The following is a 115,343-nucleotide window of genomic DNA, read 5'->3' as shown; positions in this document are numbered from 1 at the left end:
TATTACTAATTCTAAAGAATAAAAGAATGAAATACATTGTTTGCGAAAAACCAGGTGAGTTTATCTTAAAAGAAAAAGAAGCACCGGTAAGAAAAGAAAATGAAGCTTTATTACAAATCAATAAAGTTGGAATTTGTGGAACGGATTTACATGCATACTCTGGAAATCAAGCATTCTTTACATATCCTAGAATTTTAGGACATGAATTAGCTTCTGAAGTATTAGAAATAGGAGAAAATGCAAGAGGAATCAAAGCTGGAGATAAGGTTGTAATTATGCCTTATGTAAGCTGTGGAAAATGTATTGCATGTAAAAACGGAAAAACAAACTGCTGCACAAACATTACTGTTTTAGGTGTGCATGGTGATGGTGGTATGCAAGAACAAATTGTCGTTCCTGCAGATATTTTATTACCTTCAAATAACTTATCAAATGATCAGATGGCAATCGTTGAGCCATTAGCTATTGGGGCACATGCTGTTAGAAGAGCTGCCATTACTCCAGGAGAAACGGTTGCTGTAGTTGGTTGTGGTCCTATTGGAATTGGGATTATGAAATTAGCCCAAATTGCAGGTGCAAAAGTAGTTGCTATAGACATGAATGAGCAACGTTTAGAATATGCAAAAGAAAAAATTGGTGTAGAATACACTGTAAAAGCTGGTGAAGGTGCAGCTGAAGCTATTGCTGAATTAACAAATGGTGACATGTGTACTGCTGTATTCGATGCATCAGGAAATAAATTTGCCCTTGAAGCCGGTCCAAGTTATATGTCTCACGGTGGTCGTTTTGTTTTGGTTGGATTATCTAAAGGTGACTTAACTTACAACCACCCTGCTGTTCACTCTAAAGAGATGACTTTAATGTGCAGTAGAAATGCAACAACTGAAGATTTTGTACATGTAATCAATGTATTGGATCAATTCCCAACGGAGTCTTTTATTACTCACAATGTTCCTTATACTGAAATGATTGAAAATTTTGACAGCTGGTTAAAGCCAGAAACAGGAGTTATCAAAGCAACAGTTGACTTTAACTTATAAAAAATAACAGGATGTCTAAGAATTATGTTCAAATAGATCCAAAGGATAATATTATTGTTGCAATTACAAACCTTGACAAAGGACTTGCAACTACTATCCAAGGAAAAGAAGTTATCTTAAAAGAAAACATCAAACAAAAACACAAATACGCTCTGAATGACTTTGCTATTGGTGATGAAATATTTATGTATGGTGTTTTAATTGGAAAGGCTATTGAGCCAATCCAAGCAGGGTGTGCAATTACCATTAACAATGTAAAACATGCTTCTGCAGAATTTAATGATTCAAAGGAAAAATTTACATGGACAGCACCAGATGCTTCTAAATTTGAAGGAAGAACTTTTAACGGATATCACAGAGAAGATGGTAAAGTTGGAACTGGAAACTACTGGTTGGTAATCCCTTTAACTTTTTGCGAAAATAGAAACATCGATGTTTTAGAAGGAGCTCTTTCTGAAAAATTAGGATATGAAACTAAAAAAGATTTTGCTGTTGATACGGATGCATTGATCGATCAATATAAAGCAGGTGCTTCCTCTGAAGAAATCTACAGTACTCCTATCATTACTACCAAAGAAGAAATGTCTAAAAACAGAGTATTCCCTAACGTAGATGGAATTAAGTTTTTAAAACATGACGGAGGTTGTGGAGGAATTAGACAAGATTCTGAAACCTTATGTAAACTTTTAGCAGGATACATTGCAAATCCAAATGTGGCCGGAGCTACAGTATTTAGTCTAGGGTGTCAAAATGCTCAAATTGAAATGCTTCAAAATGCCATCGATGCGATTACTCCAAACAACACTAAACCTGTTCACTATTTAGAGCAACAACAAAGCTCAAGTGAAAGAAGTTTAATTGAAGAGGCTGTAAAACATACCTTTGTTGGATTAACTGAAGCTAATAAAATTGAAAGAAAACCTGCACCTGTAAGTAAAATTGTTCTCGGTCTTGAATGTGGTGGTTCAGATGGTTTTTCTGGAATCTCTGCCAACCCAGCATTGGGATATGCTTCTGATTTATTAGTGGCTTTAGGTGGAAGTCCAGTATTATCTGAATTTCCTGAGTTAAACGGAGTTGAACAAGAAATAATTACCCGTTGTAACACTGAAAAGGATTCTAAAAAATTCTATGATTTAATGAGAGCCTATTCAGCAGCTGCTGTAGCCGTAGGATCTGGTTTTGAAAACAACCCATCTCCTGGAAATATCAAAGATGGTTTGATTACTGATGCTATGAAATCTGCTGGTGCTGCTAAAAAAGGAGGAACCTCACCTGTTGTTGAAGTTTTAGATTACACAGAACAAATAACAAAACCTGGATTGAATCTATTATGCACGCCTGGTAATGATGTTGAGTCTACAACTGGTTTGGTTGGTTCTGGTTGTAATATTGTGGTATTTACTACAGGACTTGGAACTCCAACAGGAAACCCAGTTGCACCTGTCTTAAAAATATCTAGTAATACCAAACTATACGAAAGGATGAATGATATTATTGACATCAATACAGGTACAGTAATTACTGGTGAAGACACAATTGAATCTATGGGAGAAAAGATTTTAGACCATGTAATCAGAGTTGCAAGTGGAGAAACCCCTTCAAAGGCTGTATTACACGGACACAATGATTTCATTCCTTGGAAACGTGGAGTTTCTCTATAGAACACAAATTAACAAACACTTTTACATCTAAAAGTTAAAAATAAAATAGTATGAATTCTTTAAACAGAACCAACGCTTCAGTAAAAACTTATACTGAAAGAATAATCCAATTTGGGGAAGGAAACTTCCTTAGAGCCTTCGCTAACTGGATGATTCATGAAATGAACAAAAAAGCTGATTTTGACGCAGGTGTTGTGGCAGTACAACCCATTGATCAAGGATTGATTAAAATGTTAAATGATCAAGATGGATTATATACATTATACCTAAATGGTATTAAGAATGGTGAGGCAATCTCAGAGCATGAAATAATTGATTGTATCCAAAGAGGAATCAACCCTTATGAAAATCATTCAGATTATTTAGCAACAGCAGAAAACCCTGACTTACGTTTTGTTATCTCTAACACTACAGAAGCAGGTATTTCTTATAATGCTGGCGACATATTAGAGGATGCTCCACAATCTAGTTATCCAGGAAAATTAACTGCATTACTATACAAAAGATTTCAAACTTTCGGTGGCGCATCTGATAAAGGATTGATTTTAATTCCATGTGAATTAATTGATAAAAATGGAGACAACTTAAAACGTATCATTTTACAATACGCTGCAGACTGGAACTTAGGAGAAGAATTTGTTGAGTGGATCAATGAAGACAATATTTTCTGCAATACTCTTGTAGATAGAATTGTACCAGGTTACCCAAGAGATAAAATGGACGCTATTACTGAAGAATTGGGTTACAAAGACAACTTAGTTGTTGAAGGAGAACAGTTTCACCTTTGGGTAATTGAAGGACCTGCATCAGTAAAAGAGGAAATTCCAGCAGAAGCATGTGGTTTAAATATTGTTTTTACTGATAATATGGAACCATACAGAACACGTAAAGTTAGAATTTTGAACGGTGCTCATACTACATTAGTTCCTGTTGGTTACTTATATGGAATCGACAAAGTTCGTGAATCTTTAGAAGACGAAGTTGTAGGAAATTACTTGAAAAATACAATCTTCAATGAAATCTGTCCTACCCTAGATTTATCTCAAGAAGAATTGAATCAATTTTCAAATGATGTCTTAGATCGTTTTAGAAATCCATATTTAGAGCATGCACTTATTAGTATTTCACTAAATTCAACTTCTAAATTCAAAACTAGAGTTTTACCTTCTGTGTTGGAATACATCAAACGTAAAAATAGTTTACCACAAGGGTTGTTATTCTCTTTAGCATCTCTAATTTCATTTTACAAAGGAAAAAGAAATGGTGAAGCAATTGCTTTAAAAGATGATGCTTCCGCATTAGAATTCTTTGCTACTCAATGGGCTAACGGATATCAAGCAAGCATTGTAAAAGCAACACTTGCTAACACTGATTTCTGGGGAACGGATCTTTCTGCTATTGAAGGTATGGTTGAAGCTGTTTCAATGCATCTTGAAGCCATTGAAACAAAAGGAATGCAAAAAGCATTACAAGATTTTATAAAAAAATAAATAACCCATTAGGCCTTCTTTACATAAAGAAGGCTTTTCAACTATAACTTATGACTATAGATTCTCATCAGCATTTTTGGAACTATGAGCCTATCAAACACGAGTGGATAGATGAAAGCATGGCAGTAATTCGAAAAGACTTTACTCCCAGCGATCTAAAACTGGTATACAATCAAAACAATATTGACGGTTGCGTTGCTGTACAGGCAGATCAAACACTTGAAGAAACTAACTTTTTATTGGAACTAGCTGCCTCTAATGATTTTATCAAAGGGGTTGTTGGATGGGCTGATCTACGATCAGAAAATATTGAAAATACGTTGGACAACTACCAAGATAAGGACAAATTAAAAGGTTTTCGTCATGTAGTTCAAGGTGAAGCTGATCATAATTTTTTATTGCGTCCCAACTTTACTAGAGGAATCTCTCTACTAGAGAAATATAATTATACATACGATATTTTAATTTTCCCTCATCAGTTAGGAGCTACTTTGGAATTTGTCAAAAAATTTCCAAATCAAAAATTTGTCATTGATCATATCGCTAAACCATATATAAAAGACGGTTTCTTTGATGGATGGGCTACGATGATTAAAGAAATTGCTACATATGAAAACGTATCCTGTAAATTATCTGGAATGATTACGGAAGCAGATTTCAAAACATGGACTGAAAATCAAATACATCCTTATATGGAAGTCGTGTTGAATTCCTTTGGAGCGCAACGTACTCTGTATGGATCAGATTGGCCAGTTTGCCTTGTAGCGGGGAATTACACAAGAGTAAAAAAATTAACAACAGAATTTATTGCAACATTAAGTACCACTGAGCAACAAGCCATTATGGGAAACAACGCAATCAAATTCTATAACTTATAAAATTAAAACTATGGATTTAGGTTTAAAAGGAAAAGTCGTGGTAATCACAGGAGCTGCTGGACTTAAAGGAAGTATTGGAGAAACCATGCTGCAACAATTAGCTAACGAAGGAGCAATTCCTGCTATCATTGATAGAAATGACAGAGGATTCGGATATGCAGAAGAATTACAAGCAAAGGGAATAGATGCTTTGTTCTGTAAAACAGATGTAACAAACCCTGATGAAATTGAATCGGCTATTGCTACGATCGTAGAAAAATATAAAAAAATCGATGTTGTAATCAATAATGTTGGTGTAAATGATGGCGCAGGATTAGACTCTTCTTATGAAGAATTCATGAATTCTTTAAAGCTAAACATGGTAAGTTACTTTTTAGTAGTAAAAAACGCACTTCCCTACTTAAAAGCCTCTAAAGGAAATATTCTTAACATCGGATCTAAAGTTGGTCTTACTGGTCAGGGTGGTACTTCAGGTTATGCTGCTTCAAAAGGTGGTGTGCTCGGACTAACTCGTGAATGGGCCGTAGATCTTATCAAAGATTCTATTCGCGTAAATGCAATAATTATCGCTGAAAGTTGGACACCAGCTTACGATGCTTGGATTAAGACATTAGAAAATGGTGAAGAAAAATTAAAGTCTATTGTAAAGAAAATTCCTTTAGAAAACAGAATGACTACTCCAGAAGAAATTGGAAACCAAGCCCTGTTCACTATTTCAAATAAAGCCTCTCACACAACAGGTCAATTTATTACCGTTGACGGTGGATATGTAAACCTAGATAGATCATTATTAACAGAATAAAATCATTTGTTACTCATTAATAACGATACGAACATTTTTTATAATTCGTTATGTATAATTTTACCAAACTTAAAACCAATTTAAAATGAATAAAACTTCAAAAATCCCTGTGGTAAGCAAAGAACTTTTGTTTCCATTTATCATCATTACTTCTTTATTTGCCCTTTGGGGAATTGCTAACGATTTAACCAACCCAATGGTTTCAGCATTTAAAAAGGTAATGCCCGAATTGTCAAATACACAAGCATCACTTGTACAATTTGCATTTTATTTTGGTTATTTTTTCATGGCGTTACCAGCTGCCCTTTTTATTAGAAAATACAGCTACAAATCTGGAATAATACTGGGTTTATGTCTCTATGCTGTAGGTGCTTTTCTTTTTTATCCTGCGGCTGCATTTGAAGAGTTTAACTATTTTCTAGTTTCATTATGGATTATTACCTGTGGTTTGGCTTTCTTAGAAACCACATCAAACCCATTGATTCTGTCACTAGGAGCAAAAGAAACGGCAACACAACGATTGAACCTTGCACAAGCCTTCAACCCTATTGGTTCTTTAATGGGTATGATTGTAGCACAACAATTTGTAATATCTGCATTACAATCTGACGATAAAGATGCCTCAGGCGCACTTATTTATGATACGCTCACAGAAACAGCAAAAGCAGCCGTAAGAGAAAATGATCTTGGAGTTATTAGCATACCCTATATAATATTAGGTCTCGTGGTCTTGGCTATTATGGTGATTATATTATTCACCAAAATCCCAAAGACACCAGAAGAAGATAAAATGTCGCTTTCAGAATCGTTTAAAAAGTTATTTGCTAATCACAATTATGTTCAAGGAGTTATTGCACAAGCTTTTTATGTTGGTGCACAAATTATGTGTTGGACCTATATTTTCCAATATGTTGACAATATCAATAACGGATTGCCGGAAAACGAACAACTGACAGCAACATGGTTCAATGTAGCTGCTATGATCATCTTTTTAACAGGAAGATGGATTGGAACTGGTTTGATGAAAACAATCAACCCTTCAAGAATACTAATGCTATTTGGTTTTGGTGGTGTATTATTCAGTGCAGGTGCAATTTTACTAACTGGGACTACAGGATTGTATTCGTTGGTTGGAATCTCGTTATTTATGTCTATTATGTTCCCTACAATCTACGGAATTGCATTAAAAGATATGGGAGACGAAGCAAAAATTGGTTCAGCCGGACTTGTTATGGCCATTGTAGGTGGAGCGTTAATGCCTGTTATTCAGGGAAGTATTTTAGACTGGGGTGGTCCAGGGTTTGCAGATGTTCAAATACTTGGTTATATTCCTGAGGTAAATTTTTCATTCATACTTCCTCTCATCTGTTTGGGGGTGGTTTCTAGATATGGATATATAACTTATAAAAAATCTAAATAATGAGTACAAAAAGATATTGCTATTCTTGTGATCTAAAAGACGATTCAAAACTAATAGCTGAATATAAAGAATATCATGCGGCTGGAAACGCATGGCCTGAAATCACAAAAAGTATAAAAGATGCAGGTGTTGTAGATATGCAAATCTATTTAACAGGAAATCGAATGTTTATGATTATGGAAGTTGACGAAACATTTGATCCAGTTAAAAAAGCTGAAATGGATGCCAACAATCCAAAAGTTCAAGAATGGGAAAATCTAATGTGGGATTACCAACAAGAACTTCCATGGGCCAAAGACGGTGAGAAATGGATTGAACTAGAAAAAGTTTTTCAACTATAAAAAAAGGTCTGCATTAATGCAGACCTTTTTTTATTCTTCCTTCTTTTCTTCTACTAGTACTCTGGTAGTTCCATCATAAGATATAGTACTTCTAGAACTACTCGTTACATTTACGTTGGTATTTCCTCCTCCATATAGTGTCATATAAAAATCATGTCTTTCTATAATATCGCTCGAACGAAAATGAATTTTCACACGCTGTTTTTTATCTTCAAACTCAATCTTCAGGTTTTCAATTTTATTCTCAATTTTTATTCCTCCTTCACCTCCACCATAGCCAGCAACACCACCAGTTCTCACTCCAAAATAAGGTAAATACACAAAAGCACTATCTCCTTTGATCCGAATATGATTTGGATTTCCAATCAAATTAATTCGCGCTCCACCTTGAGCATTCGCCCAAGTAGCCTCAAATTCAAGTTTTTTTGATTCAACCCACTTCACCATCTCTTGATACTCTTTTTCTTTTTTTGCTTTCTTTTCTTCTTTTTTTGATTGTGCAAACAAACCATTGAAAGAACAAAACACAATTATTATAAGAATTAACCTTTTATTTTTCATTTTCTATTGATTTAAACATGTAATATTTCTTTTATTTTAACTATAGAAACTCGGTAAATTTCATATCAAAACGCACCAAAGGGATGCCATCAATCAACATATGTTTATAAACGTATCTTATACATATATTTTAACATTGGAACAGTCTATAAAAGCCATTTATTGAATATTTTTGTCGGCTCATTAAACGGATACCCCTAAAACAATCCAATTGTTTTTCCTAAAATAATAAATTTTATGCTAAAATTTAGTTTTACGATGGCAAATAAATCCGCATATATAATCCTTACTTTATTCATAAGCAATTGCTTCAATGTATTGGGTCAAACTACAATTGCTACTGAAAATTGGAGTTCAAATAATTATACTTCAGGAACAGGTTGGTCTGACAATTGGACCGAGAACGATGACGATACTAATTCTGCAAGTGGTAAAATTTCAATTGTAGGATCAGAATTATTAATGACTGGTGCTACAAGTGGCACTGATGCGGCAAGTATTATTCGAAACGTGGACTTGTCTGGTTATGAGACTGCGGAATTCTCTTTTGATTATAGAGGAGCAGGTTTGATGGAAAACACAGATTTTGTTTACATAGAATATTCTGAAAACAATGGAGCTACTTGGCTTCTGCTTGACACCTTTCAAGGAAACACCGCATCTAGTGGAAATATTGTAATGAGTCCGGGACAAGAGGAGAATACAGGTTCTTATACTAAAGCCTTACCTGTCGCTGGAGGAAGTGAAACAAGAATTAGATTTAGAAGTAATATAAGCTACAATGACGAATACTTTTACATTGATAATATTTCTATTGATGGAGAAGTAATTGCCAATGATGATAACGATGGTGATGGTATTCCAGACAGCATTGATGTTGATGACGATAATGATGGAATATTAGACACTGTAGAACAAAACTATACAAACGAAGCAATCCTTTCTTGCGAAGGTATTGAAGAATTATCATTCTCTGGAGCAATTCAAGAATCGGGAAGTGTTGATGGAAATTTTGATCTTGGTGATGTATTTAGATTCTCAAATGTATTGTCTGGTGTCGATGCTTTGGTAACCATTTCTGCAATAGAGAATTTAACACTTACAAAATTAGACAACGACAATCAATACAACAGTTCTATTGTTGCAAATACTCAATTTAACATCACTGGTATCGGGACACAAGCTTATGTCGAATACACATTTGATTTTGTTGTTTCGGGAACAAATAACTCATACCAACTAAATGATTTCAATGCTAGTTTTAACGATATTGATGGTAACAACAACTATAACGAGCAGTCTTGGTCTTTGAATCCGTCTATTTATCTTTATAATGGTGACACCCAACTTTCTTTTGAAAGAGAGGGTGACTGGTTTATTGGTACAGCTGGTGGGACTGAATTTGGTGGAGTATCTCCAGACAACCCAGAAGTAAACTACACCACTGTCCACTCAAAAAACACACAATACAAAGTAAGGTTTGGTTTTATTTCGAACATTGCCGGTACAGCAAGTTCAAATTTCCGTGAAACCATGCTAGATTTTAGTTGTAACTCTACTTATACCGATGCATATATTGGTCATATTGATACAGATGGTGATGGTATTCCAAACTATCAAGATCTTGACTCAGACAACGATGGTATTCCGGATAATATAGAAGCGCAAACAACCGTGGGGTACATTGCTCCAAATGGTGCATACGACGCAACAGGTCTTGACACAGCATATTCTGGAGGACTTACTCCGGTAAACACAGACAATTCTTCAGATGCCGTGGATTATTTAGATTTAGACTCTGACAACGACGGGTTTACAGACACAGAAGAAGCTGGAATTACTTTATCTAATCTTTTTGGTATGAATGGACTTGATTCTAACTATCAAAACAACGATAACTATTCAGACCCTAATGGTAATTTTGACAATACGCAAACCGATAATTTTCCGGATTCAGATGAGGATGTACTCGCGGGGGGTGATGTTGATTATAGAGATAATATTATCAACAACGACAATGATGATGACAATGTAAATGACACAACTGATTTAGACGATGATAACGATGGTATTACTGATATTACCGAATTCGGTACTTGTTCAGGAAGTAATTCTAATTTTATTTGGACTACTGAATATACAAACGGATCAACTTCTGTTGATTCAGGAGATGACCCTATCGAAACTGATAACGTTAAATCGATAGACAATATTGGTATTACTTTATCCAAATACTCAAACATTAGTACTGACGGTGATTTTAAAATCAACGACTTTTTAAACACCATAAGCACTTATTCTTTGTCTCAGGCAGCTGTTCAAAACGGTTCATCTACCCACACCTTCTCTTTTGATACACCTGTCTACAATCTTAGCTTTATCCTTTACGACATTGATCAAAATACAAATTCTAAAGACAATATTGAAATAACAATTATTGATTACAAAGGAGATTTGTATACCATGGCATCTGGAGATTATACATTAGGAAGCACCAATGCTAAATCTGTAGCTCCAGGAAATGTTTTTGAAGGAACAAGTGCTGCTGCAAGTAATTCTAATACCGGAAACATTACTTTCAACAACTTACCTGTTTGGACAACAAAACTTATCTTGAAATTTAGCAATACAGATACAACAGACCCAAGTGGAACACAAGACATAGCTATCGGAGATTTATCATTTTGTATTCCAGCAAATACAGATGGTGATACGGTTTTTGACTTTAGAGACCTAGACTCTGATAATGATGGAATATTAGATAACATAGAAGCTCAAAATACGAGCACCTATATTGCTCCTTCAGGAGACTACAGTGCAACGGGTATCGATCTAGTATACGGTTCGGGACTAACGCCTCTTAACAGCGATGAAGACACATTGCCTAACTACCTTGATTTAGATGCAGACAATGACGGAATTCCTGACAATATTGAAGCCCAAAATACACAAAACTATATAGTCCCATCAGGAAACTATAGTATTTTCGGGATTGATCTAGCGTATAACGATGGCCTAGTACCTGAAAACACAGATGGAACCGATGAAGCAGATTATATTGATTTAGATTCAGATAACGACACTTTGTTTGATATTGTAGAATCTGGTGTTGGATTGACAGATGATGGAAATGATGGTGACTACGATGGCGTAGTTGGAACCAACGGACTGGCTGACAGTCTAGATTCTGTTGAATCTGGAGATACTTATACAGATGTAAACGGTATTTATGATGCTAGCTTTATCAATGTGTTCAATGATGAGGATTCTGATGTAAACACAGCAAGCGGAGATCTTGATTATAGAGATGTTTCGAATGGTGTTGACACAGATAGCGACGGAGTTGTCGACTCAATTGACATCGATGATGATAACGATGGAATACTAGATGTTGATGAATTAGAATGTTTTGGTTCAAATCCTACTATTGTTGTAGATAATTTTAACGGAACATCAAACAATACCCAATCATTAGATGGTACTATTGCAAATGACAATGGAACCATTTTAAATGGGGTTGATGAATATATCGTTTATGACCTAGGAAACAACTTCCCAATAAACTCTTCAATAAGAATTCACCTTTGGGCCACAGGTTTAGCCTCATACAAAGAGATAAGCATTTCGCAATCAACAAGTGCTACAGCCAATACTGATATTAACAATACTCAACTTGCAAATACAAATACCATTAAAAACTCTGAAGTTGTAATATTAGACTATATCATCAAAGAAGTTGATGCTCGCTACATAGAAATCAGAATGACAGAAAGAGTGGATTATGGTAGAATTGAAATTGTTGAAATATCTAGTTGTAGTGACTCAGCAGATTCAGATAACGATGGGATAATTAACTCATTAGATATTGACTCTGATAATGATGGAATTCCTGACAATGTAGAGGCACAAACAACACTTGGTTACATCACACCTAGTGGTGTTGGTTCTTCTATTACTGACGACAACAACAATGGTTTAGACGATAATTATGAAACACCACAAGGAGGAACCTATTTAACACTTATCAATACAGATAGTACCAATGACAGTATTTACGATTTTCTAGATACGGATTCAGACAACGATGGAACACTAGACATCGAAGAAAACGGTGATTCAGACAACACTGTAAGCGGTATTGATACAGATGGAGACGGTTTAGACGACAACTTTGAAGGAAGTAATTCAAACGATGGTTTTGTAGTCAATAACGAAATAACAAATCCCTCTACAGACCTTCCCGATTTAGACTCTGATGTTGACACACAAGATGTAGATTATCGAGATGACGTGATCGACAATGTTGACCCCGCAGTGGTTGGAAACACATTATGGCTACGTGCAGACATTGGTGTCAACGGAGGAAATGACGTTACGCTATGGGAAGATCAATCTGACTCAGAAGCTGATTTTACAGGAGCAGGTACACCTGACAATACCATTACTGCAAACAACCTAAATTTCAACCCTGTTGTAACTTTTATCCCATCAGATAACGATTACCTAACTTATTCAGGAAACTTAAATCCAGCAACCGTATATTATGTATACAACGATACTTCTACAGAAGCGAGTACTTCTGCATTCAACTCTGAATATGGTAGTATGGGGCATGGACACTCTGATGACACTAAATTTTATAGTGATCAATGGGCCAACCAAGTTGTATATAACGGTGCAGGATATGTAAATGGTGCTTCGGTAACGATTCTCGAACATGACAGACCTGATACCTATGAGTTGATATCAAACATCTTCACAGCAGAAAACACGTTTAACAACAACGATAATTATACGGTTGGAAAAGACAAGGCAGGTCAAGCATCCACTAGAGTTATAGACGGAAACATAGCAGAAATCATGGTTTTTAGCGAAAGACATGACGGCACTAAACGACAAGAGATAGAATCATATTTAGCGATAAAATATGGTTTTACACTAAGCAGTTCCAACAGTTCTAGTGGAATAATTGATGGTGATTATACTTTAGCAGGAAACACTAAAACTTGGAATTATAGCAATAACAGTGCATTTCACAACGACGTTGCTGGTATTGGTCGAGACGACTCAAAAAACTTAAAGCAAAGACAATCAAAATCAATTAACTCTGATGCCATCATAACCATTGGTTTAGAAGCTATAGCAACTACCAATTTGAACAACCCAAATAATTTCGACAACAATAAAGATTTTTTAGTTTGGGGTAATGATAACGGAAGTCTTGCTACTACTACTACTGAAGTACTTGTTTGCGCTCCAGAAAAACATTTAGATAGAACTTGGAAAATTGTAGAATCGGGTTCAGTTGTGAACGTGGAAATTGCAGTTGACAAATCTACAATCGACAATTTACTAAATACTGGATACACTCAAAAAGTTCTGAAGATTGCAGACGATAAAGATTTTTTGATAAATGTACATTACGCTCCTCTTACAGAAAAAACTATTAATGGCTCTCAACAATATAGTACCAATTACGATTTTAATGGAACCAAATATTTCACATATGCAGAGGTAAATGGTATCTTTTGGAATGGTGATTCAGAAAGTTGGTCTGGAGGAAGTGCTGCTGATGGTTCTGCCAGCACAAACGTTGCTGACAAAGATAAAGTAATGGTAATCGACTCAGAAACATCATACAACCATGCCTTATTAGAACAAAATGCTATTGTTGAATGTGTTTGGGTAAAAGAAGGTTCCGAATTAACAATAGATACCGATAAATATCTTGAATTCGATGAGGATTTTATTTTACAAGGAAATATCAGAATGATTGGAGATGCACAACTCGTACAAACGCATCCATTAGAAACCAATGTAGAAGGAAACGGTAAAGTTTATCGTGATCAAAAAGCAACAGTTTCAAATGTGTACAGATACCACTATTGGTCTTCACCTGTAGTGGAAACACAAAAATCAACTTTTAGAGTAGGTGCAGTAATGAAAGATGGTACCTCACCAACTACAGCTACCTCAACACCAAAAGATATTAACTTTGTCGAATACACAGAAAGCTACGATGGGGCAATAACTGACCCTATTACGATTGCAAACTACTGGATATGGTCGTATGTAAACGGTTCTTCTAGTGCTGATTGGCAGCATAAGAAAGACAGTGGTATCTTAAACCGTGGTGAAGGTTTTACCATGAAAAGTACCGGTAGGAGTCCACAAAATTTCACTTTCGTTGGAAAACCAAACGATGGAACCATCGAAATAGATGTCGACCAAGATACCAACAGTCTTATTGGGAACCCATACCCTTCTGCTCTAGACTCTTACGAGTTTTTATCGGACAATGCAGACATCATTAACGGAGGTACCTTGTATTTCTGGGAACACACTGGTGAAGTAAAAAAAGGTGAAGGAACAACAGAAGGACATAATATCAAAGGATACAAAGGTGGTTATTCTACGAGAAACATGAACATGGGTGTAGCTCCTCAAACACCAACTTCTGGAGTTGATGGACTAGGAGATATTGAAGACTATAACGAACCTGGTAGATATATAGCTGTTGGTCAAGCATTTTATATCGGTGCAAAAGAAGCAGGGACTATTAAGTTTGAAAATTCACAAAGAAAATACCAATCTATCAATGGTGGTGATTCAAAATTCTTAAAATCAGGTAAAAAAGGTTCGAAAACTGAAACTCCAGGTTATAGTAAAACTGAAATCCCAACTTACTTGAAAATTGGTTTTGAATATGACAACGAGTCCAATATAAATATCCATAGGCAAATAGGTATTTCATTTGATAAAAGACACTCATTTGAATTGGATTACGGATATGACAGTTATGCTTTTGATGTACAACCTACAGATGCATATTGGCAGTTTGCAAATAGCAACAACAAATACTCCATTGCTGGTATCGAAGAGATTCATGATGCATTAACTTTTCCAATAACCCTTACGTTAGACGAAACTAAAAAAGTGAAAATACTATTAGACGAGCATAGAAATTTAGAAAGAGAAGTTTATTTAACTGACGAAATAACTCACTTGTGTTATAAACTTTCTGAAACTCCGGTATCGATAGAATTGCCTGCAGGAACCTATACGGATAGATTCACCATTGGCTTCAAAGATACAAACACCGATGACACAGCTGGCGTTGTGGATCTTGAAAACTTTGACTTTTCTTTTTATTACGAAAACAAATCAAGGAAAATAATTTTCTTAAACCCGGAAGAAGTATCTATCTCTGAAATACAATTGATTTCAACAACAGGTACTATTATTAAAAATGATCGTTTCAACACAACACCAAGTGAAATTGAAGTCCAGAACATCTCACAAGGAATCTATATACTTCAAATAAAAACATCAAAGGGGATCGTAAAAAGAAAGATCGCATTGTACTAAATATACACTATTCATAAAAAAGCGACTATAAATTTTATAGCCGCTTTTCTGGATTATAATCTAGAAGCAGAACGATCTTTATTCTTTTAGTTTAGAACTAACCCCAATGGATATACGGTATGAGCATTCATCTAAAAATGGCATTTTGATAAACGATTTTCAGTGGTTAGGACAACTGTCACAAAACTAATTATTCCAATACCTTCTCAAACTTCAACTTAGGTAATACTATTTTATATTCTTTGCCCTCTGCAGCATCATACCAATAGACTAGGTATTCAACATTACCATTAGAAAGTTTATACCCATCCTTTAAAAATGTATTGTATTTGGTTGTGAAAAAAGCCTTCGAAAAAATAAGGACATTTCTCGCATTCATTTTTGCTAATCCTAAAGCGGCATTGCTCGAAAACTGAACAGTATCCCTTTTTAACAGCTCACCAGAAACTAACGTATTGATTGCTGCTGCCGTGGTGTTGTATTTTTGTGATGCTAAATAGATGTCTTTATGCCCTAAGATTATTTCAAAATGATTAGGCTGCCTTGTTGTTCCCTTGAAATTTTTAACTTCTAATATATCAGTTCCAAAGTTGTCAAAAAAACCAGCGTTGGAATGAATTTGCAATGTTTTTTTAGCTCTTGAACAGCCTACGTATAGTACACGTTTTGACTCTGTATCATTAAAAACATAATCCTCTAGCAATAAATAAACATGGTCGAACTCTTTCCCTTTTGCTTTGTGCATCGTTGCAATGATAATGGCATTTGCATCCGCATTGATGGCATCCTCCATTTTTATTTCACGAATGTATTCGTACCAATCTACAAGCTGTTTTTGCTTTTCGTAATTTGCCTCAAATTTTAAGATAATCGCTACACAGGTATCAAAGTGAGGACTGTTGACATGCAGGTTTTTAAAAGTTCTTTTTGCCTCTATCCATTCCTCATTAAAAATTATGCCTGCATCATTTTTAAATTCTTTAAGTGCATCTGTAAATGTTCTTAGCTCCAGTAAATCACTCAATCTAAACCCTTCTAAACCAGTAATAAGTTTTGTCCTCTGACCTGCATCTCTTAAAAATGTACTTAGTAATAGCGCCTGTTTGTTTGTTCTCACCAATATTGCTCTTGTGCCAGAATGATTGTCTTTTATGAAATTGTCCACTAAGGATTTTTCTAGATAGGAACTACTGTATTTTATGAGTTGTATTTTGGATGATTCTATTTTGCTTGCAGGTTCTAATACCTCCTGTTTTAATCTGTTTGGAATGGTGGATAGTAATTCATTATTAAATTCTACAATATTTGAAGCACTACGGTAATTTTTGACCAATGCATATTGGGTTGCATCGTACTTCTGTTTAAACTCTAACATGTTTTGATTAGAAGCACCACGGAATCCATATATATTTTGGTCGTCATCACCAACTGCTATAACTCTTATATTCCCAGATTTCTGAATAATCAATTGAATGAGCTCCCATTCTTCTTTATTTACATCTTGAAACTCATCTAAGAGCAAGACACTTTTATTTGTTATTGATGAAATATCAATATCTTCATTTTTGATTGACTCTAAACAATCTTTGATTACATTTTGAGATTTTGCTAAATCGCCCAATTGACCTAATAATTGAAAACAAAATCCATGGAAAGTTGTTATCTTAATCAAACCAGCATATTCAGGAACCAAATTTCTAGTTCTTGACCTGAACTCTAATGAGGCCGCTTTAGAAAAGGTAAGCATTAGAAACTGTTCAGGTTTTATGTCTTCTAGCAACAACAAACTAGCAATTTTATGTACTAGCACTTTTGTTTTTCCACTACCAGGTCCCGCCAAAACCAATATATTATTAGATTTTCCATCAGTCACTATTTTAATTTGATCCGTATCTAAGTCGCCTATGATTTCTTTTAGTCGTTTCGGCGTTAACGGAGTCCCAATTTCAGTCTTTCTGCGAGGGAAATATTTTGTTAAAAACTCTTCGTAGGGCAAACTGAAGTAGTCATTTACATACATAAGTGCCGATTCATAATTTTGAATTCTTTTTTTAGCATATTCACCCACAATATGAATTTGCTGGGTTTTATGATCATAATGGTCACCCATTTTCTCGAAATTCCCTTTCGTAAACCTAGGAATAGAATCATCTATTTCCTCTATGTTTAACCTATTATAGGAAACCATAAAACCACCTTCTAATTTGATAGATTTTATTTGATTTAAGAAGAGAAGTGTTTTTTCATAGCGTTTGATATCTTCTTCTTTGAGCTGACCAAATAAATGATTGGATTCCTTTAACTCAAGCATTGAAAAAGAAACAGGCAAGTCTATTTTCTCTTTAGATACCTGCTTTTCTTTTTGTTCCAACTGAAATTTCTCCAACAGTTCATACACATCAATAGACAAATCATGTCTCCAAGCAATATCGCCTTTTATTTCTTCACTGTATTTTATTTTAATTTGATACAAATCATTCTCTCTATCAATACGTGATTTTTGAATGAAGTTTCTAATTTCCCAATAATTCAAAATATTTTTAATGGCATCAACAGAAGATTTTTCAATCCCCATATCAATCAAATTTTGATTCAGTTGACGCATGGATATTTTAATACTATTTGTTAAACATTCTTGTAATGCTATTTCAATATTTCTATATCGTTCTAATATTTTTTTTGAACCATTTGAGGATTGTGTTGTATTGATAAAAGCGGTGAGGTCTTTTGAGTCCCCAAGTATTTTAAGCTCTCTTAAAACATCAATCACATCTCTGATTTCATTCAACTTTAATCCAGTTGTGTCAGCCAAATAATCAATACGGCACTCTTTGTCTTTTACGATACGCTGTAGAACACGAGAACAGTTTTGAATCTCTATTTCTGTTAATATTTTAGATTCATGGATTTTTTCAAGTGCCTTGTTTAAATTTGGTACCATCAAACTATCGGCAAAAACACTTGGTGAATTTTGCCTTCGTTTTAAAAAGCCCTGATCCTCTAATGCCGCAATGGAAGTTTTCACTTTCGTTTCGAGCTCTTGCATTTCGGTATCCCAGCCTGCTTTTTGTGCAATTTCTAAAGCAGAGTTACTGATTTTATTGTTCTTTCTATATTTCGATAAATACTTAAGTCCCTGCCAAATTTGTTGAATCTCTTTTTGATTAATTTTAGTTTGTTGCAATAAACTGAAATGTTTGTTAAGATCATCTTCATTAAATAAAATGTAACATTTTGCTTGGATGTTCTCATCGCGACCAGCCCTACCGGCTTCTTGCACATAGTTTTCTAAAGAATCTGAAATATTATAATGAATCACCGACTTTACATCATCCTTATCTACACCCATACCAAAAGCGGAGGTTGCTACAATAATCTCCTTTTGGTTATTCATAAAAGCATCCATATAATCCTTTTTGACATCTTTGTCTAATTTTCCATGGAAATAAGTTGAGTTGAAACCAGATTTCTCCAATAACTCATGAATTTCTTCAACTCTCTTTGTTCTAGAGGCATAAATAATTGCAGGTTTTTCACAACGGTCTAGAAGTTTCAGTAGCGTCCCCATTTTATGAGCAGGGTCTTTGATATCAATTACTTCATATTTTAAATTTGTTCTACTTGCCCTGGTAACAAATTCATCTAATTCTACATCTAATTTTGTTTTGAAATATTCTTTTATATCAAGAATAACTTGAGGTTTTGCCGTAGCTGTAAAACAGGAAACTGGTATCTTTCGATACAGCATCCCTTCTTCTAAGCTTTTTATAAATTCGCCTATGTATAAATAATCTACTCTAAAATCTTGTCCCCATGATGAAAAACAATGCGCTTCGTCAATCACAAATCGAGCTATGGAGCGTTGTTTTAATATTCTTAATATGGTAGGAGATCTCAAAGACTCAGGAGATAAGTACAACAATTGGATATCACCATTTTCAACTCTTTCAATAGCATCCTGTCTTTCTAATGGTGACAACAAACCATTTATGGCAACCGCTTTCGTAATATCGAATCTGTTTTCAAGATTTTCAACTTGATCTTTCATCAACGATACCAAAGGCGAAATAACAACTGTAAGTTGACGAGACAAAGAACCTTTCATTAATGCTGGAAGCTGAAATGTAAGCGACTTACCTCCACCTGTAGGAAATACCGCTACAAACGAATCATTTGTTAGTCCTGCGCTTACTGTTTTTTCTTGAAGGCTAATCTCTTCATTAGGATCAAAACTTCTAAAATCCTCATAACCAAAATACTTTTGCAAAGCTTTTTTGGGATTCAGATTCGAATTACAATAATTACAAGTTGACTCATTGCAATGTTTAAACCTTAGATCATTAACAATTTGAGTTGTTTTTGGAAATGTATGTGCGATCCAATATGCCAATTCAGATTTTTCTTCTTTAGCACTTATCAAAGCATACGCGTAGGCTAGTTCTACTGGGTAATCTTTCAATATCTTATAAATATTGGTGTTTTCACAATTTCTATTATTTAAGAGACTGTTTATTGTTTTATAGATATCTAAAGCTTCCGTTCTGAAATTTAATAAATCTAAGAAACCTGAATACGCCGAATTACTCCCTAAAAGATTGGCATAGACCTGCTGACTATCTCTATCTAGTTCATTAAATCTATTTAGTTCGTCTATTAATAATTGCTTTGTTAGCTTACAGTCAGAAAGTGGGTTGTTTACATCACTGTCATTCACAATCTTATAACCTTTTACTAGTTTATGATATGGATTGTCATTAAAAATAATCGGAGACCACAGAAGTGTATCGATTATTCTTTTGTCTTGGAAAATTTCAGAACCTAAAACTTTTCTTAACAAAGGTATATCATGCGCAACAATATTATGACCGCATATGTATTCTGCTTTCTTGACCCACCCCTCAAGTTTCACTAGCTGTTTCTCATGCAATTCTTGACCATTAAAAATTGCACCAACATCGTTTATTTTACCTTATAAAGAATTTTATCTAACATAACACGTAGTCTTTATAAAAAGTCAAACGGATTGTATTTGCTCTTAAAATTAATTACTATAACAAATTACTCATAAAAAACTTAAGTGAAATGGATAGAAATATTCTTGAAACCCACTAATATCACAGTTGACTACTTAGAGCATTTTAAATTATGAACTCCTTTTAAGAATTTCGTTTTCTTAAAGTGTAATATATATTTCACTCTACAAAATGAGAAACAAAAGTAACAGAGTCTTACTTGAAGTTGTATGTTGTACATTTTTTTTAACATAAAAAAGCCATCTCATTTCTGAGATGGCTAATAGCACTTTTACAAAAAAAACATTTTATTTTATCTATTCAAACCACCATAAAGTACGAACAGAGCTGTTTATCTTTTAATTAGTTTACACTCGAGCTTAACACTGCTATTTGGGTCTCAAATTCTTTATATTTCTGATCTAGAATTTTAATATTCGCCTCCTTTTCTTTATCACTTAGAAACGAATATTTAATTGCATTGTAGGTGTATTTTTTAATTTCATCATATGAAGGTTTATAACGACTCGCTAATAACATGTATTCATTCGTTAAATTATTTCTTGACACGCCAGAGTCGTCCGTTGAAATCACCATAGGAACTCCATAACTTGCGTAAACAGTATAAGGGTGCGCATTCCCTTTTACTCCCAAAATAAATTCATTACTTGTTAAGTTGATTTCAACTACCGCGTTCTTTTTTATTTTCTCTAAAAGAGCAATCGAATTGTTTTCATATACAACATCAATTCCATGACCGATTCTTTCTGCATGTGCAATGTCAATTGCTTGGTGAATATGAAAATCTAGATTTTTAGGTCTTACCATACCTAATGTTAGCTCTCCAGCATGCAAAGCTCTATTCGTTTTAGGATATTTTCTAGATAAATAATTAAACATTTGCATATGAAGTGTATAATCAAGTAATGCAGTCGTATTGTTTTCTGGTGCTACAATATTTACACCAACTATTAGCTTAGACTTATCTGACGCTTTAAAAGCAGCAAGCAAGTCTACATAAACCTCTAAAGGATCTTGCACTCTCGCAGCATAACTTTGAAAACGCATTGTAAACCCTTTATCGTCAATTCCATTATGAACAGTTTTGGCGTTTTTTACAAATTGCTTGATTTCGGAATTGAATGACTTATCTTTTTTTAGATTTTTACTTATCTCTTCAAATATTATATCTGCTTCTTTTTGAGACTTGACTTTTCTCAATCTAGAAATCACATCAGAACGATTCGGATAAGATTTACTAGATACTCCAACAGAACTCAGCATTGTCTCGATGTATTGCACATTTTCATTGACAGCACGCTGTTTAATTATTTGCAATCCTTTACTCATGAATTGGTCAGAAACCGTTCCAAAATACCCAAAGGTGTTAAAGAAATTTTGATCAGGTGGTGGTTGATTGTGATAATGATTGTCGTAATCTTTATCAGACCATAATGTCAATAATTTCCTATATAACTCGCTGTTCTTTATTAACTCCTCGACAGTGATAAGATTCGTGTTTGTTGAGTCTGTTTCTTTTACAATTTTGAGATTGGTTTTATTAATTCTCCAGTTCTTTTCTTGGACCCAATCCAAAAAAGTTTCTGCATAAATAGTTCCTGTGTAGTGATGATGTAAATCTGCACCTTTTGGCATAATTGTAAAAAACATATTTAACTGAGCAACCTGTACATCATTTTTGTTGTTAATTAGGCTGTTATAATAATCTCTCGTGCGTTGCAAGTTTTCTTCGATAGAGTCTTGAGACTGTGCTATTGTGAGGTTAGATGCAAAACAGATTATTGCAATACATAAATTTAATTTTTTCATATTCTTTTTTTTAGGTTTTGTATTAACTTCAAAAATAAAAAGAATACTTTGCATGTTCACAATAATTGCGCTAACGTAAAAAAAATTGCAATAGGAGTTATGTTTCTTGTTTTAAGCGGAATCGCCTTTTCTCTACAAGTACCTAGTTAAAAGCATATGCTGATGTTCTTTTATCTAAACATAAAAAGAAACAAACTTTCAATTATAATATCAAAAAATCAACAAATATAACGAACAAAAGTAACCACCTAGAAAAACAAAAAACCCTCATAATCAAAGATTACAAGGGTTTCTGTGAGCGCAGAAGGATTCGAACCTAAGCTCTACTCCCCTATTAAAACTGGGCTTTTATACACTGTAAATTTTATGTTGACCGATTTGTGAACCTCTAAATTCAAATAAATTGTATTGATTTGACTTTCAGTCTTTTACAAAGATACAAAAACAAGACATCAAACACTAGTAAAACAGTTCAAATTCAATGTAAATAAGGATAACACCTCTTACTATTCAGGCGTATTTTGATATATAATTTATGATGCGTTTTGAAGATACTCGTGTATAGAATTCATATCAATACCTGAGTAATCAGAGAATTCTTGTGCAGTAATAAATTGATGTGGTTTTTTGTCGAAATGTTTTTTTATTTGGCGTATTAGCTTGCGCCCAAAACTTTCACTTCTTCCAGTGATGCATTGGATGTCTTTTGGGTATATACAAATTCTTACAGTTCTAATCATTTTTATAAGTTTCCTATGACTTTGGTATGGCTTAAATATAACTTTTCGTTATAAATGATTTATAACGATCAATTTATCAGTCTGTTTTTTTGTTTCCTATTAAAAATACGGTGTTTTGTTGAAACTTTAAAATTTTTTATCATGGCTAAACAAACAGGTATTATCAAATTAAAAGGAACTATCGGAGATATTGCCTTTTACAAAACAACTGACGGACACCTAGCAAGAGGAAAAGGTGGAATTGAAGCTTCAAGAATTGCAAATGATCCTGCGTTTCAGAGAACGCGAGAGAACAATTCTGAATTCGGAAGAGCTGGAAAAGCAGGGAAACTATTACGAATTGCTATTCGAACGCTTTTGCAAAGAGCGAAAGATAAAAGACTTGTGGGAAGATTGACCGCTGCATTGCTTAAAATTGTTAAATCTGACACAACCAATGCACGAGGCCTACGAACGGTACAAGATGGTGTTGTGAGTCTTTTGAAGAATTTTGAATTTAACATCAATGCAAAATTGGCTTCGACCTTGTTTGCTTCTTACACAACAAGCTTTGATCGTGTAAGTGGCGATGGGAAATTAAACATTTCAAAATTTGTTCCGACTACTTCCATTGCTGGACCTTCTGGAACAACGCACTATCGAATTTCATTGTGTACCGCTGAATTGGATTTTGAGAATGATGTTTTTACTTCCGAGGTAGATGAAACTGGAATCGTAGCGTATGACTCTGTCGAAACCGCAAATATTGAAATTACAACCTCAACGAACTCGAATTCACTGTTTCCAATTGTACAGGTTGTTAGTATCGAGTTTTTCCAGGAAGTTAATGGAGAAATGTATCCATTGAAAAATGGTGCATATAACGCCATGGCTGTGGCCCATGCTGAAAAAGCTTAAGATGGATCTTGTCTTGCATAGAACTTATTTAGAAGAGGGCACGCATGGTGTTCTCTTCTATAAAAATAGATTTTTCTGTTTTGTAATTGAACTACCTTTCTTGGACAACAAACGATTTATATCCTGTATCCCAGAAGGTACTTACACTTTGAAACCACGGTATTCGAAGAAATTTCAAAACCATTTATTGGTAAGTGGTGTAAAAGACAGAAATCTAATTTTACTGCACACAGCAAATGATGCGCAAAAAGAACTCAAAGGTTGTTTGGCACCTGTGGGTTATTTGTCAGGTGTTGCAAAGGGGCTTTACAGTAAACCTCAGCTTGAGAAATTGGTTGCTTTGTGTTACCAGGCGTTTGAAAGAAAAGAAAACGTACAACTTATTATTAAATCTTAGAACTAATGAAATTACAAGATCGATACAAGAAACGAACTCCTTCCTTTTTTAGAAAGTTGAGAAATTTAGGTATTGCGCTAGCCGCTGCTAGTAGGGCTATTTTGGCTGCACCTATTGCGCTTCCTGCGGCCATCATAACTGCAGCTGGTTATTTAGCGGTTGCGGGCACTGTAGCAACAGCGGTTAGTCAAGCGGTTGTTGATGGACAAAATTAAATAGCATGGGAAACCTACATATAAAATCTGGAATTTTTGGAGGAACTCTATTCTCTGCAGTATTCAATATTAGCTATCACGATATTGTATTTACAATTGTCATGGCTAGCATTGGAGCTGTTGTTAGTTTTTTTGTTTCGTGGTTTTTACGAAAGGTTTTTATGAAGAAATTATAAATTGAACGTTTTTATATACGGTGTTGTGTGCTGCCTTTTTTTATTCATTCGGTTCAATATGAATTAGAACGTGTTCTAAATTCGGTATTTCTTTTCTTAAATGGTCTTTTAATTTATGTGAAATATCGTGTCCTTTTTTAACAGAAATATCTCCATCAACTATTACGTGTAAGTCAACGTGGTATTTCATTCCTGCTTTTCGTATAAAACATTTTTCTGTTCCAATAACACCTTTAACTTTTATAGATTCTTCTCGGATTTTTTCTAATAAGTCATCATACAAATGTTCATCCATAATTTCTCCTAAAGCTGGTCTGAAAATCAAATAGCTATTGTAAAGAATAAAAGCAGAAGCAAATAAAGCTGCCCAATCATCAGCTGTTTCATAGCCTTTACCAAAAATTAAGGCGATAGTAATTCCTATAAATGCCATTACAGAAGTTATTGAATCACTTCTATGATGCCAAGCATCTGCTTTAAGTGAAGAGCTATTAGTCTCTTTACTTTTTTTTATTACTATTCTAAAGGACACTTCTTTCCATATAATAATTGCACCAAGTACTATCAAAGTCCAAGATTTAGGAATTTTATGAGGTGTTTGAATATTTTGAATGCTTTCGTAGGCAATAATAGTTGCTGACGTTACAAGAAAAGCGACTACTAGAAAAGTTATTAACGGTTCAATTTTTCCGTGTCCATATGGATGGTTTTCGTCTGCTGGTCGCTTTGCGTACTTTAAACCAAATAGAACAAGTAGAGAAGAGAAAATATCGGCCGTTGATTCTATTGCGTCTGCAATGAGAGCATATGAATTGCCAAAAAATCCTGCAAGTCCTTTAATCAAGGCTAAACAGGTATTTCCAATTATACTAAAATAAGCAGTTCGTATTGCAATTTGTTCGTTATTCATTTAGTTTTTCAGGTTGCACACAACGTTTTTATATACGGTGTTGTGAATAGTGCTTATTATATTGTTTAGTTTTGATGTTTGAGTTGAGTTCAAAAGTGAGCGTTGGCAATGTCATACTTTTTTACAGTTTTGGCGGAGCACTGATGATGCGACTGGAAATGTGTATGGCTTTGAGTGTTGGCAATTCTGAGTCTTTAGCTTAAATCCATCTTCTCACTTTTTCCGCGTATTGTATATATTCATTTCCAAATTCACGTTTTAAAAACTCTTCCTCTAATCTTATTTGTGTATTCACACTTAAAGTAGATAAAGAGATTATGAGCAAAGTAAATGCATTGGGAATTACAAAGAACAAACCAATATTGGCAATCATTATTCCCAAAAATATTGGGTTTCTTGATATTGAAAACACTCCATTAGTTACTAATTTAGTTTTGTTGTATTCATCAATTCCAATTCGCCAAGAAGCCGCCATTTGGCTTTGAGAAATCCAAACAACAATTAATGATATAATCAAAAGAGTCCAGCCAATCTTTTGTAAAATAGGATTTCCTAAATACCAAAAAGGAAGTAAATATTCGTACCACTCATTTTTAAAAGCATAGATTCCGGCAACAATAAGCTCAAAGATTGTGATAAATGTAAAAACTTTACCATTATAATCGTGAGCATTATCTGTCTTTTTAAACGTAAGCGGATTTATTCCTGTTTTTTTCCAATGCAAAATGGACCTTAATACAAATACCAATAAAAAATATAATATCAGATAAGCAAATAATAACATAGTTTCTAAATTGAAATAAAAGTGCTCTAATTATCAATGCAATGGAAGTGCAATTACTGACCACTACATTTATCACAAATTCCTTTTACTACCAAGTTTACATTTTCTGAAACAAATCCATCAGGTACTTTTATTTGAGGGATTTTATGTTCTGTCAAACAAACAGTTTCTTTACAGTTATTACAATGAAAATGCAAATGCAAATCGGTTTCAATTTCGCAATTACAACCCTTTTCACACAAAGCATATTTTGTAATTCCTGTACCATCGTCAATTTGATGCACAATATCTTTTTCCTCAAATGTTTTGACGGTTCTGTACAACGTCGTTCTATCTGCTTTTTCAAAAGCATTCTCTATATCACTTAAAGTAACTGCGACATCTTTTTCAGCAAGGAACTTGTAAATTAGCAAACGCATTGCTGTTACACGAATATTTTTAGATTCTAATAATTCTTCAATTGTTTGCATAATTAATCGTGGTCTTCGTTTCCAAATGGTTTAATTATTATTCCTACGCTGAATATAAAACCATCGGTTGGTGCATATATTTCGGGAAATTCTGGATTTTCGTGTGGTGGCAGAACTAAAGGCGAAAATTTGCTCTGTCGCTTGTCTGTAAAATTTTCAAAATTTATAAAAGCACTTCCGAATTTGAAGTTACGCATTAGCAATAATCCCATTGTTACAAAATCTGTTGTTTCAGTTCCGCTTGATAAAAATTGCTTTCCAGTATAAAATGTTTCATAACCAATTCTCCATTTTTCAGATTCGTACATTAGAACACTTCCTGCGTTATGCTTTGCTGTTAACGGTTTTTGTGGATTACCTGATAAATAATTTAGCTTGGTATCAATAAACGCATAGTTTAAAAACCATCTAAATTCTTTATAGGTAAACTTTATGTTTGTTTCTGCTCCTTTACTTAAAATTTCGTCAGTTGCATTTTCAAATGCAAACAAACCATTATTTGTACTGTTCAATAATAATCCGTTGTTAATTGCAGTGACGTAAAAAAGTTGGTTAACTGAAAACCCAATAGTTTCAAATAAATGTGTTTGATAATTAAAATCAAGGTTTATACCAAAAGAAGTTTCTGCTTTAATTGTAGATTTATCAATGCCAAGTACATTTTTAAAATTGATTAATTCTGCTTCTTCCGTAAAAATATCAGGTATTTTGTAGCCTAAACCTCCACCGATTCTGCTTGAAAATCCATTCTTGTTTTTATACAATAATGAAACTCTTGGAAGTGGAAAAAGTCCATAATCTGTATTGTAATCTGTTCTAAATCCAGTCTCCAAAATCCATTTTTCTGAAAGGTCATAAATATTGTTTGCAAATATTCCAAAAGTGATGTCTTTTTGATCACGTTGTAAAATTGCATTATCATTCTCATCAAAGTTTGAAGTATATAAGTTTGCTCCAAAAATCCAATCAACTTCTGATGTCGCCTTTTGATATGCTACTTCTGTAAATGTGTTGATTTGTTTACCATCAAAAATAAAATCTGGAACAGTTAGATTTCTATCAAAAAAAGAAACACTATTTTTAATATTTAGTGAACTTGTCGAGTCAATTTTAGTTTTGTATACAGCTTGACTGCTCAATCTTTTTGAGATATTTTCTTCTGTATATTGATGAATTCCATTCTCTCCGTTTTCAATTTTTGTTACATCTCCACCTATTCTGTCATCATAAGTTCCGTTTAAACCAAACCAAAAAGTTGTTTTTGCTGAAGGATAATAGAATAATTTTGGATTGAATGAAATAGACTTTGTTTTTGGTAAATTACTAAAATCATCATTTTCTGGGTCGTATACTTTTTGATAATGACCAGATGCATAAAGTGAAACACCAAACTTTTCATTTCGTTTGCTATAAAACACATTTGTTGTACTACCTAATGCTTGAGTTTGCGTTAACATAATATCAAAAGCTGGTTCTTCATCTGGTGTTTTTGAAACCATATTTACTAAACCCGCAATTGCTCCTCCACCATATAATGTTGAAGAACTTCCTTTAATAATTTCAAACTGTTGCAAGTCCAAAGGTGGAATTTGTAATATACTCAAACCACTTGAAAAACCTCCGTAAAGGGGAAATCCATCTCTTAAAAGTTGTGTGTAACGTCCATCGAGTCCTTGAATTCTAATATTTGTGTTTCCGCTACTTAAAGAGGTTTGTTGCATTTGAATTCCTGTACTTTCACGCAGTACCATTGAAATATTGGTTGGGTTCATGATGGCTTTTTCCTCCAATTCTTCAGCACCAATAAATTCAATTCTCGTTGGTGTTTTTTTAACCGTTCTTGTACTTCTTGAAGATTGCAATACAACTTCGTCTAATTCGTTTCCTCCACTTTTCAACTTGAAAATTAAATCTGAATTATTCGGGATTAGAATAGTGGTTTTTAAGGTTTCAAAACCTAAAAATGAAATTATTACAATATGTTCTCCGTTTGGAATTTCTTTAAAAGTTGCAATTCCATCAAAATCGGATACTGCTCCTTTTTCTAATTCCTCAAAATATACTGTTGCTCCAAATAGCGTTTCGTTTTCGGACTCTGAAACTACTTTTATTTGTATATCAGATGTTTGTGCTTTGGTAAAAAAGCACATTATAATTGTGAGCATTGTGCTCAATATGTATTTATTCATTGAAAATGTAAAACTGATTAACTAATTTTTTTTGACGTTTTCGTCACTAAATTAGCTTATCAATTGTGGCGGTTGCCAAATATTGGAATGATAATCAAATCTGTATATTGATTGATAAACAGATATTATTTTTGTAGAAATTGAGTTGTTAATACCTAATTCGAAAGATTGAAGTGGTTGATATGTTACTGCTATACCACAACAATTACAAATACAAGTTATCGGACATGTATCATCGCTATCATTTTGATGATTATGTTCAGTACTTGTTTCGTTTTGGTGTTGGTCTTCAGAATTATTTCCATCAGGACAAGGTTTGATTGACAAAACAAGTATTGTTAAAGATAATATGATTGTAATAAATTTCATTGTCACAAATATAAAAACTTTTCAATGCAATGGTGTTGCAAAGTTCATTTTGTACTCTGTTTTGAATATTGGCTGAAAACAGCTCTTTTGTTTTTTCTAAGCATTATGCACAACGTCTCGGCTATGGTTAGTACGGGAATTAAAAGTAATGAATTTCCGATTAATCACTTAGCCAAATTTTTTTATTTTGTTTTATCTTTTCTTTATTAAAGCCAAATCAAAAGATTTGGCGGACTTAGTAAATATACCAAAACTTTGGGTTAAGCATCAAAACCCGTATTAATTATAGCCCTTGTTGCCAACCGTTATTTCAATTTATTGGGTATCTTATGGTCTATAGAAAGTTTTTATGCACCAAATTGGAAATAAAAACAATAAGCAATTCAGTATTGAAATAGATAAGTGTAAGAAATTACTAGGAAATAATAGAATGAAATCATAATCTTTTATTGTAGCTGAATAACTAGAAACACAGAAAGGGAACAAAAAAAGTCTAATTTTTACCCAAATATTTTGCTTTATGCCTTGTTGAATAGTGGATAGTATTAGGGCAAACCCGATGATAAGTGAAATTCCTATAGAGCTAGCCCATAATTTTAGTGAAGCTTCAAAGTATATGCTTATAATTGTTAGATACCAAACTAAATAACACCATAAAATCATTTTTTGGGATGTTATATTTTTGAAATATTTTAAAAAAACAGTTATCACAATATCGTATGCTTCTTTTTATCTTGTCTAATGTCAAGTTTTGTTATTCAGTTAATTATATTTGGGTCAAATCTACCAATTTTAATAAACATTTTAGAGTTTTTTTTCTCTTTAGCCCAAGGAATTTATCGGATTCTGATGGGTAATGGTTGGCAACGTGTTATATAAGTACTAAAACTCTTATTATCCAGTATTATTTGGACCATAAACAAGTGTTTTTAGTAATGTTTTTAAAGGTAAGTGTTTTGTCTAAAACATAATAGATAGAGGAATTATTTTTTTGTTTTTTTATTTTTTACAAAAAAGAAAATACCATGCTTTTATAATTTTATACGGAGCTTTTTGTTTTCTGAAAAAAACAAAGCCAAACAACCGAAAAAATCCTGTAAAGAAAAACACAGCATTTTGTTTGGTGTGTTTTTTAGAAAATGGATCTTGCCCAAAATTTTAAAAGCCGCTGCCACCGGCAGGAAGGGGGATGCTTGCGAATAGCAAGGGGGCGAAGACCCGGAAGTGGGGCAAAAACAGAAAAGCGGGGAAGGGTTTGCAACCCATTTGGCATAGCACTCGGATAGTAATGAGTGATACTGTACTTTTTATTGATATCAGAAATTATTGAACAATGAAAGACTTTTGTTTTTGCCCCCGAGGGGCGCCCCCCATAAGAAAGTAGCACCGATTTATTTTTGTGATACACCCAAACTGTCTTAACTGCAACTGTTCTTGAAAAAAATAAAGGGAGGTGCGACCGAACGACTTTAGGAGTGAGACCTTTTAACCCCGAATTGGCGTAAGAAACTAACATACTGCTACTTGCTCAAATTGTGCAGTTAGTACTGAACTAAATATAATAGCTTTTTGCGCTGAGGTATGAGGAAAGCAATATGCTATGGATACGAAAACAAATAGTACATTTTTGCGTAGTAGTCTGTTGCGAAAACATCAATTGTGCTTAGTTATCGATGACGAAAGCTCTTTGGAGTTGTGAAATGAGGTACGAATGGAGCAAACTGCAATGTGCTAACTTTAAAACTAACTTTTTCATTAATGAAGGATCTATGTGGGTATTAACTTCCATCAGTTTAATCTCCACTTGACTTTATGCATTTTGGGTTGAATATACTACAAACTATTTTTGATACTGGTTATTAAATGATATCGAATTTTCTAGTATTCAGGGTAAAATTTTGAAACTTTAGATTCGTCAAAAAAAGGTGTTTCATTTAAATTAACACTATTTTTTTATGTGTTTTCATAAAGCTACCCTAGTGTTCGCATTCAGTAAATATATGAAAGTTATCGTTGCCATATTCGACTTTGAATATTATATAATCATGAGAACCCTCTTTAGTTTTATAAGAACTGGAAGTTAATTTACCTTCAATAGCAACCTCCTTGCTTTTGGTTATACACTTTACTATAACGTCACAAGTCTTTCCCAAAGTTACTGGATTTATGTTCTAACTAGGAATAAAATTCCTGCTTTAGGAGAATTTGATTTCATATAATATTCTTATCTTATACTTCTCAAAAAAATTATTATGAATACACAAAATCTACTCGTCAATATTTCAAACTACGATGAAGAAGCGTTCACCCAGAGTCAATTTGATCATATTTGTCAAATTTTAAGACCTAGTGATCTATTAAATCTAACATTTTATTTTTTTAACGTAGAATTGATTGACGGAGATTACTTTGTAAAAAAAGTAGAAGATCGGGATGCTTTCATGACTGTTAGAATACCTCAACAACATCGAGGTGAGGAAGTTTTAAAGGATACTCCATCAGCCCCCCTCAAGGCCTCCAAAGTATTTACTACTGGATTCTGTTTTTTAACATTCAAAATCAAATCTGAAGAAGCAAAACTAATAGATTATGATTCTGATCAACTTCTTGCCTGGAATAATAGTGAGAAGTATCAATTAATTGATACTCCATTTGTTAGGAACTACCCAAAATATAAAATTGCAAAACTAGAGAAGCTATTAACTAATACAAACTCTTCATATCCTTTTACTATTTCTGCAAATCCTTATGATCACCCTTTCCTTTTTAAATCTGATAGTGGTATTAGAATTCCTGTAACCTTATTTGAGGTTCCTTATAAAATGTACTTAAGCCCTATTATGCCTGAAGATGGAGAAGGAACCGCTTTCACATTTAGTCACGATAATGAAGAGGTTCCTTTATTAGAACTAAAAAATGAGGAAGACAACACTGTTGTTGAAGTTTTTGAAATTTGGAACAATCACTTTGGTTATAAAAAAGATTTCTTTCAAGATACGATTTCTCCACCTTCATTTAAGATCCTAGGTTTTGCTAACGAAGATAGAGAACCTATCAGCGAAGAAGAGGCTGGTATTTCAGATCATGCTGTGTCTTTTTTACCAGATCCTACTCAAAACCATAGAGAACACTTAGCACTGCTTTCTCGTTTGGGTTATAAGGTTCAAGATGATGGTGTTGTAACAAGAGATTATCGTAGAGATATAAAATCTGATTATTTCAACATTTCTGGATTAGGCGTTTCAACCTATTTAAAATACGATCATCCTAATCCAAAAGAAAGTAACAATGATGGCACGTATAATGATTATTCCATTGTTGGTTGGAAGCAGGACATAAAACTTGGATGTGATAATTATGTGGAAATCGTTACGAGAGCTGTTGATGCCAATAGTGGATTAAAGATTCTTGTTGTTCAAATCTCTGAAAGGCAACTAAAAAATAACGTTAGTTTTCTGAAAAAGAGACTAGAATACCGATATCTCGAAACAGAAAAATCCTATAATTCAGAAAGGTTTAAACACAAAACACCTTTTAAACATATTAAAGCATTAGAAGACGGAAGTTTCTTTTCTTACAAAGATTTAGGAAATGAAACGTATGCTGTGTGTAAAGAAGAGGATAATCCTCACCAAGGTATTTATCCAAAAGAGCTTCTAAAATTCAAATACCTCGTTACAGATTGGAATGATAGCTCCCATGAGGTTGAAATGGATGTTGTTTACATTCATGAAAATCGATTTAAGACGCATGCAGGAGCGTTGGATTTGACAATAAGTAAAATCACCAATTCTAAAGTTACTCACAAAAAATATCATGCTCTCCAATTTCAGCAGAAATTTGCTTTTGCCAATAGTTATACATTGGAAAATATTAGTGACGAGATTTCAAAGAATGTTGAGTTTGAGTCTAAAGAGGTACTTCTGTATCCTAAAATCTATTCTTATGACTCTTTTGATGATCCAAACCCATTGGTCCCTTTACTTCTCTGCTTAAAAGCTCCTATACCCCAATTAAATGGTTTAGAAAGTTCTCCGAGTGTGCATTTCTTAACCTATGCTCAAACATATAAGAACAATGGTTTTCAAAACAATGGCACTAAGGTCTTTTTGAAAAGATTGTCAGATAGCTTTCTAGAAAATTTTCAGTTATCAGAAAGTCAAAGAATTGATGATCAGTTCTTTATAAAAGAAGAGGTTCCTTACAGTAATTTTATGTCGAAGGATCATGCAAGCTTTGGTCCAATAGGAAATACAAACAGCAGTTGTGAGGGTATCTTTCTAAACGATCAAGCTCTTGTCTTAAGTGAAAAAATCAATGCTAATGCTGAGTTGGTCGATGCAAATGCAGATTTAAGCACCATTACTTTTCAACCTACCGATTTTTTGGGTGTAGATGTTGAACTGATGGGAGGAATAAAAATCAAAGATATTTTAGAAGAGGCTCTAGATATTAAAAACCTACCTATTACGAAAGTATATGAAGATATCAAAAAAGATGCTGAGCAAGTAGAAGCGTTGCTTCAAGATTACAAATACGAAAATATTCATGAAGAATATAGAAAGGACTTTGAAGAAAAAATGGCATTTATCAAAGCCTTTCCTGATCAGTTGCGATTGTTAGAAAAAGAATTGGTCAAATATGCACAAGATCAAGCTTTACTATTAGTTAATAGATGGCTAGAGAAGTTGGTAGACTATTACTACACAGAAGTGCTACTTAAGTTTGCGAAAAACAAAAACATTCAATCATTTACGCACAACATTTCTAAGTATCAAAGTCTCTATAATGCTTTGCACGGAAAAGCTTCAGAAATAAAAACAACTTTTGACACTGGCTTTGCACAATTAGAATCGGACATTGTTTTTCTTTCAAAAATAACTCCACAAAACTTAAAAGAAAAATTAGAAGAATATAAAGAAGCTAAAAAAAGAACTGAAGTATTTTTTCAAAAATTAATCGATGAAATTTTACTTTTTCAATCTCAACTAACAAATATTGAAAAAAATCGCGATCAAACTAGTGCTACATCAATAACTTATGTAATTGTACAGCATTACTTATATAAACTAGCTGAAAAAGAAAATGTCAACCTGAAAAGAGTTTTAGAAGTTCTTAAGGACCTTAAAAAAGAAGCAAAAACTCAAAAAATTGTCGATACTTTAATTCAGGTTATCAATGATGTATACAAATACTCTCCTCAACAGCTTAAGGACCTTGAAAAAGAACTAAAACTAGAGTTTGAGGTACGTAAAGAGGAAGTTGAAAGTCAAATCAACGAGGAAATTATTCAGGTAATAAATCATTCGGTAAGGCCATTTCTTTTATTTTATGAAGTAGTTTCTTTTTATAAAAACAAATATTATGCTTTTGTAGATCGATTTAAGGAAATTGAAGCCATGGCTAAAGAGTTGAATTTTCCTCTTCTAAATCCAGATCAAACAGATATTGAATATGTCAAATACCTTAAAGATAGACTCCCTGTTCTTACAAAAGAGATTGTCACAGAGTTAAAAGATGTTCTTGAAAAGATTAAAATGCAAATACTCCCCGAAGCCATTATAATTGATGACAATCCTTTCAAAGTTGCCTATGAAAAAATCATCTCTATCAACCCTGAAGATCCTGAAGCAATCAAAAAGCTAGAAGCTATTACCGAAGGCTTGAAAAATCTTGTAGACATCGAACGAAAATCTTTTGAGGCAACCATTGATAAAAAACGTACCGAACTACTAAAGGATATAGACAGTTTAAAGGATATAGAAACAAGATATAGAGAAGAAATTAAAAATGCCCCAAACCAAATTTTAAACATACTTGAGGTTGAACTTCAAGAAGCATTTGGAGAAAGAAATATTGCTGAGTACAAAAGAATTAATCAACTCATTGAGACAATTAAAGCAACTACTGAAAAAACAATTACTTACAGCTGGAACACAACTAAATTTAAAAACTACTCATCTGGTATGGTTCGTTTCATAAAGCGTTCCAGTCCACCCACATCGTTTTCAGTAGATTTTAAGGCAACTACTTATTTTGACATTAGCTTAGAAAGACCTCCGAAGATAACCAACTATACTTATGGTTTCGTAACTCGTTTTTCAAATTTTGGTGTTGGGTTTGGGCCTGTTGTCATCAATTTTGAAGAGCTTCGCTATGAAAATGGGGCTTCAAAAAATACAGACTTTTCAGTAAAAATTAGAGATGTTCAATTTGAAGGGGCTTTAAATTTTATCAAAGCTTTTCAGGATTATCTTCAAACTTTAGATAAAAACCTAATTTTAAGAATCGATGAAAATGGAGCAACAATAGGCTACAGTGTTCCCTTGCCAAATTTATTATTTGGTTATATCAATCTTTTCCAGTTAAAATTAAGCATGGCAGTAACATTACCTTTTCTGCCTAAACGCCCAACACTTGTTAAGATAGGAATTAATAATCCGAGTGATCGTTTTATCATCACGGTGAATGGCTACATGGGAACAGGTTATTTTGAAACCATCCTCGACCCAAAAGTTGGCTTGATCTCTATCGCTTTTGTGGTAGAATTTGAAGCCAAATTTAGACTCAAAATGCCAGGAGCTAAAGGGTATGCACATCTATTGGCAGGTTTTTATTTTCGAAAAATTCATGGTCTTGTTGAACTAAGGGGTAATTTGCACTTATCAGGAGGTTTCAATATTATCAATCTATTCCACTCATCTGTCACCTTCGATATGACGCTCCTTGGTAATGGCGATTACCTGGAAGGTTCTACAAATCTCAAGGTAAGTCACCGTTTTTCAAGATGGTTTAAAGTTACCGTCAGACTTCACTACAGTCAGAAGTTCTACGGTACGAAGAAAAAAAGCAATAATAGTCTTTACGGCCCTCTGTTTAAGTCGTTAAACACAGATAAAACGATTGTAAGGTTGAAGAACGGATTAGAAATTATTGATTCAAATTTTTATTATGAAAACAACAACTATTTTATCAATGTAGAAAATAAGCCTTGGTTAATTTTTAGAGTTCCAAAAGATACTGTATACACAATTAAAACTTCTTGGAAGAAAAAAAACGGGAATCTTAAAATTTACACAGACAAAACCGTTTCATACAGAAACACTCCTCATTTGTATCGAGATGATCAATTTAGCTATGTAAAGGTAGAAATAGTAAAGCGTAAAAAGAAAGAAGTTTTTAAATTGATTGTAAAACATAAAGACGAAAGTGATATTATATCTGTAGATAATAACTATAAGAGTAAGCTCAAGCCATCTGAATATGTTCTTCCTAATGGAATGCCTGTAAACACAATGTTCGATCACTATTTATCTTACCTATAAACTCAAGAAAATGCCAGATTTTAATTTAATTACAACGCTCCAAGAGAAGACTATTGACGATAAGCTCAAATTGGACATAAGACTCATTCCTAATGGAATAAAAGATATTTCAATTGACGGAGAGAAAAGTAGTGCTTTACGATTTTCTTTAGCGATCATGCTCGTCAATATAGACACCTATGAATCTATACCTATAGATCTCGATTTACTCCAAAAGACTGGCGAGTTTATACATGATGTCATAAATGATCAAGATGCTTCTCTAGTAAAGCTTTTTATTAATGAAGAAGAAGTTCCCTATTTTGTCAATAACGACTCTTTCAATCCTTATATGACACTTTCAGATGGAGCACAGGTAGAAGATGAACAAAATGGTTGGGTTCCATTTTTTAGCAGCCCAGAAAAGCAGATAAAATTACTGCCTTATAAAGCGCTTCAAGATGTCATTGAGGCTCAAGAAACAGAGCTACAATTTGTAGATCAAAATATCGAGAAAAATTATACTTTGAGTGAAGCCAAAGAGCGTATTCACCCATATGAAAAACGGGATCAGGATCTTATTTTAAAGGACTTACTTGAGGTAGAAAGTCATCTTAATAAAATTAATAAACAGTCTTCTGAACATCGGAACCTATTCGAAAAAAGCGGAAAATTAGAATTAATTAATATACTACATACACCAGAAAATAAACCACAATTTCTTATTGACTATGAAGATTCTAATGTTGTAGACCTCAACGATATTATGGCCAAAATATTAAAGCACCCAAATATGGCCAAAAATAGATATGGAGTTGTTGTGGAAATTCTGATTCCCGTAGAAAAGCTTCCTAGTACTGCTATTAATTCTGAAGTCTTAAATGCTTGTATTGCCTTTAAAACTCGAGAAACTAAACTTGAGAATATTATTTTTTCCGAAAACGGCATCTTTGATACGTTTGTGTCAGAAACCTTTTCTTATTCAAAAATCAATGAAGTAGAAGGAGACTATCACATTATAACTAAATCTATTGATGAAATATCTAAATGGTATCATGGAAAAACCAACTATGGTTTGATTACTAATGAAACCTTAAGTGAGAAAATAGAATGGAAAAACAGAAGTCGATTAAACAGCTTAAATTCGAAGTACTCATCTATTAAAAATGCTACTTCAAAAGAAGGTTATTTTGAACGCATAAGTCAGAAAAACCCCAATTATACCAGAGGCATCATTGCAAGACACAAATTAACACCAAAAGAATTTGAGCAGGTTTTTCAACCAGAAGGTGTTATAGGGCATAATATTTTAGTTCAAAAAAGTAAGACTTTAGACGATCAAAATCCTAAAATGGCTTCATTGAATATCCATAAAGCTGTATTTAAAGGTCCAAATGTTCAATCTGAATTTTTAGAAGAAGGTTATCTAAGTTTGGATGCTGTAAATTCTCTTTTAGATGAAGAAAAAGAAAAAGAATTCGCCAGTATGGATTTGTGGGATTGGAAAGGTAAGAACTTATCTGTTCCTAATGTTGGAGAAGTGCTTGATATGAGTAATGAAGAAAGTTCTGAGCCTGAAGAGGAGTATGTATACGATGAAGATTTTGATGTATTCTTCAAAAAATATGGGTTTACTCATGAAATGAATGAAGTGAAAGCTTCCAATATTAGTCTCACAAAAAACCATTATTATTCGTACGTAATTCGTAATGTACTCCCTTGCAACGGATATCTTTTCCCTACACATTCAGAAGAAGAAACGGAGTATACTTTTCAAGATTTATCAGAAGAAGAAAAGCAACTGTACTTTCTAAACTACCAACAAACCAAATACCCTCTTCCTGAGGGTGCGCAAGATTTTGAAAAACCTCAAGCTTTTCAATTAATTTTGAAAAAGAACCCAATTAGTCCTCCAAATATTGTCGCCTTAAAAAAGTTTGAAGAAATTCAAAATGTTGATACTCAAAATGAAAATATTCAGGATGAAACTTCTATACTCGCTGTAGAAAAAGGCAACAATAAGGAACAATTAGATAGTATTCGCTATTTATATCCTGCACAATCTACACTACAGTTTCATACATTGAGTGGGAAATTAGAAAGAGGTAATAAAGATGACAGTGATTTTAAAAATTTAGTGGTTGATAAAATTCTAAAGTCTTTTTCTAAAATTCCAGTTGTATATGATAAGCTAGGTTCTGTAGATTACCTTTCTGATCCTAGGCTAATGGCTATTTTAATTGCCCCAAATGATTGGAAAACTAGAGCTAATATTTCAAATGGAGTTATCGTATATAAAATACCTGCAAACGAACTTCAAAATAATGCTTATAAGATAGAGTCTATTACTTCTCCAGACAATACTTTCAATATTAATTTACAAGATGGAGTTTTAAAGATTCATCTTCCAAAAAGTTTTGAAGGAGAGTTTAGAATACATTCATTAACAAAATATCCCATAGATTTTCTTACCGGTAAAAAAACAGACTATTTTAAAGATTTGGGCTCTCTTATCAAGTTAAGATATGAAAATCCATACAGTCGTGTTCATATTATTCATACAGACAAGAAACCTTTAGAGCCTGTGTTAATAGACCCTAATAATGAAATAAAAGCAAGGCGATTTAAATTGGACGATGATTCAAAATATGGTAAGTTCATTTTTGCTGACTTTAAAGTCAATAGAGATATAGGGAGAAAAGAACTTTCAATGGTTACAGAATCTGATCAAATTATTGATATAGGAAATAACGACCCTGACTATAGCTTAGACACAGTTGAAGAAAAAACATTTCTCAATAACGAGTACGATGCCAATGTTTTTAAGCAAACTATAGGTAACTTATCAGATCATATAGAAGATGATATATATCCTAATACGTTTGGATTACAAATGAATCTTCCTTTTGCTGGCTTGGATTTACTAAATAAAGGAGATGAGGTGTGTAATTTTAAAATCAATCATTCTTTTTCCATTAAGGTCCTATTGGGAGAGAAGAAAAAGCACAAAAAGACTGTTGTTATAGCTCCAGATATTCCTGTTGTCAGAGATGTAGATCCTAGAATAGATCCCTGGATTGACCCATTTGTTATAGGAAATCATAATGTAGATATTGATCGATTTAAAGAAAGTGATAAAGAGAAAAACACTTTTGACAATCTAGAAATTGCGGGTGATATTAATAGGTCAATCTCTGTGTATGACTTTTCTGTTGTACTCGTTAATACTTCGACTCGTGTGGAACGAGAATTATTTTCAAAAAAACACACATTAACCAATGCTGATTTACCTTCAGGTAGTCAACCCGTTGATAATGATATTTTTAGAGACCTCCTCTGTAATTATAATGGAAATAGAGATTGTTCTTCTATAAGAAACTCTTTTTTACTCTCAGACTCACACAAACAACAAGACCTTCAAAATTGCAGCTTTATCATTGATTACAAATATCACTATGACGGCCCTATTTTGAACCTTTATTACAGTGAGTTTTTTGATCATAATGGAAAAGAGAACAATCAAGAGACGCTATTTAAAAAGTACTCTCTAGAGGGAGAAGAAAATTTATTTGAAATTATCGGTTTGCCTGATAAATCTATTTCTAATGAGAATTGTACGCTTCATAAAGATGTTGAAGAGTTTCTTCTTTACAATGACAAAGATTATTTATTTGGTGTAAGACAATTTGAAAATGAACCTCATTTAAGTGTTGATTTAAGTAAATTTACAATTAACCATTCTCACCAGTCTTATTTTATCTGTAGAGACGAAGGAGATACTAAGTATAAGAAAAAGAAGTTCAGGTTAAGAGTCACAAATAAGTTTGATTATAAATTCCCTAATCTTCCATACAATAGCTTAGTGCAATATTCTGATCCTGCTAAAAAGTATTTTTTAACCATCCCAAATGCTAAAAAACCTGAAAGTCCTTCTATTTCGTTGACACCGATCTTTCATCAGTTAGAAGAAAAAGATTCCAATACTAGTACTTACTCTGGGAAACAATTTTACAGGTTAATGATAGAAGTTGATAGGCCATGGTCTGAAGATGAATTGGCTTTAATTATAAAAAGAACTCCAGAAAGTGAAAAGTCAAGTGATATAGGAATTGATATTACCAACAAAAGTTTAGACACCTTTGAAGATCATTATATTACACAGTATCTAATTACTGAACCTGAATCAAACACATACTTTGGAGAACAACAGTACTTAAAAAAATACATCCTAGATCATGAAGAGGTAACTGTTGATAATGAAGTATTTGAAATCCAACGATTGAAACTAAGCTTCTTCGCTCCCAAAAATAAATGGATTGCAGTGATTGGTTTTGAGAATTTTAACAGTGTTCAAGATCCTTTCTTAAAATTGGTTTTTGCCAGATATCAAAGAAATAGTGAGCGTATCGATAGAACAAATGAGACATTAAGTCTATCTAAACCAGCAGCTCCCTTATTTATACGTAGCTTATCAGACAGATTTGTATCAATTGAAAATTCAGATATTGGGCATCACATAAAAATACGTGTCAGTAATCGAAAAAATCACAATGCTTCAAGTCATAATTTATTTATTGCCCGTGTTCTAGAAAATACATTAGCTTCTGACGAAAGTAATATACAGCATCCTTCACAGCTAAGTGGTCAATGGTCTATACTAAAAGATATTGCTTCTAGTGAACCTAACGAGAATTTAATTCCTTATCAAGAAAAAGATCAAAGTGTTTTAATTTGTGAAATTCAAAAGTTTGACAATTTTGATAGTGATAAATTAATTCAAGATATTAAAGAAGGTAATATAGATATTTTTAATACCCCAGAAGTAAAAATAATATTTATGAAAGAAATTTTATTTAGCGAATTTTTAATCAATTAATCTACTTATAAAATGAAAGAAAAAACAATCGAAAACTCTCGAAAAAATATCAGCTACTATGGTCTTCTAGTCACTGGCGATTCTAACTGGTTAAGAATAACCAGGGAAGATACTGGTCAGGTTGTATCCATAGCAAAATATACGAGAGCAAAAAATATGGAAATCAAAGGAAGTGGAGCTAAAAAGAGAGAGCATTTTATCATCGATGATTGGCCTTATAAGAATGTAAAAGCCTCCGTAAAAGCACTACCAGATTCTAGATCTCGTTTTGGCCCAGTAGATTATAATGTTGGTGCAAGTCTTTATTTTGAATCTTCAAAGAATTTACTAACTGTAAATCCTAGTGGAATACAAGTGAAAGCTGGAATAGATCCATATGCAAAATTGAAACCTGGTACTTATGGTGTATTTCTCCCTGATGCCCCTCATAAAGATGGACAAGGTTATTTAGACAGAACCGGCTATGCCCTTACATGGTTTTTTATTAAAGATGATGATAATTTAGACAGGTATGTTCATTGCGGAGCTAGGAGCCTTGGATGTGTTACTGTAGGTGAAAGCTCCATCGGAGGCTCAAATCACGACATAAAAAGGTGGACAGAAATTGCAGAATTTTTGTCAACGCAACGTGTTCCAAGTAATAATAATTTTGTTGGCTACTTAAAAGTTGTCTAGATCTTATTACTATGAACAAAAATCCGCTCAATTGAGCGGATATTATTGATGTATTTCTGACCTACACTTAAATATTTGTTTATAATAGCTTGTGACATACATATGTAATTTGGGTTCATTTTATCTGTAATACATAAATTCTCATGTAATTGTTACATTCATTGCGAAAAAAGTACAGTTTTGATACCTTTTTGAGTATTAGTAATCCTGTAACAAATCTACAATTTGTAACCCCAAATTTTTATTTAAATTATGCTCTAAGTTTTCTGAGAGCACTGAGACAAAACCAAGTTTGCAGGTGTGGTCTAATGGATCGTTGTCGTTATTAAATTGCTTATAACTTTGAGATTTATCAATATGACCAGGGTATAGAAGTATTGCTTTGGATGCATTCCAATAACGTCCGTAGGTATACATTTGCCTGAGATCTTGTACACTTGCTTTGGCATCTTTTGGAACTTTCCATTTGGTATCAATAATAAAATCTTCTTCATCAATGCATATTCTTATATCAGGACTTAAAGTATGGTTACTGATGAAATTTTTGCTTTCCTGACCGTAAACAAAGATGTTGTTATATTTTTGACCATATTTTTGTAGTGATTTTAAAACATATGATTCCCAAAGGTTGTTCATGTCAAATAGTAATGCCAACATTTCTTGATTCCCTCCTTTAAGATCAGGAGAATAATTTAAAATGATCAATTTCGCTAATTCTAATGCTTCCTTATAGGGTGCAGATTTTCTATTGAGTTTTATTGTTGAAACCTCTTTTGATGTTATCAGTTTAGAGGAAACTGAAGGAAACTGAAATTCTACACGTTTTACATAATCTGACAAATAAGAACCTTGACATAGTTTATCTACAATTCGAAGTGCCTTGAATAAAACTTGATGCAATAAATGATCGGCATCATACACTTGATGTGTCGTATAGAAGCGTTCTTTATGTACTAAATTTTTACGGAGGTTTGCTGCAAATTCCAACTTACCTTTGAGTGCCGTAACATTGGCTGTATTCTTACGGTATTGTTTTATAAAGCCCTTATGTAGTAACACTGACAATTCATTTAAATACTTTTCGAAGTATATTTCTAATAGATTTAAATGTTGTTTTTTTAACCTTGCATTGCCCGCATCTTTGACATTTAACTTACCACTAGCTTTTAGCATTGGGATCAATACATCTTTCCATTTTTCATCAGCATCGTATTTATCTGCTTTTGGATGGATTTCTATAGTAAGACCTTTTACCTGTAGCACCCCTACATACTGATTGAATTTTACTCCCTTATACGTTGGAGTAAAATAGCATCCGGCATGCGCATCATTTAGTTTTAATAGCAGATTTAAATGATCTTCTGTAAAACCAAACTCACCTATTTTTAAGGTGTGATGTTCAAAAACTTTTATGGATTTATTTGTCTTCACTCGTTCTTCCTAAAAGTGTGTATATAGCTTCAATAATTGTGTATTCCGTAACCTTGATAAGATTGAATGAATTATTTTCAAAATCGTCTTTGTCCTCATATGTAAAATCAGCAAAGGTTACTTTTATATTGGCAGGAGCTTCTACAAAACCTTTCCCTAACACCAAACCTATTTTACCATAATCACCATAGAAATATTCTTGCAGTAACGGTACAATGTTGTTGTTAAATGTATTTGCCAAATCTTTTTTAGACTTTATACCGAGGAGATAAGAATGACCAATCGTATGATCTCTATCTAATAAGGCTTCTATTCTGTTGTTTATCGTTTCTAACACATCCTCTAACAGAATCGCTTCAACTGACCTGTCTTTTAATATAGTCGGATCTGGAAGCATTTCTTCAAATTGAAAACGACGTCTTAAAGCTGTATCTAGAGCTTCGACAGATCTGTCTGCAGTATTCATTGTACCAATTATAAATAAATTATTAGGTACACCGAAAGACTCTTTGCTATAAGGTAAAGTCACCTCTAAAGCTTCCTTATTCCCTAAGCGTTTGCTTTCTTCAATAAGTGTAATTAGCTCACCGAATATAGCAGACACATTGCCCCGGTTTATTTCATCAATGATTAAGACATAATTGGACTTCACATTCTCTTTCGGAGTTGAAGAAAAATACTCTGTAAAAGCTTCTATTTTTATATCTTGTTTATAAAACTCATAAATGGATTGCTGAGAGATTCCTTTATCTATAAACAGATCAGGGGAAGTATTCATGTTGATTGACAACCAGTTTACTTTTCTCAAATGATGAAAACCGTATTTGTTATTGGGATCATATTCGTAATCACCTTCTATTATTCCAACAGCATCTAAAACATGGTTGCCTAACGAAACCACCACAACATCACCTTTTTTCATTTTCTGAAAAGAAAACATCGCTTGAATATGATATTTTGAACTATCTACCAAATGAGGAAATTCCTCAGTAAATTTTTCTCTAAACTTGCTCCAGTCATTAATTTGTAAATAACTTGAAAAATCTTCATTAGCTCCCCAACCTAATGCGACAACATTAGCATCCAAACACCAATCATGAATATGTTTTCTATTTTTACCACCTAAACTCATTTTAAAATAATTCGCTTTTGAAAAATCGATTGATTGCGTATATTTTTTAATCCCTGAAACCCCTTTAGCTTTATTTACAACCTCTTTAAATATTCCACTTTCAATTGCATATTTCACCAAATCATCATCTTCTGAAATACTCGGTTTTATACCTTCAACAAAATCTTCATATGCTAAGGATTGATGGAATGTAGTAAATACTATTTGACCTTCCTTAACCAAACGATCATATTCCATTTTTACGATTTCCCTATCAAGAGATAAATCGAAATCGGGATTTACAATTGCTATTGCTTTATTTATTGTATTGTATGTTTTACCTGTTCCCGGAGGGCCGTATAGGATTTGGTTTACAGGATACTTGTTTTGAGGTTCTTTAAGAGATGGGGAGTTATTTTTAGACATATTGTTGATTGTGTTATACTCTTGTTCTGTAGCACTGAAATTTGTACCTTGGTTACCACCCTTGAATTTTGAAAACTCAGGAAGATCCTTAAGCGATGACCAGAGAACGGGTGTATCGGCAAGGTATTTTATGATTTTTAATTTTACGCGCTCAGAAGCATCATTGTTTAGAGATGAATTGTAATGTTGTAATTCGAATTCCTCTTCTTGAAAAACATGTACCTCTGAAGTAACTTCTGCTAATGCATAGCAACCTGACGCAGTACCTGTTTGCCATATAATTATTTTGTCACCTAATTTTATTTTGTCTTTATGAGCACCTACTTTCCAACTTTTTAGATGATCCTCTTTTAAAGCCTTTGTGATATTGTAGAATTCGGGATTCCCTTGAAAGACCCAATAATTTGGCTTTATAAATGTTTCTTCTAGAAATTTTAAATAATTGTTTTTACCAATTATTGCCTTTGGAATGCCATTGCTGTTTTTTTTAGCATATTCAAAGAAAGCTTCATTTTTAACACGTTCTTTTTTCTTAAGAAGCGATAAAATTCTGTTTGTGTGTTGTTTGATTCTTGATTCCTTTATTTTGAATAATTCTATTTCAGGGAAAAACTGGTCAATCTCTTTTAATTTAAGAACCGTATCCTTTGTTGTTTCACCGATATAACTTCTATATGAATCGAATGTATTTGACAGTAGCCATGCTGCAAATTCTTCCGTAACATCAATACTTTTTCCTTTAGCGATGATGTCAAGTCCTAATCTTTCATAAGCCTTAAAGCATGGAGTATTGGCACCACCAGAAAAATAGTTATGAGGTTCTATACCGGATGCATAGTAATTAGCATAGGCCATTATAGGTTTTGGGGGATATAGTGCCCCTTTGATTTTCACATCATAAAACTTGCTAGAAGCTAAACCATCCGGTGCTCCTTTTGAATTGTATTCTTCTATAGCTTTATAGATGTCTTTTAATTGAACATTATCAAATAATTTTGAGTTTTCTGAAACTAAGGAATGAATGCCATCCTTTTCCGAAACTATTAAACCATGCTCTGTTTCAAGATGCTTTATGTGATCAATTACGGATTTTTTCTGTCTTCCACTGTTTGTTATCATTTCTTCAATAGTAGCACCTCTTAATAAATCATAATCAAGAATAGCACTACCCCTTCTATGACCTAACCAACTAGTCTTTTGTCTTACTACATTATTTTTATTTCTAATTTGCTGATTAGTAGAGCTTATATCTTGGGCGATATCTCTGTAATATGACATACTATTTTTATTTTTTATTGTTCTTGAATTCTAAAACTCAGCTTAAAAAACAACTTTTATTAGAATTGAATATTTCCTATTTATTATACTTTATACTCATGTTCCACAATTTAGTATAAATAAATCTTAATTGAAATCTTAACCTTGGATTCAAACAATTAGATGCTTTAAATATGTAATCTCTATTGATGAATGATTAGAAACTACCAACACCCTAATTACAACCGCTGATTAATATTTTGTTGAGCATAAATGATTTTTTTACCCGCAGAGCGCAGTGAGCCATGGCTTCGTTGAAAACAAGTAACTAATAGTTCTAAGTCATTTGTGTACTCTAATGCTTTTTTTAAAAGTTCTTTTTCTTTTATTGACCAAGGTTCATTTGCTCGAGGAAAATCAAGGCGCTTTTTAATTATAGTATCTGAAAGGTTCTCTGTTTTGATGATGCCAATTTCGTTAATTTTCTCTTTTAGTTGGTTAACTGCCATTTCAGAAAGCTTGTTAAAAGTAGGAGATTCAAAATGTGGTACATTTTTCCAATTTTGATCATCAGGAGATCTATTTACTTTGCCAGATAGAGAGAAACCGTTATTTATTAGGTGAAGTTTAATTATCTTATGCAATTCTACATTTGAATATTGATCGTTGTATTTACCATAAAGAGGATGAACATTTAACGCAGAATATTCGAACATTTTGGTGCGTAGAAAAAAATGTGTCAGCCTACTATAAGATGGATTATAACTAACAGATTGAAATAATGCTATTGCTTGATTAATTTCGTCTTCAGGGATTAATGAAGATATTGGATTACTATTGTTATTTTCCTTTAAGTTTAAAATCGCAATTTGTAAAGCACGAATTACATCTCTTTCATTTAGTACGCTATCATCCTCGATAAGTTCACCTGTTTTTGGTGAGCAACCTGAAGCTAATGCTTCTAATATTTCTATCGTTTCTTCATTATTCATCCTTCAAAATTTTTCTTCCTTAAAAGAGAACTGTCTCTTACTGCTAAGCTTTAATTTATCAATTTCTTAAAATATTCTCTAGTTTCTTTATCAGTACAATAAAGGTGACAAGATTTAGAACCTCGTGTCATAAGAGTTCTATATGTATTTTTAATCACCTCTTCTACTCTTTTTTTCCCTTCTACTGGAGACTCTTTTATTAATTTTCTCCAAGTTTGTAAGGCTTTATCACCACCAGGATGGGCATTAGGGTTAATTATTACTTCATTGTCGCGGACAATAAAATCATCACCAATAATTACTCCAATATGCTCTAATTCTAACCCTTGACACGTATGTATACATCCGACTTCATTGATTGAGCTCTCTTTTAAGAGCCATAACATACCATCATCTTTCAAATTCCATCTCATTTTAAAATCAAATTCTGGAAATTCGATATCAAAAAGATTCTCTTGCTGCGCCTTACTTAAACTTTTCCACGACTTTGTATTGGAAGCTGTCACCCATTTCCAACAATAACCAGCCACTATTCTTGCACTATTCTTTTGATTATTTAGCCTAAAAATCTCAGCTTTAAGTTCCGTTGGGTTATCATAAACCTTGAATTTATATTCCTTTGACTCCAATAACATATTGGCTGTATTTCTAATACCCAGGGAGTTATCTAACCAAGATAAATAACCATCAGAACCTGCACACCTAAATTGAGATTCTAATTCTCTGTTTGTTACTTTTGCACCAAGTTCTTCTGCCCATTTTTCAATTTCACTTTTAGAACCAATATCTTTTAAAGTAACTTTTTGGTTTTCATCAATAAAAAATACAGACAGTAGCGATGCGTTGATAATTTCTTTGACTTGATTTTCACCTAAGTTTGAAAACATTCCTGATTTCAAATTTAATCTATGTGCCTCATCTACAATCAAGGCATCAAATGTATCCGCATTCGTATCATGAAAAGCTCCTGATCCTTTAAACATATTAGAAAACTGAGTTTTCTTCATCGTTTTCGTCAATTTCGCTTCATAAACAGCTCTAGGAGCTGAATTACGAGTTACATATTGACTAATTAAACCCATTTTGGTATAATCAACAAGCAGATTAATAGCAATTACAGATTTCCCAGTTCCAGGGCCTCCTTCAATTATTAGGACCTGTTTATTTCCTGTTTTAGCTTTTTTAGCTAACAGCTTAGCTTCTTCATAAATTTCTTTTTGCTCGTTAATCAGAACAAATTCTTTGTTTCCTTTAATTAAGGACACCATACTATCAGCCAACACCTTCGAGGGTCTGATTTCACCATTTTCAATTTTAAAAATGATATTGTTCTTATCGCCGAACTTTATGTACTTTTTTATAAAATCCTTTAAATTTTTCTTTTCATCTTTACAGAAGACGGGTGCTGCATCCAGGTATTCCGCATAAAATTCATTTTTGATAACATCGTCTTCTTTATAATTATGTAAGTATGCGCAAGGATTCAGATTGATATTTCCTTCATGAACGGCGACATTATAACTCTGCAATAACATAGAATAAGACCAAGCTTGATAACTAGGGTGTTGCGTATCTTTATTACCATGACTAAACCGGGTATTTACAATAGCATCTTTATTCGTTAGAGTTGCTTTTGACCATTGTTTTAATTCAATTAATATTGCTTGGTCTTCATTCTTTTCATTTTGACCAGAAACAATAAAATCAATTCTGTTTTGAGTACTAGGTATTGAATATTCTATAGCAACACCTGCATCATCTGGAATGTCATTATCAGTCAACAGCATACCTACCATAGGTAACGAATTTGCCCATGATCGATATTCACTTTCACCTACATTTTTATGTAATTTCTCTTGAACTGAATCCCTAACTATATCTTCAATGCATCCTTCGGAAAAATCCTTGATAAACTGCTCTTTTGAGGAATTGTATACTATCATAATTCGGTATACTTTTTGGCAGTGCCTTTTGCTTTTTCAACAGGATACTTCTCACCGTTCTTTTTGATTTTTTCTAATACAATTTCTTTTACATCAAAATCATATTTTTCAGCAAGCAATAGTGCGTATGCAAAAACATCAGCTAGTTCTTCTTTTACTTTATCCTTTTTTGCTTCTTCTGAAGATTTCCATAAAAAATTTTCTAACAATTCCCCTGCTTCAATATTTAAGGCAACCGCTAAATCTTTTGGATTGTGAAATTGTTCCCAATCTCTTTCGTTTCTGAATTTGATTAGGGCTTCAGTTATGTTTTTTATGTCGGACATCTGTTTTCTTTATAATCTTAATAATATCTTTTGGAAGAGAAACTATATCAGTTTACTAAATAGTAGCTGCAATCTCTCGTAAATATACAAAGTCTTTCAATGTAGAAAGCCGATACAATACAGATTTATCTTTACTAGAATAGATAATTAGTAAATGTTATTCTTTAAATGGTTGTAATCTGTTATTTATTAACTTAACAAACATAATAAAAGTTTCAGTTTTTTAAACTTTCAAGGTAGTTATTTATAATATTCTAACAATTGATCTAAACTGATATAAATCCCCCTTTCTTCCAAACTCGAGGATTGTAGCTTGAAGAATTTAGCTATTAAACTTGCTTTGATCGATGCTTCTGAATTATGAAAAGCTCTGTGACAATTGGGACACAGGCTTATTATATTTTCAGGTACATCAATACTTACCTCAAAATCACCTTGATATTCCATTGGTATTAAATGATGTGCTTCAACGAATTGTTTACCTGTCTTAGCAGATATAAAGGTTTTATGAGTTGGATCATTTTCACATTGGAAATTAGCATTATCCAATGCTGTAAATGCCATATTAGAATCTCTCACCCAAGAAGCAGAAGAAGAACCTTGTTTCTTATCTTTTTTCTTAATTGCACCTGCTTTTAAATCTTTTCTTTTTCCTTTTTGAATTTCAACTTGGAAAGAATCTTCATCTAATTGCCCTTTAACATCAATGATATCAACCCCTACATGTCCTTTGAGTTCTCTATATACACCTATAAGATTCCGAAGATCATTTATTAAATCTTCTTCAGATGGAATGTCATTCGCGTTATAATATACACTACAAATATTACCTAATTCGTATCCTTTTCCAAGAGATTTTGTGGCCTTTAAATTAATTGGTGCATATGAAAAATCCTGATCACTCTTAAGTATTTTTTTAGAGATGGTAGCAGTTTTCTTAATCTCAATGCGCCCTTCTCTAGTTCCATATTCTCTTTCGTATTGCGTCCATCCCTGATTTAGACTTAAATATACGCCTGACATATCTGACTTGAACAAGTAAACGATGTAAAAGCCTTCTTGGGCAGACTTCGTAACATCTAGATCAAATACACATATCCATGGTATCTCAGCAGGGTTTCCTTGTCCGATAGATCCTTGGATTTTGTACTTACTTTTAGGAAGACCTGCTTTGGAATGTAATAGCTCAGGAAGTTTTTTACTGATAATAGAAGCACTCATTAATCTGTAAAGGGAATACGTTTTTTTATCAGCTGGATGGGTCTTGTCTGGTATCTTGCCAGATTTTAAATCCGAATTGTATTTTTTATTATTTCTTAAAACTTCTGTGGCCTTGACTTTGTCAATTTGCCAGTTCGTAAAAAAACTTTCTAGATTTTCTCTAATCATAGCTGAAATTAATTTTTGTTCGTTTCTTTCAAATTTTCCTACAAGTTATAGAATCTTGCTTTTATCAATCTTGATAAGCTTATCGCTTGTTTCTTACTTTATCGTATAATGGGATCAATGGTAAATCCGCGGGAGCTAAAGCATATTTGTGAATTTCATCAATCGTAATCCATTCAAATTTATCGTGATCATTAAGTTGAATTTCCCCACTAATTATACTACAAGTAAACGCCTTCAAATTGATGGATTTATCCGAGTATACATGATATGATTCACCAACGTAGCTATTAACAGAAATTTTAATTTCAAATTCTTCTTTAATCTCTCTGATTAAACAAGATACTGCATTCTCACCCTCCTCAATCTTCCCTCCTGGAAACTCCCAATATCCAGCAAGGTGTTTCCCTTTTGCTCTCCGAGCAATTAAGAACCTATCGTCTTCTTCTATAATGGCTGCTGTTACTTTTATCATTTTTAATTATAACGGTTCGTGTTTGGTGTCGTAGTCGATTGCGTGAGCTTTAACTTTCAAACCAACACCGAAATTCGGGCGAGAGATGAAATCTCAAGTATTCACTAAGTCCGCTATGCACTATACATATTGAGAGGCTTTCGCCCTTATTCACCTTCATTTTCATCTAATTTGTACTCAACTCCAATCTTCGATGCAAACTCGATAAGTTCTTTATTTTTCGGTTGACTTTCCAATCTTGTTAGAACATTATCTTTAAAATCAGCAGAATCTTCTTGAGCTCCATTAATAATTGGGATATAAAAATCTTGATATGCTTTTATTAATTCAAAGCATTGATTGTCTGAAACAACTTTTCCTAGAATTGTTCTAGTCGTATCATTATTTTTTTCGTTTAACTTCCCGTATTCTCTGAAAAATTTTTCAAAGAAAATAAATTGTTCATTTGTAATATTGTTCTCCCTAATATAATAATCTCTAATATCTCGTATTGTAGGAGCTATATCTTTCTTTTCGGATTTCTCTATGAAATAATGCCAAAAAGTTCCATCAGAAGGAACGCTGGTATTAGATTCTGAGATTTGCTTAAGTGTTTGTTTAATAGAGTTAAAGATATTCCTTGGAAGTGTTTTTATTTTTGCAGTTTGCATAAAAATATAAAGCAAATTATATATGTATGAACTGTCATCAGCCCATTCTTCTGCTAAAGTCTCTTCATCTGTAGAATTAATAAGTTCAACTGCTAATTTGTTTAAGTAATTTGTTAAATCTAAAGAAATTGAAACAGAATACTCGAAAAATGAGAATTCAGATATTACCTCTTTTAAGTTATCAATATTGATTTTTTCTTTTGCATATTTACTCCATCCATTTAAACTATTTAATAGCTCTTGTTCTGTCACGTCGATGGCTTCTTTTATAGTTTCAAATTTTGTTAAAACCGAATTTATGGACATAGATTGTGGCCCATAACTATTTAAAACTAAATCTTTACAAACAGCACTTAATAACGGTTGGTTCCATGTAGTTGATAATAAAAGCAATTCCCCATAATTCACATAATATTCAATGACTTTCGCAATTTCTTTTACAATATTTTCATCAGTCATTGCTAAAATAGAAGTTGTATTATCTTGCCATCTATGCGGAGCTATTTTTACATTATAATCATTAGCGTATTTGAGTCTCATAGCTATTAGATCATAATAGCCATCTACCTCCTGTGTCACAGTTTGCAACAAGGGATGTAAATGAAGTACAGGAATCAATTTGTCTACAGGTTTATCGTTTGATATTGATTTATATATATGATTAACATTATTAAAGTTGTCTTTAGATAATTTATTTTGCTCAATTAAGTTTTCAATATTTTCCTTAGTATTGAGGAAGGAATAATCTTTAGTTACAAATGACAATTCAACTTCATCAACAATTAGTTCTGATTCATCAGGTAATTTTGAAGAAACATAATTGTCCAATTCTTCTGAATCTGTCACAAGTTTGTATTTTTCAAAATCAGATTCTGCAACACTTAAGTATTTCAAAAACAATTCAGGAGAAACACTTCTTTGTTTAATCTGATTTATCAAGTTAAAACTTATATGTTCTTTTTCAATAAATTTTTCTAAATCCTTAAAAGTGTTAAAATATTTATCACCTGAAATTTCTTTAAGTTCATTAAAACCTTCGATTAGGTACTTTAACAACCTTTTTTTATACCTATTAGATGAGTTTACCAATAAGCTTTGGAATATTTCTCCAAAAGACAATTCTATTATTTCGAGAGCACATTGTTTAGCTGTTAAAGAATTCCATACATTTACTATTCTTTCTTTTACATGAACTCCACTTACTTTTGAAGCATCGAGTTTGGACAAAGATGCAATAGTCTTATCTACAACAAGTTCGCTATTTTGTATTACTTCTTCTAAGATTTCAATAAAGTGAGAGTGTTTTGCTAAATCATTGATATCCTCATTTAAATCACCTCTGAGAGTTATTTCTAAATCTCGAACTAACAACACTTGAGAAGCTTTTTCGACAGGAACATTAAATGTTAAAGCAGAAATATAGTTTTGAAGATTTTCATCTTCGGCAAAAAGGTCTTTTGATGCACCTAAATATTCACCATTTAGAATGAATTTTTGAGGAGAATCTAATATGCTTTCTTTTTTCATAATAAATACAGCAATATACCTCAAAGGGATTTCCTCTTTCCATATCTTTTTATAGGTAACAAGTTCATTAATAAATATGATAATATCACGTGGTGTGAATTTATCTATTAATCTATCAAATACTGACAAAACAGTAGAGAACTCATCTTTTTCTGTATCCCCAAATGCAGTTTCAAATTTTTTCCCATAGAATTCTTTCCAATCTGTTAATACTGGTGGCGTAACTCTGTAAATAATTGAAAAAGTCTTGTTTATAAATTGATTTGTAGGATTATCTTCCTTTTCAAATGCAGTTTGAAGATGTTTTCTATCAAATGGTATAATTACATTTATCTTATCATAATCTTGTTCCGCAAAAAATGTATGAATTGACGACCATATTTCTTTTACTTTTTCTGGAGGGAGTCTATCCATATTATCGTAAACAATCACCAGTTCTTTATTTACAAGTCCTAGAGAAATAGATTTTATCCAATCTTTAAATTCTTTAACAGATGGTTCTAAGTCAGAGAATACTTCAAGTGTAGTGTTTTCTAATTCCTTCCCTTTGTAGAAGTAAAAAACCGAAGATAAATTCGCCCAAATTTTATCTTTTGAAATAAACCTTTTGTACAATGAATAGAATACCCATGATGAGAACACTAAAATGAGTAGTGATAATGAAAATAGAATTTTTAATAAAATTGCAGGTTTATCATCTCCAATAAAATCAGACATTAGAGCAAGAATAGGAGTTAATATTATAATAAGGCCTATTAGAATTACCCCTCCACTAATTTTAGGAATAGTTTTTTTACTTGTTTCTCTTTTTCTTGCAAGTAGATATTTTATCTTCTCTGTCCATGTGATATTTTTCTCTTTTCCTGATAGATCTTTATATTTTGTTTTATCAGATAATAAATTTGAATTGTTATCTATTAAATCTTCTGTCAACTCTTCTAAAAACGCTCTTCTTTGCGAATCTTCTTGATGGCCCCAAGCGTCATAAATATAAATATGATGGGTACTGTCTAATTTATTTCTAAGTAATTCTATAATATTTGATTTTCCAGACCCCCATTCTCCTTCAATTCCTAATACTCTTAAAGAATCGTTTTTATCCTTAATATGTTCCGCAATACTTGTTGCTATTCTTTCGTGAGATTTTCCTTCAAAATGATCCTCTCCAATAGGCTTGTTGTTGATGTATTTCGGGTAATTATTTTCTTCCATAGTTAATTCTCTTTTCGTTCTGTTTTTTGCATGAAGCCAATACGGCTCTAAGCTAAGCGGTCGTTTTAATGCCGCTTAGGTTTTGTTAGTGGCACTAAGTTTAATCATTTTTAATGTTTGCTCATAATCATTAGCTCTGGACCAGTAATAGCCATAAGCCTTTTTGTATTTCTTCATTTGTTGCCGAATACCTTCAGGTTTATATAAGCCTGATTCATCATGTTTCACTGCTTCTAATGATTCAAACTCATTTATGACTTTAAAGTTTTCAGGATCAATTTGAAATAGCTCACCTTTTGTAAGTTTCTTTTGAGCTTTTCTATCTTGAGGTAAATATTTTGGTTTTAATCCATGCTCGGCGATAATTCGTCTATAAACACCGTCACCGATACCATATTTTATCGGAATGTCTCTCTGATAAAATTTACCGCTCATTACGTCTTTTTTCAACTCAGCAAGTTGTTTCGTGCTTAGTTGCTTTTTTTGGGCTTCTTTTTGGCACTCTACGCACCAGTATCCGTCAAATAAATATTGCCCTTTAGAATCCCTTTTATGACCGTTATTGCAAATCCACTTATATGTTTCGGAATAACCCTTCGGCTTTAGTTTCTTGTCAATTAATTTACCTCCTCTTGATTCAATAATTTCCCTGAGCTCTTTGTACTTGGATGTAGCTTCACAAGAGGCACAAGATGCGTTAGATTTAATTATTACACTCAAAACTCGATTGGTTGTTTTGTGACCTTTAGAACAAGTGTATGTATGCTTACTTTCGGAACCTACAAATTCTTGGATAGAACCTTTTTTTTTCTCGACTATTTTTTTTGCCTGTTCATACAATTCACTTTTCCTTCCTCGATAGAGCTCAACTAAATCAAGGTGAAAAGGTTCTTGGTTATAGCTTAAATATTGCTCATTTAGTGTCCTCTTTACCTGGTCAACGAAGAGTTGAATTCTGCCAGTTCTAATTGTTTTAAATTCAAATATTTCAATCAGCGTTATTTTATTTTTTTTACAAAGCTGTTTTTTGTACTTGTCTCTTTCAATTTGTGAATTATATCTACTTTGGTCTGAATGAAAATGACTGTTTTCCGTGTAGTGCTGATATCCTTGGTATTCGAAAGCAATCCTATTTTTTGAATTATAGCCATCTAATTGAAGCCCTTCCATTTCTTTTATGTAGACAGAGGGAAGTTTTAATTGTAAAAGGTGTTCCAAAATTAAACGGGCTAGAGTTTCTCCAATTAATTTGTTTGGTGAACACTTTGGACACCATCGTAAAGAATTTTTTACTGCACTCCAAGATTTTTGAAACCTGTGACCGGCTTTGCATTCAAAGTCTAGTTTAGCTTCATTGTTGAAGTAACTCTTTGAAAGGCATTTCCCGTTTAATTTAGCTACAAAGCGATTTATTTCATTCAACGTTTGTCTACTCAAATTAGCAGAGGATTCTTCCTTTGCGCATAGACCACAGCCATGCCCTCTTAAAAATACTTGAGGCTCTTTGGTAATAACTTTACTGTGCTTTACACATTTTAAAGAAATAGGGGTCCTTTGATTAACGTACTTTGCATTATTGAAATCAAATTGGTTCCCGTAAATTGCTCGTATTTTATTCTTGAATGTATGAAAACTATCAGAGAATTCTGCGCGCCTTGCTTCTTGCAGACAGAACTTACAAGGATGCTTGGATTTGAGGTGGTTATTTGAAGTTTGTTCAAATGAATAGTCGTGTTTTTTACAACGAAACTTGATTTTGGATTTCGCATCCCTGTATTCTGTGGCACTGTAATCAAAACTATCACCAAAAAGTAATTTTGATTGCTCTATTATCCACTTTGTATTTCGCTTTTTACTCAAAATATTATACTCTGGGAATCATTACCACTAACATCTTATATAATTTACAAACCTCATTATTACTAATGTACATTACCGAATTAAGAGTAGGTCTGCTATGATTTTTACAATTTTTGTTTAAATATAGTAAGTCTTTCGCAATTGAAAGCTGATAAAACACATATTTTACCAAATAAGCTTATACTATATAATTTTAACAGATGAAACTTACTTTCACTGACCTAATTATACCGATACCTTCTCAAACCTCAACTTTGGCAATACTATTTTATACTCCTTGTCTTCTTCTACATCATACCAATAGACTAGGTATTCTACACTACCATGAGTCAGTTTATAGCCATCCTTTAAAAAGGTATTGTATTTATACTCTACAAAAGACTTAGAGAACACGAGTATGTTATGAGCATTTAATTTAGCCAATCCTAAAGCCATGTTACTAGAAAATTGAACCGTATCTTTTTTCAAAAATTCACCAGATTTTAGGGTGTTAATGATTGCTGCTCTAGCTTTGTATTTCTGTGATGCTAAATAGATATCTTTATGGCCAAGAATTATTTCAAAATGTAACGGTTGTGTAGTACCTCCATTAAAATTTGAAATTTCTAATTTGTCTGTATTAAAGTTATCAAAATATGTTGCGTTGCAATGAATTTGCAATGTTTTTTTAGCTCTTGAACAGCCTACGTATAGCACGCGTTTTGACTCTGTGTCATTAAAAACATAATCCTCTAGCAATAAATAAACATGGTCGAACTCTTTCCCTTTTGCTTTGTGCATCGTTGCAATGATAATGGCATTTGCATCCGCATTGATGGCATCCTCCATTTTTATTTCACGAATGTATTCGTACCAATCTACAAGCTGTTTTTGCTTTTCGTAATTTGCCTCAAATTTTAAGATAATCGCTACACAGGTATCAAAGTGAGGACTGTTGACATGCAGGTTTTTAAAAGTTCTTTTTGCCTCTATCCATTCCTCATTAAAAATTATGCCTGCATCATTTTTAAATTCTTTAAGTGCATCTGTAAATGTTCTTAGCTCCAGTAAATCACTCAATCTAAACCCTTCTAAACCAGTAATAAGTTTTGTCCTCTGACCTGCATCTCTTAAAAATGTACTTAGTAATAGCGCCTGTTTGTTTGTTCTCACCAATATTGCTCTTGTGCCAGAATGATTGTCTTTTATGAAATTGTCCACTAAGGATTTTTCTAGATAGGAACTACTGTATTTTATGAGTTGTATTTTGGATGATTCTATTTTGCTTGCAGGTTCTAATACCTCCTGTTTTAATCTGTTTGGAATGGTGGATAGTAATTCATTATTAAATTCTACAATATTTGAAGCACTACGGTAATTTTTGACCAATGCATATTGGGTTGCATCGTACTTCTGTTTAAACTCTAACATGTTTTGATTAGAAGCACCACGGAATCCATATATATTTTGGTCGTCATCACCAACTGCTATAACTCTTATATTCCCAGATTTCTGAATAATCAATTGAATGAGCTCCCATTCTTCTTTATTTACATCTTGAAACTCATCTAAGAGCAAGACACTTTTATTTGTTATTGATGAAATATCAATATCTTCATTTTTGATTGACTCTAAACAATCTTTGATTACATTTTGAGATTTTGCTAAATCGCCCAATTGACCTAATAATTGAAAACAAAATCCATGGAAAGTTGTTATCTTAATCAAACCAGCATATTCAGGAACCAAATTTCTAGTTCTTGACCTGAACTCTAATGAGGCCGCTTTAGAAAAGGTAAGCATTAGAAACTGTTCAGGTTTTATGTCTTCTAGCAACAACAAACTAGCAATTTTATGTACTAGCACTTTTGTTTTTCCACTACCAGGTCCCGCCAAAACCAATATATTATTAGATTTTCCATCAGTCACTATTTTAATTTGATCCGTATCTAAGTCGCCTATGATTTCTTTTAGTCGTTTCGGCGTTAACGGAGTCCCAATTTCAGTCTTTCTGCGAGGGAAATATTTTGTTAAAAACTCTTCGTAGGGCAAACTGAAGTAGTCATTTACATACATAAGTGCCGATTCATAATTTTGAATTCTTTTTTTAGCATATTCACCCACAATATGAATTTGCTGGGTTTTATGATCATAATGGTCACCCATTTTCTCGAAATTCCCTTTCGTAAACCTAGGAATAGAATCATCTATTTCCTCTATGTTTAACCTATTATAGGAAACCATAAAACCACCTTCTAATTTGATAGATTTTATTTGATTTAAGAAGAGAAGTGTTTTTTCATAGCGTTTGATATCTTCTTCTTTGAGCTGACCAAATAAATGATTGGATTCCTTTAACTCAAGCATTGAAAAAGAAACAGGCAAGTCTATTTTCTCTTTAGATACCTGCTTTTCTTTTTGTTCCAACTGAAATTTCTCCAACAGTTCATACACATCAATAGACAAATCATGTCTCCAAGCAATATCGCCTTTTATTTCTTCACTGTATTTTATTTTAATTTGATACAAATCATTCTCTCTATCAATACGTGATTTTTGAATGAAGTTTCTAATTTCCCAATAATTCAAAATATTTTTAATGGCATCAACAGAAGATTTTTCAATCCCCATATCAATCAAATTTTGATTCAGTTGACGCATGGATATTTTAATACTATTTGTTAAACATTCTTGTAATGCTATTTCAATATTTCTATATCGTTCTAATATTTTTTTTGAACCATTTGAGGATTGTGTTGTATTGATAAAAGCGGTGAGGTCTTTTGAGTCCCCAAGTATTTTAAGCTCTCTTAAAACATCAATCACATCTCTGATTTCATTCAACTTTAATCCAGTTGTGTCAGCCAAATAATCAATACGGCACTCTTTGTCTTTTACGATACGCTGTAGAACACGAGAACAGTTTTGAATCTCTATTTCTGTTAATATTTTAGATTCATGGATTTTTTCAAGTGCCTTGTTTAAATTTGGTACCATCAAACTATCGGCAAAAACACTTGGTGAATTTTGCCTTCGTTTTAAAAAGCCCTGATCCTCTAATGCCGCAATGGAAGTTTTCACTTTCGTTTCGAGCTCTTGCATTTCGGTATCCCAGCCTGCTTTTTGTGCAATTTCTAAAGCAGAGTTACTGATTTTATTGTTCTTTCTATATTTCGATAAATACTTAAGTCCCTGCCAAATTTGTTGAATCTCTTTTTGATTAATTTTAGTTTGTTGCAATAAACTGAAATGTTTGTTAAGATCATCTTCATTAAATAAAATGTAACATTTTGCTTGGATGTTCTCATCGCGACCAGCCCTACCGGCTTCTTGCACATAGTTTTCTAAAGAATCTGAAATATTATAATGAATCACCGACTTTACATCATCCTTATCTACACCCATACCAAAAGCGGAGGTTGCTACAATAATCTCCTTTTGGTTATTCATAAAAGCATCCATATAATCCTTTTTGACATCTTTGTCTAATTTTCCATGGAAATAAGTTGAGTTGAAACCAGATTTCTCCAATAACTCATGAATTTCTTCAACTCTCTTTGTTCTAGAGGCATAAATAATTGCAGGTTTTTCACAACGGTCTAGAAGTTTCAGTAGCGTCCCCATTTTATGAGCAGGGTCTTTGATATCAATTACTTCATATTTTAAATTTGTTCTACTTGCCCTGGTAACAAATTCATCTAATTCTACATCTAATTTTGTTTTGAAATATTCTTTTATATCAAGAATAACTTGAGGTTTTGCCGTAGCTGTAAAACAGGAAACTGGTATCTTTCGATACAGCATCCCTTCTTCTAAGCTTTTTATAAATTCGCCTATGTATAAATAATCTACTCTAAAATCTTGTCCCCATGATGAAAAACAATGCGCTTCGTCAATCACAAATCGAGCTATGGAGCGTTGTTTTAATATTCTTAATATGGTAGGAGATCTCAAAGACTCAGGAGATAAGTACAACAATTGGATATCACCATTTTCAACTCTTTCAATAGCATCCTGTCTTTCTAATGGTGACAACAAACCATTTATGGCAACCGCTTTCGTAATATCGAATCTGTTTTCAAGATTTTCAACTTGATCTTTCATCAACGATACCAAAGGCGAAATAACAACTGTAAGTTGACGAGACAAAGAACCTTTCATTAATGCTGGAAGCTGAAATGTAAGCGACTTACCTCCACCTGTAGGAAATACCGCTACAAACGAATCATTTGTTAGTCCTGCGCTTACTGTTTTTTCTTGAAGGCTAATCTCTTCATTAGGATCAAAACTTCTAAAATCCTCATAACCAAAATACTTTTGCAAAGCTTTTTTGGGATTCAGATTCGAATTACAATAATTACAAGTTGACTCATTGCAATGTTTAAACCTTAGATCATTAACAATTTGAGTTGTTTTTGGAAATGTATGTGCGATCCAATATGCCAATTCAGATTTTTCTTCTTTAGCACTTATCAAAGCATACGCGTAGGCTAGTTCTACTGGGTAATCTTTCAATATCTTATAAATATTGGTGTTTTCACAATTTCTATTATTTAAGAGACTGTTTATTGTTTTATAGATATCTAAAGCTTCCGTTCTGAAATTTAATAAATCTAAGAAACCTGAATACGCCGAATTACTCCCTAAAAGATTGGCATAGACCTGCTGACTGTCTCTATCTAGTTCATTAAATTTATTTAGTTCGTCTATTAATAGTTGCTTGGTTAGCTTACAATCAGAAAGTGGGTTGCTCACACGACTGCCATTGACAATCTTATAGCCTTTTACTAGTTTGTGATATGGATTGTCATTAAAAATAATTGGAGACCAAAGAAGTGTATCTATTATTCTTTTTTTTTGGAAAATTTCAGAACCTAAAACTTTTTTTAACAAAGGGATATCATGCCCAACTATATTATGACCGCATATGTATTCTGCATCCTTAATCCACCCCTCTAATTTTCCTAACTGTTTCTCATGTAATTCTTGACCATTAAAAATTGCCCCTACATCGTTTATCTTCCCTTTTAAAGAAGTCTCTATGTCTATATATAGAATTTTGTTTGTCATATGTTCGACTATAATAAAGACACTTTACACAAAATATGCAATACGAAAGAGAGCTCTATTTTACCTCTAAGTTGGTGCCTTTATTTATATAACAATAAATATAATAGATTTTATCACTTGAAAACATGATAAATAGCAATAAAGTAACAAAACAGTTATGAAATGGTTCCTGAATACATATTCAATAAAGGAAATTGAATTGTTTTAAGATTAGCATTCGTTTGAAATTATAATGAAAGCTCAATTAGCTCCAAAAACAATTCTTCTGGAGTTGCTTCCTTTGTTATATGCTTTAGTTTGTTTTCAAACTTTGTAATATGCGAGAATATTGAAGGACTGCTCATATTCATCTTCTTGAGCTGATCGATATGAAATTCAATGGCTACAATATTAAAATATCGGCTATGCTGGTCGTGGTTTAAATGAGGAACTCCTTTTGAGAGTTTCATTTTCTTAAAGTGTTGTGTGTATTGCATGCTACAAAATTAACATGGAAATGAAGTTTTTCTTGCTTGTAGTTGTAGTAAACCGCATAAAAAACCACCTCAAGGTTGAGGTGGTTATATTGCTATGAAAAAGAGTTGGCGTTACCAACTGATTCACAAGTTAAGAAAAAAACACGACAAATATTTTATATGCGTCTAGTAATTAAAAATCAATAAAAATATTTTTAAGAGAAGGAGTGTTCTTGTTTATGGTAGTAGTAGGTTTCTATATTCATTTTGTCTGAATTTATTGTTTTCTTTTCTTTTTCCATCGCTGAAAAAGAAACAAAAGATCTAGTCTTGTACTTTCATCGGTCTTATTGTTCTTTGAAACCTAAAAGAAAAAAACTCACTTCGTTTCGTCAGTTTTTCTTTTTACGATTTCTTCAAAACATAGACACTCGATTGCAAGTACCATGACAGCTTAAATAATATATTCATCGGATTTTCTCTTGAATTAAATAATTTCACATCGTTGATTAAAGTTTGACATCTTCGACACCCTTCGACACCCTTTGGCAGGCTCAGGGTACAGGCTCAGGGTACAGGCTCAGGGTACAGGCTCAGGGTATGAGCTCAGGGTACAGTTGAGGATAAGAGCTGAGTATATGGTTGCTCAAAATTACTCTAGTAGAGATTTCCAATAATCCAGATCGGTTTTACTTTCGATTTGATGCTCGAGCTTATTGTCAAGCATTCTGAAAAAATTGATACCTGTTAAACCTTCTAATTGATCGATTGTAATGACACAATCCCAAAGTGATGCTTCATCAACATTATCATGCTTTAAAAGAAAAGCAATTGCGTGCTTTTTGTCTTTGGAGAGTATCGCTTTATAGAAATACCCAGGAACCACAATCGATGTTTCATCTCCAATTACCTCTATGTAATCTTTAAATACTGGTCCGGATACAGCATATATGCTACCCGTGGTAATTGCAAAACTTTTTTCAAGCTCTTCTAAATTGTACCAATCACCACCGGTTTGATTAAAATTCACTCCTATTTGGGGAGAAATATTAGAGGTATAATAACTTTCTTTGTAGGATTCTTTGCTTCGTTTGTTGTATTCTGCTCTAGAGAGGTGGCCACGATCGAAGCCTGTATTTGTATAATCATCGTGATGTGCTGCTCCGTTAGTAATGTTTTTATCTTGGATGAATTTTTTAATTCTTTTTCTGCTTTCTAACTCTAATTCTTCTTTTGTTAACTCGTAAGCTACCCAATAAGGTTGTTCGTATATATCTGAATAACAGGTTGTAAATTCTTTGTATTCTATTACTTGACCATCTAAAGCACTGGGCGTGTAATCGAAGGATTGGGCGCTTAGATTGGTTACAAAAAGAAGGAGAGTAAGGATTAGTCTTATGATGGTATTCATTGGATAACTTGCTACATACTAAACTTTTATCTGAAATAATATGAGTCTTGTATGACCTTATAATTCACTTAATAATTCTTCTAGGCTCTCGCTTTCTTTCTCAATTATCTCATACCAAAACTCGCTTTTCTCTACAGTTGAATCCAAATTCTCTAAAGATTTTATTAGCTTCCTGCCTCTTTCAATTTTAACATTGAAAAGATTAACTACATCAATTGTAGCAATAAAATAATCGTTTTCTATACATTGAAGAAAATCTTCATCATCGAAATAGAAATATTCTGTACCGACCAAATTATACCCAATACCAAGTTTTTCTAACAGAGGTTCTTCACTCCATGAATGATCTATTGTTTTATTAATAATATACCCATATAGCTCCGAAATGTAATCACATTTTCTTATATAACTTCTTAAGCAATGCAAAATCCATTTTCCCGACAGTTTAGATTTTTTGAATATTTTTAAATCAAAACTCTCTTCTTCATACTTACCCTGAGCTGTATCAAAAAAGAGTTTATCATATAAATCACCTCTATATTTTTTCGTAATAATTATACCTTCTGTCTTGAATACAACTTCATCCTTTATATTTAGATATTTCCAGTCATTATCAGTATCAAAATTTAACTTCGCTTCAGTATTTTCAAAAGAAAGATACTCTTGTAAATCATCTAACATTTTAGTTTCAACTAGCTTGCTATGTTTTTTAGGATAACTATTAGATCCTATTTGTTCAGCATAAATAATCCCCCCTTGCTCAAACAATTCTTTTACTCTATCGACCTCCATAGGATAACTTGTACCAGTTAAGACCTTTTTCATTAAAATCTTATCATCATCGAAGTACTCAAAGCTATATTGATAAGTTCGTTCATCAAACATGTGATACATATTCTCAATAATGGTATCTAATTTACCATCTTTATAAAAATAGTTTTTTTTAATATAATGATCATGCCCCATGTATTCCTCATAGTAAAGTCGTCCTTCATCAACAATATAAGATCTATTTGGACTATTCGTCTTACATGGAATAAAATCATTTAAAAAATTAAACTGAGGTATGCATAAACCATCATTTTGCTTTAATTGCTCTATAAATAATTTCATATAGTTGTTCTTTAAAAACAAAAATAATCAAATGACCTAGGAAGGCCATTCAAATTCATCTTGTACTATTTTTATATTATCTGGTAATAAGTCTTGGTATTTCATATGCCAAGTAAGAAGACTAGGCAAGGAAAGTATAATAGGGTGTTTACCTGCAATTTTCTCATGTTCTTCTGTTGGACGATATTTCCACATTACCTCATGGTAATGTTTTACAAAGGTTTCATAAAGTACGATTCCAGCTGTGTAATCAGTACAATCAATTACTATTGCATCCATATATTCAGGAGTTAAATAATGGCTATATTCCCAGTTTTCCATTTTTTCAAAATCACTAATAAAGTAGTTATCATCATGTTTTAAGAGCCATTTTATTATCGATTTTTCATCTTTAACATCTATTTTACTATATTCTTCCATTGCAGCAATGGCAATATCATTTCGCTCAATTAAATCTATCACAAAACTGTTTGAGGTATATAGTTTATTTGCTTGATTGGCAAATTCATAATTCAATTGATCGTCCCAAGTTAGAGATTCGTAAATCTGTTTTGATTCTTTTATTATCGGATATACTTCTGTTATTGGTGTGACTTGGTTTTTAAACACGTTGTATTTAGTTTGTAGTGAAGCTATCCTGTTTATCAAGTTGATTTGCTCGAAAGTAGGCCAGAAGCTAGTTTTTTCATCATCATATATAGTAATATGTATAGAATTCCCTATTTCTGAGTCGTCATCTGATTTAAAAACAGAGCACCTGCAAATCTCAAAATTTTCTTTATTTCTTTCTTTAAATATCAAATCTAAATATCCGATCTCTTTATGAGAGAACCTATAACCGCACTGGCCATTATTCTCGCAATCCCCGATACATTTTCCTTTGCATACTTGTGAAAACTCTAAAACACCTTTCAACTTGAAGTCTGAAAATATTGTATTTAATTTATCTAAGAAAACTTTTTTGGTTGTTTCCATGTAAGAAATATCATCATCTAGAATTAATGACAACATATCTGTATTCATTTCTTTAATGTATCTTATGATGGCTTCTTTTTTTAACATAGAAATTACTTAAATCTCTTTGGGAACGTTGATTAAATTAGCAATATTGTCAATTAAATATGTCTCTTCTTTTTTATTAATTAAATTGTAGCCTTTTACGGAAAGAGAGTTAATCTCTTTGTTAAATAAAATTCCTTTAGGTATTAAAGACACTAAAGCTACCTTGACACTTTCATCACTATCAATGGTCTGATATTCAAACCATATATTCTCATTTTTTTCTATAACATCGTATATTTTAGAAGCATCTTTGTATATTTTTAATTCAAATCGTTTATTTAGGTTATTTAGGTTATTTAAACATGCTGTTTTTAGAGCAATTACAGCTTTTGTTATTTCAAACCTTTCTATATGGAGATTAACGTAGTTTAAAGCTTCTTCGTATTTGTGGGTTTTGAAATAAGCCTGCCCAAGATGAAAATAAACTGAGTTCAAAACATCTTTTCTTGTGCTAAGCTGTATATATTTCAAATAATCAAGGATTGCATTTTCGAACTGTTGCAGGTTAGCATATGCCCGACCCCTGCAGTAATATGGTTTTGCTCTTTCCCGATAAGCTTTAATTGAGTTCGAATAATGCTCAACGGAAACTTTGTATTCCTTTTTATTATAACTAATAACACCCAAGTTGTTGTAGGCTTTATAATTATTTGAATCTAATTCAATAGATTTTTCTAATAATTCTTTAACTTTTTCTAGATTGTTGTTTTTTAAGTAAGCTTTACTTTTTAGGAAAAAATACTTAGAGTCTATATTCTCTGAAAAATTACATTCCTCATTATTACATTCAAAAAAGTATGATGCATCGTTTGACTTTTTGAAATTGTTTTTAACACCGCCTTCTTTGGTTTCTATTAGGATCCCGGTCTTGCATTTATCACAATATTTTTCATCAGTCTTAAATTCGCTCTTTGGATACTTAGTCCTTAATAACAATTCTAAACTAGAACTTAAAGTCAAATACATTGGATTATCTTTTCCGCGCACATAACCAATATAATTCACCCAGCCTAAAAGTGTTTTTCGGAAGTTTTTATTTGGATATTCCAAATCGAATTTTTGTTTTGTAACGACATATCCTTTAGTTTTCCAATTATGCAATATTGCTCTAACTTTTTTGTAAAACTCTCTTTTGATATTTACGTGGTCGTTTACAACAATTCCAGTTACTAATTGCCTACTGTTTTTGTGAAAGTATCTAAACTTTTGATCATTTAACTTAAAGCCATGTTTTACTATTATCGAAATAATTTCATCAACAATTTGTCTTGGTAGTTTTTTAAAATTGAATGAAAAAGTTAGGTCATCTGCATACCTTGTATAAATAATATTATACTCTTTGCAGTATGTCTTTAAGTCATTATCCAAGTTATTACACACATAATTAGATATAACAGGAGAACTCGGTGCTCCTTGAGGAAGGCAATTATTGAAAGTGACCAATTCTGTCAATAAATAAGCACTCTCGTTAGTTATATCAAAGCTGTTACGTAGAACAGAAAGGACTTGAGATTTTGAGATGTTTTTAAAAAACTCCTTAAAATCAAGATTTAAAACAATATTTTTATTGATGTGTTTTTCTGCATTTGTGACGATGCTTCTGTAATATTCAAAACCATGTGAACTGGAATTTTTCTTCCTTTTTACTAATAAATAGTTGGCTATTTTTTTTTGAATATCCATTAATTTATAATGGGGTTGATCTATCCTCCGTTTAGCCCCATTTTTTTTAAGAACAGTAAAAGATTTATAAAACGAACTTTTGTGTTTTAATATATTCTTAATAAGGTGTGAGTTCAGTTCTTTAGAAATAAACTCCTCTAATTCTGTGTTCTTATATTTTATTTTATGGTAATTGAATTTTTTCATAACAAAAAAAAGGATTCCAGTATTAATATTCATTAGTAAGGGTTGTGAAACCCCTATATCATTCGTTATACCCATTGCGTATCACAACAGTTGATTTAAAAAACATAAATCAAAGTAAATATTGTTTACTGGAAATCCATTTATACTAAAACACTTTATATGCTTATTGAGTTATTTGTCTTATATCATTTTGTACCAATTTACAAAAAAACAACGCTTGATAGAAATTTCTTAATTTCAAAGAAAACAAAAACTTTATATGCTTTTTAATGAAAATGCATTATTATTAAATTTTACTGGGTTAAATTTTGCGCCGAGTGAAGCTTCATTATCATCATTTTAAGTACAATCCAATGCTTAGACCAACTAATAGAAAAACTAGTATAAATAATACTAACTTCATAGTTTTCAATTCACTATTTTGAACAGTGAGTTCTTCTTTAATTTTAGACTCCATTTGGCCAAAGCTAGCATTAAGAGCATTTTCAAATGCTCTCTGCATCTGAACCCCTTCGTTTCTGATTTCTATTTGCACATCAGATTTATGCTTATCTAGCCTAGTAATTAAAGAAGCGTCTAATTCTTTTTGAAAAGATTTATTATCTTTATAAATTTCTCCTGTTTTTTTCTCAAGAAAATCATTCGTGTCTTTTATTTGCTTTGTGTTTTCTGAAGTTCTTTTCTTGATTTCTTTACTAACAGAATTTAAACTATTATTATTTTCTTCAATTAACTTTAAGTTCTTATTTAAATCTTTTTGAAGCGTGCTTATTTCGGAATAAACAGTTGTAAAGCTTTTTAGTTGCTTCGAATTATCTTCTAATTCGTTTACAACATTATCTAATTTCTCTAAATCCATTTTCTATATTTTTTTTAATTATATTTAGTCTTTTATTATAATGTTTTAATAGAGTTTCATTATCACTAAGCACTTTTGCAAACACTATTTTCTGTTCTTCGGTTTTGCAAATTTTATATATGTATTTTGACACTATTAATTTTTCGTTTTGCCCTAAATGCTTCGATACTTTTCTAATTTTATCCATTACAACATCATAATTTGACTCTGCATAATTAGAAATAGTATCAAGCGACTTTCCGAATCGTTTTTCTTCAATATCACTCCATGACTCGCCTAAGAACAATGTTGTTAAACCGTAAATCAAGTTTAAACCTGTATTTGATTGATGGCTCTCTAAAAATCGTTGTAAACTTCCTTTAAGGTCGATAAATGATTCTTTATTTATTATGTTCTTGTGTTGGTCATAGAAGACTTCGAACCATTTTGAAAAGTCATTATTATTATTTTCTGCAATATGTTGTAAAACATAAATTGCATCGGTAAATTTAAAATAAGCTTCTAAACTCTGTTTGAATTTATTCTTACCTTCAATCGTATTATCATACTTACGACAATTTTCATAAACGTTTCTTAATGATTCTCTTCTGTTTGCACCAAACTTATCGTATGACCATTGTAATAATATTTTTACCAATCGGTCAAATTTCTGAAGACGATTGTCATTTAAGATATTTGTATATTTTATTCTTTCATCATGTTCATCGAATTCAAAATCGTCGATATATTTTTTTATAAATTTAAGTAAACTAGATTCTATCGTTTCTAATGAAAAATCAGCATAGGTTACTGTAAATATTCCATTAAAGAAGTCGTCTACAGTCCAATCTAGAATTACACCAAGGTTTGACAAACGATATATAGCTTTTTCAACTTTAGCTTTAGTTGATGTTAGATTTCTTGCAGATACAATTTTTGTACACCCAGCTTCAGAATAAGTATTGTGAAGAGACTTAATTAGATCTAATTCATCTGAAATAGAGTCTAACCCGTTCATATACAAGAAAATCTGATTTAATACATCTTTTCCACTTCTGCCCACTTGTGCTGTAATCTCCTTAATTTCTTCGTAAGATGTTTCCGGATTAAAAATAGATTCAATATTGGTTTCTGGATCTTCTTTCGTTAGTAATACATAACATTTTGCATCGCTCTTATCTCTACCAGCCCTTCCTGCTTCTTGATAGAGCGACTCCATTGACGCCGGCATACCATAATGAATAGTAAAACTAATATTCTTTTTATTAATACCCATACCAAAAGCCTTAGTAGCAGTCAGTAAAGTTGTTTTATTCTGTTTATAATCATCTTGTACTTCATGTTTGTAAAGTTCATAATCGCTATCAGTACCAATAAAATTATTTGGCTTTGAGCCCGAATAATACTTGACTGGGGTGTTGTAGTTTATGGATAAATGATTTGATAAACCACTACAACCATTTAATCCATTATTAACGAAAGGTGTAAAAATAAGGCCACATTTTGGATTTTCAGACTCTAGGTTAAATAGATCTTCTTTTGCATCATGTCTATTTAATATATTGAGAGTTTCCACGTATTTATTAGTATCAACATTGACTACAATAAATTCTAGTTCGGGTCTGGTGTAAACAGAAAGAGTTTTTACATTTTCTTTAGAAGTGTTAAACTCTAATTGAATATCCTTTAATACATTTACTGAAGCAGTTGCGGTTAAACCTAAAAATGTTATCGAAGGACAGTGTTTTTTTATTGTTTTAGATAGGTTTAGATAAGAGGTTCTAAAATCATGTCCCCATTCAGATAGACAATGCACTTCATCTATAACAGCATATGAGAAATTTAGTTTGGAGTTTATCGAGAGTAACCTCTCTCTAAAATCATTTGTTTGGAATCTTTCTGGGGAGATTATTACAAAAAAATACTTCCCGTTGCTAAAATTATCTAAAATCTCAGTACGTTCTGGACCTGCCACATCGCTATTAACTGCTGTAACATTCTGAATATTAGTCTGATTAAGATCTTTTATCTGATCATACATTAATGACTTTATAGGACACACAACAAAACTTATGCAAGGCTGAAGCAAACAGGCAAGCTGATAAGTCAAAGATTTACCACCACCTGTTGGCAAAAGACCGATGGTTGTATTATCCTCTAAAATATTCTGAATAATAGAAACCTGACCTTTGTTGAATTTATCATACCCAAAAATATTCTTTAAAAAAAACTCCAGGGATACTAAATCATCTGATTCTTCATTAAAAGCGAGTTTATAAATATGTTTTTTTGTGGTACTAAGTTTAAAATAATTGACTGGTTCAAAATCATCCTTGTTTCTGTTGAAAAAAGAATCTAGATAATCAGTTCGTACAAATATAACATCTCTATTTAATTCGTTTTCATCTGTCCAACGTTGTAGTAAGCTAAAATCAATTTTTATACAATTTGAATTACTAAATTGTTGAACATTCTTAATACTATAGTTAGGCTCTTTATAAGATATTTTCTGTAATCTTAATAAATGACGTAACCACAGGAATACATCTTGTATGGCATCGTTTTCGTATCCAATTACGTCCTGATTTTTAATTTCAAAATACCATTTATCATCATTAAGACTTAATTGACCTGTTTCTAGCAATTCTAAAACCAAAACTTGAAAACGAATTATGGCCGATGGTAATAATCTTGTTTTTAACACCTTATCCGATATTTCAGATTTTTTAAGGTTATAATTTGTTTTATATAAACTAAGTAACTCCGAATAATTTTCAAGTCGATTTCTTATTATTTCTATTTGTTGAAAATAGGTTGCATTTTTAGACTCCAGATCTGCAGTATTAATTCTAACAGTTAGTACATTTGATAAGGATAAATAGTTATCTCTAGTTAAATCAATAACACGATCAGCATCTTGTTTATGTTGTTGTCCATCTATTTCTATTACTAAATTTGCTTGAGGCAGAAAAAAGTCTACACATTGGTAATTGAAATTTTCATCCTTTCGTTGTGTTATTTCATTAATTTCAATTTCAGGAATTATTAACTGCTTTATAAATTCATATTCAGGTAAATCTTCGATTATTCTATCCTCAAGAAATGTTCGCGCGGGGAAATAATTGTTTGCTTCATCTCCTTTAATTGTATTATACCAAGTTTGTTTTGATTTCGTAATTAAATGGAAATAATGAGATTCTCGATGAACAGATCCATAAATTTCTTGTAAGTATTGACTCATTGAAGTAGGACTACCTCTTTGAATTAAGTTTTTAACAACAAGGATTGCTGAAAGGTAATCAGATTCTATTCTAGGAGCAGATAGATTTTGAATAACAAAATTATGATTTGTATGAGAATAATTTGCGGTATACTTTTTCATAACTTTTTCTTGTTTTAATTTTGCAAACAAGTGTAAATCAATTAGTTCATAAAAGCACTTGTTTCTATAACAATTGAGTTAATCAAAAATAAACAAGAGTAACCGATGTGAGATTTTATATAACGCGAAATGACACAAAAAAGGGATGAACTGTATTAATTAAAGAATGAAACACAGTTAGAGACTTACCTTTTATCCACACAACTCTTATCAAACGCCACCAAATTGAATAGTTGCCTCATTCTAGAACGTACTCTTGAACCATATCTCGCTTCTATTTCATTTGCGTTGAGGTTGGTCGTTGCAAATGTTTTTTGTTTTGATTTTAGAAACAAATCATAACGAGAAAGCAGGATTTCTCCGATCACATTACAATCCTGTCCAAAGTGTTTTCCTTTGGTTTCTATACCAACATCATCAAAGCAATAGGAATTCGTATTACCGTATTTTTCAATTATAGTAAACCCTTTGCTATTGAACTGAAAAACTGTATCACGGCATGGTACAACATCATAAGACATCAAGTGTGGTGTGATATGTTTTAACAATTTCATCAAAGAAGTCTTACCGCATCCCACAGGACCGGTTAATAGTATTCCCTTTGAAATATCGAGTCCGAATTTTTTACAATTTTCTTTGTCTTGGATATAATAGACCACCAGCTTGTAGATCATCAACAAATCGCAATCGTAAATTTTAAAGTGCTTTCCGAACAATTGCTTTCCTTTGAAATTGAGGTATCTGATGATTTTATCAAAATCATACATGATGATTTGGTTTTGAAGGACACCTAATGCAAATTCTTGCTCTTTTTCTTGGATTATATGTGGGGTCATAGTATTGTGTTTTTGACATGTTCTTTTGACTTCGACAAGCTCAGTCAACATGATACTGTTATTGATTTACTTTCGTTTTAACCTGCATTAAAAAAGTTATTCTTTCATTTTTTCTTGATGTTCTAACCCTTGACACCCTTCAGCACGCTCAGGGTAAATACTCAGGGTTCGGAAACTTTCTTTACTTTTGTCAAACACTTTTGACTTCGACAAGCTCAGTCAACGTGATGCTAATTTTTTTAAACTGTTATTTACAGGGGTTCGTTGTAATCTTTGTCATTTTCAACTTTTAAAGAATCAAAATCATTGTGTCTCTGTTTATATTGTTTATTATCTTTAGTATTCTTTATATAAGGACCCGATACTTGTACACTACCTGTACCATTATTAGTACGGTGTTGGTTCGGTACCTGTTCAGTACATGTTCCAAAATAGAACATGCTAATTGTACTTCCCATTTGTGGATTGTATGAAGGTGTATATTTTAAATATTTCCATTTAGACAATTCCGTAATGCATTTATGATAAGTCCCCTTTGAACCAATCTTAGATTGCTGCATAATTTCGTTTCTGTTGATAAAAAACTCCTTAGAAAACCTAGCATTATTCCATGTATAAAACAATGCAAGGTATAGACTTATGTGGGTAGTTTTTAGTCTTTTGTCTTTTGGGATTTTTAAAAAGAAATTATTTAAGTGTGAGATATAATTTACACTTGGCATATAGCAATCTAATTTTCTACTTTGTTTTGTTCTAGTACTTTTAGTATTTCTTCGTAGTCGTAATAAATAATCCCACCTATTTTTGAATAGGCTAAAGTACCGTTGATACGCAGTGTTTGTAACGTTCCAGAACTTATTTGCAAAAGCTCCATGAGTTCTGCTGATTTTAAATATTTCTTTGGTTTCAAGGATGATTGATTTTGCAATAAATCCTGAATTCCTTCTAACATTTCCATTTTAAACTCTCTTAAATCATCTGTTGTGATAATTTCTGCTGCCATAACTTTTTGTTTTTTTAGTTAATAAATAGTACGATTTGACTTTCGTTTTACAAAGCTCATCAGAATTCATGAAAATCATTCGGTAGCTGTTCGTAACCTTCCGAAAAACAATAGCAAAAAAAATAGCGCTTGCAATAAAAACAACATTTGCATGAGGATGTTTTTCGAATTCTTCGGTAGTTCAGGTTTTATAAAAGACTCTAAAAAGACTCTAAAAACAAAAATTCGGTAGTTATGCAACTACCGAATTTTTAATACCTATCGTCTTCTTCTAATTTCGAGGACAGTACCTCGGTTAAAGAATGTAAAAACCTTGTTTTGTGTTTGTTTCTATTTTTGATTTCTGAATAGGTTTTGTAATAATTCCCTAGCTCAACATCAAACAAGGAAGCCATTGATTCCATGATATTCTTTAAATGTCCGTTTCCATCATCAATAGAGCCTGATAGCTTTAAAGAATACACCAACTCAATTAAATCGGTTTTAGAGGCTGTCCATCTAATTTTAGGGAAGGCTTGATTTTTGATTGTTGTTTTATCTGGACAAATGATATTTTTATTTTTCAATTGTTTCAATTCATTTTTATAAAACTCCGTCAATAGATCGTATACAATTACTTCAGAAGCCAACACATCATGACTTGTATTAAATTCAGGATCGGAGTACAAAACATCTGGAGAAGCAAACAAATGGAATTGACCGTTTCCTCTTAAAAAATATTTATCATCAAATATATCTTCACCATTCTTATAGTATTTATAAAACTTTAAATTTTTTCTTTTTCTAGATTCGAGTTTTTTAAGTGAAGATTTCATGTAATCTTTTTGAATGCAGATTGTTGCATTTGGTTTCTCTGTATAAAAAGATAGCTGACAAGTGTAAAACAATAGTTCACTACATATTTTGGGTTTCACATATTTAAAAAAATAAATTTCATCCTCTACATTATTGAAGTTGTTTTTTCTAACATGCAGTCTTAATTCATGGATAAACTCTTTGGTAAGTGTTATCTTTTCTTTTAGATGTTTTTGTCGGTTTAAATTTTTCGACGCAAGATTTTTCTTTCGAACAGCATAACTGTCGATTAATGGTAATATTTTTTTCATAGGTTTATTTTAGCGAACTAAAAGTACAAAACACATCAAATATTAACAAATGTTAATTTTAGAGTTTGCTTCATAACTATCCTTTTTTGATTCTAAAAGCGACCTAAGATTCCCCATATCTTCACTAACCTTTCTTTCTATTACTTTCGCATATATCTGCGTTGTCGTGATTTTGGTATGTCCCAACATTTTTGAAACGGTTTCAATTGGAACTCCATTTGACAGTGTTACAGTTGTAGCAAATGTATGGCGTGCCATATGAAAAGTTAACCGCTTATTAATTTCACTCAAACTCGCTATTTCCTTTAGATAGGAATTTATTTTTTGATTGGAAATTACAGGAAGTAAGGTTTTTGACACTGCCGTTCTTGGGTGATCTTTGTATTTATCAAGTATCAATTGTGCCTTCGGGAGTATAGGAACTTTAACCGGCGTATCCGTTTTATGTCTTTTTGTGATAATCCAAATGTTACCATCGATTCCTAATAAAAGATTTTGTTCTGTAAGGTTCATTATATCGATATAAGAAATACCTGTATAACAACTAAAAACAAATAAGTCTTTCACAACCATCAGTTTTTCTGAATTTGAATTGTAACTTTCAATATACCCCAGCTCCCTTTCCGTTAGAAAATCACGTTCAGATTTATCGAATGAAGATTTGAATTTCACAAATGGATCTTTATCTATCCATTCCATATGGAACGCCATGGTAACCATTTTTCGAAGTCTTTGAATATGTTTCATAACCGTATTATTCCCAATTTTTGAATATCCTTTTTTGGGTTTGTAACTCAATAGAAAATTTTCGAAACCAATTAAAAAAGCATACGAGAGTTTATTGAGATTTAGATTCGACCTCTTGTATTCCGATTCAATATATTCGATAAGGTATTTTTGAGAAGTTAGATAATGTCTTAATGTTACGGGGTGTAACTTTCTACCCATTTTTTTATTGTGGTAGTCAAACATTTCAAGTAAAGTGTATTTCTGTTCTTCTTCTCCAAGAAACCTAGCCTTAATTGCCTCCGCAGTGATCAACTCCTTTTCACTTCGCAATTCTTGATATGCCTGGAAGAGTTCACTTTTTACTTGATCAATATACTGATTGATAATTCTAGCTTTTGCACCGTTTCCACGGACACAACCTCTGCCCTTTTCCCAGGTAGCGATGTCAATTTTTCGTTTTAGAGAAATGTTTACTCTTTTCTGATTTACCGTTACTCTTGCAAAAAGATCTGCTTGTCCATTTTTTGCACGTGAAGTGTTGACCCAAATTAGGATCGATACTGTTGTTGTTGCTTTCATAGTTGTCGTTTTAAATATTAAATATTCAGTAACGAAAGTCAAATCAACTATGCTGTCTACGTACTTAAAAAGTCAACAAATTTTTACATTTATTTTTGTTGACCGAATTTCTTCTACAAGTAGCATAAACAAAGGAAACACACTCCTATATTTTACCTCCAAATCGAATCAGAAAAACACACTAAATACGATGTGTTGACTTCTTGATTCTACGTAGTAAAGAACAGAAAGGAATTCCTTCCTTACGTACCCCACTAAAGTAAACACTCATTAAAAAAGTGTTGACCGATTTGTGAACCTAAGGTATGTTTTTTTATCGAATAAATTGATATTCCCAAAAACAAAAAACCCTGTAAACATAAGGTTTACAGGGTTTTGATTCTTTTTGATATCTCAAAAAGTGAGCGCAGAAGGATTCGAACCTTCGACCGCCTCCTTAGAAGGGAGGTGCTCTATCCAGCTGAGCTATGCGCCCATTAACAATACTAAGTATTGATAATGCAATTAAATTCTTTACTTCGTCGGGGTGGCAGGATTCGAACCTGCGACCTCCTCGTCCCAAACGAGGCGCGATGACCGGGCTACGCTACACCCCGAAGTATAGAAGATTGAAAAAAAATAATGCGGAGAGGAAGGGATTCGAACCCCCGGTACCCGTAAAGGTACAACTCCTTAGCAGGGAGCCCCGTTCGGCCACTCCGGCACCTCTCCAAGATTTTACAATCTTAATATTTTAATTGTGTAAAAGAACTTATTTTTTGCGTGTGCAAATCTACATTACGTTTATGTATTACACAACATTTTAGTTGTTTTTTTTTATCAAATCTTTATTTTTTTCCTACACTTATCTTCCAATAACAAACAACTCCTTGAAATCAAGAAATTTAAACTTCTAAGCAACTCTTGTCAAAAAAAATATTTTTTAAATGGGTACTAGAAAATTTTTAAAAATGAACTATTCTGGGTATTCAATACGCAAGTGATAGATGTTTTTTAATTTCTTTTTCAATACTTTTTTTATGGTTTCTATCTCTTTAAATGTAATATCGGCATTTCTAAATTGACCGTCTTCCATTTGTTTTGAAGTAATTCTATCAATCAAAACATCAATTGCCTGAGCTGTTGGCTCTTTTAAACTTTTTGAAGCGGCTTCCGCAGCATCACTCATCATCAATATCGCCGTTTCTTTAGAAAATGGAATCGGCCCAGGGTATTGAAAATCTTCTTTTCTAATATCTCCTAAATTCCCTTCCTCTTCTTTTTTGTAAAAATAATACACAGTACTAGTTCCATGATGTGTGCGAATAAAATCAATAATTCGATCTGGCAATCCATTTTTCTTCGCCAATTCTATCCCATTCAAGACATGACCAATAATTATATCGGCACTATCTTTTGGTGTCAGCTCATCATGTGGGTTTACCGCTGTAGACTGATTCTCTGTAAAATACATTGGGTTTACTATTTTTCCAATATCATGATACAAAGCTCCGGTTCTAACCAACATTGAATTTGCTCCAATTTCATTCGCAGCTGCCTCTGCTAAATTCGCCACTTGCATAGAGTGCTGAAATGTACCAGGTGCTTTTTCATTTAAATCTCTTAATAATTTAGAATTTGTGTTTGAAAGCTCTAACAAGGTTACATCAGAAACCAACCCAAATAATTTTTCATACATCCAAATTAAAAACAGCGACAAAAATGACAATACTCCATTCAAAGCAAACATCACAAAATAATCCCAATTTATTTGAGTCACCGAGCCTTCGTGAATTACTGAGAAAGCAAAATAAGTCAACATATAAATGAGCGTTATCTGTCCGACCGAAATAAATAAATTCGCTCTTTTGTACAATTCAGAAACCGTAAGAATGGTTACAATACCTGCAATTATTTGTAAGTAAATAAACTCAAAACTATTCGGTACAATAAACCCAAGCAAAAGAACCGTAAGCACATGGGTAAACATCCCCAATCGGGCATCAAAAAACGCCTTTAAAACAATTGGCAAAATACTAAGCGGTACTACATATAAATAATCAACTTGGTATTTTATTGTAAAGGTTACCAAGAAAATCATCATCAAAACATTGAAGAAAATAAAGGTAATTTTGGTATTATCATTAAATATTTCAGCGCGTTCTTTTCGTAAAAACAACAACAACATCAATAAAGCCAATGACACTAATATGGTATATCCAAAAACAATCCAGTAATAGTTTGTTTTACTCCAAGTTTGCGATTTATACTCTTCTTTCAAAGAATTCAAAATAGCATATTTTTCACCTTCTACAATATCTCCCTTAAAAATAATCAGTTGACTGGCACTTATCAAACCGGTCGTATACGAAATTGAACTAATCGAATTTTGCAACGCTTTATTCGTATAATTTTCATCAAATTTTACGTTAGGTTCAACCACTTGCGATAATACATGAACTAACTGATCGTTGTATTTGTATTGTGATTTTTTAGATATCTGGGATTGAATAAACTGAAACAACTTTGAAGTAGTTACCAATTCTGTAAACGCAAGTTCATCAATTTCATTTCCTTTTCTCAATACGATATTCGTATTTGTATCTCTTATTTTAGATTCACTAGCTGACTCTAAAAAACCCTTTTTATACAACGCCGATAAAATTGTACTCCCTTTATGAATTAACACTTGCTGCGTTAAAGAATCAACAGACAATGTCTTTACCTTGTCGGTCATTTTTTTCTGCACAACTGGAAATACATCAAAATCATACTCAAAAAACAATTTAGAAGTAGAAATTATCTTTTTCTTTTCTTCTTCAATTACCGACTCGCTCTTTTGAATTGCAAAATCAAAGGGTGCATACAAATTTTCGTATTGCCAAGGTTTCCCTTTTTGAAACTCATACTTGAACTTCCCTCCTTTCGGAAAAAAATAAACGATTAAAAATGTGGTTGCTAAAAAAAGTAATACCTTATAAATAATTGTATTATTCTGGTATATTGTATTGAGAATTTTCTTCATCTAGGTTCAATTGATACTCAAAAATAAACATTTTATGTAGTAGTCCGATTTGAATGTCCCTTTTTATTAATTTTCAAATTAATTAAGTACATTCGCATATACCCATTTTAATAAAAGAATCATGTCTAACGAAGTTGTAATTGTATCAGCTGTGAGAACTCCTATCGGAAGTTTTCTAGGTGGTTTGGCTAGTGTAAAAGCTACTGAACTAGGTGCAATTGCTATTCAGGGAGCTTTGAAGAAAATCAATTTAGCTCCGAATAAAGTAGACGAGGTATTGATGGGAAATGTGTTACAAGCGAATTTAGGTCAAGCACCAGCAAAACAAGCTGCGATTCTTGCTGGAATTCCAGATTCCGTTCCTTGTACAACGGTAAACAAGGTTTGTGCTTCTGGTTTGAAAAGTGTTACACAAGCAGTACAGGCAATATTATGTGGTGATGCAGAAATTGTTGTAGCTGGAGGTATGGAAAACATGTCTCAAGTCCCTCACTATTTCGATGCTAGAAAAGATGTAAAATTTGGCAATCAATCCTTAATTGATGGTTTGATAAAAGATGGGTTGACCAATGTATACGATCAAGAACACATGGGTGTATGTGCAGATTTATGCGCTACTGATCATAATATATCTAGAGAAGCGCAAGATCTTTTTGCTAAAAACTCCTATTTAAAAAGCCAAAAAGCTTGGGAAGAAAATAAATTCGCTGCTGAAATAATTCCAGTTACTATTACGCCAAAACGAGGTGATGTATATACAATTTCTGAAGATGAAGAATATACAAAAGTAAATTTTGAGAAATTTTCTAACCTAAAACCTGCATTTTCAAAAAATGGAACTGTTACCGCTGCCAATGCTTCAACACTAAATGATGGCGCTGCAGCTCTAGTTCTTATGACAAAAAAGAAAGCTTTAGCATTACAATTAACACCCCTGGCAGTCATAAAAAGTTATGCAGATGCATCGCAAAAACCTGAATTGTTTACAACCAGTCCTTCTAAAGCAATACCCAAGGCATTGGAAAAAGCAAATCTTAGCATTTCAGATATAGATTTTTTTGAATTGAACGAAGCATTTTCTGTAGTAGGTTTGGCTAATTGCCAGTTACTCGATATTCCTTTAGAAAAAACAAACATATATGGAGGTGCAGTTTCACTTGGCCATCCATTGGGTTGTTCAGGTGCAAGAATTTTAGTTACTTTGACCCACCAGTTGACAAACGAAAACAAAAACCTTGGCGCAGCTGGTATTTGTAATGGTGGTGGTGGAGCCACTGCTATTATTATTGAAAAAAATGACTCTAATTAATGGATTACGGAATTTGTAATTTAAGTATCGTTCCGCTTAGAAGCGAACCCTCTGATAAAGCAGAATTGGTATCACAAGTTTTGTTCGGAGAACATTTCAAAGTATTAGAAATAAGAAAAAAATGGAGTAAAATTCGATTGGCATTCGACAAATACGAAGGCTGGATTGACAACAAGCAATTTTTACTTTTCTCAAAAGAAGAGTATGACTCTTTGGAAAAAGCTCCAAAAACATTAGCCGGTAACTTAATTGATTTCATCAGCAATGAAAATGATGAGCTAACAACGGTACCTTTAGGAGCTAATTTACCAAACTTCAGCAACAATAGTTTTTCTATTGGCATTCAAAAATATGACTATGAAGGCTCTGTGATTTCTGGAAAGCAACCTAAGGAAAACTTAATTAAGACTGCATTTTTATTTTTAAATAGTCCCTATCTATGGGGTGGTAAAACACCTTTTGGAATTGACTGTTCTGGTTTTTCTCAATTGGTTTATAAATTGAATGGATATCCTTTGCTTCGTGATGCATCACAACAAGCCACCCAAGGAGAGGTTTTAAGTTTTATTGAAGAAAGTGAGCCCGGTGATTTAGCATTTTTTGACAACGAAGAAGGAAACATTACGCACGTAGGGATCATCATGAAAGACAACTATATCATACATGCACATGGCAAGGTAAGAATCGATCGAATAGACCATTCAGGTATCTACAATGTCAACACTAGAAGGCACACACATAAACTCAGAGTGATCAAGAAAATTATTTAACGTATTTATACACATCAAACCCTCAGTTACTTCTATATACTTTAGTATATTTGACAGCAAATTTAGACCTAGCTAGTACACATGAAAAAAATATTATTTGTCTTCTTGATTCTCCTTTCAATATTGACTTCGTGTGAAGACGATGATTTTTGTGAAGAAACCACTACACCACGATTGATTATAGGTTTTTACGACAAAGAAAACCCAAGTGCAAAAAAAGTAGTGCCACTATATGCTTGGGCCGATGGTAAAGATTCCATTTATGAACTAAGCATAACAGATTCAATTTTAATTCCATTAGATACTAGATCAACAAGCACTAAGTATCGATTGTCAACTTTAAACACGGTAGACACTTTAGATTTAAGTTATACAACTACTGATGTATTCCTTTCTGAAAGTTGTGGATATATCGCCCACTTTACTGATTTTGGTATTGAAAAAGCTACATTAAATTGGATTAGTAGTATAGATGTAAATGTTACAAGAGTAGAAAATGAAACAGAAACACATATTAAAATATATCATTAATAGCTGTTTTGTTCTATGCTCTCTAGCAACATTTGCTCAAGAAGAAGAACAGGAAGTAATAAGTGATACACCCGAAGACAACAACAAGACAGAAGTAGTTGCAAAAACTGCAATTATTGACATCGATAGTATCGTAGTTTTTAAAAAAAACTATGGATTACGTGTAGGTATTGACCTTGTAAAACCAATTCTTTCTTTTGTAAAATCAAATTATAGTGGATTTGAAATCGTAGGTGATTATCGATTGAAACGAAATTTATATATCGCCGCGGAGATTGGAGTTGCAGAGCACACCAAACCAAGAGACACCTATGCTTTTACTGCAAAAGGTTCTTATATTTCGGCCGGATTGAACATCAATACGTTTAAAAACTGGTTAGAAATGGACAACGAAATTTACCTGGGTGCACGTTATGGTTTTAGCCTTTTTTCTCAGACTGTAAATGATTATGTCATTTTTCAAGAGGGGACAGAAATTGATGGTATTTCAGGACCGTACTTCGAACCCAGAAGAGAAGCTCCTTCTTTTACATACGAAGATCTCACTGCACATTGGTTTGGTTTGTTGTTCGGGATGAAGGTAGAAACTTTTAAAAATTTATATCTCGGTGCGCACATCCAATTTAATTTTATGTTGACGCAAACACAGCCCGATAATTTTCAAAATTTATATGTTCCAGGATTCAACAAAGTGTACTCTAGTGGTACAGGAATGAGTTTCGGGTACACGATCAGTTATAGAATTCCTCTTTATAAAAAATAATATTCATGAATCAAATACCAAGTGTTGACTTAACAGATTTTTTATCATCTGACCCGTCTAAAAAAGAAGCGTTTATCAATAATATTGGTAATGCTTTTCACGAAATTGGATTTGTTGCATTGAAAGGGCATTTTTTATCTGAAACACTCACAGATTCTCTGTATGCAGAAATAAAAAAATTCTTTGATTTACCTGAAGACATCAAAAAGAAATACGAAATCGAAGGTATTGGAGGGCAACGTGGATATACCTCTTTTGGAAAAGAAAGTGCTAAAGGAAAAGAAGTAGCAGATTTAAAAGAGTTTTGGCATTTCGGTCAATATGTAACAAATGATATTGAACTAGAAAAAAAATACCCAGAAAATATCATTGTAGATGAACTACCAATTTTCAACAGCATCGGTAAAGAAACTTACCAACAGCTTGAAAAAACTGCAAAATATGTTTTACGCGCCATAGCACTACACTTAGGTTTAGATGAAACTTATTTTGATGAATTTATTCACAATGGAAATAGTATTTTAAGACCGATACACTACCCTCCTATTGTAGACAAACCTAAGGGAGCTGAACGCGCTGCAGCGCATGGCGACATCAATTTGATTACTTTGTTGATGGGCGCACATGGTAAAGGACTTCAAGTACAAAATCACGATGGAGAATGGATCGATGCTATTGCAGCACCTGACGAATTAATGATCAATGTAGGAGACATGTTATCGAGGTTGACGAACAACCGACTGAAATCTACAATTCATAAAGTAATCAATCCTCCCAAAGAATTATGGGGTACATCTCGTTATTCTATACCTTTTTTCATGCACCCAAAAGCGTCTATGAAATTAAATTGTTTAGAAACTTGTATTGATGAAAACAATCCAAAAGCATACGAAGACACCACAGCAGGAGCTTTTTTAACAGAAAGATTGATTGAACTAGGACTTATAAAAGCATCATAATGGATAAAAAGATTGTCCGCATATTTATCATTGGATTTATTTGGGTTACAACCGGAATCATCATTAATTTAACAAAGAATGAAGACGGTGCTGGTATCATGGTATTGGCTGTTGGACTTTTAATTGAATCTATTGCATTGCTTTTATTTTTCTGGAAAAAAATCAAGAACAAGCAATAATCTTACACCTATATTATTATGGCAAAAAAGAAACTTTCAAATTTATCTGATTTAGGCGGATTTGTATTTTCTACAAATGAAAATTTCGATTTAAATCAAAATGAAACTCAAGAAACCTTAGCTCCGAAAGAACAATACTTAGAAGCATTATTTTCTAACAAAGGACGAGGTGGCAAAACCGTTACTGTAATTAAAGGTTTTGAAGGTGCAGATGAAGACTTAAAGGCTTTGGGCAAACTTTTAAAAACCAAATGTGGTGTTGGTGGCTCTACAAAAGATGGTGAAATAATCATCCAAGGGAAGTTTAGAGATAAAGTTATGGAAATATTAAAAGCTGAAGGCTATAACGTGAAACGTGTAGGTGGATAATAACTATTAGAATCCTTCTATCAACACATCAATAATTTTCTTATGCTTTACGACTTATTGATTCAAAACATAAAAAAAAACATAGCACTCTCAAAAAGTGAATTAGAATCAATTTGCACCTACTTTACGCCAAAACAACTTGCAAAAAAGGAATTTTTACTTACTCAAGGTAGCATTTGTAAATTCGAAGGTTTTGTTTTAGAAGGATGTTTTCGAATTTTTACGATTGATAAAAAAGGAAACGAAAACACTTTATATTTCGCTACAAAAGATTGGTGGCTTATGGATATCGATAGTTTTACGAACCAAACACCATCAGATTTAAATATTCAAGCTTTAGAAGACAGTCATATTATTTTAATTTCTAAAGAAGACAAAGCCAAACTATACAAAAACGTACCTTCTACAGAAAAGCTATTTCGAATTATGTCGCAAAAAGCAATCGTTGCTTGGCAAAGAAGGCTTATTAGAAACAACTCACTCACCGCTAAAGAGCGATACTTTCATTTTACAAACACCTACCCAGACATCGTTACTAAAATAACCGACAAGCAGATTGCTAGTTATTTAGGGATCACTCATGAATTTTTAAGTAAAATAAAAAAAAGCAACTAGTTTTACTTTTATTGAACTAGTTCAACTTTATCATCGTAAAAGTTTGCAATTTTTGTAAAACAAAACAATTTATTGATGGTAAGAAATAAAAAACTTTTCCAATTAGGCATTTTACTTTGTCTTCTTTTTGCTTCAACTCAGGTAACTTCGCAAACTACCAATGAGTTATCACATAAACAAGCATTGGACATTATATTAGCAGCACAAAAATCTGCAGAAACATCGAATGTGTTAGTAAACATTGCTATAGTAGATGCTGGTGCAAACTTAAAAGCTTTTATTAGAATGGATGATTCGTATCTTGGTAGTATCGATGTATCTATTAAAAAAGCAAAAACCGCAAGGTATTTCAATATCGACACTGGAAAATTGGGTGAGCTAACACAACCAGGAGGAATTATATATAATATTGAACACTCAAACGGAGGACTCATTACATTTCCGGGAGGTATTCCAATAAAAAATAATCATGGAAAAATTATTGGTGCCATCGGAGTAAGTGGAGGTACTATAGAACAAGACAGAGAAATAGCACTAGCCGGAGCTAATTCTATTTTAACAAAATAATCTAAAAAATACGAAACATGAGTTTTTTGAAACAAACCTTTCTACCATTATTTTTCATACTTTCAACTCTTGGCTTTGCTCAAAACATTGAAAATGCGTCGCTGTTCAGAAAAGATTTCAAAGCAATTTCAGGAAAAAACACAGTATCAATTACAAGTTATAAAATTGATGAATCTCAATTTGTGTTTGCCGGAGGCGTTGGTAATATTGATGTCTATAAGTTAAACTCTAAAGGAACATTAACCGCGATTAGCAACCATTCAATGTATATGGAAAAAGGTCCTGCAAGAGGTATAGTAGCAGATAATATTGAAGGCAATGATTTTCTCTTTGTTGCTAACAAACACGGAAATGTAATTGAAACATTCTCTATTGCCAAAGATGGAAAATTAAAACAAGTTGCCTTGCTTGAAGATACAGATGAAATGCATTTAGGTACTGCGATTACATTACAAGTAACACACATAAAAAACAACGCATATTTGTTTGTAGGCGGATTAGAAGAAACACCTGGTTTGAGCTCATTTAAAATTGAAAAAAATGGAAAACTCACGCATATCCAGTCAATGAAAGATGACGAAAACATTCATACAGATGGTATCATTGGAATGTTTACTCATACTATAAAAGGCAGAACCTATTTATACACAAGTGGTTTTCAAGACAATGGTGTAAGCAGTTTTAGAATCTACAACAACGGAACATTTAAGAATGTAAACAACATACACGACAACACAACAGACAGGTATTTAACAGGTGCTTACCCTGTTACAGGAGTCACTCTTAAAAAAAACAAGTATGTAATTGTCGGGCACAGACACCATAAATACTACAAAAGAGGTGGCTTTATAAAAAATCCAGATTTCACATATCATGGTGATGCAGTGAGTGTTTTTAAAATCAACAGCAGAGGTAAATTGATTCCTCATCATACTTTTAAAGATACAGATAACACAAAATTAAAAGGACAAACTAGAATTGAAGTCATTTCTCAAAACGAAAATTCAGCAATTATTGCAGTCGGTACACGTGATGATGCAAGCATCCAACTTTTAAAATTGAACAGTGAAGGTATACTCTCCCCTGTCAATTATCTCGAAACCGGATACTCAATTTATTACGGTTTAGAATCCATTTCATTCGAGGGCAAACAATTTCTAATCGCAGGATCGAATCGTTTCGATATGAACAAGATTGTAAGCTATCAAGTCGTGCCAACTATCGATAGAGAAGACAAAAAATTAAAACATATTGTAACCTTAAAATACAAAGCCGAAGCATCGAAAGAACAAGTAGCAGCAGCTGTGAAAGCCTTCTACAACCTAAAAAACAGCATTCCTGAAATAGCCGATTTGGAATGGGGAACAAATGACAGTACTGAAGGTCACAGCAAAGGTTTTACACATAGTTTCACATTGACTTTTAAAAATGAACACGCTCGAGAAATCTATTTATTTCATACGGAACATATCAAACTTGTAAAACAAATTGGACCTATCATTGACGATGTTTTCGTTTTTGATTATTGGTCAGAATAAAATCTAGAAATCATGAATTTAAAAAATAAAAAAGCCATTGTTACAGGTGGTAGTCGAGGACTTGGAAAAGCAACAGCATTGGCCTTTGCTAAAGAAGGTATAGATGTAGCCATTACAGGTAGAAATGAAGCAACTTTAAAAGAGACAGTTGCCTTGATAAAAGCTGAAGGTGGAAATGCTTATTACAGCGTTTTCGATGTAGCGAATTATGATGATACAAAACATGGGATTGACTCACTTATAAAAAAAATGGGAACCATAGATATCCTTGTGAACAACGCAGGAATTGCAGCCATAGGATCATTTTTAGAAATGGATGTTGCGCAATGGACGAGTATGATTCAAACAAATGTTCTAGGAATGTATTATGTAACAAAAGAAGTTCTACCACATTTGATAGAAAAAAACGAAGGAGATATTATCAATATTTCTTCTACTGCCGGATTAAACGGCAATGCCAATATATCGGCATATTCAGCATCTAAATTTGCCGTAATCGGAATGTCTGAATCTTTGATGAAAGAAGTAAGAAAAAACAACATTAGGGTAGTTACTTTAACTCCAAGCACTATCGAATCTGATATGACCGTTGATTTAGGTATTGCTCAGAAAAACTCAGAAGATACAGTTTTACAACCTGAAGATTTTGCAGAACTCATCGTCGCTGGATTAAAATTACCGCGCAGAGCCATGTTAAAAAGTGCAGCGTTATGGTCTACCAATCCATAAAGTCACCATATTTAATAGGTTACCAGTCTATGGTGGTCATTTTATTCGAATTTAAAAAAGCATTCGTTTTACTAAAATGTTTGTTTCCGAACCAATATCCTCTATTGGCACTTAGAGGAGAAGGATGACCACTAGACAAAACACAATGCTTGTTTACATCAATCTTCGCTCCTTTTTTCTTAGCATAACCTCCCCATAGTAAAAAAACAACGTTTTCTTTTTCTTCTGAAATCTTCTTGATCACAGCGTTCGTAAACTTTTCCCATCCTTGCTTTTGATGCGAACCTGCTTCATGTGCTCTAACAGTTAAAGTGGCATTTAACAGCAACACTCCCTGTTTAGCCCAACGTTCTAAATTTCCGGAAACCGGAATTTCTTTACCTAGATCTTGTTTTATTTCTTTAAAAATATTCGTCAATGATGGTGGATGCCCAATACCATCAGCAACAGAAAAGCACAATCCATTCGCTTGCCCTTCACCATGGTAAGGATCTTGCCCAATAATCACAACTTTCACATTTTCAAAAGCACAATGTTCAAATGCAGCGAAAACATCTCTTTCTAACGGATAACAAGTATTGGATGCATACTCGGTTTTCACGAAAGCAATGAGTTTTTGAAAATAATCCTTCTCAAATTCATCTGACAATCGACTTTCCCAACTTTCATGTAATTTGATATCCATCTGCCTAACTAATCAATTTTATGTTTATTTTTGCGAGAACTTAAATTATTACGGTTTTTGTAATATACGCGTTGTAAAAATAAACAAATCCATGGGGTTTATCTCACAAAAAACATTAGACGATTTAGAATTTGGCACTGTATTAAAAAGTGTTGAAGAACATTGTATTTCTGACCTAGGAAAACAATTGGTTCAACAAATAAAACCCATTTCAAACAGGCCTGATTTGTTCATTGAATTAGCACAAGTAAAAGAATACAACGCTTCTATCATCAGTGAAAACCGAATTCCAAATCACTATTTTGAAGATTTAAGCAAAGAAATTCACTTATTAAAAATTGAAAATAGTCGTTTAGAGGCTACCTCCTTTTTAAAAATAGCAACTACTTCAGAAACGGTGAACGAGTTGTTATTATTTTTTAAAAAATTCGCAGATTATTTCCCGACGCTGCATACAAAAGCATCTGAGATAGAGTATACCAAAACAGCCATTATAGAAATTCAAAAGATCATCACTACCTATGGTGAAGTTCATGATAAAGCATCTTCGTTTCTAAAGGAAATCCGCAAAGACATCAACATTGTTCGGGCAAAAATTGGAAGTTCTTTTACAAGAGAAATGAGTCGTTACGACAATGCGGGATATTTAGATGAAATTCGAGAATCTGTAATCGACAATCAACGTGTTTTGGCTGTACAGAACATGCATCGAAGAAAAGTAAAAGGAAGTCTTTTAGGAAGTTCTAAAACAGGAAGCATTGTCTTTATTGCTCCTCAAGCTACGTTAGAATTGCATCGAGAATTACAAAATTTACACCAAGACGAAAAACAAGAAATCAATCGACTGCTAAAAGAATTGACAGAAACAATTCGTCCGTTTTTCCCTCTTTTTATTAGTTACCAAGACTATCTAAGTAAGTTAGATTGTATTGGTGCCAAAGCAAAGCATGCGTATCAAAACAATGCTTTATTACCTAAGTTTTCTAACACAAAACGAATTTATTTCGAAGAGGCATATCATCCAATTTTACTAGAAAAAAATAAAGCAGCAAATCTTCCCATAGTTCCACAAACATTGGAGTTAAGTAACGAGCAGCAAATTATTGTAATTTCTGGTCCGAATGCAGGTGGAAAAAGTATCACTTTAAAAACCATTGGTTTATTGCAAGTAATGTTGCAAAGCGGAATGTTGATACCTGTAGACGAGCATAGTGAAACGTATTTTTTCGACACTATTTTGTCGGATATTGGAGACAATCAATCTATCGAAAATCAATTGAGTACTTACAGCTATCGTTTGAAAAACATGCGTGGATTTTTAAAACGTTGCAATGCACATACTTTGTTCTTGATTGATGAATTCGGAACCGGTAGTGACCCTGATCTAGGTGGTGCTCTGGCTGAAATATTCTTGGAAGAATTCTATGAGAAAAAAGCATTTGGAGTAATTACAACCCACTACTCTAACCTAAAAGTTTTGGCAAACGAGCTGGATAACGTTAGCAACGCTAACATGCAATTTGATGAAAAAACTCTTGAACCTCTTTTTAAGTTACATATCGGACAGGCAGGTAGTTCTTTTACTTTTGAAGTAGCGCAGAAAAACGGAATTCCATTCAGCTTGATCAACCGAGCGAAGAAAAAGGTTGAAGGAGAGAAAATCAGACTGGATAAAACAATTTCTAAACTTCAGAAAGAAAGAAATCAATTGCAACGAAATTCAAAAGTCTTAGAAAACGAGCAATTAAAAGCAAAAGAACAAACACAAAATTTATCTGATAAAGAATTAAAAATAAAAGAAAAGCTAAGTAGTTTTCAAGAATTGTACGATAAAAACCAAAAGATGCTTTCGTTTGGAAGAAAATCTAACGAGCTTTTGAATAAATATTTCCAGACAAATAACAAAAAAGAATTGTTGGCTGAATTCAATAAATGGGTATTGATCGAAAAAACGAAATACTTAGAACTGAACCCACCTATCAAAAAGAGTAAAAACTCTAAAGCCATCAAAAAAGCAAAAAAACAGGAGGAAAAGAAAAAAGAAGTACTACTTGAAAAGGTTGAAAAAGAAATTTTAGTAAAAGTAAAAGAAGTACGAAAAGAAAAAGTGCAAGAAGCGAAAAGAATTGCTAAAGAAAAAGCAGCATACAAATTTAAAGTGAACGACAAAGTTCGTTTGATAGACGGCAAGGCTTGTGGTATTATCGATAAAATAGAAAAAAACAAAGTTACCATCGATTATGGAATGTTTACAACACAAGCAACCTTAGAAAAAATAGAACTAGTTGTTGCTGCAAAAAAATAAGCAGATACACTTTTGGTAATGATTGTGTATAGCTCACCTATCTTCCTAAAGTTTTATGTATCTTTAACCTAAATTAATCTACCCCAAAATGAAAAAAACTCTTTTTACCCTCGCTCTTTTATGTGGCGTGTTGTTCTATTCTTGTGATAAAAAAAACAATTGTACTGATTTTAAAACAGGTACGTATCTAGTAGCTACGGACACCTCGTTTGTAAACACCTCAACAATTTACAAAACCGATGACAGTCAATTACAAATTTCGCCCAAAGGAGATACGTTGTATGCAAAAGTTCATTGGCTGAATGATTGTTCGTATAAATTATTTTTTGACAAGGCTAAAATGGATTTGACTCCATTTCAAATCAATGTAAATACGCGTGGTGGTATATTAGTTGAATTCGGAATACCTGAAGGAGATGTAATGCCTTATGTATCTGTTTTGAAAGGGGAAACAAAAACTGAAACTTTTAAAGGATACTTAAAAAAAGTAAACTAATCAATCCTGAATAGAATTTTCTTCTGTATCCGGAGCTATTTGAGGTGGACTGAAATTACCATTTTCATCAAACATCAAATCGAATTCGGTTTGCTCAAACACGTAGTCCTTTTTTTGAACTCCTATTTTCCTATAAACTAAAGCAAAAACAAAGCCTATCAACAAACCAGAAAGGTGTCCTTCCCATGAAATACCTTTTTCTATGGGAAATACATACCAAAACATACTTCCATATAAAAAGATAACAATCAAGGACACAGCTATCAATCGAAAATGCTTTCGAAATACACCGCTAAAAAAAACAAAACTAAATAATAGGTACACTACGCCACTCATCCCTATATGATAGCCTTTTCCGCCAATAATCCAAGTAAACACTCCTGTCAACAAACTACCTATTAACAAAGTTTTCGTGGCTATTTCTTTGTAAAAATAATAGAGCATCGCTATAAACACGATTAATGGTACTGAGTTATTGAATAAATGTTTCGTTCCTGAATGAATAAATGGTCCACAAAACACACCAATTAAACCACTTACTTTTCTCGGATAAATTCCCCAATTGGTAAAATTCAAAGAAAACTTTATTTCTACCCAATAAACCAACCACATGACACCAACCACAAGAAATGGAATCCTAATCATATTTTTTGAATAGCTGAACAAATTTTCTTCTTTCATGAACTGTGAAATTGAATATAGTTTTAGCTAATTTAAAAAATATTATGTGAAAACATTCACGATGAAAATTGTATTTTTACGCTATGAATGAGCCATTAGCAGAACGTATTAGACCTAAGAAATTAGATGATTATATTAGTCAGCAACACTTGGTAGGTCCCACAGGAATTCTCACCCAACACATCAAAAAAGGAATCATTCCATCATTAATTTTATGGGGTCCACCAGGTATTGGAAAAACCACTCTAGCGAACATCATTGCGCAAGAATCTGAACGTCCATTTTATACTTTAAGCGCAATTAATTCTGGTGTCAAAGATGTGAGAGAAGTCATTGACAAAGCAAGACAAAGTGGAGGCTTGTTTACCTCTAAAAATCCAATTTTATTTATCGATGAAATTCATCGTTTTAGTAAATCTCAACAAGATTCACTTTTAGCTGCAGTAGAAAAAGGATGGGTGACACTCATTGGGGCAACTACTGAAAACCCAAGTTTTGAAGTGATACCGGCCCTATTATCTAGGTGTCAAGTTTATATTTTGAATTCTTTCGACAAGACAGATTTGGTTGCGCTCTTACACAGAGCTATGGAAATTGATGCTACGATTACATCGAAAAATGTGACCTTGAAAGAAATCGATGCGTTGATAAGGGTGTCTAGTGGTGATGCAAGAAAACTATTGAATGTATTTGAATTGGTTGTGGCTTCTGAAGAAGCTCCAGTTACGGTAACCAACGAATTGGTACTAAGTAAAGTTCAGAAAAACACGGTGAGGTACGACAAAACTGGTGAACAACATTATGACATCATTTCTGCGTTTATCAAATCGATTCGAGGTAGTGATCCAAATGCTGCTGTATATTGGCTTGCTAGGATGATTGAAGGTGGTGAAGACGTAAAATTTATCGCTAGACGTTTGTTGATTTCAGCATCAGAAGACATCGGTAATGCCAATCCTACAGCACTTATTATGGCAAATTCAACTTTTCAGGCTGTAACAACCATCGGTTACCCTGAATCCAGAATTCTATTAAGTCAATGTGCAATTTATTTGGCGAACTCTCCTAAAAGCAACAGCTCGTATGTTGCCATCAATGAAGCTATACAACTCGTTAAAAACACCGGAGACCTATCAGTTCCGCTCTCCTTGAGAAATGCACCTACAAAATTAATGAAGGATTTAGATTACGGGAAAGATTATAAGTATTCTCACAACTATGAAGGTAATTTTATTTCTCAAGAATTTTTACCTGAAGAGATTAAAAACACCAAATTTTACGAACCCAGTAACAACGCGCGAGAAAATGATTTTCGAAACACCTTAAAAAATCGTTGGAAAGATAAGTACAATTACTAATTACTGTTTCGTAAAGTTCATTGTTGTTATACCCGTTGGTGTAGAAAAATCTACATGTAACATTTGTACTTCATCAAAATAAGCGATGGTATTGATAAAACTCCCATTCCCATCTTTCCATTGCGTTTTGAAAACATTTGGCAAAGATGTTTGGTACATTTTACAAATAACATCACCAGCGGAATAATCAATCGACTCAGTAGAAACCACTTTTCCTATATAATTTTCACCTGCTTTACTAAGTTTTACAACTAAGTTTTGGTCATTCGTATAAACAAGTGAAGACGGTTCATCAGATACTGTGCTATTTTTCGCCGCCGTTGGTACCAAAGCTGCAGCTGCGGGAACAGGTACTTCTGCAGCAGGCATTGGAATATATGTATAATTCATGTCAGAAAAACTTTTAAAAGCATTACGTATCGCTTCTTGATACGATTTTTTATACTCTTTATAACTACTTGAACCTACTACACTTGTAAACACAATATTATTATAACAATCTAAAAGCTCGAAATTCACTTTACTTTTAAACATTGATGATTGCTTGTTCATTTTTAATTTTAACCCTCCACAATCAATACGAACATATTTCTGTGGAATTTTTTCAGAATCCATAAAAACAACCACCCCTTCTTTTTCTAATAAAAACTTAGTCAGCGCATTTAAATCATATTGATTGGGTTTATTCTGAAATGAATACAACTCGGGAACCACAACATAGGCATAATTATTTAATTCTTTTTGGGCGAAAGTCAATGTTGCACATAAAACCAAAAACACGGTTAAAATATTTCTCATAAGTTCACAAGTTTATTATTATTTATTGAATAATTAAGCAATATAACATTTTAAGTAATTAGACCAAATTCTTAGCATCTTTATATTATATTTGATTCTACTGTAATTTTTGAATCTTCTAAAATTGTTAAACCTAAAGCTTATTAAAAATAAAATTCAAGGGGAAGGAGTTAAATACATTCTGCAACTGATAACAGGGTCTGGTATTAGTCAACTGATAGTATATTTATCTATTCCAATCTTGACAAGATTATTTAATGAAGAAGCATTTGGTTTGCTTTCTATTTACGTTTCCACCACCCTTATCTTAAAGACTTTAACAACCTTAAACTATGAACTTTCTATTGTTATACCTAGGCGAGATAAGGATGCAATAAACACATTTACCACTTGCTTATTAATAACTTTTATCACAACAATTGCACTGTATTTATGTTTGTTTTTATTTAAAGATCTAATCGTAAGAACTTTACATCTAAATCATTTTAGTTTTTTTATTTACCTCATCCCAATAAGTACTTTTTTCACTGGAATAATTAGTTCATTCGAAAACTGGAATAATCGAAAAAAAAAATTTAATGTTATAGCACTTGGAAATGTTGGGAAAGCCTCTTCGATGACTGTAATACAACTCATTACCGGATTGAGTAGTAAACTCTCTCATATTGGATTAATACCTGGGCATATTTTGGGTCTCGTTATAAATGTACTCATATTGACTTGGAAAAGTTATAAAAAACTACTTAAAAACAAAAGACACATTAGTCTAAAAAGGATGTTTTACCTTTTTAAAATTTATAAAAACATCCCTATTTACAATACAATAATTTCTGTAATTCATTCAATTTCAAGTGAAATACCTATTTTATTGATTACGAAATACTATGGCCTAAATGCTGCAGGAATTTATGGCTTAACGAAGAAAGTAGTCACCGCACCAACAAGTATTATCACTTCATCGGTAAATCAAGTATTTTTTAACAAAGCAAGCAAGTTACATAACGAAAATATGACAATAAAAAGCTTACTCTTGAAAACATACAAAAATCTTTTTTTTATTGGTATGGCAATCTTTTCAGGGTTATTCTTTGTATCGTTTCTTCTAAAGTATATTTTTGGTAATAATTGGACAGATGTAGGTTTATATTGTCGAATATTAATTCCATGGTTCTTTATAAGCTTCTTGAATAACCCAGTTAGCTCAATCGTAGTTATTTTAAATAAACAAAAATCATTAATGAAATTAGATTTATTCTTACTTTTGTTTAGGATTTTAATAATATACCTTAGTTATATTATATATAATTCACTGACTATTACAATAATTTCTATAAGCTTTATCGGAATAATATTTTCTCTGATCTATCTATTTTACTTCATTAACTTTTCAAAATCAAAACTAAATAATAAATATGGCTAGAATTGAATTGGTACGAAATGGAGGATATTTATGGTATCATGATCAATTTATTTCAGTGAAAGGAATTATTTTTGACCAAAATAATAAATTATATACCGATGAGAAACTTCTTGATTATTTCAAAGGAATACAAAACGATAAAGATTTTAGAAAAAAAATAAATCAAATCTCAGGTATCTTTACTGTTATTATAAAAAAAGAAAACAATATATATATAGCCTCAGATACGAGTCGGGCTTTTCCTTTATATTATAAAACTTCAAGTAACAACTTATTAATATCAGATGATATTTCTGTTATATTACAAGAATCAAAACAAACTATATGTAAAATCTCTGAAATAAGTTTTTTAGATACTGGACATACCCTTGGCAAAAACACTCTTTTTGAAAATATTTTCCAAACGCAATCCAATGAAATTTTAATATTTGAAAGGAACAAAGTTTTAGAATCTAGTTTTTACTTTGGAACAATTGTTCAAAAATTCAACAAAGAAGATCTTACTTCTTCTATAGAACTTGGGAGAACTACCTTTGATCAAGTCTTTAAAAAATGGACAAAGTCTCTTGAAAAAAATCAAGTTGTTGTTCCATTGAGCGGTGGTTTTGATTCTAGATTAATCACTAGTATGTTAAAGAAATTTAATCACCCTGATGTTCTCTGCTATACCTATGGAAAAAAAAACAATATTGAAGTAAAACATGCCAAAAACACTGCAAAACAATTAGGGTTTAAATGGGTTTTCATTGAATACAATACAGAGTTGATTAAAGACTACCTTTCTTCTTCCACATTTTTGAATTATTGTCATTACACGGGCAGTTATAGTAATATGCCTTTTCTACAAGAATATTTTGCCGTAAAATACTTAAAAGAAAAAAATATAATAAAAAACAATGCCATATTTGTGCCAGGACATTGTGGGGATGCGCTTGGAGGCTCTCGACACAATATAGTGATTCCTTCAGATCTCACTTCTAAAAATGTCGCAGAATCTATTTATAAGGCGAGATTCAAAAAAAACTATAAATATTCAAGTTTACTTATTGAGAAAATCTCTGAGCAATTGGATGAGTATTCTAAAAATTTTAAGTCAACTGAACCTATTTCAGTTTTTGAAGATTTTGACAACAAGGACCGTTATACGAAATTAGTATTTAATACTTCTAACGTTTATAATTATTTTGGGTACAAACATATATTTCCACTTTGGGACAAGGAATTACTCAGATTTTTTATGGATATCTCTCCCAAGGCGAAAAAAAACAACTTACTTTATAATACTATTCTTAAAAAATACTATTTTATTCCATACGACATTTCTTTTGATAAAGAACTACACCCTAACAAAACAAGAGTTCAAATTCAAAAAGCAAAAAACTTCATAAAAAAACTTCTCCCAGTAAGTATTTTAAATTATATTTTAAGAAATAAAAAACAAGAAGACCCGTTAAATTTAGAGGAGATAACAAAATCTATGGTTGAATATTTGAAAAAGAACAACTTTTTCGACTCAAATAAGAATATTCGATATAATGATATTATTACAAACTGGTATTTGAAATACTCTCATAATTCATTAAAGGATGAACATCAAATTAATTAACAAACTAGACTACCTTTTTTTTGGTCATTTTATCAATTGGGCATACCCAATGTATAAAAGACCTAAATATGGGTATCAACATTATTACATATTGTTTTTTCATTATTGGATTCCTCAAAAACTATTTCGTTTGAATCCTAAGGTGAAATGGCCAGTACACTTTACATCAAAAGTCATCTCCCCACAAAACATAACAAAAGGTGTAAATTGTGACCCTGGAGATGGAATCAATACTTATATTCAAGCAAACAATGGAATTATTTTTGGAAATGATGTCGAATTAGGACCTGGAGTGAAAATAATCTCTTCGAATCATGATTCGCAAGATTATAGCTTACATATTAAATGCAATCCAATAAATATTGGCAACAACGTTTGGATCGGAGCAAATGCTGTCATTCTTCCCGGAGTAACAATCGGTGACAATGTGGTAATAGGTGCTGGATCTGTGGTAACGAAAGACATCCCGTCAAATTCCGTTGCTGTGGGAAACCCTTGTATGAAAATCAAATCTTTATAGAACTTTTATCTCTTAAATAAACTTGGAAGTTTGCTTATTTTTAATTTATCATAATACTCGTCCCTAGCTCCAAATGAGCGGTAATATTTTGCGATGTTTTTCATTGTAGATCCACCAAAATCAAAAATCTTATAATTTTGATGATACCTGAAAATTGCTCGATCATTAAAAAACGTATTCGCACCGTTGTTCCTATTAGAAAAATCAGTTGAACATACTACTTCTGTTGCTCTTTCCTGATAATTTAAAAAGAAGGAAGACGCTACTAGATTGTTATTGGCATCATAAACACAAAGTATTTCTCCCACAGACTTTTCAATACTTACTTGCATAACTCTTAACAACTTGTCATAATCAACCTCTTTGATTTCTGTAGTCCTCTGACCTACATTTTCACGAAACAAATCAACAAGTTTGACGGGATCATCACCCCATTTCTCAACTAATTCTGCTAAAATGGCTTTCTTTAAATCTCGCTTTCTATTTCGATTATAGTTGTGATAGATTGATTCATATGACTCTTCTAGTGATATTACTTGCATTGTAGATCGACTTCTGAACTCTTGATATATAGAAAAGGTATTACCTGTGTTCATTCTCAATTCAGCAAATAGAAATCTCTTTTTCAAATACTTCAAGAATAGATCTAAAGAGATTTTGGTATCGGTATAATAGATGCCTATTTGCAATAACCAAAACGGTTGGTATACATACTTTATAAAAAACTTCTGTCTCCATGGCACGGGCATCACGGCCACATAATCGCCATACACCAGCACATCCCAATTATCTGCCACAATATCTAGATACCAAGTGAATGCATATACCCGTGTATTTAAAGCATTTTCAATACAGGCATTGTATTTAGTTGTATCTAAGTCTTTTCTTTTAATGTATTTAATCATGCTTAATCATATCTAAAACATCTCCATAAAAACCTTTCCAACCTTTCCATTTCTTATAATCACTCAATAATTCATTATGAAATAAGCTCACGAACGTTCCATTCACTTTTTTGACTTCTTCGACCAACTCTTTTACCTTTATAAAAGCTTGTTTGGGAGAAAGACTCATCACATTTTTCAATGTATAATCATTTACAGCAAAAGGAATTACTTTCAATGGTGTTTGAATCTCAAAATCTAAATCATAAAAATAAAAGGGTGTACATGTACTCGCTCTAAACCCTAGAGCATCTGAATACCCCATTGAATATTCTTCCTCTACTTCCAAATCAATTAAGTTTTGATATGTTTCGGGCAAATGATTTCGAAGCATATGCTGCTTTGATTTAGAAACTGGAGTATTGATAATCGATTCCATTTTCTTCAGCTCCTTTTTTGTCAAATCTTCCTTTTTCATCGTAAAATAAGAAAGATTGATACCTATTTTCACATAATCAGACATCGATTTAATTAACAGTCTGTATTTATCTTTTGTTATTGAAACATTGTTGTCAAAAGTGGTATAACTAGATATCAGAAAAAACATAACGGTTGGTGTATCATATGCTTTTTTTAAGCGAACTATTTCGTCATAAGTATCATAAGGGTCTTTTTTTATCTTTAAAAGAACCAACATTCTATCAATAAATGCACTCAATTCTAAAGTAAAAAAATCACTCACAAAACCACCAAAAGAACGAATCACACCTTTTGATCTGTATAAGTAGGCCTGACTCACATCGAAAGTACTGATGTACGAAAAGGTTCTTTTTTCAAATTTGAAATCCGGAAACTTTTCGGTTAGCGCATCTAATAGTTTATATGCCCAAATATCTACGAGCGGTTTTTTTAAAAAACCGTTTCTGAAAGCAATACTTTCTTCCATAGCAAAACGCTCATGTTCATCTTGTACATGAGGTAAATATTCTTCATATCTAGAAATCAAATAAAAACTTGCAGCAAAAATATCATACGGTATTGATGATTTTTTACCTGCCGTAAAAAAACAAGGCACCCCTTCTTCCCAATTACTCAAAGAAATTTCAATATCGTTGATCCCTTGTTCAAAAAGTAAATCATACGATCTAATAAAAAATTCTTTTCCCAAAGGATTTTTAGAATAGTTCATTTTCACTCCATTGAATGCAACAAACTCCTCAATTTTAGTTGTAAAACTCACAGGAGTATTCAATATCCTAAGAAATATATGTTTGAATACATAGGTCAATCTAGGGCTTATTTTATGCGTATATACTAAAACCATTCAGTGAAATTAATAATTCTTTTGTGCAAACTTAGCAATTACAAAATCCCTTCATCCGCAAAGCTAAAATAAGATTTTTCTGTTAGTATCAGATGGTCTAAAACTTTAATATCTAAGGTTGCTGCTGCGGCAATTATTTTCGCTGTTATTTTTTTATCTGCAGTACTCGCCACCAAACTCCCAGATGGATGATTATGACATAATATCACACCGGTTGCCAAGTATTCAATGCCTTTTTTCAACAACAAGCGAAGATCAACAACTGTGCTCGTTAAACCTCCTTTACTCAATTGTAATTTTTCTTTTACTACATTTGAGTTATTCAAATACAGCACCCAGAACTCTTCATGTTTTAAGGCTCCAATAATAGGTTGCATCAATTCAAATACTTCTTTGCTACTAGTTATAGATTTTTTAACATCTATACCCTGAAGTTGCATTCTTCTCCCTAATTCTAACCCTGTAAGTATAGATATAGCCTTCGCCTCTCCAATTCCATTAAATTTCATCAAGTCGTGAATCGACATAGCATTTAATACATTGATTTTATTTTGACAACTAGCCAATATTTTCTTTGATAGTGCAACTGCAGAATCTGTTTTATTGCCAGAACCTATCAATATGGCAATTAGTTCTGCATCGCTTAAAGACTGTTTTCCTTTTAGTAATAATTTTTCACGAGGTCTATCTTGGGAGTCCCAATTTTTAATAGTGAACTTCTCTTTTCCATTCATGTTAGCTTTTTCTTTTAAAGATACTAAATCTAACCTAGTCACATTTATTGAAACGTTTTCGATAATTGTATCAGTCAAACCTATCTTCTTTAAATTCTTCACTATATTTGTATAAATTTCTAATCGATGAAAATTATTATTGCTGGTGCAGGTGACGTAGGTTTTCACTTGGCAAAACTATTATCTCACGAAGCACAAGACACCTTTGTAATAGATTCCAATTCAAAAAAGCTAAAATATATTGACGACCATTTAGATGTTATTACAGCTAAAGGCGATGCCACTTCCATAAAATGTTTGAAAGAAGTAGGCGTACAAAACGCAGATTTAATTTTAGCTGTTACCGAATCTCAAAACACCAATCTTACCATCGCAGCTTTGAGTAAAAAATTAGGTGTTAAAAAAACCATTGCTAGAATTTCTAACACTGAATTTTTGACTACTGATGAAATTAATTTTGCTGAAGTAGGAATAGATTATATGATTTCTCCTGAGTTTTTGGCTGCTCAAGAAATTGAAGGACTCTTAAACGAATCTGTCTTTAATGATAAGTTCGAATTTGAAAATGGAGCCATTAATATTTTAGGAGCCAGACTTTCTACCGTTTCTCCAGCTGTTAACAAAACAGTTCAAGAGGTAAAAGAAATGTACCCTGAAATTAATTTCACCATTATTTCTCTAAAAAGAGAGAATACATTTGAGACTATTATTCCAAGTGGAAATACCGTATTCAAACACCATGATCAGGTATATTTTTCTGTCACCAAAGAGGATGTTGACAAGGTGTATGAATTGATCGGTAAACGAAAAATAGGGATCAAAGATGTGATGATTTTAGGAGGAAGTAAAATTGGTCAAAAGGCAGCTAAAAATCTATGCGATCATAATTTCAACGTAAAATTAATCGAAACAAAACGAGATAAAGCATTTGAATTAGCGGATACGTTATGCGACACGCTCATCATTCAAGGTGATGGTAGAAATGTAGAATTATTAGAAGAAGAGTCAATCGATAAGATGGATGCTTTTGTTGCAGTTACCGGTAATTCTGAAACCAACATCATGTCGTGTTTGGTAGCAAAATCAAAAGGAGTAAAAAAAACAATCGCATTGGTTGAGAACATGGATTATATAAACATCTCTCAAACCATCGGAATTGACACTTTAATTAATAAAAAACTATTGGCTGCTGGAGCTATTTTCAAACATGTTCGTAAAGGTAAAGTTTTGGCTCTTGCTAACTTGCACAATGTGGATGCTGAGGTGTTAGAATTCTTTGTTCGTAGAAATACGAAAGCAACCAAACTAAAAATAAAAGATCTTAAACTTGCCGGAAAAGCTGTTATCGGAGGAGTAATTAGAAAAGGCGAAGCAATGATGACATTTGGTGAGTTTCAAATATTAAAAGGCGATAGAGTCATTGTATTTTGCTTGCCCGAAGCTATTAGCGAAGTTGAAAACTTGTTTAACAACTAATCAATGAAATCAACCAATTTAAATTTAAAAATCATTGTTAGTTTTTTAGGACTCACAGCGATCTTAAATGGAATTTTTATGCTTCTTGCGGTTCCGTTCAGTTTGTATAAGCACGAAACTGCTGCAAATGGAATTTTAACCGCTGGGGTCTTGACTATCTTTATCGGATTTTTGATGTGGTTTTTCAACAGAAATGCACAAAAAAGCTTAAACAAAAGAGATGGATATGTGATCGTAACACTAGGTTGGTTGGTACTTACTTTTACCGGAGCTTTACCCTATTTATTTACCGGAACTATCTCTCATTTTCCAGATGCAATTTTCGAAACTATTTCTGGATATTCTACTACTGGAGCTTCCATAATAAATGATATTGAAGCTTTACCAAACGGAATTTTATTTTGGAGAAGTGCCACGCATTGGATCGGCGGAATGGGAATCATCGTATTAACCATAGCTATTTTACCTTTGTTAGGAATTGGAGGAATGCAACTTTTTATGGCCGAGGCTCCTGGTCCATCAGCTGACAAAATGCACCCGAGAATTACACAAACAGCAAAAAGATTGTGGCTGATATACGTATCGTTAACATTAACAGAATTTTTTCTCTTAAAAATAGCAGGAATGTCGTGGTTTGATGCCATCAATCATGCAATGGCAACCATGAGTACAGGAGGCTTCTCTACAAAAAATGCAAGTATGGCCTATTGGAACAATGCACCAATCATACAATACATCGTAATTGCTTTTATGTTTGTCGCCGGAACAAATTTCATATTGACTTATTTTGCACTAAAAGGAAAAATTAGAAAAATATTTCAAAACGAAGAATTCAAATATTACTTTTTCGGAACACTTGGATTTACATTAGTTATCACCCTTATCATTCGATTTTTTCAAACACCGGGGATCGAATCTACCGTAAACCATCCGATGCCTTGGGGTGAATTAGAAAGTGCATTTCGACATGCAGGTTTTCAAGTAGTAGCTATCATGACGACTACCGGTTTTGTTTCTGCAGATTATACTACTTGGAATTCTTTTGCAACCATGCTAATATTTTCACTTTTTTTAATTGGAGGATCGGCAGGTTCGACCAGTGGTGGTGTAAAAATAGTGCGACATATCATCATGATAAAAAATAGCATCCTAGAATTTAAAAAACTATTACATCCAAATGCCATCATCCCTGTTCGATACGACGGAAAAGGGATCTCTAGAATTATTGTGTTCAATATATTATCATTTTTTGTTTTGTATATGTTGATATTTATCACGAGTGCAATTATCTTAAGTTTTATGGGACTAAATTTTGATGCTGCCATTGGAGCCGCCGCTTCCTCTTTAGGAAATGTCGGTCCTGCTTTAGGCACCTTGGGTCCTGTAAATAACTATGCTAGTTTGAGTGATACCGCGAAATTTTTCTGCTCATTTTTAATGCTAATCGGGCGTTTAGAATTGTTTACTGTTTTAATTCTTTTGACACCATTTTTCTGGAGAAAACATTAACATTTATCATGTTATCTGAATAGTGATAGAAGTATTTTTGAAGCGATAAAAACAATAACAATTTTCAATCAAAAATCATGAATAAAATCCTAACAAAAAAAATTCTATTGGGTCTGTTTTCTTTGTTTTCATTGAGTCTTTTTTCTCAAGAAAAAGAAGAAAAATGTAGGCATTTCAGAATCAGTCCTGTTCTTAGTCACACATACATTCCTACAGCTACTTCTGCTGGAACAGAAACAATTATTGTTCCCTCGATCGGATTAGATTTAGAATACTGGTTCAATCGAAAATGGGGAATCGGTTTGCATAATGACTTAGAGCTTTTCAACTATGAAATTGAAAAAGCTGATCATGAATTGGCTGTTGTTCGTGAATACCCTGTGGTTGTAACATTGGATGCTCTTGCGAAGGTGTATAAAGACTTAGTATTGGTATTCGGAGCAGGCGTTGAATTCGAGAAAAACGAAAACTTATTTATTGTAAGAACTGGATTAGAATATGAAATTGAGTTTGCAGAATGTTGGGATTTAGCTCCGACATTTTTTTATGATTATAGGCACGAACATTTCGGTACTTGGTCAGTTGGAATCGGTATTGGACGAAGATTTTAAATAAAAAAAGGCATCTGAAACAGATGCCTTTTTTTATTTAAATATGTTTTTTCACTTCTTCAAAATCAAGTCCGCCATAATTTCCTGAGCTCATCAATAACAAAGCGCTATTTTCAAAGTTTAATGAAAATAAATACTCTTTAAATAATTTCGGATCTGTATAAACGATCAAATCATCGCGTTGAAAAGCTTCCTTGATTTGCGACTCAGAAACTTCTTCCAATTGTTTAATTTTTACCGCATTGGGAGAGAAAAACACAACCGCTGTGTCTGCAGTATCCAATGCTCCTACATATTCATTCAAAAACTCTGCATTCAAGCTACTATATGTATGAAGTTCTAGACAAGCAATTAAGTTTCTCGATGCATATTGATTTTTCACAGCACTTGTAGTTGCCCCCACTTTAGAAGGTGAATGTGCAAAATCTTTAAACACAACAGTACTGGTATTTTCTGCTATTTTCTCCAAACGCTTACTAGCTCCCTTAAACGAAGAAATAGCTTCATAAAAATCTTCTTCACCAACGCCCATATGTTGACAAATCCATTTCGCTCCTGCTAAATTCTGTAAATTGTGTTTTCCGAAAATCTCTAATGGCATTGGACCATCCGGAGTATCAATTAATGTAATTCCGTTATCTATAACATAACTCGGTGTCTGATATGGATACCTTTTTATGGTATGTGTACTCTCTTCTACTACATTTTTCACTGCTACATCTTCTTCATTGTAAACCATAATCCCACCATTGGTCAAGGAATCTGTGAAAATGCGAAATTGCTCTTTGTAATTCTCAAAAGTTGGAAACACATTGATATGATCCCAAGCAATTCCACTTAACAAAGCAATATTCGGTTTGTACAAATGAAATTTAGGACGGCGATCTATAGGAGAAGACAAGTACTCATCCCCTTCTAGCACCATAAATTCATTTTCTTCTGTCAAATGAACCATTGTGTCAAAACCATCCAATTGTGCACCTACCATATAATCAACTTGAATCTCATGGTAATTTAACACATGTAATATCATAGACGTAATGGTCGTTTTCCCATGAGAACCACCTATTACAACACGTGTTTTGTTTTTAGATTGTTCGTACAAAAACTCAGGATAAGAATATATTTTTAATCCCAATTTTTGAGCTTGTAGCAATTCAACATTATCTGGTTTCGCATGCATCCCTAAAATTACGGCATCGATTTCAGAAGTAATTTTTTCTGAAAACCAACCGAACTGGGTAGGCAATAATCCTTTCGATTCTAAGCGAGATTTTGAAGGTTCGAATATTGCATCATCACTTCCCGTGATTTTATATCCTTTAGCATGCAATGCTAAAGCTAAATTATGCATGGCACTACCACCAATTGCGATAAAATGTATGTTCATTATAAATAATTTGAAGAGTTGTAAAAATACGTAAAACGAAAATTCATAAAACGAAATAATTCAATTATTTTTTCTTCTTACTTGCTTTAGCAAAAGGATTGAAGACCAATGCCAGTTCTACCCAATACTCCAAATCTGAATCCAAATCGGTCGCATCTTCAGTTAAGAAAACATATCCTTTCATAGCTCTACCTGTAAAATTCATTTCTTTACAACCTTCTTTTTTAAGAGCTTCTTCATAATTATCTGTTCCAATTCTCGCCATCACCTCATCTTTTACCACCCCAACACACATTTTTTCGTCGACCATAAAACAATAACCTCCCATCATTTTCATTCCTCTATATGGTACTTTTTTTTGTTGAAAATAATTTTCAATTCGTTCCACTAAATATTCGTTGTATGCCATGTTTTTTTTCAAACAATTTATAAAAATTAACACAATTCAGAACAAACCACAACCGATTGTTTTACAGAATAATAACAACAATTCTCTGCAATTATATACAGAAAATCACAAAAGACACACCTAAAGATACATTTATTCTTTCTACACACTATAATTTTGACATCATAAACCCAAAACATATTTACATGATGAAAAAATTACTTAAAAAAATCACTATCGCTTTTGCTATTTTGATAACAGGAGCGGCATTTGCACAAGAAAATTTAGACTTAACCTCTAATGGTGGCGTTGTAGCTTCAAAATATACTGCTGCTAAAGGTGCACTATCTGCAACTGATGGAGTTGGAATCACTTTAACCACAGATGGTACAGCTAATTTTTTTGAGCTTCGAGTGAATAGCGTAACTACAAATGGACAAAACAAAGCCACGATCAATTACATTTCTAATGACACTGGTGTTACTGGATTAATACTAAAAGCAAGCGGAACAACATTAACTTCTACTAACTTGACATTCACATCAACACAAGCGGTAGACTACTGTGTCGACCCAAATTTCACTAGTGCTGCTGATGACATTCAATTAAGATTTAGATTTACCGCGCCAGCAACAATCGATGCAGGTAAAGTGATTACTTTTACTTCTATTATTGTTGAAAATGATCCTACGGCGAGCACAGATTCTATTTTTTCCGAAGCAAACACCTACATCACAACGAGCAACGGAAAAGTCATTATCAACAATGCTCCCAAAGGAACCTCTGTAGAAGTATTCAATACGTTAGGTCAAGTTGTCAAAAATGAAAACTTGAAGAGTGGAACTTACATAGTAAGAGTTTCTGCACAAGGTGCTACAATGGCAAAAAAAGTAATAGTACTTTAATAAGCTCTATGTACTAATAAAAGACCGCAAAATGCGGTCTTTTCCTTTTTCTATAATTATTTATTTTTCTACAGAGACCCTAGTCGGAGTATCAACTCCATCAATTATTGACTCTGTACCGATAGCAATTGCTTTAATTGTGTTAGCGATTGTACTTACCTCTAAAGTTTCGACCTCATCATCTACCGTGTGGTAATACAAATCTTTGTCAATCGGACAGGTAGAAAAAGTATGAGCAGGCACACCTAACCTCGCCAAAGAAGCATTGTCTGAACGATAAAATAAATTAAATTTTTTATAAGGATCAGGATGCAATGTATAATCTGTACCTTTTAAATTCTTCTGAATAATTTTCCCGAAATCAGATCTTTCAAACCCTGTTAAAAACGCTGTTTTAGGACCAAATTTAGAATCCTTCCCTATCATCTCAATATTGATTCCAGCAATGCATTTATCTGCATTCACTTGGGTTCCAAAATACGTCGATCCCCACAAGCCTTTTTCTTCACCAGTAAAAGCAATAAATACAATACTCCTTTTGAAAGGTCCCTTGTTTTTAAAATAATTTGCAAGTGTTAATACCGCAGTAACTCCAGATGCATCATCGTCTGCTCCATTAGCAATTGAATCTCCTTTAACTGCTTTTAGTATCCCTAAATGATCATAATGTGCAGATACAACAACCCACTCATCTTTTAATGAAGTTCCTTTCAAAACTCCAATAATATTTGACATTTCAATACCTGATTTATGAAATGTTTGTCGATAATCCGATGCTCCTTGAAAAGTTTCTAATCCCAATCTTAAAAACTCTCCTTCTATATATTGAGCAGCTAGCTCAATACCTTCTGTTCCTACCAACCTTCCTTCCATTTTATCTGAGGCCAAAGTATACAAGTGCTTTTTTACAAGTTTTTTTTCAATCTCCACTTGTTGTGCAACAGCAGTAAAAGACAACAACACAATAAAAACCAAACAGTTACAATAGCAGTATTTCTTCATAATAAATAATTTCTTTTCATATAAAAATACACTTTTATTTATATCTAAACAGAATTGCTATTAACAATACTTTAGCTACAAGTTCATAACTAATATCAAAAACATAAAAGAAAATTGAATATATTTGTAACCGATAAACTTTAGGGGTGTTCCTCGTGTAGGAACTGAGAATTACCCTTTGAACCTGAATAAGTTAGTACTTACGTAGGAAAAAGTAGAGTCTTTGACTCTTTTATTATTTACTAGGCGATGGAATAATATCGTGTACTACCTCAATAAAAACAGGCTTTGCCTGCTAAAGTTTTCGCATTAAATTATTTGCAATGATTATAAGCGTAAACAATACTCAAAAAAACATACCTGAAAACACTTCTATTGAAGCGTTGTTAAAAGAATTACAACATACTCAAAACGGTATTGCTGTAGCTATAAACGAAATGATTGTTCTAAAAACACAATGGAACTCACACCTATTGCGCGAAAATGATGATGTACTCATTATTCAAGCAACTCAAGGAGGATAAATTATATTGTATCTGATATCAAGATTTAGTATCAGGTATTCAAAATACTAATAAATTAAAAACTGCAACATCTAGCTACTAGATACTTGCTACTAGATACCAAAGAAAATGAAAAACAAAGACACTGCACCTCAGGAGGGGAAAATCACAAGAAAACCTTTTCCTAATTCAAAAAAGATTTATGTAGAAGGAAAAATTCACCCACAGATTAAAGTAGCAATGCGCGAAATATCTTTGAGTGATACTAAAGATTCTATGACAGGTAAATTGACTCCAAATGAGCCAGTTACTGTATACGACACCTCTGGACCTTACACAGATCCTAGCAAAGAAATAAATGTACATGAAGGAATCGAAAGAATTAGAGAGCAGTGGATTTTAGATCGTGGTGATGTAGAAGAGTTAGATTCTTTTACTTCTGAATACTGTAATGAGCGTTTAAACGATGCTAGTTTAGACCATATGCGTTTTAACTTAAAGCACAAACCAAAACGTGCAAAAAAAGGACAAAACGTTACACAACTACACTACGCTAAAAAAGGAATTATTACTCCAGAAATGGAATACATCGCGATTCGTGAAAATCAACGAATCGATGAAATGACCGAAATTAGAAAGCAACATCCAGGAGAGCATTTTGGAGCTTCTATTCCTGCAAAAATCACACCTGAATTTGTTCGTGAAGAAGTTGCTAGAGGTCGTGCAGTAATACCATCTAACATCAATCACCCAGAAGCAGAACCTATGATTTTAGGTAGAAACTTCTTAGTAAAAATAAATGCAAACATTGGTAACTCTGCTACTACGTCTTCTATTGAAGAAGAAGTTGAAAAAGCAGTATGGGCTTGTCGTTGGGGAGCAGATAATATCATGGATTTATCTACAGGACAAAATATTCACGAAACTCGTGAGTGGATTGTACGTAACTCACCTGTACCAATTGGTACCGTGCCAATTTACCAAGCCTTAGAAAAAGTAAACGGTGTTGCCGAAGACTTAACATGGGAAATTTTCCGTGATACTTTAATTGAGCAAGCAGAGCAAGGAGTAGATTACTTTACGATTCACGCCGGAGTATTATTACGTTACGTACCAATGACTGCGAAACGTGTAACTGGTATTGTATCTCGTGGTGGTTCTATTATGGCAAAATGGTGTTTAGCGCATCACAAAGAGAGTTTCTTGTATACTCACTTTGAAGAAATTTGTGAAATCTTAAAATCGTACGATGTTGCTTTCTCTCTAGGAGACGGTTTACGTCCAGGTTCTGTTGCCGATGCGAATGACGAGGCACAATTTGCTGAATTAGAAACTTTAGGTGAATTAACTCAAATTGCTCGTAAGCACGAAGTTCAATGCTTTATTGAAGGACCAGGTCACGTGCCAATGCACATGATTAAAGAAAATATGGAGAAACAAATTGAAGTTTGTGACGAAGCTCCTTTTTACACATTAGGACCGTTAACAACTGATATTGCTCCAGGTTACGACCATATTACTTCTGGTATTGGTGCTGCTATGATTGGTTGGTACGGATGTGCTATGTTATGTTACGTAACTCCAAAAGAACATTTAGGATTGCCTAACAAAGAAGATGTACGTGTAGGAGTTGTTACCTATAAGTTAGCTGCACATGCTGCTGATTTAGCGAAAGGTCACCCAGGCTCTCAGCACAGAGATAATGCCTTAAGTATGGCTCGATTTGAATTCCGTTGGGAAGATCAATTCAACTTAGGTTTAGACCCTGAGCGTGCTTTAGAGTATCACGATGAAACATTACCAGCAGATGGAGCAAAAGTGGCACATTTCTGTTCTATGTGTGGACCTAAATTCTGTTCTATGAAAATCTCTCAAGAGGTTCGTGACTTTGCAGCAGAAAATGAGATTTCTGATGAAAACGAAGTTTTACAAAAAGGAATGGAAGAAAAGTCTCAAGAATTTAAAGACAAAGGTTCTGAGGTTTACCTTTAATCTATTTACAATTAGCAATGTGCAATTGACAATTTATTGTTGAGCGCACATTGTTAATTCTTAATTGTTCATTGCACATTGTAAAAATGATTGTTTTAATTTCACCAGAAAATGATATACCTAACGAACTAGAAATACTAACACAGTTGTTTCAAGAGGGATTAGAATACTATCATTTGAGAAAACCAAATAAAAACTATCAAGAACATTGTGATTATTTGAATCAAATTGATTCTCAATACCACAACAGAATTGTAGTTCATTATTTTCATGAACTCATCAATGAATTCAATTTAAAAGGAATTCATTTTCAAGAGCAAAAACGAAGAGATTGTTTAGATACTCCTAGTGATTATTTCACCAAACTTAACAACATGTTTGGCAAAACAATTAGTTCTTCTTTTCATGATCCTAAAGATTTGGAAGCTTGTAGCTTTGAATTTGATTATCATTTATTGAGTCCTGTTTTTTCATCTATTTCTAAACAAGGATACGAAGGAAGAGGCTTTGATGTCAATGATATCAATAAAACTATCATAGGCATGGGAGGAGTAACCACAGAAAATTTAGCTGAATTTGAAAAATTAGGTTTTCAAGGTGTCGGTGTTTTAGGTGGAATATGGAATAGCGAAGATCCTGTTGAAAACTTCATTACAATGAACAATTGGCAATTAACAAAGAACAATTAAAAATGTCAAACAATATTATTTTAGATAAAACCTATTCGTTTGCGGTTAAAACCGTTAAGCTTTCTCAGTACCTAGTGGATGAGAAAAAAGAATATGTATTATCTAAACAAATATTACGTTCTGGAACTTCGATTGGCGCAAATACGGAAGAAGCAATAGGCGGATTCTCTAAAAAAGACTTTACTTATAAATTAAATATAGCCTATAAAGAAGCGAGAGAAACAAAATTTTGGTTACGATTATTAAAAGACACAGAATACCTTCCTATTGAACAGTTCAATGAACTCTTTGATGAATTAGAACAAATTCTAAAAATATTATTTACAATTATCAAAAAGTCAAAAGAAAATGAAAAAGGATAAAATTGATAATTGCACATTGTCAACTGCTAATTGTAAATACATACTAACCATTGCAGGTCATGATCCTTCTGGCGGAGCAGGTTTGACTTCAGACATCAAAACATTTGATGCATTTGATTTGTATGGACTTTCTGTGTGTACCGCTGTTACCGTTCAAAATGATGTCAACTTTACAGATTGTATTTGGATAGATGTCCCAGTAATATTATCTCAAATAGAAATACTCTTTGAGCGTTTTGAAATAGAGGTGGTAAAAATAGGCATCGTAGAATCCTGGGATGCGATGCATCAAATTACTAATAAACTACATAGTTTAAATCCTGATATAAAAATTGTTCTAGATCCTATTTTCAAAGCGAGCGCTGGTTTTGATTTTCATTCAAAAGAAAGTCAAGAACTGTTAGACTCCATCTGGAAACAATGTTACATTATCACTCCAAATTTTGATGAAATTCAAAGTTTATATCCAAAATTAGATATTGAGGATACAATTGAATATATAAGTAGTCTGACCAATATTTACTTAAAAGGAGGACATCGCTCTGACAAAAAAGGGTGGGATGAATTATACCATAGCAATATTGTTATGATGAATATCCCTCCGAATGCAAAAACAACAAAAGAAAAACATGGTAGCGGATGTGTTTTGTCTTCTTCATTAGCTAGTAATTTAACTCTAGGTATTCCTTTAGAAGATGCCGCAAAAAATGCAAAATATTACACGGAAGAATTTTTGAACTCAAATGACACCCTATTAGGTACTCATTACCGCATCAAAAATGAAGAAGTTAAAATACCTCAACAAAAAAATGATTAGTAAACTACACTACATATCACAAGGAACTTCAGTTAATGAACATCTTGAAAACATACAACAAGCATGTCAGGCTGGTGCTGAATTGGTACAATTACGTTTGAAAAACTATTCGGAAAAAAAGATTTTAAAAGCTGCACAACAAGCCAGAGAAATCACGGGTCACTTCCAAACTAGATTGATTATCAATGATCATTATAAAATTGCGAAAGAAGTAAAAGCCGATGGTGTTCATTTAGGTAAATCAGACACCTGTCCGAAAGAAGCTAGAAAACACCTGTATTCTTGGCAAATTATTGGAGGAACAGCAAACACCATAGAAGATTGTAAAAACCTATTAGAGAAAAAAGTAGACTATATTGGGTTAGGCCCATTTCGTTTCACAAAAACTAAAGACAATTTAAGTCCTATATTAGGAACGAATGGATACCTCACAATTTTAGAGGAACTTAAAACAGACACTCCAATCGTAGCGATTGGAGGAATTACTCTTGAAGATGTTTCAGAAATTATGACAACAGGAGTTCATGGAATCGCTGTTTCTGGAGAAGTCACAAAGGATTTTAATAAAATCAATACTTTTTATCAAATTTTAAAAGGTAATGAAAAATTAGAACAACGTTTTGACATCAATAACTTCAAATAAACGATAGAACCATGGCCAACAAAACACAACCCACCTCTGCTAGCGTTGAAGAATTTTTAAACAAGGTAGAAAAAGAGCAAAAAAGAAAAGATAGCTTTGAAATAGCAGCTATGATGGAAACACTTACTGGTAAAAAACCAGTGATGTGGGGTGACAGTATTGTTGGGTTTGGACAGTTTAGGTACAAAACAAAATCTGGATGTGAAGATAACTGGTTTACTTGTGGGTTTTCACCAAGAAAAGCCAACATATCTCTATATCTAATGGGATGCGACATCAAACAAAGCCAAGATTTATTAGACCAATTAGGAAAGCATAAAACTGGTGTAGGATGCCTTTATATTAACAAACTAGCTGATATTAATACAGAAGTACTAAAGAAAATTATCAAAAGAACGATCGAACTAGAGAACAATTAAGTTCTTCCTTTTGAAAACATCAATAAAACAAAACCCTTCGACAAGCTCAGGGTTCAAAAAATATAAATATGGATATCTTAAAAATAGCAGATAAAGAATTCAATTCTCGTTTATTTACGGGAACAGGTAAATTCAGTTCAAATGATTTGATGGCTGATGCAATATTGGCCTCTGAAAGTGAATTGGTAACGGTTGCATTAAAACGTGTTGATGTAGACAATGAACAAGATAAAATGCTGCAAAGTATTCAAAAACCTCATGTCAATTTGCTACCTAATACATCAGGAGTGAGAGATGCTAAAGAGGCTGTTTTCGCTGCTCAATTGGCTAGAGAAGCGTTAGAAACAAATTGGATCAAATTAGAAATCCATCCAGATCCAAAGTATTTACTACCAGACCCTATTGAAACATTAAAAGCAGCTGAAGAACTTGTAAAACTCGGATTTGTTGTCATGCCGTATATTCATGCTGACCCTGTTTTATGTAAAAGATTGGAGGAAGTTGGAACGCAGTGTGTGATGCCATTAGGAGCACCTATCGGAACAAATAAAGGAATTAAAACAGTTGATTTTTTAGAGATTATTATTGAGCAAAGCAATGTTCCTGTTATTGTAGATGCCGGAATAGGAAGTCCTTCTCATGCAGCGTATGCGATGGAATTAGGAGCTGATGCAGTACTTGTAAATACCGCTATTGCAGTTTCTGAAAACCCTACCGAAATGGCAAAAGCTTTTAAAATGGCTGTTCAAGCAGGTAGAATGGCATACAATGCAAAATTGGCGAGCATCAAAAAACACGCTGAAGCAAGTAGTCCACTTACATCTTTTTTAAATATTTAAAAAACCAGACACCAATATGTCATTCAAAGAAACTTTTGATTTACACGACTGGGACAGCCTAGAGAACGAAATTTACCGCTTTACGAATAAAGATGTTGAAACTGTTTTAAGAAAGCCAAAAATAGAATTAGACGATTTTAAAGTATTGATTTCTCCCGCGGCGAAACCGTTTTTAGAAGAAATGGCACAAAGAAGTCATGCCCTTACTAAAAAACGTTTTGGAAATACCATTCAAATGTACATTCCCATGTATTTATCCAATGAATGTCAAAACATCTGTACGTATTGTGGTTTTAGCATGACTAATAAAATCAGAAGAAAAACTCTATCAGATGCCGAAATTCTGCAAGAGGTAGCGCACATTAAAAAGTTAGGTTATGATCATATTTTGTTGGTAACCGGAGAAGCGAACAGAACTGTGGGAGTTTCTTATTTAAAACATGCCATTGACCTAATTCGCTCTGAATTTTCCAATATAACCATAGAGGTTCAACCATTAGATCAGCATGAATATGAGCAATTGATTGATGCTGGATTATACTCTGTGCTTGTTTATCAAGAAACCTATCATAAAGCCACTTATAAAACGCACCACCCGAAAGGGAAAAAATCGAACTTTGATTATCGTTTAGACACACCAGACAGACTAGGAAGAGCTGGAATTCATAAAATTGGAATTGGTGCTTTGTTTGGATTAGAGGACTGGCGTGTGGATAGTTTTTATACGGCATTGCATTTAAAATACCTTCAAAAAACATATTGGAAAACTAAATATTCTATTTCTTTCCCTAGACTACGTCCGCATCAAGGAGATGTACAACCCAAAGTAGAAATGACCGATTCTGACTTGGTACAGTTGATCTGTGCATATCGTTTGTTGGATGAAGATGTTGAGCTTTCTATGTCAACTAGAGAAAATGAAGTCTTTAGAAATAACATTATAAAACTAGGAATTACTTCTATCAGTGCTGAATCTAAAACAAATCCTGGCGGATATGCTGTGGAACCTCAATCGCTTGAGCAGTTTGAAATTTCAGACGAACGATCTACCAATGAGATCAAAGAAATGATTCAAAGTCAAGGTTATGAAGTTGTTTGGAAAGACTGGGACAGAAGTTATGATTTGACAAAATAGAGTTTTGGTAGCAGGTAGCAGGTAGCAGGTAGCAGGTAGCAGGTAGCAGGTAGCAGGTAGCAGGTAGCAGGTAGCAGGTAGCA

86 protein-coding genes, 3 tRNA genes and 1 riboswitch are annotated in these 115,343 nt (G+C 32.8%); of the genes, 45 read left to right on the top strand and 44 right to left on the bottom strand.

The features are described from left to right. The first annotated feature begins 26 nt into the window (after positions 1-26). From F6P99_RS11195 to F6P99_RS11165, 7 genes are all read left to right on the top strand, one after another. Positions 27-1,040 (top strand): zinc-binding alcohol dehydrogenase family protein, encoded by a 1,014-nt coding sequence (locus F6P99_RS11195; RefSeq protein WP_152287579.1) that lies wholly within the window; start codon positions 27-29, stop codon positions 1,038-1,040. Positions 1,041-1,051: 11 nt separating this feature from the next. Further along, a complete protein-coding gene (locus F6P99_RS11190; protein WP_152287578.1) occupies positions 1,052-2,704 on the top strand; it encodes a UxaA family hydrolase in 1,653 nt (550 codons plus the stop codon). A gap of 50 nt (positions 2,705-2,754) precedes the next feature. Then, a complete protein-coding gene (locus tag F6P99_RS11185; protein ID WP_152287577.1) occupies positions 2,755-4,194 on the top strand; it encodes a tagaturonate reductase in 1,440 nt (479 codons plus the stop codon). A 50-nt stretch (positions 4,195-4,244) separates the two neighbouring features. Continuing rightward, the gene (locus F6P99_RS11180) at positions 4,245-5,072 is read left to right on the top strand and encodes an amidohydrolase family protein (RefSeq protein WP_152287576.1); all 828 of its coding nucleotides are present in this window, start codon (positions 4,245-4,247) and stop codon (positions 5,070-5,072) included. A gap of 10 nt (positions 5,073-5,082) precedes the next feature. Then, positions 5,083-5,874 (top strand): SDR family oxidoreductase, encoded by a 792-nt coding sequence (locus F6P99_RS11175; RefSeq protein ID WP_152287575.1) that lies wholly within the window; start codon positions 5,083-5,085, stop codon positions 5,872-5,874. Between the two features lie 85 nt (positions 5,875-5,959). Continuing rightward, positions 5,960-7,294: an L-fucose:H+ symporter permease gene (gene fucP, locus F6P99_RS11170; RefSeq protein ID WP_152287574.1), complete on the top strand. Its 1,335-nt coding sequence runs from the start codon at positions 5,960-5,962 to the stop codon at positions 7,292-7,294. After that, positions 7,294-7,635, top strand: coding sequence for an L-rhamnose mutarotase (locus F6P99_RS11165; protein WP_152287573.1), 342 nt, complete (start codon positions 7,294-7,296; stop codon positions 7,633-7,635). The genes fucP and F6P99_RS11165 overlap by 1 nt, the downstream gene beginning before the upstream one ends. Positions 7,636-7,665: 30 nt before the next feature. Here F6P99_RS11165 and F6P99_RS11160 read toward each other — a convergent pair whose 3' ends face one another. Then, positions 7,666-8,196: a DUF4251 domain-containing protein gene (locus F6P99_RS11160; RefSeq protein ID WP_152287572.1), complete on the bottom strand. Its 531-nt coding sequence runs from the start codon at positions 8,194-8,196 to the stop codon at positions 7,666-7,668. Between the two features lie 237 nt (positions 8,197-8,433). On the opposite strand from F6P99_RS11160, the gene F6P99_RS11155 reads away from it, so the two are divergent. Next, entirely contained in the window at positions 8,434-15,564 is a 7,131-nt protein-coding gene (locus tag F6P99_RS11155; RefSeq protein ID WP_152287571.1) for a T9SS type A sorting domain-containing protein, read from the top strand. A 190-nt stretch (positions 15,565-15,754) separates the two neighbouring features. Here F6P99_RS11155 and F6P99_RS11150 read toward each other — a convergent pair whose 3' ends face one another. The 3 genes from F6P99_RS11150 to F6P99_RS11140 all read right to left on the bottom strand — a co-directional run bounded on the left by F6P99_RS11150 (position 15,755) and on the right by F6P99_RS11140 (position 23,146). After that, positions 15,755-20,473 carry a RecQ family ATP-dependent DNA helicase gene (locus F6P99_RS11150; protein ID WP_226913064.1) on the bottom strand — a complete coding sequence of 1,573 codons (4,719 nt, stop codon included), beginning with the start codon at positions 20,471-20,473 and terminating at the stop codon, positions 15,755-15,757. A 466-nt stretch (positions 20,474-20,939) separates the two neighbouring features. Next, positions 20,940-22,406, bottom strand: a complete 1,467-nt coding sequence (locus tag F6P99_RS11145; RefSeq protein WP_152287569.1) for an amidohydrolase family protein — start codon at positions 22,404-22,406, stop codon at positions 20,940-20,942. A gap of 533 nt (positions 22,407-22,939) precedes the next feature. Beyond that, positions 22,940-23,146: a hypothetical protein gene (locus F6P99_RS11140; RefSeq protein WP_317162586.1), complete on the bottom strand. Its 207-nt coding sequence runs from the start codon at positions 23,144-23,146 to the stop codon at positions 22,940-22,942. A gap of 141 nt (positions 23,147-23,287) precedes the next feature. Here F6P99_RS11140 and F6P99_RS11135 point away from each other — a divergent pair, with 141 nt between their 5' ends. The 4 genes from F6P99_RS11135 to F6P99_RS13430 are packed head-to-tail and all read left to right on the top strand — an operon-like array spanning position 23,288 to position 24,831. Beyond that, on the top strand, positions 23,288-24,043 hold the full coding sequence (locus F6P99_RS11135) for a hypothetical protein (protein WP_152287568.1): 756 nt from the start codon (positions 23,288-23,290) through the stop codon (positions 24,041-24,043). 1 nt (position 24,044) lies between these two features. Next, a complete protein-coding gene (locus F6P99_RS11130; protein ID WP_152287567.1) occupies positions 24,045-24,440 on the top strand; it encodes a DUF5675 family protein in 396 nt (131 codons plus the stop codon). Positions 24,441-24,445: 5 nt separating this feature from the next. Beyond that, positions 24,446-24,655 carry a hypothetical protein gene (locus tag F6P99_RS11125; protein WP_152287566.1) on the top strand — a complete coding sequence of 70 codons (210 nt, stop codon included), beginning with the start codon at positions 24,446-24,448 and terminating at the stop codon, positions 24,653-24,655. Positions 24,656-24,660: 5 nt separating this feature from the next. After that, positions 24,661-24,831 carry a hypothetical protein gene (locus tag F6P99_RS13430; RefSeq protein WP_193316065.1) on the top strand — a complete coding sequence of 57 codons (171 nt, stop codon included), beginning with the start codon at positions 24,661-24,663 and terminating at the stop codon, positions 24,829-24,831. 40 nt (positions 24,832-24,871) lie between these two features. Here F6P99_RS13430 and F6P99_RS11120 read toward each other — a convergent pair whose 3' ends face one another. The 5 genes from F6P99_RS11120 to F6P99_RS11100 form a co-directional block, all read right to left on the bottom strand. Further along, on the bottom strand, positions 24,872-25,741 hold the full coding sequence (locus tag F6P99_RS11120; protein WP_152287565.1) for a cation diffusion facilitator family transporter: 870 nt from the start codon (positions 25,739-25,741) through the stop codon (positions 24,872-24,874). A gap of 199 nt (positions 25,742-25,940) precedes the next feature. Beyond that, a complete protein-coding gene (locus F6P99_RS11115) occupies positions 25,941-26,465 on the bottom strand; it encodes a methyltransferase family protein (protein ID WP_226913063.1) in 525 nt (174 codons plus the stop codon). A gap of 113 nt (positions 26,466-26,578) precedes the next feature. Beyond that, positions 26,579-26,995, bottom strand: coding sequence for a Fur family transcriptional regulator (locus F6P99_RS11110; RefSeq protein WP_152287563.1), 417 nt, complete (start codon positions 26,993-26,995; stop codon positions 26,579-26,581). 2 nt (positions 26,996-26,997) lie between these two features. Further along, positions 26,998-29,160 carry a TonB-dependent receptor gene (locus F6P99_RS11105; protein ID WP_226913062.1) on the bottom strand — a complete coding sequence of 721 codons (2,163 nt, stop codon included), beginning with the start codon at positions 29,158-29,160 and terminating at the stop codon, positions 26,998-27,000. A gap of 75 nt (positions 29,161-29,235) precedes the next feature. Then, positions 29,236-29,553, bottom strand: coding sequence for a DUF6660 family protein (locus F6P99_RS11100; protein WP_152287561.1), 318 nt, complete (start codon positions 29,551-29,553; stop codon positions 29,236-29,238). 2,252 nt (positions 29,554-31,805) lie between these two features. On the opposite strand from F6P99_RS11100, the gene F6P99_RS11090 reads away from it, so the two are divergent. The 3 genes from F6P99_RS11090 (at position 31,806) to F6P99_RS11080 (ending at position 42,408) form a co-directional block, all read left to right on the top strand. Then, positions 31,806-36,878 (top strand): hypothetical protein, encoded by a 5,073-nt coding sequence (locus F6P99_RS11090; RefSeq protein ID WP_152287560.1) that lies wholly within the window; start codon positions 31,806-31,808, stop codon positions 36,876-36,878. Between the two features lie 70 nt (positions 36,879-36,948). After that, positions 36,949-41,733, top strand: coding sequence for a hypothetical protein (locus tag F6P99_RS11085; protein ID WP_193316064.1), 4,785 nt, complete (start codon positions 36,949-36,951; stop codon positions 41,731-41,733). A gap of 12 nt (positions 41,734-41,745) precedes the next feature. Further along, positions 41,746-42,408 carry a hypothetical protein gene (locus F6P99_RS11080; protein WP_152287558.1) on the top strand — a complete coding sequence of 221 codons (663 nt, stop codon included), beginning with the start codon at positions 41,746-41,748 and terminating at the stop codon, positions 42,406-42,408. Positions 42,409-42,606: 198 nt separating this feature from the next. Here F6P99_RS11080 and F6P99_RS11075 read toward each other — a convergent pair whose 3' ends face one another. The 26 genes from F6P99_RS11075 to F6P99_RS10950 all read right to left on the bottom strand — a co-directional run bounded on the left by F6P99_RS11075 (position 42,607) and on the right by F6P99_RS10950 (position 79,440). Further along, positions 42,607-43,839: an McrC family protein gene (locus tag F6P99_RS11075; RefSeq protein WP_152287557.1), complete on the bottom strand. Its 1,233-nt coding sequence runs from the start codon at positions 43,837-43,839 to the stop codon at positions 42,607-42,609. Continuing rightward, the gene (locus F6P99_RS11070; RefSeq protein WP_152287556.1) at positions 43,826-46,654 is read right to left on the bottom strand and encodes an EVE domain-containing protein; all 2,829 of its coding nucleotides are present in this window, start codon (positions 46,652-46,654) and stop codon (positions 43,826-43,828) included. Before F6P99_RS11070 ends, F6P99_RS11075 begins: the two co-directional genes overlap by 14 nt. 218 nt (positions 46,655-46,872) lie before the next feature. Further along, a complete protein-coding gene (locus tag F6P99_RS11065) occupies positions 46,873-47,625 on the bottom strand; it encodes a hypothetical protein (RefSeq protein WP_152287555.1) in 753 nt (250 codons plus the stop codon). Between the two features lie 50 nt (positions 47,626-47,675). Further along, complete coding sequence (locus tag F6P99_RS11060; protein WP_152287554.1) at positions 47,676-49,568, bottom strand: DUF2075 domain-containing protein; 1,893 nt, start codon at positions 49,566-49,568, stop codon at positions 47,676-47,678. Further along, a complete protein-coding gene (locus F6P99_RS11055; protein WP_152287553.1) occupies positions 49,565-49,894 on the bottom strand; it encodes a nucleotide pyrophosphohydrolase in 330 nt (109 codons plus the stop codon). Before F6P99_RS11055 ends, F6P99_RS11060 begins: the two co-directional genes overlap by 4 nt. A gap of 240 nt (positions 49,895-50,134) precedes the next feature. Beyond that, complete coding sequence (locus F6P99_RS11050; RefSeq protein WP_152287552.1) at positions 50,135-51,283, bottom strand: MrcB family domain-containing protein; 1,149 nt, start codon at positions 51,281-51,283, stop codon at positions 50,135-50,137. A gap of 79 nt (positions 51,284-51,362) precedes the next feature. Then, positions 51,363-51,755, bottom strand: coding sequence for a (deoxy)nucleoside triphosphate pyrophosphohydrolase (locus F6P99_RS11045; protein WP_152287551.1), 393 nt, complete (start codon positions 51,753-51,755; stop codon positions 51,363-51,365). A 146-nt stretch (positions 51,756-51,901) separates the two neighbouring features. Then, on the bottom strand, positions 51,902-55,144 hold the full coding sequence (locus F6P99_RS11040) for a P-loop NTPase fold protein (RefSeq protein WP_152287550.1): 3,243 nt from the start codon (positions 55,142-55,144) through the stop codon (positions 51,902-51,904). 75 nt (positions 55,145-55,219) lie between these two features. Continuing rightward, complete coding sequence (locus F6P99_RS11035; protein ID WP_152287549.1) at positions 55,220-57,004, bottom strand: hypothetical protein; 1,785 nt, start codon at positions 57,002-57,004, stop codon at positions 55,220-55,222. 225 nt (positions 57,005-57,229) lie between these two features. After that, entirely contained in the window at positions 57,230-62,053 is a 4,824-nt protein-coding gene (locus F6P99_RS11030; RefSeq protein ID WP_152287548.1) for a RecQ family ATP-dependent DNA helicase, read from the bottom strand. 227 nt (positions 62,054-62,280) lie between these two features. After that, a complete protein-coding gene (locus tag F6P99_RS11025; RefSeq protein WP_152287547.1) occupies positions 62,281-62,502 on the bottom strand; it encodes a hypothetical protein in 222 nt (73 codons plus the stop codon). A gap of 658 nt (positions 62,503-63,160) precedes the next feature. Then, entirely contained in the window at positions 63,161-63,919 is a 759-nt protein-coding gene (locus F6P99_RS11020) for a DNA/RNA non-specific endonuclease (RefSeq protein ID WP_152287546.1), read from the bottom strand. Positions 63,920-63,976: 57 nt separating this feature from the next. After that, positions 63,977-65,032, bottom strand: a complete 1,056-nt coding sequence (locus F6P99_RS11015) for a hypothetical protein (RefSeq protein ID WP_152287545.1) — start codon at positions 65,030-65,032, stop codon at positions 63,977-63,979. A 36-nt stretch (positions 65,033-65,068) separates the two neighbouring features. Next, entirely contained in the window at positions 65,069-66,094 is a 1,026-nt protein-coding gene (locus F6P99_RS11010; RefSeq protein WP_152287544.1) for a hypothetical protein, read from the bottom strand. 9 nt (positions 66,095-66,103) lie between these two features. After that, complete coding sequence (locus F6P99_RS11005) at positions 66,104-67,996, bottom strand: reverse transcriptase domain-containing protein (RefSeq protein WP_193316062.1); 1,893 nt, start codon at positions 67,994-67,996, stop codon at positions 66,104-66,106. 301 nt (positions 67,997-68,297) lie between these two features. Beyond that, entirely contained in the window at positions 68,298-68,822 is a 525-nt protein-coding gene (locus tag F6P99_RS11000) for a hypothetical protein (RefSeq protein ID WP_152287542.1), read from the bottom strand. After that, the gene (locus tag F6P99_RS10995; protein ID WP_193316061.1) at positions 68,800-72,213 is read right to left on the bottom strand and encodes a RecQ family ATP-dependent DNA helicase; all 3,414 of its coding nucleotides are present in this window, start codon (positions 72,211-72,213) and stop codon (positions 68,800-68,802) included. The genes F6P99_RS11000 and F6P99_RS10995 overlap by 23 nt, the downstream gene beginning before the upstream one ends. Before the next feature lie 155 nt (positions 72,214-72,368). Further along, the gene (locus F6P99_RS10990) at positions 72,369-73,019 is read right to left on the bottom strand and encodes a P-loop NTPase family protein (RefSeq protein WP_152287540.1); all 651 of its coding nucleotides are present in this window, start codon (positions 73,017-73,019) and stop codon (positions 72,369-72,371) included. 251 nt (positions 73,020-73,270) lie between these two features. Continuing rightward, a complete protein-coding gene (locus F6P99_RS10985) occupies positions 73,271-73,741 on the bottom strand; it encodes a hypothetical protein (RefSeq protein ID WP_193316060.1) in 471 nt (156 codons plus the stop codon). 8 nt (positions 73,742-73,749) lie between these two features. Next, on the bottom strand, positions 73,750-74,022 hold the full coding sequence (locus F6P99_RS10980; protein ID WP_152287539.1) for a helix-turn-helix domain-containing protein: 273 nt from the start codon (positions 74,020-74,022) through the stop codon (positions 73,750-73,752). A 251-nt stretch (positions 74,023-74,273) separates the two neighbouring features. Continuing rightward, positions 74,274-75,128 carry an RteC domain-containing protein gene (locus tag F6P99_RS10975; RefSeq protein ID WP_152287538.1) on the bottom strand — a complete coding sequence of 285 codons (855 nt, stop codon included), beginning with the start codon at positions 75,126-75,128 and terminating at the stop codon, positions 74,274-74,276. A gap of 42 nt (positions 75,129-75,170) precedes the next feature. Next, positions 75,171-76,436, bottom strand: a complete 1,266-nt coding sequence (locus tag F6P99_RS10970; protein ID WP_152287537.1) for a site-specific integrase — start codon at positions 76,434-76,436, stop codon at positions 75,171-75,173. 401 nt (positions 76,437-76,837) lie between these two features. After that, positions 76,838-76,911, bottom strand: a tRNA-Arg gene (locus F6P99_RS10965). 46 nt (positions 76,912-76,957) lie between these two features. Then, positions 76,958-77,032 (bottom strand) — tRNA-Pro (locus tag F6P99_RS10960). Positions 77,033-77,060: 28 nt separating this feature from the next. Continuing rightward, positions 77,061-77,147: transfer RNA gene (locus F6P99_RS10955), tRNA-Ser, on the bottom strand. 244 nt (positions 77,148-77,391) lie between these two features. After that, a complete protein-coding gene (locus tag F6P99_RS10950; protein WP_152287536.1) occupies positions 77,392-79,440 on the bottom strand; it encodes an HD family phosphohydrolase in 2,049 nt (682 codons plus the stop codon). Between the two features lie 121 nt (positions 79,441-79,561). Between F6P99_RS10950 and F6P99_RS10945 the strand changes: the two genes are divergently transcribed. From F6P99_RS10945 to F6P99_RS10895, 11 genes are all read left to right on the top strand, one after another. Then, the gene (locus F6P99_RS10945) at positions 79,562-80,749 is read left to right on the top strand and encodes an acetyl-CoA C-acyltransferase (RefSeq protein ID WP_152287535.1); all 1,188 of its coding nucleotides are present in this window, start codon (positions 79,562-79,564) and stop codon (positions 80,747-80,749) included. Continuing rightward, positions 80,749-81,519, top strand: a complete 771-nt coding sequence (locus F6P99_RS10940) for a C40 family peptidase (protein WP_152287534.1) — start codon at positions 80,749-80,751, stop codon at positions 81,517-81,519. Before F6P99_RS10945 ends, F6P99_RS10940 begins: the two co-directional genes overlap by 1 nt. Positions 81,520-81,600: 81 nt before the next feature. Continuing rightward, positions 81,601-82,050 (top strand): DUF6452 family protein, encoded by a 450-nt coding sequence (locus F6P99_RS10935; protein ID WP_152287533.1) that lies wholly within the window; start codon positions 81,601-81,603, stop codon positions 82,048-82,050. Beyond that, a complete protein-coding gene (locus tag F6P99_RS10930; RefSeq protein ID WP_152287532.1) occupies positions 82,016-82,813 on the top strand; it encodes a DUF6048 family protein in 798 nt (265 codons plus the stop codon). The genes F6P99_RS10935 and F6P99_RS10930 overlap by 35 nt, the downstream gene beginning before the upstream one ends. Before the next feature lie 5 nt (positions 82,814-82,818). Continuing rightward, entirely contained in the window at positions 82,819-83,772 is a 954-nt protein-coding gene (locus F6P99_RS10925) for an isopenicillin N synthase family dioxygenase (RefSeq protein ID WP_152287531.1), read from the top strand. Next, the gene (locus F6P99_RS10920; RefSeq protein WP_152287530.1) at positions 83,772-83,951 is read left to right on the top strand and encodes a TRADD-N-associated membrane domain-containing protein; all 180 of its coding nucleotides are present in this window, start codon (positions 83,772-83,774) and stop codon (positions 83,949-83,951) included. Before F6P99_RS10925 ends, F6P99_RS10920 begins: the two co-directional genes overlap by 1 nt. A gap of 18 nt (positions 83,952-83,969) precedes the next feature. Continuing rightward, positions 83,970-84,320 carry a translation initiation factor gene (locus tag F6P99_RS10915; RefSeq protein WP_152287529.1) on the top strand — a complete coding sequence of 117 codons (351 nt, stop codon included), beginning with the start codon at positions 83,970-83,972 and terminating at the stop codon, positions 84,318-84,320. 42 nt (positions 84,321-84,362) lie between these two features. Beyond that, positions 84,363-84,935: a Crp/Fnr family transcriptional regulator gene (locus F6P99_RS10910; protein WP_152287528.1), complete on the top strand. Its 573-nt coding sequence runs from the start codon at positions 84,363-84,365 to the stop codon at positions 84,933-84,935. Between the two features lie 75 nt (positions 84,936-85,010). Continuing rightward, positions 85,011-85,502 (top strand): GlcG/HbpS family heme-binding protein, encoded by a 492-nt coding sequence (locus F6P99_RS10905; protein WP_152287527.1) that lies wholly within the window; start codon positions 85,011-85,013, stop codon positions 85,500-85,502. 17 nt (positions 85,503-85,519) lie between these two features. Next, on the top strand, positions 85,520-87,040 hold the full coding sequence (locus F6P99_RS10900) for a Dabb family protein (RefSeq protein ID WP_152287526.1): 1,521 nt from the start codon (positions 85,520-85,522) through the stop codon (positions 87,038-87,040). Positions 87,041-87,049: 9 nt separating this feature from the next. Then, positions 87,050-87,769, top strand: a complete 720-nt coding sequence (locus F6P99_RS10895) for a 3-ketoacyl-ACP reductase (protein WP_152287525.1) — start codon at positions 87,050-87,052, stop codon at positions 87,767-87,769. Positions 87,770-87,788: 19 nt separating this feature from the next. On the opposite strand, the gene F6P99_RS10890 is transcribed toward F6P99_RS10895, so the two are convergent. Then, the gene (locus F6P99_RS10890; protein WP_152287524.1) at positions 87,789-88,454 is read right to left on the bottom strand and encodes a uracil-DNA glycosylase; all 666 of its coding nucleotides are present in this window, start codon (positions 88,452-88,454) and stop codon (positions 87,789-87,791) included. Between the two features lie 91 nt (positions 88,455-88,545). Between F6P99_RS10890 and F6P99_RS10885 the strand changes: the two genes are divergently transcribed. Together F6P99_RS10885 and F6P99_RS10880 are read left to right on the top strand one after the other, a co-directional pair. After that, a complete protein-coding gene (locus F6P99_RS10885; RefSeq protein ID WP_152287523.1) occupies positions 88,546-90,759 on the top strand; it encodes an endonuclease MutS2 in 2,214 nt (737 codons plus the stop codon). An 88-nt stretch (positions 90,760-90,847) separates the two neighbouring features. Next, positions 90,848-91,255 carry a hypothetical protein gene (locus tag F6P99_RS10880; RefSeq protein WP_152287522.1) on the top strand — a complete coding sequence of 136 codons (408 nt, stop codon included), beginning with the start codon at positions 90,848-90,850 and terminating at the stop codon, positions 91,253-91,255. Here F6P99_RS10880 and F6P99_RS10875 read toward each other — a convergent pair whose 3' ends face one another. Continuing rightward, complete coding sequence (locus tag F6P99_RS10875) at positions 91,256-91,936, bottom strand: rhomboid family intramembrane serine protease (protein ID WP_152287521.1); 681 nt, start codon at positions 91,934-91,936, stop codon at positions 91,256-91,258. An 83-nt stretch (positions 91,937-92,019) separates the two neighbouring features. Here F6P99_RS10875 and F6P99_RS10870 point away from each other — a divergent pair, with 83 nt between their 5' ends. Next, positions 92,020-93,294: a replication-associated recombination protein A gene (locus tag F6P99_RS10870; RefSeq protein ID WP_152287520.1), complete on the top strand. Its 1,275-nt coding sequence runs from the start codon at positions 92,020-92,022 to the stop codon at positions 93,292-93,294. Here the strand turns inward: F6P99_RS10870 and F6P99_RS10865 are convergent, their stop codons facing one another. After that, positions 93,295-94,092, bottom strand: a complete 798-nt coding sequence (locus F6P99_RS10865; protein WP_152287519.1) for a hypothetical protein — start codon at positions 94,090-94,092, stop codon at positions 93,295-93,297. It lies immediately after the preceding gene. Between the two features lie 124 nt (positions 94,093-94,216). Here F6P99_RS10865 and F6P99_RS10860 point away from each other — a divergent pair, with 124 nt between their 5' ends. Genes F6P99_RS10860 through F6P99_RS13520 form a run of 3 tightly spaced genes read left to right on the top strand, consistent with a single transcriptional unit; the run spans position 94,217 to position 97,638 of the window. Beyond that, positions 94,217-95,512, top strand: a complete 1,296-nt coding sequence (locus tag F6P99_RS10860) for a lipopolysaccharide biosynthesis protein (protein WP_193316059.1) — start codon at positions 94,217-94,219, stop codon at positions 95,510-95,512. After that, positions 95,505-97,118 (top strand): asparagine synthase C-terminal domain-containing protein, encoded by a 1,614-nt coding sequence (locus F6P99_RS10855; RefSeq protein ID WP_152287517.1) that lies wholly within the window; start codon positions 95,505-95,507, stop codon positions 97,116-97,118. Before F6P99_RS10860 ends, F6P99_RS10855 begins: the two co-directional genes overlap by 8 nt. Beyond that, positions 97,099-97,638 (top strand): DapH/DapD/GlmU-related protein, encoded by a 540-nt coding sequence (locus F6P99_RS13520; protein ID WP_152287516.1) that lies wholly within the window; start codon positions 97,099-97,101, stop codon positions 97,636-97,638. The genes F6P99_RS10855 and F6P99_RS13520 overlap by 20 nt, the downstream gene beginning before the upstream one ends. A 5-nt stretch (positions 97,639-97,643) precedes the next feature. Here F6P99_RS13520 and F6P99_RS10845 read toward each other — a convergent pair whose 3' ends face one another. From F6P99_RS10845 to radC, 3 genes are read right to left on the bottom strand one after another with little or no spacing between them, the layout of a single operon-like run. Further along, positions 97,644-98,543, bottom strand: coding sequence for a hypothetical protein (locus F6P99_RS10845; protein WP_152287515.1), 900 nt, complete (start codon positions 98,541-98,543; stop codon positions 97,644-97,646). Then, positions 98,536-99,846: a polysaccharide deacetylase family protein gene (locus tag F6P99_RS10840; RefSeq protein ID WP_152287514.1), complete on the bottom strand. Its 1,311-nt coding sequence runs from the start codon at positions 99,844-99,846 to the stop codon at positions 98,536-98,538. The genes F6P99_RS10845 and F6P99_RS10840 overlap by 8 nt, the downstream gene beginning before the upstream one ends. 38 nt (positions 99,847-99,884) lie before the next feature. Then, on the bottom strand, positions 99,885-100,580 hold the full coding sequence (radC, locus tag F6P99_RS10835; protein WP_152287692.1) for a RadC family protein: 696 nt from the start codon (positions 100,578-100,580) through the stop codon (positions 99,885-99,887). Positions 100,581-100,706: 126 nt separating this feature from the next. Between radC and trkA the strand changes: the two genes are divergently transcribed. From trkA to F6P99_RS10820, 3 genes are all read left to right on the top strand, one after another. Further along, positions 100,707-102,056, top strand: coding sequence for a Trk system potassium transporter TrkA (gene trkA / locus F6P99_RS10830; protein ID WP_152287513.1), 1,350 nt, complete (start codon positions 100,707-100,709; stop codon positions 102,054-102,056). A 3-nt stretch (positions 102,057-102,059) separates the two neighbouring features. Then, positions 102,060-103,565, top strand: coding sequence for a TrkH family potassium uptake protein (locus tag F6P99_RS10825; protein ID WP_152287512.1), 1,506 nt, complete (start codon positions 102,060-102,062; stop codon positions 103,563-103,565). A 77-nt stretch (positions 103,566-103,642) separates the two neighbouring features. After that, positions 103,643-104,176, top strand: coding sequence for a hypothetical protein (locus F6P99_RS10820; RefSeq protein WP_152287511.1), 534 nt, complete (start codon positions 103,643-103,645; stop codon positions 104,174-104,176). A 37-nt stretch (positions 104,177-104,213) separates the two neighbouring features. On the opposite strand, the gene F6P99_RS10815 is transcribed toward F6P99_RS10820, so the two are convergent. Then, positions 104,214-105,566 (bottom strand): UDP-N-acetylmuramate--L-alanine ligase, encoded by a 1,353-nt coding sequence (locus F6P99_RS10815; protein WP_152287510.1) that lies wholly within the window; start codon positions 105,564-105,566, stop codon positions 104,214-104,216. Between the two features lie 64 nt (positions 105,567-105,630). After that, positions 105,631-105,975, bottom strand: coding sequence for a TfoX/Sxy family protein (locus F6P99_RS10810; RefSeq protein WP_152287509.1), 345 nt, complete (start codon positions 105,973-105,975; stop codon positions 105,631-105,633). A gap of 185 nt (positions 105,976-106,160) precedes the next feature. Here F6P99_RS10810 and F6P99_RS10805 point away from each other — a divergent pair, with 185 nt between their 5' ends. Beyond that, positions 106,161-106,859, top strand: a complete 699-nt coding sequence (locus tag F6P99_RS10805) for a T9SS type A sorting domain-containing protein (RefSeq protein ID WP_152287508.1) — start codon at positions 106,161-106,163, stop codon at positions 106,857-106,859. 60 nt (positions 106,860-106,919) lie between these two features. Here the strand turns inward: F6P99_RS10805 and F6P99_RS10800 are convergent, their stop codons facing one another. After that, positions 106,920-107,861, bottom strand: coding sequence for a M20/M25/M40 family metallo-hydrolase (locus tag F6P99_RS10800; protein ID WP_152287507.1), 942 nt, complete (start codon positions 107,859-107,861; stop codon positions 106,920-106,922). 132 nt (positions 107,862-107,993) lie between these two features. Next, positions 107,994-108,089, top strand: a riboswitch (TPP riboswitch). A gap of 95 nt (positions 108,090-108,184) precedes the next feature. Here F6P99_RS10800 and thiS point away from each other — a divergent pair. The 9 genes from thiS (at position 108,185) to thiH (ending at position 115,260) form a co-directional block, all read left to right on the top strand. Then, on the top strand, positions 108,185-108,385 hold the full coding sequence (gene thiS / locus F6P99_RS10795) for a sulfur carrier protein ThiS (RefSeq protein WP_152287506.1): 201 nt from the start codon (positions 108,185-108,187) through the stop codon (positions 108,383-108,385). A 108-nt stretch (positions 108,386-108,493) separates the two neighbouring features. Continuing rightward, complete coding sequence (thiC, locus tag F6P99_RS10790; RefSeq protein ID WP_152287505.1) at positions 108,494-110,356, top strand: phosphomethylpyrimidine synthase ThiC; 1,863 nt, start codon at positions 108,494-108,496, stop codon at positions 110,354-110,356. A gap of 86 nt (positions 110,357-110,442) precedes the next feature. Further along, positions 110,443-111,045, top strand: a complete 603-nt coding sequence (locus F6P99_RS10785) for a thiamine phosphate synthase (protein WP_152287504.1) — start codon at positions 110,443-110,445, stop codon at positions 111,043-111,045. 2 nt (positions 111,046-111,047) lie between these two features. Next, positions 111,048-111,407, top strand: coding sequence for a four helix bundle protein (locus tag F6P99_RS10780; protein ID WP_152287503.1), 360 nt, complete (start codon positions 111,048-111,050; stop codon positions 111,405-111,407). Then, entirely contained in the window at positions 111,394-112,224 is an 831-nt protein-coding gene (locus F6P99_RS10775) for a hydroxymethylpyrimidine/phosphomethylpyrimidine kinase (RefSeq protein WP_152287502.1), read from the top strand. The genes F6P99_RS10780 and F6P99_RS10775 overlap by 14 nt, the downstream gene beginning before the upstream one ends. After that, on the top strand, positions 112,217-112,867 hold the full coding sequence (gene thiE / locus F6P99_RS10770; RefSeq protein WP_152287501.1) for a thiamine phosphate synthase: 651 nt from the start codon (positions 112,217-112,219) through the stop codon (positions 112,865-112,867). Before F6P99_RS10775 ends, thiE begins: the two co-directional genes overlap by 8 nt. A gap of 11 nt (positions 112,868-112,878) precedes the next feature. Further along, on the top strand, positions 112,879-113,286 hold the full coding sequence (locus F6P99_RS10765) for a DUF1801 domain-containing protein (RefSeq protein ID WP_152287500.1): 408 nt from the start codon (positions 112,879-112,881) through the stop codon (positions 113,284-113,286). Between the two features lie 68 nt (positions 113,287-113,354). Next, positions 113,355-114,125, top strand: coding sequence for a thiazole synthase (locus tag F6P99_RS10760; RefSeq protein ID WP_152287499.1), 771 nt, complete (start codon positions 113,355-113,357; stop codon positions 114,123-114,125). 16 nt (positions 114,126-114,141) lie between these two features. Continuing rightward, positions 114,142-115,260, top strand: a complete 1,119-nt coding sequence (gene thiH / locus F6P99_RS10755; RefSeq protein WP_152287498.1) for a 2-iminoacetate synthase ThiH — start codon at positions 114,142-114,144, stop codon at positions 115,258-115,260. The last annotated feature ends 83 nt before the right edge of the window (positions 115,261-115,343 follow it).

It is taken from the genome of Flavicella marina (assembly GCF_009193215.1).
Classification (GTDB): domain Bacteria; phylum Bacteroidota; class Bacteroidia; order Flavobacteriales; family Flavobacteriaceae; genus Flavicella; species Flavicella marina.
This window is presented reverse-complemented; position numbering and strand designations above follow the sequence as displayed.

Bases quoted from the DNA above. Each gene is read 5' to 3' on its own strand.
- F6P99_RS11195 (WP_152287579.1), top strand. From the start codon at position 27: ATGAAATACATTGTTTGCGAAAAACCAGGTGAGTTTATCTTAAAAGAA.
- F6P99_RS11190 (WP_152287578.1), top strand. From the start codon at position 1,052: ATGTCTAAGAATTATGTTCAAATAGATCCAAAGGATAATATTATTGTT.
- F6P99_RS11185 (WP_152287577.1), top strand. From the start codon at position 2,755: ATGAATTCTTTAAACAGAACCAACGCTTCAGTAAAAACTTATACTGAA.
- F6P99_RS11180 (WP_152287576.1), top strand. From the start codon at position 4,245: ATGACTATAGATTCTCATCAGCATTTTTGGAACTATGAGCCTATCAAA.
- F6P99_RS11175 (WP_152287575.1), top strand. From the start codon at position 5,083: ATGGATTTAGGTTTAAAAGGAAAAGTCGTGGTAATCACAGGAGCTGCT.
- fucP (WP_152287574.1), top strand. From the start codon at position 5,960: ATGAATAAAACTTCAAAAATCCCTGTGGTAAGCAAAGAACTTTTGTTT.
- F6P99_RS11165 (WP_152287573.1), top strand. From the start codon at position 7,294: ATGAGTACAAAAAGATATTGCTATTCTTGTGATCTAAAAGACGATTCA.
- F6P99_RS11160 (WP_152287572.1), bottom strand. From the start codon at position 8,196: ATGAAAAATAAAAGGTTAATTCTTATAATAATTGTGTTTTGTTCTTTC.
- F6P99_RS11155 (WP_152287571.1), top strand. From the start codon at position 8,434: ATGCTAAAATTTAGTTTTACGATGGCAAATAAATCCGCATATATAATC.
- F6P99_RS11145 (WP_152287569.1), bottom strand. From the start codon at position 22,406: ATGAAAAAATTAAATTTATGTATTGCAATAATCTGTTTTGCATCTAAC.
- F6P99_RS11140 (WP_317162586.1), bottom strand. From the start codon at position 23,146: ATGATTAGAACTGTAAGAATTTGTATATACCCAAAAGACATCCAATGC.
- F6P99_RS11135 (WP_152287568.1), top strand. From the start codon at position 23,288: ATGGCTAAACAAACAGGTATTATCAAATTAAAAGGAACTATCGGAGAT.
- F6P99_RS11130 (WP_152287567.1), top strand. From the start codon at position 24,045: ATGGATCTTGTCTTGCATAGAACTTATTTAGAAGAGGGCACGCATGGT.
- F6P99_RS11125 (WP_152287566.1), top strand. From the start codon at position 24,446: ATGAAATTACAAGATCGATACAAGAAACGAACTCCTTCCTTTTTTAGA.
- F6P99_RS13430 (WP_193316065.1), top strand. From the start codon at position 24,661: ATGGGAAACCTACATATAAAATCTGGAATTTTTGGAGGAACTCTATTC.
- F6P99_RS11120 (WP_152287565.1), bottom strand. From the start codon at position 25,741: ATGAATAACGAACAAATTGCAATACGAACTGCTTATTTTAGTATAATT.
- F6P99_RS11110 (WP_152287563.1), bottom strand. From the start codon at position 26,995: ATGCAAACAATTGAAGAATTATTAGAATCTAAAAATATTCGTGTAACA.
- F6P99_RS11105 (WP_226913062.1), bottom strand. From the start codon at position 29,160: ATGCTCACAATTATAATGTGCTTTTTTACCAAAGCACAAACATCTGAT.
- F6P99_RS11100 (WP_152287561.1), bottom strand. From the start codon at position 29,553: ATGAAATTTATTACAATCATATTATCTTTAACAATACTTGTTTTGTCA.
- F6P99_RS11090 (WP_152287560.1), top strand. From the start codon at position 31,806: ATGAATACACAAAATCTACTCGTCAATATTTCAAACTACGATGAAGAA.
- F6P99_RS11080 (WP_152287558.1), top strand. From the start codon at position 41,746: ATGAAAGAAAAAACAATCGAAAACTCTCGAAAAAATATCAGCTACTAT.
- F6P99_RS11070 (WP_152287556.1), bottom strand. From the start codon at position 46,654: ATGTCATATTACAGAGATATCGCCCAAGATATAAGCTCTACTAATCAG.
- F6P99_RS11065 (WP_152287555.1), bottom strand. From the start codon at position 47,625: ATGAATAATGAAGAAACGATAGAAATATTAGAAGCATTAGCTTCAGGT.
- F6P99_RS11060 (WP_152287554.1), bottom strand. From the start codon at position 49,568: ATGATAGTATACAATTCCTCAAAAGAGCAGTTTATCAAGGATTTTTCC.
- F6P99_RS11055 (WP_152287553.1), bottom strand. From the start codon at position 49,894: ATGTCCGACATAAAAAACATAACTGAAGCCCTAATCAAATTCAGAAAC.
- F6P99_RS11050 (WP_152287552.1), bottom strand. From the start codon at position 51,283: ATGATTAGAGAAAATCTAGAAAGTTTTTTTACGAACTGGCAAATTGAC.
- F6P99_RS11045 (WP_152287551.1), bottom strand. From the start codon at position 51,755: ATGATAAAAGTAACAGCAGCCATTATAGAAGAAGACGATAGGTTCTTA.
- F6P99_RS11040 (WP_152287550.1), bottom strand. From the start codon at position 55,144: ATGGAAGAAAATAATTACCCGAAATACATCAACAACAAGCCTATTGGA.
- F6P99_RS11030 (WP_152287548.1), bottom strand. From the start codon at position 62,053: ATGACAAACAAAATTCTATATATAGACATAGAGACTTCTTTAAAAGGG.
- F6P99_RS11025 (WP_152287547.1), bottom strand. From the start codon at position 62,502: ATGAAACTCTCAAAAGGAGTTCCTCATTTAAACCACGACCAGCATAGC.
- F6P99_RS11020 (WP_152287546.1), bottom strand. From the start codon at position 63,919: ATGAATACCATCATAAGACTAATCCTTACTCTCCTTCTTTTTGTAACC.
- F6P99_RS11015 (WP_152287545.1), bottom strand. From the start codon at position 65,032: ATGAAATTATTTATAGAGCAATTAAAGCAAAATGATGGTTTATGCATA.
- F6P99_RS11010 (WP_152287544.1), bottom strand. From the start codon at position 66,094: ATGTTAAAAAAAGAAGCCATCATAAGATACATTAAAGAAATGAATACA.
- F6P99_RS11005 (WP_193316062.1), bottom strand. From the start codon at position 67,996: ATGAATATTAATACTGGAATCCTTTTTTTTGTTATGAAAAAATTCAAT.
- F6P99_RS11000 (WP_152287542.1), bottom strand. From the start codon at position 68,822: ATGGATTTAGAGAAATTAGATAATGTTGTAAACGAATTAGAAGATAAT.
- F6P99_RS10990 (WP_152287540.1), bottom strand. From the start codon at position 73,019: ATGACCCCACATATAATCCAAGAAAAAGAGCAAGAATTTGCATTAGGT.
- F6P99_RS10985 (WP_193316060.1), bottom strand. From the start codon at position 73,741: ATGCCAAGTGTAAATTATATCTCACACTTAAATAATTTCTTTTTAAAA.
- F6P99_RS10980 (WP_152287539.1), bottom strand. From the start codon at position 74,022: ATGGCAGCAGAAATTATCACAACAGATGATTTAAGAGAGTTTAAAATG.
- F6P99_RS10975 (WP_152287538.1), bottom strand. From the start codon at position 75,128: ATGAAAAAAATATTACCATTAATCGACAGTTATGCTGTTCGAAAGAAA.
- F6P99_RS10970 (WP_152287537.1), bottom strand. From the start codon at position 76,436: ATGAAAGCAACAACAACAGTATCGATCCTAATTTGGGTCAACACTTCA.
- F6P99_RS10950 (WP_152287536.1), bottom strand. From the start codon at position 79,440: ATGAAGAAAATTCTCAATACAATATACCAGAATAATACAATTATTTAT.
- F6P99_RS10945 (WP_152287535.1), top strand. From the start codon at position 79,562: ATGTCTAACGAAGTTGTAATTGTATCAGCTGTGAGAACTCCTATCGGA.
- F6P99_RS10940 (WP_152287534.1), top strand. From the start codon at position 80,749: ATGGATTACGGAATTTGTAATTTAAGTATCGTTCCGCTTAGAAGCGAA.
- F6P99_RS10935 (WP_152287533.1), top strand. From the start codon at position 81,601: ATGAAAAAAATATTATTTGTCTTCTTGATTCTCCTTTCAATATTGACT.
- F6P99_RS10930 (WP_152287532.1), top strand. From the start codon at position 82,016: ATGAAACAGAAACACATATTAAAATATATCATTAATAGCTGTTTTGTT.
- F6P99_RS10925 (WP_152287531.1), top strand. From the start codon at position 82,819: ATGAATCAAATACCAAGTGTTGACTTAACAGATTTTTTATCATCTGAC.
- F6P99_RS10920 (WP_152287530.1), top strand. From the start codon at position 83,772: ATGGATAAAAAGATTGTCCGCATATTTATCATTGGATTTATTTGGGTT.
- F6P99_RS10915 (WP_152287529.1), top strand. From the start codon at position 83,970: ATGGCAAAAAAGAAACTTTCAAATTTATCTGATTTAGGCGGATTTGTA.
- F6P99_RS10910 (WP_152287528.1), top strand. From the start codon at position 84,363: ATGCTTTACGACTTATTGATTCAAAACATAAAAAAAAACATAGCACTC.
- F6P99_RS10905 (WP_152287527.1), top strand. From the start codon at position 85,011: ATGGTAAGAAATAAAAAACTTTTCCAATTAGGCATTTTACTTTGTCTT.
- F6P99_RS10900 (WP_152287526.1), top strand. From the start codon at position 85,520: ATGAGTTTTTTGAAACAAACCTTTCTACCATTATTTTTCATACTTTCA.
- F6P99_RS10890 (WP_152287524.1), bottom strand. From the start codon at position 88,454: ATGGATATCAAATTACATGAAAGTTGGGAAAGTCGATTGTCAGATGAA.
- F6P99_RS10885 (WP_152287523.1), top strand. From the start codon at position 88,546: ATGGGGTTTATCTCACAAAAAACATTAGACGATTTAGAATTTGGCACT.
- F6P99_RS10880 (WP_152287522.1), top strand. From the start codon at position 90,848: ATGAAAAAAACTCTTTTTACCCTCGCTCTTTTATGTGGCGTGTTGTTC.
- F6P99_RS10875 (WP_152287521.1), bottom strand. From the start codon at position 91,936: ATGAAAGAAGAAAATTTGTTCAGCTATTCAAAAAATATGATTAGGATT.
- F6P99_RS10870 (WP_152287520.1), top strand. From the start codon at position 92,020: ATGAATGAGCCATTAGCAGAACGTATTAGACCTAAGAAATTAGATGAT.
- F6P99_RS10865 (WP_152287519.1), bottom strand. From the start codon at position 94,092: ATGAGAAATATTTTAACCGTGTTTTTGGTTTTATGTGCAACATTGACT.
- F6P99_RS10855 (WP_152287517.1), top strand. From the start codon at position 95,505: ATGGCTAGAATTGAATTGGTACGAAATGGAGGATATTTATGGTATCAT.
- F6P99_RS13520 (WP_152287516.1), top strand. From the start codon at position 97,099: ATGAACATCAAATTAATTAACAAACTAGACTACCTTTTTTTTGGTCAT.
- F6P99_RS10845 (WP_152287515.1), bottom strand. From the start codon at position 98,543: ATGATTAAATACATTAAAAGAAAAGACTTAGATACAACTAAATACAAT.
- F6P99_RS10840 (WP_152287514.1), bottom strand. From the start codon at position 99,846: ATGGTTTTAGTATATACGCATAAAATAAGCCCTAGATTGACCTATGTA.
- radC (WP_152287692.1), bottom strand. From the start codon at position 100,580: ATGAATGGAAAAGAGAAGTTCACTATTAAAAATTGGGACTCCCAAGAT.
- trkA (WP_152287513.1), top strand. From the start codon at position 100,707: ATGAAAATTATTATTGCTGGTGCAGGTGACGTAGGTTTTCACTTGGCA.
- F6P99_RS10825 (WP_152287512.1), top strand. From the start codon at position 102,060: ATGAAATCAACCAATTTAAATTTAAAAATCATTGTTAGTTTTTTAGGA.
- F6P99_RS10820 (WP_152287511.1), top strand. From the start codon at position 103,643: ATGAATAAAATCCTAACAAAAAAAATTCTATTGGGTCTGTTTTCTTTG.
- F6P99_RS10815 (WP_152287510.1), bottom strand. From the start codon at position 105,566: ATGAACATACATTTTATCGCAATTGGTGGTAGTGCCATGCATAATTTA.
- F6P99_RS10810 (WP_152287509.1), bottom strand. From the start codon at position 105,975: ATGGCATACAACGAATATTTAGTGGAACGAATTGAAAATTATTTTCAA.
- F6P99_RS10805 (WP_152287508.1), top strand. From the start codon at position 106,161: ATGATGAAAAAATTACTTAAAAAAATCACTATCGCTTTTGCTATTTTG.
- F6P99_RS10800 (WP_152287507.1), bottom strand. From the start codon at position 107,861: ATGAAGAAATACTGCTATTGTAACTGTTTGGTTTTTATTGTGTTGTTG.
- thiS (WP_152287506.1), top strand. From the start codon at position 108,185: ATGATTATAAGCGTAAACAATACTCAAAAAAACATACCTGAAAACACT.
- thiC (WP_152287505.1), top strand. From the start codon at position 108,494: ATGAAAAACAAAGACACTGCACCTCAGGAGGGGAAAATCACAAGAAAA.
- F6P99_RS10785 (WP_152287504.1), top strand. From the start codon at position 110,443: ATGATTGTTTTAATTTCACCAGAAAATGATATACCTAACGAACTAGAA.
- F6P99_RS10780 (WP_152287503.1), top strand. From the start codon at position 111,048: ATGTCAAACAATATTATTTTAGATAAAACCTATTCGTTTGCGGTTAAA.
- F6P99_RS10775 (WP_152287502.1), top strand. From the start codon at position 111,394: ATGAAAAAGGATAAAATTGATAATTGCACATTGTCAACTGCTAATTGT.
- thiE (WP_152287501.1), top strand. From the start codon at position 112,217: ATGATTAGTAAACTACACTACATATCACAAGGAACTTCAGTTAATGAA.
- F6P99_RS10765 (WP_152287500.1), top strand. From the start codon at position 112,879: ATGGCCAACAAAACACAACCCACCTCTGCTAGCGTTGAAGAATTTTTA.
- F6P99_RS10760 (WP_152287499.1), top strand. From the start codon at position 113,355: ATGGATATCTTAAAAATAGCAGATAAAGAATTCAATTCTCGTTTATTT.
- thiH (WP_152287498.1), top strand. From the start codon at position 114,142: ATGTCATTCAAAGAAACTTTTGATTTACACGACTGGGACAGCCTAGAG.